Genomic DNA, 108,690 nt, shown 5'->3' with positions numbered 1-108,690 from the left:
CGTAGCGCACCGAGATCGCCAGCAGACCGTCTTCTCCCAGAACATCCGTTGCAGCCACGGTCATGCGGCGTCGTCGGACGTACTCGGAGAGCGGCAGACCGGCCAATGCCGAGAACATCCGCCGGAGATGGTACTCCGTCATGCCCAGGCTGACCGCCACAACATCAATGTCGATCTCCTCGGAGAGGTGGCCCTCGATGTAATCGACCAGTTGGTTCAGTGCTTGAATCACGGTCCCCCCTTCGGTTTCAAGTCTGCACGGCCGGCGTACCCCGCACCCTACTATTGCGGTCCGAAATCGTCACCAGCGGGCCACCGGCCATCGGCCGCCGGTCGGCGGCCCGCTGGTCAGGTCACTCAGCCCAGGCCTGCCTGCTGTCGCAGTTCCTCAACCTCCGCGGCACTCGGGTACGCGGCCTGCGTGCCCTTCTTCGTGGCAGCAAGCGCGGCTGCCACTGAAGCGAACGCCGCGGCATGAGCCAGGGAATCTCCAGCTGCCAGGCGCGCAGCGACAGCACCTGTAAAGGCGTCGCCGGCACCGGTAGTATCCACGGCCGTGACGCGGGTGGGCTCAACCCGGGTGATCCGATCCTCGCCGCGAGCCAACGAGTCCAGCACCACAGACCCTTGGGCGCCGAGCGTCACCAGAACGCGCTGCATCCCGCGGTCCGCAAACCGGGTCCGGACGGGTTCCCAGGCGCCCGCGTCCGCGTTGGCGGAAGGGATGCCTGCCTCGTTGCCCAAGAACAGCGCGGCCTCGTGGGCGTTCACCAGCAGGACGTCGCTCAACCGCACCAATTCCTCCGGCACCTCAGCGTAAGGCGAGAGGTTCAGAAGAACCGTTGCGCCGGCGTCGTGCCCTGCTTGGGCCGCCGCGACAACGGTGTCCGTGCCGACCTCCAGGCAGAGGCAGACGACGGCGGCGTTGCTGAAAGCAGCGGGTTCGACGTCGGCAGGGGCCAGGGTGCCGTTGGCGCCAGCCGAGATGATGATGCTGTTTTCGCCGCTGCTGTCCACCGAAATCACGGCCACGCCGGTGGCTGTCCCGGACCGACGGACGCGGGACACGTCCACCCCGGCGCTGGCCGTTGAATCCAGGAGCATGGTGCCGTTGGAGTCCTCACCTACCGCGCCGATCAGGCTGACGTCGCCGCCGAGCTTGCTCGCAGCCACCGCTTGGTTGGCGCTTTTGCCGCCGGGATTGACTGCGAATCCGTTACCGTGAACGGTCTCGCCGGGATTGGGGAGCCGGTCCGTGTAGATGGTCAGGTCCGCATTGAGGGAGCCGACGACGACGATTCCCGCCTTGGGTGCGTTGGCTGAGGTGCTCATGCGGTGACCTCATCCTCTGCCGAGACCTCGGCTTCAACCGGCTTGGGGATCAGCAGGGACGCTGCGAAGGCCGCAAGGGTAATGGCGAGTCCCACCACAACGACAGTCAGGTAGGACGCCTTGGCATCGCCCAACGAGGCTGTAGCCACCAGGACGGCGGGGAGTACAAGGAAGCTCAACCCGGCGCCGAGGTTGAAGGCGCCCGCGTTCATGCCGGGAAGGAATCCGGGGTTTCCCTTGGGAGAGAGCACAACGCCAAGGCCATTGAGCATGATGTTGACCGTACCGGCGTACATGATGCCCAGCAAGGCGGTTCCGACGATCATCATGGGCAGGCTGCTGAGGCCGAAGAACGCGATGATGGCCAGGGCTACGATGCTGCCGATCATGCCGATGCGCAGGACCTTGGTGTATCCCAGCACAGGGGCCAGGCGGCCACTGACGGGACCGAAGACCCACCCCAGGAGGGCGTACGGCGTAAGGATCATCAAGGACATCTCGGTGGGGCCAACGCCGAAACCGGGCTCTGCTGCCTGAACGTAGGCGGGAACGATGCCGTTGATGACCGCGAAGATGCCGGTCATGGTCAGCGTGGTGGTCAGCAGCGGAGCCCAGGTGGAACGCTGGCGCAGGTGCACGGTTTCCACCATGGGCTGCTTGGCGCGTTTCTCAACGGTCCAGAACGCGTAGAACGCGACGGCGGCAATCACCGTGAGGACGATCGCGAGGGTCAGGGTGCCGGAGTCGAAATCCGTGGCCAGTTTGGAGCCTTCGTTCAGGGCCGTCAGCAGTGCGCCCACGGCGATCACGATGAAGAAGACGCCCAGCCAGTCCATGGTGGTGCCCGCAGCAGGCTTGCTTTCAGCGGCCAGGACTGCGACCAGGGCGGTCGCCACGACGGCCAGCGCCACCATGAGCCAGAAGATGCTCCGGAAGCCGAAGTTCTCAGCGAAGTAGCCACCAACAAAGGAGTCAACACCGGCCACGCCGCCGTTGACCGCCGTGATGAGGCCCATGAGGGTGCCGTATTTGCGCGGGTTGCTGACCGCAGAGCGGAGCATGATCAGGCACAGCGGAACCGTGGGACCGCTGACACCTTGGATGATGCGGCCCACGAACAGCCACGTGACATCGGGGGCCAGGGCGGCGATGACGGAGCCCACAGCCATGAGGAGCATCATGCCCACCAGGATCTTCTTGCGTCCCACGATGTCGCTGAGCCGGGGGAGGAAGAGCGAGAACAGTGCTGCGGCGGTGAAGAACCAGGTCTGGGAAAGCCCGATGGTTGCTTGGTCGGTCTGGAGCTCGTTGCCCATGGTGACCAGGGCGGGGCTGAGCATGGAGGCGTTGAGTTGGAAGGCAACGCAGGCGGCCAGCAGGGCCACCATGAGCGCGGTGACGTTGCCGCGGGTGGACTTGGTCTCGGCGAGGGTGGACATTACTTTGCCTCTCCTGCCAGAACGGCCTGGGCCGTAGCGTCAACAGTGGTGGCGTCAGCGCCGCCGTCGAGCGTTGGCTCGCCAATCCTGACGATCGCGTCGGTGACAAGATCCCAGAACTTCTTGTGGTCCAGGTCCACGGCCACCGAGGTGTGGCAGTCCTCCGGCGCCGGGGCGCGGAAATCGGCTACAGTCATGCCGAGCGTGAGCTTGCCTTGGAGTTCGATGTCCACGGGGACCTTGCGGGTGGTCATGACGGAGGGATCGATCACGTAGGCCACGGCGCAGGGGTCGTGGACGGGCGGGAAGTCGAAGCCCTGGGCATCCTTGTAGGTCTTCTGGAAGAAGTCCATCAGCTCCATGACGAACTTGGCGGGCTTGGTGCCGATCTTTGCGATGCGCTCCACCACCTCGTCCGTTGCCAGAGCCTGGTGCGTGAGGTCCAGGCCCACCATCACTACGGGCCACTTTTCGTTGAACACGATGTGTGCGGCCTCGGGGTCGATGATGATGTTGAACTCCGCCACGGCGCTCCAGTTGCCCACGTGGTAGCCGCCGCCCATGAGGACGACTTCCTTGACGCGTTCAACGATGCGCGGTTCCTTGCGGGCTGCCATGGCGATGTTTGTCAGGCCCGCTGTGGGAACCAGGGTGACCGTGCCCGGCTCATGTGCCATGACCGTTTCAATGATGAGGTCGACGGCGTGGCGCGGGTCCAGCTCGATGGTGGACTCGGGCTGCTCCGGACCATCCATGCCGGAATCGCCGTGGATGCTGGGGGCGGTTTCGATGGTGCGGACCAAGGGACGGTCGCAGCCGGCAGCGAAGGGAACGCCGGTGATGCCCGCGATGGTGGCCACTGAAAGGGCGTTGCGGGTGACCTTCTCGAGGGTCTGGTTGCCCACCACCGTTGTTACTGCGAGCAGTTCGATGTCCGGGTTGCCATGAGCCAGCAGCATTGCCACAGCGTCGTCATGGCCAGGGTCGCAGTCAAGAATGATCTTCTTGCGGGTGTTGGGATCCACGTTTCTCTCCACGTCATTGGGGCCTGCCAGGTACTTGCCCGGGGCAGGGCGATAAGCATTCAGGGGTGATTCTGGCACTGCGAAGGGTGTCGCGTCAAACGCTTAACGTGATTGCCGTGGTCACTGCGTTAAGCGCTTGATGCCTTCTCGCAGGTCAGGGCGGCATAACAGCGCTACGATCGATGCATGGAATCCCTGGAACGGCGCCATGCCCGCGCGCCACGAGTGACCGCCGCGATGGTGGCCGCCCGGGCGGGTGTTTCCACGGCGACCGTATCGCTGGTGGCCAACGGCAAGACGCAGGGACGCGTCTCCGACGACAACATCTCCCGCGTTCGTACCGCCATTTCCGAGCTTGGTTACGTGGTGGACAGCATCGGCAGTTCGCTGGCCCGCGGCGTGAGCTCCATTGTCATTCTGGTGACCCCGGACGTGTCCAACCCGTTCTTCGCCAACGTGATCGCAGGCGTGCGGGAATCGCTGGGCGCCGAATACCAGTTGCTGCTGTCAGTGGCAGACTCCGGGGAATCGCCACAAGCCTCCGACGTGCGCAAATTGCTGGCCCTCCGCCCCGCTGGCCTGCTGGTGGGCGCTCCCAGTGCCGAATTCCTGGAAGATCTCTCCGCGGCCGGACCCCTGGTGCTCCTGGATGCGCCCGGACTTGAAAGTTTCGCACCATCCGTCAACCTCGACGTTGCCCAGGGTGCCCGCGAACTTGCCCGGCACTTGGCCGCCTCCGGGCACACGAGGGCGGCGTATGTGGACGGCATTACTGGAACGGAAACGTTCAAGTTGCGCCGGGACGCTTTCCTGGAGGAAGCCGCTTCGTTGGGCCTGTCCGTCTCACAGGAGCACATCATCAGAACAGCGATCGACGTCGGTGCTGCCGCTGCCGCTTTCGCCGACGCCTGGCCGGGCTGGCAGCGCGAGGGGGTGACCGCCGTCGTCTGCGGTACCGATACGCATGCTTATGGACTGCTGCAGGAGGCGCGCGTGGAGGGGGTCCGCATCCCCGATGAGCTGGCGGTGGCCGGCTTCGATGACCTGCCCTATTCGGCCACCAGCAACCCCAGCCTTACCAGCGTCCACCTGCCAGCGACCCCCCTGGGACGCAAAGCGGGGGAGCAACTGCGCGGGCTCATGGAGGGCCTCGAGTTGTCGGAACCGCATGTAACCTTGGAGAGTTCGTTGGTAGTGCGGGGTTCTACTTCGTAGGAAGCCCGGAAATCATCGCAACAGTGGGCGAAGCTGTTCCTCCGTCACAGGAAGCGAGACCGTGAAATAGATTTGGGGAGCGGTCATGTCGCCCCAGTCGTCCTTCTTCACCCGGACCGAGGAGGGCGTGACTTCCGCAATCCGCACGCGCAGCCAGTTGCCGTCGTCGAGCCTCAATTCGTGGGGATCGGCCAGGTAGCGCAAGCCAAGGTCATCGAGGACTTCCTCCGCGCTCAACCAGTCCACAACCTCGGTCCGCGGACGGCCAAGCAAATCAATGGCGACGAACCCATCGGCCACGGGTTTCATCCATCCAACATGCTCGCCGTCATCCGCGCGTCGGTGCTCGATCCAGTTCCACTCCATGCCTCCGACCGTAGCATTCGCCCTGGCTGCGGGGGCTAGTGGATGACTGCCAGCAGAATGCCCACCAGCACGAACAAGCAACCGAAAATGCGGTTGAGGATCATCTGGCCACGTTGGTCGTGGGTGAAACGCTGGAATGAGCGGGCTGCCAATGCGAAGAAGAACCACATCACCATGATGTCGATCGCCAGGACGGTAGCGGTCAGCACCACGTATTGCTGGACCAGCGGCTGGTCGGGGCGGATGAACTGCGGCATGAAAGCCAGGAAAAAGACGATTGCTTTTGGGTTCAGCAGATTGACCCAGACGCCCCGCTGGAACATGGAGAGGGCGGGTTCGTTCTTCATGTCTTCGACCTGCTCTTCGTCCAGATCGGGTTTCCGAAGGAACTGCCGGATGCCGAGGTACACCAGATAGGCCGCGCCCGCGTAGCGGATCACGTTGAAGATGACAGGCGAGTTGGAAACCAGGACACCAACACCGAGGGCAACGATCAGGATGTGGATGACCAATGCCACCTGCTGGCCCAGGATGCCCCAGATGGAGCGTCGGAAGCCGGAGTTGAGCGAGTTGCTCATGGTGAAGATTGCCCCGGCGCCGGGAGTGAAGCTGATCAGCGTGCCGGCACCAACCAAGGCCAGCCAAAGAGAAAATTGCACCACCTCAGCTTATGCCGGAAGGGGCGGGATCAGGACGCGTGGTTCCGCCCGAGCGCAGCAGCACGCTGCCGGGACGGTGGCCGCCAGACATTGCTGGCGGCCACCGCTCCCGGTTAGGGGATGTTGTGCCAGAACCACCGGGCAACATCAACGACTAGTCGGATGATGTTAACCGCGAGGTTCCAGGCGCCCCATGGTTCCACACGTTTGCGTTTGGAAATCATGGTGGGCACCTCCTCCCGAAGGAACAGGGCACGGCCGCACGCTCCGAGGGCACAACTGTCGTTGCGCCCAAGTGCGTGGGGCCATAAACTCAAAGGGTGATGCTTGAGGTTCTATGGCCCTCTTGCCGCACCAAATGAGCGCACCGCGCTGAACATGGACTCGATTGCCGTCGGGTCCATTGTTCGTTACGGCCCACAGGACTTTCTCCTGATCCCCCAACTCTAGAGGCATGTGCTCCTATTTACGGACCTCTGGGATTCATTCACGGTGCACTGTGGATTGAGGCGACAATCTATGCGCAGGGGCGGGATCAGGACGCGTCCCGTTACCACCCACATTCGCCCGCCAGAGCGGGAAACGCGCCCGAAAAAGGTTGACTTCACCGGCAACCGATCCCAAAGCAGGTGGTGGAGGTACAGCCAAGGCCCGGGGCCATGGGGCAGACTGATCCCGTGAGCGGAATTCCGTGGGTGTTGCACGTAGATCTCGACCAGTTCATTGCAGCGGTCGAGATACTCCGGCGGCCCGAACTTGCGGGCAAACCGGTCATTGTGGGCGGCAGGGGAGATCCCACGGAACGGGCTGTGGTGTCCACGGCATCCTACGAAGCAAGGGCCTTCGGTGTTGGCTCAGGGATGCCCCTGCGGATTGCGGCCCGGAAAGTCCCCGACGCCATCATCCTGCCAGTGGACCAGGAGGCCTATCTGGCGGCTTCAGAGGTGGTGATGGAGACCCTCCGGGAACAGCCGGGCGCAACTGTTCAGGTGCTCGGCTGGGACGAGGCTTTCGTCGGCGTCACAACGGAGGATCCCGAAGCCTACGCGCGGCAGATCCAAAAAGCCGTCCTGGAACAGACCCGGCTTCACTGCAGTATCGGCATCGGGGACACCCTGGTCCGCGCAAAGAATGCCACAGACTTCGGCAAGCCGGCAGGGATGTTCAGGCTGACCAAGGAAAACTGGCTGGAGGTCATGGGGGACAAGCCCACCAAGGATTTGTGGGGCGTCGGAAGCAAAATCTCACAGCGCCTCGCGAAGCACGGCATCACCACGGTGAACCAACTCGCCGCAACCGACCCGCAGGGGCTGGTCCCGGAATTTGGCCCCAAGATGGGGCCTTGGTACGCGCAGTTAGGTCGCGGCGAAGGTGCCACCGAAGTGGACGACACCCCGTGGGTTGCCCGCGCCCACGGCCGCGAGACCACCTTCCAGCAGGACCTCACCGAGCCGGAGCAAGTGGAAGCCGCCGTCAAGGAGCTGACCGCCCGAGTCCTTGAGGATGTTGCGGCCGAGGACCGGCCAGTGGTGGGCCTTACGCTGAAAGTCCGTTACAAGCCGTTCTTCACCAAGACCTACGCGAGGAAAATTCCCGAGACCTTCAGCCGCGACGAAGTCCTGGCCCAGGCCTTGGACCTCACCGGAAAAATCGAACCGGACCGCCCCATCAGGCTCCTTGGATTGCGCGCCGAAATGGCCATGCCGGACGACGCCCGGAAGGGACACACCCCCACCAGGAGTGGCTGGTAAAAACCACGCCCGACGGCGGCCCGGCGGCTACCAGCGCGGGTGAATCGCTTCGCGGAAGTAGCGGTCGTAGATGTCCCGGACCCCGTCGGCCAATCCCGCACCGACCACCGGCATTTCTCCGGCCTCGGCGTTGACGCGCGCCTGCTCGGCGGACCGTGCTCCGGGGATCACGGATGTGACGCCGTCCTGTGCCACGACCCAGGCGAGGGCCGCTTGGGAGGTGGTGACGCCGTCGGGAACCAATGCACTGAACTCCTGGGCGGCTTTGACGCCGGTTTCGAAGTCGACACCGGAGAAGGTTTCGCCGACATCGAAAGATGATCCGTCGCGGTTGTAGTTGCGGTGATCGTTAGCCGGGAACTCAGTTGCGGCCGTGTATTGTCCGGACAGCAGGCCTGAGGCCAGGGGAACGCGGGCAATGATCCCCACGTTGGCCGCTTTCGCGGCGGGCAGCACCTCATCGAGGGGCTTCAGGCGGAAGGCGTTGAGGATGATCTGCACGGAGGCGGTGTTCCCGCGCTTGATGGCTTCGAGGGCCTCGTCTGTCCGTTCGACGCTGACCCCGTAGTTGCGGATGGCCCCTTCGCTGACCAGCGTGTCCAGTGCGTCGTAGACTTCGTCGCGGCTGTAGACGGCGGTGGGCGGGCAGTGGAGTTGGACGAGCTCCAGTGTGTCCTGTTGGAGGTTGCGCCTCGACCGGTCTGTCCATGCGCGGAAGTTCTCAAGTGTGTAGTTTTCGGGCACCTGGTCCACGCGGCGGCCCATCTTGGTGGCCACGGTGATATCCAGACCGGGGTTGGCGCGGAGGAATTTTCCGATGATTTCCTCGCTGCGGCCATCGCCGTAAACGTCGGCAGTGTCGAAGAATGTGACGCCGTGGTCTACGGAAGCCTCAAGCACAGCAACCGCATCCGCTTCGCTGACGTCTCCCCAGTCGGCCCCGAGTTGCCAGGTGCCGAGCCCTACTGTTGAGACGGATCGGCCGGTCTTGCCAAGTATGCGCTGTTCCATGGGTTCGACTATAAGGGTTCTTCCTTTGTTAGCGCTGCCATTTTGCCTGAAGACAACGCCGCTCCGGGATCCTTAGCTCGGGGAACGCCGATTGCGCGCTTGGCGGCCCAGCTGAATGAACCCATAAACGAAAGCTGCTTGCACAAGCACCATCAATCCCAGGAGCAGCCACTGACTCCGGGCGATGAAGACTACGGCGCCTGTAACTACCAGCGTGGTTCCCAGAACAAGGGCATACACGGCGAATCCGAGGGCGACTTTCGCGCTGCGCACACCCGTTCTGAAACCGAAACCCGCAGGTTGGTTGTTTGGATGGCCGCCCATGGGATCGGGGCGGGCAGGTTTGAGGTTGTCGAATTCTGCCCAGAGGTCCGGGTCCGGATTGCTCATGACTTCATCATCCCGCAGCCTTCCGCGGTTTGGTGAACAAACCCAGGCATGGGACGGTCGATGTCTGCGGCAGCCGTGAGCCGATGCCTAGTATCTGGCCGCGAAGGGGTAGAGCTCCATACCCACCATTGAACTGATGTTCGAGACCGTGATGCCTTCCTGGGGGTTCAAAGCCTGCACTACCTGCCCGTTCCCCAGGTAGATTGCCACATGGTAAAAGTTGGACGGCGAACCCCATACCAGGAGGTCTCCACGGCGCGCCTGTGACAGCGGGACGTGGACCGGGGCTGCGGCATACTGCTGTGAGGCGGTGCGCGGTAGTCGCATCCCGGCGGTGCCAAAGGCGGCCTGCACCAGTCCTGAGCAGTCAAAGCCGTAGGGTCCGGTACCGCCCCACTGGTAGTAGAACGGCGAACCGACCTTACCCAAGGCGCTGGAAATTGCTGTTTCGTAAGACCCGCTCGATGGCGGCGCAGGCGCCGGGGCAGGTGCGGGCGCGGGCGCAGGTGCAGGTGCCGGGGCGGGCGCTGGCGCTGGCGCAGGTGCCGGGGCAGGTGCTGGTGCAGGTGCAGGTGCAGGTGCAGGTGCCGGAGCGGGCGCTGGAGCGGGTGCTGGCGCAGGAGCGGGAGGCGCGGCGGGACCCTGGACTGGGGCTGCGGGAGCCGGTGCGGCGGGCCCAGGCGCATCCGGCGGCGTTGCCTGATCCCGGGCGGCCTGATCCTGCTCTGCCTTGCCGGCACTGGCGGTCAATGCCGCGAGCCGTGCCTCTTCGCGCTGCCGGTCCAGAGCATCCACTCTGGCCGCCTCAAGCTCAACAGTGGTGTTGCGGAGCTGGGCCAACTGGTCCACCAAAGTGGTCCGCTGCGCTTTTGCGTCGGCCACTACCTTGACCTGCGCCGCGTTGGCCTGTTCGGCCTGCGTTTTACGCTGTTCGGCTGTCTTGGCCGCGTCGTCCGCGGCTTTGGTGGCGTCATCCGCAGCTGCGGAGAGGGACTTGGATGCGGCGGCGGCGCCGATGGCAACTTCAAGATCGCGGTTTCGCCTGGCTGAGAGGGCCTCCAGCGTGGCGGCCTGCTGGAAGCTTTCACTACCGCCGGCCAGCGTAACGAGTGCGGGATTCACTCCACCGTTGCGGTACAGGTCACCGGCGATCTGTCCCACTTGTTTGCGCGTCCTGTCCTGCTGTTCCCGGGCGGCAGAGGCTTGGGCGCGGGCTGTGGAGGCGGTTTTGGTCCTTTGCTGCAGCTCCACCAGGGCCTCGCTGTAGGCGTTGTTGGCCTGCATGGCAGCCGTAGAGGCTGCCTGCTGGTTAGCGGCCGCGTCTGCGAGGATCCGCTCAATGGAGGCGACCTGGTCCGCCGTCGCCGCTTCACTGGCTTTGGCCGCCGCGATTTCTTCGGGCGAGGGCACGTCCGGAGATGCCCGGACAGTGAGGGGCACAGTTGTTGCGGGTACAGCCGCTGAGGGAGTTACCACTGCCCCGGCGAGTACGACGACGGCGCACAGTACCGCGGCCCCGCGGGCGGATCGGGATAAAGCCATGTAAAGAAACCTCGAAACGGGACGGGGGAGCGAGGTTCTGGAGGAGGCACGACTGCGGCCCCTCAGATGCTCCCGGCAGTCCTGAGGTTACGTGAGCACTTGCACATTGGCAACAGCAGTCACACCAGTAACATAAACCACAACGTTGTGATTTCGGCGGACACTGCGGGCGTGTCGTAGATCACGCCCCGCCGGTATCCAGCCCTGCCACCTTTCCCATCAGATACCGCCGCTCCGGGAGGCTTCCGGCTTTGGCGGCTGCCGCGAGGTAGGCGTTCCGGGCTCCGGCGCTGTCTCCGGCGAGCTCATGAAGATGTCCCCGAACAACATCAAGCCGGTGGGATTTCCCCAGCGCCGAATCGAGACCATCCAGCAGGGCGAGTCCAGCTGCAGGGCCCTTCACCATCGCCACAGCAACGGCACGGTTGAGGGTCACCACGGGACTGGGAGCCATCTTCTCCAGAACCGTATACAGGGCCAGGATCTGTGGCCAGTCGGTCGCGGCGTCTGTGGCGGCTTCGGCATGCACCGCGGCGATCGCAGCCTGCAGCTGGTAAGGGCCCGGACGGGTCCGGCCCAGGACCGAACTCAGGAGGGCAATGCCGTCCTGGATCTGTTGATGGTTCCACAGGCTCCGGTCCTGCTCCGCCAGCGGCACCGGAGTCCCGTCAGTCAGCGTCCGTGCCTTCCGACGCGAATCCGTGAGGAGCATCAGCGCCAGTAAACCGGCGACTTCCCCGTCATCAGGCACGGCCGCCATCAGCAACCGCGTTAGCCGGATCGCCTCTGTGGTGAGGTCTTCGCGCTGGAGTGAGGCCCCGGAACTGGCCGCGTAGCCTTCGTTGAAGATCAGGTACAGGACGTGGAGTACGACGCCGAGCCTCGCCTTTTGTTCGGCAGGCGGCGGCATGGTGAAGGTTGCTCCCGCCTTCTGGATTCCTTGTTTTGCGCGGCTGATGCGTTGTCCCATGGTGGCTTCGGGGACAAGGAAAGCTGAGGCGATTTCCGCCGTCGTGAGTCCTCCAACTGCCCGCAGCGTCAAGGCGAGTTGCGACGGGGCAGAGAGCGCCGGGTGGCAGCAGAGGAACATCAAGGTCAGGGTGTCGTCCGCCCCTGATACTGAGGTGGACTGGGTATCCATGGCGTGGAAATGTTCCTCACGGGAACGCCGTGCGCTTTCGCTTCGGTAAAAATCCACCAGGCGCCGGTTGGCTACAGCCATCAGCCAGGCTTTTGGTTCTCGTGGCAGCTCTGCAGGCCACTTCAGCGAAGCCTCCAGCAGGGCTTCCTGGACCGCGTCCTCACAGGCGTCGAACTGCCCGTGCTTGCGTGCCAGCACGCCGAGGACCTGCGGCGCCAGCGTGCGCAGCAGGTCCTCGATTCGTTCGTGCGGTGGGAGTCCCAGTCAGACCTCCGGCGGCCCATCGGCGAGGGCACGGAGCTCCACGACCTGGGAGTACTTCACAATGCTGGAACAGATCTCCACGGCGCGTTCCTCGCTGGCGACATCAATCACCCAATAGCCCACCAGTGACTCTTTGGATTCGGCGTAGGGGCCGTCCGTGGTGATCACGCCGTCGGGTGTCTGCTTGACCAGTTTGGCTGTGCTTCCGTCAGTCAGGCCAGCGTTGAAGACCAGTTCGCCGGACTCTGTCAGATCCTTGTCGATCTGGATCATGAACCCGATCATTTCCCGGATCCACTCAGGGTCGGCGGTTTCCATCATGCCCTCAGCCGACCCGAACATCATGATCATGTATTTCATCTCAAACTCCTTATGAACGGCACCCCGTGCGGGTGCTTTCATCCATGGGTCGGAACCGCCGTGGACATTTCTACATGGTGCGGCAAACTTTTCCGGAATCTTTCGGATTTTTATGCGCGGGCGATCACCTCACCGTTGGGAATGAGGAAATAGCCATCCTCCGTGGCACCCCACCGGTGCCAGCCCGCGGCGATCCGGGCAAGATCGGCTTCGTTTGCCAAGCCGTATTCAAGAGCCTGTTCAGCGAAAGCGGAGTGGAGCACACGTTCGCTCCAAACCCGGGATTGCCAGGCGCGCTGCTGGGCGGTGGCGTAGAGCCAGTTGCTGCTGGTGGGTGCCACCTGGGTGAATCCGGCTTGCTGGGCCCATGAGACCAAGCGTCGGCCGGCATCGGGTTCTGCTCCGTTGCGTCGGGCGATCTTCTGGTACAGCTCCATCCAATCGTCGAGCTCCGGGACTTCCGGGTACCAGCTCATGCCATGGAAATCGGCGTCGCGAACCGCGACGATGGCTCCGGGTTTGGCTACTCTCCGCATCTCCCGGAGCGCCGCAACCGGGTCCGTCAGGTGCTGAAGGACCTGGTGGGCGTGGACGAGGTCGAAGCTCTCATCCTCGAAATCGAGGTCATAGATGTTGCCGGTCTGGAAGCTCACGTTGTCCACGCCACGCTCCGCGGCAAGTTCGGTGGCCTGGGCAACGATGTCAGGTGAGCGGTCCAGGCCGATCACGTGGGCGGGCGCAACCAGCCCGGCGAAATCGCACGTGATGCTCCCCGGTCCGCATCCGACGTCGAGCACTGACGTGCCAGGGGTGAGGTGCGGTATGACGAACGCCGCCGAATTCTCGACCGTCCGTGAGGCGTGGGCCCGGACAACCGACTCGTGGTGCCCGTGGGTGTAGACATCTTCAGGCTGCTGCGCGTTCATAGGCAAACGCTACCCAACCGGGTGGCATTATTTCGCGTTTTGAGCGCTGAAAACGCGGACTAATGCGAGCTAGTTGGATTGGGGGTGCGTGGCTTCCTCGCGGGCAGCCATCGTTGCTTCCACCATGTCCGTCATGAAGCGGCTGACAAGGTCCAGTTCCTCGGCACTGTAAGCGGCCATGGCCTTGCCCATTCGGAGGGCCAGCGGCATGAACATGGCGCTGCCGTCGCGGTAGGCCTTGGGCGTCATATGGAGCTGGACCTGCCGACGGTCAGTGCCCAGCCGCTCCCTGACAACGTGCCCGGACGCATGGAGCCTGTCGATCAATGCCGTCGTGGCAGGGGAACTAAGCCGGAGCTCGGTCCGCAGGACGCCAGGAGTGACCACCCGGCCCGCGGCGGAGTGGCGCATGATCACGGCGAGCGCATTCAAGTCCGTGCGGTGCATGTCGTTGCGTCCGCCGGCTGCGTCGACGTAATGGTTGGCTTCGAGTGTGAAGTCCTGGAGGAGCCGTACGAGTTCCTGCGGGGCTGCGTTCTCGGGCCTGCCGGCGTCATGGCGCGGAGCTGATGGGTCAGACATTGCGCCCTCCTGCCAGCGTTCGTCTCTTGTTTACTGCCTTCCGGATATTACTCCCAGCTGCCACAGATTCCGGCATCAGTTGATGAGCACTCTTGGAATAGTTCCATCATAGAGATAATCTATGATGGAATAAAGCCCTTGATCATCCCTGGAGAAGAAGGACATATGAACGCGCAGAAAGTACCGTTCTGGCTGAGATGGCTGGTACCTGTGGTGCTGGTCATCACTTGGCTGGGTATCGCCGGAATTGGCGGCCCGACGTTCGGCCGGCTCAGTGAAGTGTCCTCCAACGACCAAGCCTCCTTCTTGCCTGCCGGCGCCGAAGCCACCGAGGCCGGTGAGTGGCAGGCCAAGTTCAGGGATTCGGAAGAGATCCCGGCAGTGGTCATCGTCGAAAACGACGCTCCTTTCACCCCCGCCCAGCTGGCTCAAGCAGCCAAGCTCAAAGGCGACATTGAGGCACTCAAGCTGGGGAGCGCCGTCGTCGGCCCCATCCCGTCGCAGGACAGCAAGGCTGTTCAGTTCATTGTCCCCATGGCGTCCTCGGACGAGCTGAGGGAAAAGGTCAAGGAGCTGCGCGACGTGGTTCAGCCGGGGGCTCCGGATGGCATGAAGGCGTTCGTTACGGGGCCCGCCGGGCTGACCGCGGACCTTGTGAATGCGTTCGGCGGGATTGACGGCATCCTGTTGCTGGTGGCCCTGGGGGCAGTGTTCGTGATCCTGCTGCTCGTCTACCGGTCCGTGGTGCTGCCTCTGGCGGTACTCTTCACGTCGGTGTTCGCGCTGTGCGCAGCGATCCTGCTGGTCTTCGGTATGGCCAAGCTCGGCTGGATCCAACTCAACGGACAAAGCCAGGGCATCCTGTCCATCCTGGTGATCGGCGCAGCCACCGACTACGCGCTGCTGTTTGTGGCACGGTTCCGTGAAGCGCTGACGCACACCACCAACCGCACCCGGGCCGTCATCACTGCGTGGAAGGCTTCGTTTGAGCCGATTCTCGCCTCCGGCGCCACGGTCATCATCGCCCTGCTCTGCCTCCTTTTCTCCGACCTCAACTCGAACAAGGCGCTGGGGCCCGTGGCTGCGGCCGGCATTCTCTGCTCCCTGTTTGCCGCGCTCACGCTCCTGCCGGCCCTTATGGCACTGCTCGGACGTGCAGCCTTCTGGCCCTTCCGGCCCAAGCTACTGCCCGACGACGAACGCGAACCCGAGCTTGTTACTGGCCTGGAGGGGCAAAAGGGTCTCTGGAAGGGCGTTGGAACCCTCGTCTCCAAGCGCCCCCGGGTGGTCTGGATCGCTTCGGTTCTCCTGCTGCTTGTAGCGTCCGCGGGCGTGCTGCAGCTCAAAGCCAACGGCGTCCCACAAACCGACGTCATCCTGGCCAAGTCCGATGCTGTGGACGGCCAGGACGCGCTGGCGCGCCATTTCGACGCCGGCAGCGGCAGCCCCGCCGTCGTGGTCGCCTCCCAGGGCGCCGCGCAGCAGGTCCTGGACAAGGTCAAAGCGGCCGACGGCGTGGGTGACGCTTACTTCCTGGCTGACGGGAACGTGCCGATCACCGGAGCTCCGGGCGCCCCCTCCGAACCGGCAGTCCGCGATGGCAGGGTGTTGATCAACGCCACGTTGAACTCTGCAGCCGACTCGATCGAAGCCGAGAACGCCGTGAAGGCCCTGCGAACCGAAGTCCGGGACGTTGACTCCCAAGCCCTGGTGGGCGGTGTGACCGCCACTGCGTTGGATACCAACACCACCGCGCAGCGTGACCTGGTAGTCATCATCCCGGTAGTCCTGGTGGTCATCCTGTTCATCCTGATGCTCCTGTTGCGATCCGTGGTGGCGCCCGTACTGCTGGTGCTCTCCGTGGTGCTTTCTTACGCGGCAGCCCTTGGCGTCTCTGCATGGGTGTTCAACGGGATCTTCAAGTTCTCGGGAGCTGATGCCACTGTGCCGTTGTTCGGGTTCGTGTTCCTGGTTGCGTTGGGGGTGGACTACAACATCTTCCTGATGAGCCGGGTCCGCGAGGAATCCCTGAAGCACGGAACCCGCCCCGGTATCCTCCGTGGGCTGGCCGTCACCGGTGGCGTCATCACCTCCGCAGGCGTGGTGCTGGCCGCGACATTCGCGGCTCTGGGCGTCATCCCCATCATGTTCCTGGTGCAGCTGGCGTTCATCGTGGCATTCGGGGTGCTGCTGGATACGGTGCTGGTCCGATCGCTCCTGGTGCCCGCACTTGCGTACGACATCGGGGCCAAAATTTGGTGGCCCAGCAAGCTGGGACGGTCCTCTGGCGAACCCGTAGTCCGGGCGCCGGAGGAGGAACAAGCATCCGTCGGGCGGTAGGCGCCGGTGATCGCCGGTCTTCAGGCGACTTGCTTCTGCTTTGCCTTAGCCGGTGACTTTCGCTTCCGTTTCCGCCGCCGCTTGGCTTGAATGTTGAACGGTGGGCGGGGTTCGCCGAGCCGCGGACCCCGCCAATAGCGCCCACCCAACAGGATGCCGCCCAGAACGCCGTACGCCCACACAAAGGGAAGGGCTAACTGGCCGGTATTGCTGCCCAGGAAAACCAGGAGAAAGAATTCAACGGGTATGACCAGAAGGAGCACGTTCCTGGTAGGTAGCGACGGCGGGAAGCGGAACATTGCCCAGCCGGCAACCAAGGAGCCAATCAGAACGGCGCCGACGCCCGGTGTCGGCGATTGCAGGCCGAAATGGGCGACGCCAATCGCGAGCAGGACAACGGCGCAGGCCGCGTTGATCAGTGCAAGGCGCCGGCCGCCGGTAAAGCCTTCACCGTTGCGTTCCCGCTTCTGCGTCACCTCGGACCCTGCGCGCTTCCCGGACCACGTGTGGCCGCCCGCGATTCCGCCGGCGAGGATTCCCAAGAACCATGAGCCGGCCGCCAATGCTCCCAAATCATCCTTGACGGAAATCAAGGAAAAGAAGATCAGGCCGATGGCGAAATGCATCACCGTTGATGCGCGGCTCGATCGCCAGACGACACGAAACAGGAAAGCCGCATACGCCGCGCCCAATGCAAAGAAAACAGACGCGGGGACGAGGTCGTCGTGGGCCACCCAAACAAACAATGCCACGATAGCCGCGATCATTACGGCATAGACCAGCCGCACATTTGCCGCGGTCGATTTTTTCGTCACAACAACACCCCCGCGTACAAGGATAGGTGACGTAACCGGGCGCACGGGGAGGACCGAGCTTGACCGATGGCCTGGCGCGCACCCACGATTTAGTTGTTACCGTCAGGAGAATCAATGACCGGCAAGAAGCCGTCCGTACTGTTCGTCTGTGTGCACAATGCAGGGCGCTCTCAGATGGCTGCCGCCTTCCTTACCGCACTCTCCCAAGGCGCCATTGAGGTCCGGTCCGCCGGCTCACAGCCAGCCGACACCGTGAACCCGGCTGCGGTCGAGGCCATGTCGGAGCTGGGGATAGACATGTCCGCCGAAGTCCCCAAAGTCCTCACTACTGAGGCCGTCAAAGAGTCCGACGTCGTCATCACCATGGGTTGCGGGGACGAATGCCCGTACTTCCCCGGGAAACGTTATGAGGACTGGGTTTTGGAGGATCCCGCAGGGCAGGGCGTGGACGCCGTCCGGCCCATCCGTGACGAGATCCGGACACGTATTGAAAATCTGATCGACTCGTTGATCCCCGCTGCCAGTTAAACACGACCACCAGGAGCGTCTCCCATGAGTAACGAACAACTGATCATCATCGGGTCCGGTCCTGCCGGTTACACGGCAGCCATCTATGCTGCACGCGCTGGTTTGGAGCCCTTGGTCCTGGCCGGGTCTGTGACTGCCGGCGGTGCGCTCATGAATACCACCGAGGTGGAGAACTTTCCCGGCTTCCCGGCCGGCATCCAGGGCCCCGAGCTCATGGACAACTTGCAGGAACAGGCCGAAAAATTCGGGGCCCGCATAGTGTTCGACGACGTCACGTCGGTATCGCTGCAGGGTCACCTGAAGAGCGTGGTCACCGGCGGCGGCGAAACCCACGAAGCGCCGGCCGTCATCCTTGCCACGGGCTCTGCGTACAAAGAGCTTGGGTTGCCCGAGGAAAAGAAGCTCAGCGGACACGGCGTCTCCTGGTGTGCCACCTGCGATGGATTCTTCTTCCGCGAACAGCACATCATCGTGGTGGGCGGCGGTGATTCCGCCATGGAGGAAGCGACCTTCCTGGCTCGATTTGGGAAGTCAGTGACCGTCGTCGTGCGTAAAGGTGAACTTCGCGCTTCCCGGATCATGGCGCAGCGGGCCAAGGACAACCCGAAGATCAGCTTCGCCTGGAACTCGGCCATCACCGCAATCCACGGAGATACCAAGGTCACAGGCGTGACGCTCAAGGACACCCGAACCGGAGAAACCCGCGAGCAGGAGGCGGCGGGCATCTTTGTCGCGATCGGCCACTTGCCGCGGACGGAACTGGTGGCCGGCCAGGTGGAGCTCGACGCCGAGGGCTACATCAAGGTTGACTCACCCACCACGTGCACCAACCTTTCGGGCGTCTTCGCCTGCGGTGATGCCGTTGACCATCGCTATCGCCAAGCCATCACCGCTGCGGGAACGGGATGTGCTGCGGCGTTGGACGCTGAGCGCTATCTCGCCGCCTTGGAAGACGCAGCCAGCATAGCGACGGCGCTGGTGGAGGAACCGACGCATTTCTAGGTGGGCTTGGGCAGTTACTTGGTTTCGTTCGGGTGGTGAGTGTGCACTTGTTCCAGATAGACCACTTGTTCCACGACGAAGAACCAGATTCTGGCGTTGCCCTTGAGCGTTGGCTTGTGCTGCCAGCGCTCATACGTCGAGCCGTTGTGGGTGACAAGCCCCAACTCGCCACGCAGTGGGTAATTGGTTGGAGTGCTGAGTTGAGGTGTCCGCGTGAGAAAGTCCCAAGAGTCAGCCAGCGCATTACGAGTGGTTGCTCGCAGATCTATCCACCCGCGTCTCGCTTGAACAGAGGCGAACCGAAGTTCGTATTCAGTCTTTTTTTATAGGGCGCTCAACCTTTGAATCCTTCGCCATGCCCTAGGGACGCTCTACGGGTTCGGGCTCTTCAAGCCACTCAATGGGTTCCCGGCCCAGACCGGCTGCCATTGCCGTTGCCGACTCACGCCAAGCAGTCAGCTCGGCAATGGCCAGGTGGGGTTGGTTCGTAGCGAACGACGCCCGGGCAGCTGCCAAAATTCCGCTCGCACAGGTTTCCTGGTCGGCTTTGCTTAGAGCCAGCATCCATGGGAAGCGGTCGCTCATGCGGCCGGCCAGCGTCCCCTCGGTGCTGGTTGAGACAGCCACGAGTTGGGCTGCAAGCTCCAGGAGGGAAACTCTAGCTTGATCTGCGCTTTCTGACATCAATACGAGTGCCTCCCCATCTCGGCGGGTGACCCGGACAGGGTGATCCGCCGCGGCCGCGAAGACCTCTGCGGAAGACCTGCTGAGCTCAGAAGACTGGAAAGTTGTCCTTGAGGTGGTGGCGGTGCTCATGCCCTCAATTGTATTCAGAATGTGTTCTGAATGAAAGATGGCTTGCCTTTCAGGCCTTGACCGTGTTCCGTTCGCGGTATCCGTCGGCTGCGTAGACGCCCAGGACCCGGACTTCGGTGGTGAAGAATTCGAGTTCCTCAAGCGCGCGCCGGAGGCGTGCGTCCTCGGGGTGGCCTTCAACGTCGGAAAGGAACATTGTGGCGGCAAACTCATCGCCCACCATGTAACTTTCCAGACGGGTCATGTTCAGGCCGTTGGTCGCGAAGCCGCCGAGTGCCTTATACAGGGCCGACGGGACGTTGCGGACGCGGAAGACGAAGCTGGTGATCGCCGGACCCGGCAGTTCTTCCTTGGTGGGAAGCTCGCGTTCCCGTGCCAGGACAACGAAACGGGTGGTGTTGGTGGGGTCGTCCTCGACGCCGGACGCCAGGACCTCCAGGCCGTACAGTTGGGCGGCAAGCGGCGGCGCCAACGACAGTTTGCGGGGATCGTTCCAGTCCCTGACTTCACGCGCCGAACCTGCCGTGTCGCCGGCGATCACAGGCTTGAGGCCTGCTTCGCGGATGATCCGGCGACATTGTCCCAGTGCGTGGATGTGACTGTGGACCTCCGTGGCGCCTTCAATGGTGCTGCCCGGAATTCCCATGAGGTCAAAGCGGATGGGCAGGAAGTATTCGCCTACGATCTGCAGCTTCGACTGGGGAAGGAGAACGTGGATGTCGGCTACGCGGCCGGCGATGGAGTTCTCGATCGGGATCATGGCAAGGTCAACCGCGCCGGTGGCGACGAGCTCAAACGCGTCCTCAAAGCTGGCACACGGAACGCTTTCGAGTTCGGGGAACATTTCCTTGCACGCGAGGTCCGAGTTGGCTCCGGGCTCGCCTTGGTACGCAATCTTCTGGGACATGGTGCTCATGGTTACACGCGGAACTCCCGGCGGCCCAAACGCGTCCGCCCTGTGACCCGACTATGGGCCGGTGTTGCCGTGATCGGGTGCGGTGCGGTCATCCTTGCAGTCGCCGTTCTCCCCGCGCTGGTTCGAGCCCGAAGTGCCTTTTCATTTCCATCACGCCGAGGTCAGTGATCTTCAGGGCCCGGCTTTGAGGCGTGGGAAGCACCCATCCGCTGGCAAGGGCATGCCTGCAGATCGCCCCGCCCACCAGCCCAGCCGCATGGTACTGGCGCCCGGTCCAGTCCAAGCAAGTTCGTATCAGCGGTCTTGTTCCTTGTCTCTCGATTGAGATTCCGGCCCGCGCCAGATCCTGCTCACCTTTGGGGGTCAGCTGTACCCCGGAGTCGAGATTGATGATGTTCTTGGCGACGAGGGCGTTCATCAAACTGACCCCCAGGTCACCTGCAAGGTGGTCATAGCAGGTGCGGGCCCGCCTTAGGGCTTGGTCACGAGTGATGGAGGTGTACGAGCGGCGATTGCTGGGAACCGGCTCGACGTGGCTGGCCATGGTCTCGATCAGCTCCGCGATCCGGGCATCTTCAAGCCGCACGTAACGGTGCCTGCCTTGGCGTATCTCCGTGAGTATCCCTGCTCCGATGAGCTTGTTGAGGTGCTCGGTGGCTGAAGACTTCGGCACCTGGGCGTAGTTTGCCAGTTCAGAGGCGGTCCATGCGCGCCGGTCCAACAGCGCCAGGCAGAACGTCGCACGAGTCCTGTCAGCAAAGAGTGCAGCGAGGGAAGCAAACCCCTCTCCAGCCGGAAGAACGTCGGTAGCCATGCGTCCATTATTGGCCCTGCATAGTTCGGTCCGTGCCGAACCGTTGGCGCCCTACGCTTCTAAACCATGTCACCGCATATTGAATTGGACCCCAAGATCCTTTACTTCGGCACACCCGTGGTCTTGGTTTGCACTGAGAATTCCGATAGATCCTTTAACCTCGCACCTATCTCCTCCGCGTGGGCGCTTGGTCGCACCATTGTCCTGGGGTTAGGGGAGGACGGGCACACCATCAGCAACCTCCGCTCGCGCCCGGAGCTGACCTTGAACTACCCCGAGCCCCACCTTTGGCCGGCTGTCGAGCGGCTTGCTTCGCTGACAGGAGCGAATCCGGTGCCACCGACTAAACCTGTCCGCACTACCTTCGAAGCCAACAAGTTCGCGGCCGCCCGACTCAACAGCCAAGGCTCGGTTGGTGTTCGTCCGCCGCGGGTACAGGAGTGCGGCATTCAACTTGAAGCCCGTGCGACAGTGATCTCTCCATCAGGCGCAGGAGAATTTGCGGTCGTCGAATGCCAGGTGGAGAAGATCCACGTGCGCGAATCCTTGGTCCTGCCGAATACCCAGCACATCGATCCGACGCAATGGGAACCGTTGATCTACAACTTCAGGCACTATTTCGGGCTCGGCCCGGAACAAGGCTTCTCCTACCGTTCCGAAACCCCGGGAGGGCGCCCGAAAACCCAACTGGGCAGCAGCTAACGCCCTTATGGGAAAGTCTAAAGGGCGTTAGCTGCTACCTGGTTTGGGAAGGAGATGTCAGCCGTTGATGACCTGCGGTACGCCCAGGGCCTTCAGGCCTTCGGCGCCGAACTCCAGGCCATAACCGGACTGCTTGGCGCCGCCAAACGGGACGCGCGGGTCCACGGCGCCGTGCTTGTTGATCCACACGGTTCCGGCTTGGATACGGGCGGCGACTTCGCGGGCCGCACCCAGGTCGGACGACCAGACCGAGGCGCCGAGTCCGACGTCGAGCGCGTTCGCCTTGGCGACTGCCTCGTCAACGGTGCTGTACTTGATGATCGGCAGGGCGGGCCCGAACTGTTCCTCCGCGACCAGCGGGTTGTCGTTGTCGATGTCCGCCACCAACGTCGTCGGGTAGAAATTGCCGGGCTGGTCAGCGTCAGGGTTGCCGCCCACCAGGATGCGGGCGCCCGAGTCGCGGGCGGCTTCAACCAGCCGGGCCACGATGTCGTACTGCTGCCGGTTCTGCAGCGGACCCAGGACGTTGTTCTCATCCAAGCCGTTACCCATGGGCATGGCGGCAGCGACGGCGGCGAGCTCGGAGCAGACGGCCTCGTACTGGGATTCGTGGACGTAGAGTCGCTTCAGCGCGGCGCAGGTCTGGCCGGTGTTGATGAACGCGCCCCAGAAAAGGCCCTCGGCGATTGCCTTCGGGTCGGAGTCAGGGAGGACGATGCCGGCGTCGTTGCCGCCGAGTTCCAAGGTGAGGCGCTTGACGGTGTCGGCCGAGGAACGGATGATCGCCTTGCCCGTGGCGGTGGAACCGGTGAACATGACCTTGCCGATCGCGTCATGCGAGGCCAACGCTTCGCCGACATCACGGCCGCCGGACACAACGCTGAGCAGGCCCTCAGGGAGTTCTTCGTTGATGATGGCAGCCAGCGCCAGCACGGACAACGGTGTGTACTCGGAGGGTTTGACCACTACCGAATTGCCCATGCGCAGTGCCGGGGCGATCTGCCAGACGGTGATCATCATGGGCCAGTTCCACGGTCCAATGGCACCCACGACGCCGATGGGCCGGTAGTGCAGTTCAGCTCGCGTTTCGCCGTCATCCACCACGGTTTCCGGCTCCAGCGGAGTGCCGGCGGTGGCGCGGAGCCATGCGGCGCAGGCGCCGACTTCGAAGCGGGCGTTCGGTCCGTTCAACGGCTTGCCTTGCTCGCGGGAGAGCAGTTGGGCGAGCTCTTCGGCGGACCGTTCGACGGCGTCGGCTGCTTTCAGGAGCGCAGCGGACCTGGCGTCGTGACCCAGGGCAGCCCATGCGGGTTGCGCTGCTGCTGCAGCGTCGATCGCGGTTTGAAGGTCTTCGACGGTGTGAACAGGCGCTTCGCCAACGGCCTGGCCCGTGGCCGGGTCGAAGATGGTGCGGCTGTTCTGGCCGGGGGCTGGTGTGATCGATGCCAGCAGGGCGTCGTAAGTCTCCATTGGTACTCCGCTCGGGTAGTAAGTCTTGGCGGCCAGTGAGGCACGCGGCGATGTTTCCAGTGTGGTGGGCGTCACGGGTATGGGCCTTGTCTATGCACGAACAGCCCTTGACGGGAAGTGAACGCTTTCCCTTACGGCGCCCGTCCCTGATAATCGAGCTTGTGACCCTTGCTTCCCTCGCGGCCTTCGCTGGCCTCTGCCTCGTCTTGTCCGTGACGCCCGGTCCTGACACGTTCCTCGTGTTGCGGATTGCGTTGAACCGCCCCAGCGCGGGGATCGCTGCCGCCGCGGGTTCGGCGGCCGGTGCGATTGTCTGGGCAGCCCTGGTGGGCGTCGGGCTGGCGGCACTCCTGGAGCAATCGGCCGAACTGTTCCGTTGGCTCAAGATCGCAGGCGGCCTTTACTTGCTGTACCTGGGCGTCTCCTCATTCATCAAGTCCCGGAAAGCCGCGAAGGCCGCGACCATGGGCGGGGCAACGAAGAATGCGCCCCTCCCTTACAGCCGGCTTTCCGCTCTGGGTGCCGGAGCGCTGTCAACGCTGCTCAACCCCAAGGTTGGGCTCTTCTACTTAGCCGTGGTCCCGCAGTTCATTCCCCACGGGGGCGACACCATGGGCACTTCCCTGATTTTGGGTGTGGTGGTGGCCGTCATCGCCTTCGCGTACCTCTCGATGATCGCGATGGTCGCTTTCAAGGCCATGCGGTGGCTGAAGCGGCCCAAGGTGAGCACCGCCGTCGAGCGTGTCAGCAGCGGCGTGATCGCGGGCCTGGGCGTTGGCGTGGTGGCGTCGGGGGCAACTAGCTAACTATCCAGCCAGCAGCGCCAGGTAGTTGTCCAACTGCCCGGCAAGGTCCTGCGAAAAGTGTTCGTCGGGGGACAATGCCGCCACGATCTGCGCGCCGAGCATCATGTTGAGCAGGTGGTCGGCGACGGCGGCGTCACCGATGGGGGTGCTGATCTCACCGGCCGCGCGGGCTGCTGCGGCATGCGCCGTGATGGTGGTGTGCCACTGGTTCATGGATGCGCTGTGGAGGGCGGCCATGTCGGCGTCGTTCAGCGCTTTCTGCCAGAACGGGATCACGATGCGGGCTTCGTTGACGCGTTCTTCATCCAGCGGCAATACCTCCGCGCAGAACGCCCGCAGCGCCGCTACTCCGGCCAGCCCTTCAGTCATCGAGGCGATGCGCTGGTTGGTGCGGTTGAAAACGTGCCCGAACGCCGAGGTCAGCAGCATGTCCTTGGTAGGGAAGTAGGGCTTGAGGGCGCCGTTGGCGAAGCCGGCTTCCTCAGCGATCTCGCGCATGGTGGCGCCCTCCATGCCCAGCCTCGCGATGATGCGCCAGGTTGCGTCCACCAGTTCAAGGCGTCGTTGATCGTGGTCCACAATCTTTGGCACTGTTGGGGCTCCCGGAAAAAATATGGTGGACAGGTCTTGTGACCCATCTTACGTTTTGGTTATTCTCTACAACTATAGAAAATAAATCCTGACCGCACGCGGTCCCGGACAAGAGGCAGCCATGACGCCCACAGCAACTGAGACAGCCGCCATTGAGGAAACGCAGTACCGCCTGGCCACAGACGCCGAAATCTCCCAGGTCCAAGGAATCCTGCAGGCCGCCGGACAGCTCGGCCCCGAGAAGCGGATTGCCTACCTGGGGCTCGTGAACCCCTCCCGCGGACAGGCAGACGAAGACCGTCGCTTCCGCATCTTCATCCACGACATCTCCGGTGGCGCACCCACCGACATCCTGGTCTCCGTGACCCGCGGCGAGGTCCTCTCCGCCGTCGAGCTTGACACTAAAGTCTCCGGTGAACTGCCGGTCCTGGAAGAAGAGTTCGAGGTAGTCGAGACGCTCCTGGCTACGGACGAGCGTTGGCTCGCAGCCCTTGCGGCCCGCGACCTGGACGTCGCCAAAGTCCGGGTGGCCCCGCTATCCGCCGGCGTCTTCGAGTACGACGAAGAAAAGGGCCGCCGCATCCTCCGCGGGCTGGCTTTCGTGCAGGACTTTCCCGAGGACAGTGCTTGGGCGCATCCGGTGGATGGACTGGTGGCTTATGTGGACGTGGTCAACAAGGAGGTGACCCAGGTCATCGATCTTGGGGTCATGCCCATTCCGGCCGAGCACGGAAACTACACGGACCCGGAACTGACCGGCCCGCTCCGGGAAACCCAGAAGCCCATCAGCATCACCCAGCCGGAGGGCCCCAGCTTCACGGTCACCGGAGGCAACCATGTGGAGTGGGAAAAATGGAGCGTGGACGTCGGCTTCGACGTGCGCGAAGGAGTTGTCCTCCACAATCTGGCGTTCCAGGACGGAGGCAGGAAGCGGCCCATCATCAACCGCGCCTCGATCGCCGAAATGGTGGTGCCCTACGGCGATCCCTCCCCAATCCGGTCATGGCAGAACTACTTCGACACCGGCGAATACTTGGTGGGCCAGTACGCCAACTCCCTGGAACTCGGCTGCGATTGCCTGGGCGATATCACCTACCTGAGCCCGGTCATCAGCGACGCCTTCGGTAATCCCCGCGAAATCCGCAACGGCATCTGCATGCACGAGGAAGACTGGGGAATCCTCTCCAAGCACTCCGACCTCTGGACCGGCATCAACTACACCCGCCGCAACCGCCGCCTGGTGATCTCCTTCTTCACCACCATCGGCAACTACGATTACGGCTTCTACTGGTACCTCTACCTGGACGGCACCATCGAATTCGAGGCGAAAGCCACCGGCGTCGTGTTCACCAGTGCGTTCCCGGAAGGCGGTTCGGAGAACATTTCCCAGCTCGCGCCAGGACTGGGCGCCCCCTTCCACCAGCACCTCTTCAGCGCGCGTCTGGACATGGCCATCGATGGCTTCACCAACCGGGTGGAGGAAGAAGATGTGGTCCGCCAGGCCATGGGCGAAGGCAATGAACGTGGCAACGCGTTTTCCCGCAAGCGTACGGTCTTGGCCAAAGAGTCCGAGGCCGTCCGGGAAGCCGACGCGCGAGCCGGAAGAACCTGGATCATCTCCAACCCCGAATCCAGGAACCGCCTGGGCGAGCCTGTTGGCTACAAACTCCACGCCGAGAACCAGCCCACCCTCCTGGCAGACCCGGGTTCTTCCATTGCCAAACGCGCTGCATTCGCCACCAAGGACGTGTGGGTCACCCGTTACGCGGACGAGGAACGCTACCCCACGGGAGACTTCGTGAACCAGCACTCCGGCGGCGCCGGGCTGCCCGCGTATGTGGCCCAGGACCGCGACATCGACGGCCAGGACATCGTTCTGTGGCACACCTTCGGCCTCACGCACTTCCCCCGCGTCGAAGACTGGCCGATCATGCCGGTGGACACGGTTGGCTTCAAGCTGCGCCCGGAAGGGTTCTTCGACCGCAGCCCAGTGTTGGACGTTCCAGCCAACGCCTCGGGTTCAAGCTGCCACAGCACCGCAGCTTCAGATGCGGCAGGCGAAGAGCACGGCGAGCCCGCCGGGCACTGCCACTAACGTGGCCTCGGCCATCAGTGGAGGGCGGGTCCGGCCCGTCCTCCACGCACGTGCCTGCGCCGTCCTTACGGCACTCTCCTGCGCGGTGCATCTTGGACTCGCAGCCTCAGGGCACCACGACGCCTGGCTGGGTATCCTCATGGTCGCCCTGGCAGCCGTGTGCATCCCCTGCACAGTCCACATCTGGCGCCACAGTCGCGTTGGTGCACTCCACCAAGTCATCGGCACAGCCCTTGCCATGGTCGCCCTGCACGCCGTGCTGCTGCTCGGAGCGGGCGGTTCCGGACACGCCCATGGCGGCAGGCCGGCGTCGAACGTTGTTGACACGTCCGGCGCAGCGCAACTACTGCTGGTGATCGGACTGGAAATCACGACGGCGTTACTCGCCGCAACGCTGGTGGCCCGCCTCAGGCGGGTCCGGGCGCAGTCCATCTGACCGGAGTACCCGAAAATTCGGCAGGATATTGCTGTTCGCAGGCAGTATCCCTGCTTGTTGGGAGCCTTCCGAATACTGTTCAGTGGAATGGTGAATAAAGCGGTCAACGGTTCGGGTTTGGGTCTCTTCCGTGCAACGGGAATCTATGTTGGGGCCATTCTCGGTTCAGGCGTGCTGGTTCTGCCCGCCATCGCCGCCCAGGCGGCTGGACCGGCGTCGATATTGGCGTGGGGTTTGCTCCTGGTGTTCTGCACGCCCGTGGCATTCAGCTTCGCCGAAATGTCCAGGCAACAGCCCGACGCCGGCGGCATAGCAACGTTCGTCACAAGGGCATTCGGGTCCCGGGCGTCAGTGGTGGCCGGCTACCTGTTCTACTTCGCGATTCCCTTCGGCGCGCCAGCGACCGCGGTGATTGGCGGGGAGTACATCGCCCACGCCATGGGAGGCGGACGGGAGACGGCACTGATTGCCGCGGGGTTGATCCTGGCGGCTGGTTTTCTGAGCAACGCGGTGGGCATCAGGGTCTCCAGCAAACTGCAGCTGCTGCTCATGGTCTTGTTGGTGGCTTTGCTTGCCTTCGCTGTTGCCGTGGCCGCGCCGTATGCCCGGGCCGAGAATTTCGAACCCTTCGCCCCGCACGGCTACTGGGCTGTGGGAGGTGCGGCCAGCTTGTTGTTCTTCTGTTTCGCGGGGTGGGAAGCCGTCACCCACCTGGCCGGCGAGTTCCGCAACCCCGAGCGAGACCTGAAGCGGGCAACCTGGCTGACGCTCGTCGTCGTCGGCGTGGTGTACATCGGGCTCGTGGCTGCGTGCGTAGCTGTCCTGGGGCCCGCGCTCGCGGGCAGCAGCGTCCCGGTCGCCGAGTTGCTGGCGAAAGGGCTCGGCCCCGCGGCAGCACCGGTGACCGCCGTCGCGGCGGCGGTGCTCACGTTCGGTCCGTTGAATACTTTCGTGGCCGGTGCCAGCAAGCTCGGTGCCAGGTTGGCGTCCGACGGCGTGCTGCCGCGGGCTTTGGCGCGCGGTGCCGGGCCGGGGGAGGCCCCGTCGGTGAGTCTCGGCGTCCTGGGCGTGTTGGCGTCGATCTCCTTTGTCCTCGCCGCGACCCGTCTGCTGAGCATGGAGTTCCAAATTGGCGCGGCCTCGGCGTGCTTCACCGCGGTGACCGCCTTTGGCTTGGCTGCCGGAGTGGTTCTCCTCCGCCGTGGAACTCCGGCTTGGTACGGGGTGATCGTGGCGGCGGTGGTGATGCTCGTTGTGCTCGTGTTCAGCGGATGGGCGCTGCTGGTCCCGGCCGGCCTGGGTGCGGTGGCGTTGGCTGCCTGGCGAGTTCGCGGGAAGCCTGCCAATTCGCACGGAAGTTTCCAGACGAACCCGCAGCCTTCCCGCGAACTCGCGGCTAGGAACGGGAGACCCTCGTAAGTTTGTCCGGATTGGACACTTGCCGCAGGCCGCGGATGCTTCCATCCGGGGCGGCGTCCACCTCCATGACGTCGGAGCGGCCGTTATGCCTGAGCACCAAAGCCGTTCCACCGTTGATCTCCACAAGCCAGGCCCGGATCGGCTCCACAGGATCGAAGGCCACAGCCTTGCCGAGGATGCCCGCAAAGAAGCGTGCGATCCTTGAGGCCCCGAACAGCGGGTTCATGGCGCTCTTGACCTTGCCACCGCCGTCGGCCCACAGCACTGCGTCGCGGTGGAGCATCGAGACCACCGTGTTGATCTCACCTTGCTCAATGGCTTGGACGAGTTTTTCCAGGGCGGCCCGGTCCTTGGCCCGGGGTGCGGGTGCGTCAGGGTCAATATCCAGACGGCGTTCGGCCCTTGAAATCAGCTGGCGAACGGCGGCCGGCGTCTTGCCCAGGACGTCCGCGATCTCCGGAGCGGGCATTCCGAAGGCACGGTGCAGGACCAACGCCGCCCGCGCCTCCGGTGCCAGTTGCTCGGCCAGATGCAGCAAGGTCAAGGACAGCAGTTCGCGGTTGGCCACTGCCTCCTCCGGCAATTGGGCGGTGTCCACGGGCTCAGGCAGCCACGGTCCGGTGTAGTCCTCCCGCACCGCCGCGAGCTGACGCACCCGGTCGATGGAACGGCGCACGCACACGGTGGTCAGCCACGCCGGCCAGGAGTCCACGCGGCCGCCGTCGGTTTTCCGTTCCTGCCGCACGGCGTCGATCCCAACCTCGGAGACCACATCCTCGGCATGGCCGAAGTCGCCCAGCATCCGGTAGGCAATCCCCAGCAGGCGGTTCCGTTCGCTTTGCCACGCCACCGTGGCCGAGACTGCAAGAGTCATGCTGCTCACGTTACCGTTCAGACCAGCGGATTCTTCTCGTCCACCGGCGGCTCCATCTGTGTGCTGATGGCAATCCTGTTCCACACATTGATGGTGGAGATCGCCAGGACCAAACCTCCCAGCTGGCTGTCGTCGAAATGGGTTGCCGCAGCGTTCCAGATCTCGTCGGTCACAGTGTCGGGTCCCAACTGGGTCAAGGCGTCGGTGAGGGCAAGGACGGCCTGCTCGCGGGCGTCGAAAAAGACTTTCGAGTGCTGCCAGGCGGCCACAGCATGCAACTTCCGTGACGGGATGCCACGCTTGTGGCCATCGGTCGCGTGCATATCCACGCAGAAACCGCAGCCGTTGAGGATCGAGGCGCGGAGCTTGATCAGCTCATAAAGATCGGGATCCACCGAGGTGCGGGCGTAGCCTTCCAGGCCAATGACGGCAGCGTAGCCGAGCTTGTTGCTGCGGCCGATGTTGATGCGGGTCATGCTGACTTCCCTTCAGAGTTGGTGCGTTACAGCAGTGATGTCGGAAGCAGCAGCGAAAGTGTGACAGTGCTGCCCGATTGTTAGAGTCAGTCCGTGCGAGCAGTGATTTTTGATGAAGTCCGGACCCAGCCCTACGTTCGGGAGGTCGACAAACCGGAGGCACCAGCAGGGGGCGTTGTGGTGAAAGTGCTCGCTACGGGCATGTGCCGCAGCGACTGGCACGCGTGGGCCGGCCACGACGACATCGCCGTGCCCCATGTCCCCGGGCACGAGCTTGCCGGTGTCATCGACGCAGTAGGCGAGGGCGTCCGGAACTGGAAGGCGGGCGACCGCGTCACCGTCCCCTTCGTCTGCGGGTGCGGCACGTGCGAATGGTGCCTGGCAGGCGACGCGCAGGTCTGCCCCGAGCAGCAGCAACCCGGTTTCACCCACTGGGGATCGTTCGCCGAGTACGTGGCACTGCACGCAGCCGACAGCAACCTGGTTGCCATCCCGGGCAATATTGAATTCACGACGGCGGCCAGCCTCGGCTGCCGCTTCGCCACGGCCTACCGTGCGTTGGCAGCCCGGGCGCAGGTCAAGGCCGGTGAATGGGTGACCGTGGTGGGAGCCGGAGGCGTCGGGCTCAGCGCCGTGATGATCGCAAAGGCCATGGGAGCGAAGGTCATTGTGGTGGACCGGAACCCGGCAGCCCTGGCTGTGGCCGACCGGCTGGGCGCTGACCACACGATCCTCGCTGACGGCACCGACATCCCTGCCACCGTAAACGTCCTCTCCGGCGGAGGCAGCCACGTAGCGGTTGACGCTGTCGGAAGTGAACAGACCTGCGCCGACGCGATCCTTAGCCTTCGCAGGCGCGGGCGGCATGTCCAGATTGGTTTGCTGCCGTCCATCGATGGCAACCCGCAAGTGCCCATGGCAAGGGTGATCGGTTGGGAACTGGACCTGTTGGGCAGCCACGGCATGGCCGCTGTGGACTATCCGGGGATGATGACGCTCATCGAGCAAGGCTCGCTTGAGCCGCAACTGCTGATCGAACGCACCATCGGCCTGGAAGAAGCTGCCGTGTTGTTGCCCGGCTTCGATCAGGCCAACCCGGCCGGCATGACCATGGTGGACCCGGCACTCTAGTTACCCTCTGGCTACTGGGCTTCCCGTGCCGGCCGGTTCCGGTATGCCGCGAGGAAGTGCGATATACGGCGCACCGCTTCTTCGATGTCCTCCACTGCCGGCAGGATTACGAAACGGAAGTGGTCCGGCGTTGGCCAGTTGAAGGCAGTGCCGTGCGAAACCAGGATCTTCTGTTCCTGCAGTAGTTGGAGGACGAACTTCTCGTCGCTTTCGATGGGGTAGATCTCAGGGTCCAACCGGGGGAACAGATACATGGCACCAGCGGCGGGCACACAGGAAACACCCGGGATGGCCGTCAACAGTTTCCACGCCAGATCCCGTTGTTCGCGCAAGCGTCCGCCAGGACGAATCAAAGCCTCGATGCTTTGGTACCCGCCAAGGCAGGTCTGGATGGCGTGCTGTGCCGGAACATTGGCGCACAGGCGCAGGGAAGCCAGCAGTTCCAGGGATTCGCGGTACGCAGCAGTGGCAGCAAGCGGCCCGGTCACAGCCACCCAGCCGGCGCGGTAGCCGGGCATGCGGTAGGCCTTGGACAGTCCGCTGAACGTCAGCACGCACACGTCCTCGGCCACTGCCGCGGTGTGGATGTGGGGTGCGTCGACGTAGCGGATCTTCTCGTAGATCTCGTCCGAAAACAGCACCAGGTCATGCTTCCGCGCCAAGGCGGCGAACTGTTCAAGGATGTGCCGCGGGTAGACGGCCCCGGTGGGATTGTTCGGGTTGATGATCACAATGCCCTTGGTGCGCGGGGTGATCTTCGCTTCGACGTCGGCCATGTCCGGCCACCAGTTCTCGTCCTCATCACAGAGGTAGTGGACGGCTTGGCCACCGGTGAACGTCACAGCTGCGGTCCACAGGGGGTAGTCAGGGGCGGGGATGAGGATCTCGTCGCCGTTCTCCATGAACGCCTGGAGGGTCATGGAGATCAGTTCGCTGACGCCATTGCCGATGAAGAGATCCTCGACGCCGATGTTCATGAGCCCGCGGGTCTGGTAGTACTGCGAGATGGCGGTGCGGGCGGAGAAGATCCCTTTGGAGTCGCTGTAACCCTGCGCTCCACGGAGGTGGTGGATCATGTCCACCACAACGGACTCCGGCGCTTCCAGGCCGAACGGTGCGGTGTCCCCGAGGTTCATCTTGAGGATCCTGTGGCCTTCCGCTTCCATGGCCTTGGCGGCTTGGAGGAGGGGACCGCGGAGTTCGTAGCGGACGTTCTGGAGTTTGCTGGAGTGCTGCATCGGACGCATGGTTGATCTTTTCATGGGAGCGGCCCCGGGGAGCAAATGATTCCAGAATCAGGTCCAGCGGATGATCAGGGGAAGGCTCCTGGTGCTCGCCGAAACTTCCCGTTCAGTGCCGTCCACGGCAACAGCGAAGTGCTGGAGTTCATCGGTGGATGTCACCACTTCAAAGTGCCCGGTCGCATCGCTTACAGCAGCTGAGGCGGAGGAGTGGGCATGGATGTAGGCGTCGGGGATCCCTTTGTTATGCACGTCCACCAGCCGCCCCCGGATCCGACGGCCTGCACCTGGCGTTCCCGCGGCAGGCTGGGTGGAAGGACCGGACGGTTCCTCGAAGCGGAGGGATACCGGGATGCGCACCAGGAAACCCAGTCCCTGCTGGATGGCGCCGGAGTACTCGTCGTGCGGGAGTTCACCGTTGGAGACCACGGAGTACTGGCTGTGGAGTTCAACAGCCAGCAGCAATTGCTCCATGTTGTCCAGCTGTTCTGGACCGTGGCATTCCACGGCAACCCGCAGTTCCAGGTCCAGGACCGGGCCCTCGCGGCGTGACCTTCCCACCCTGCTGAGGGTTACGGCCCGTACGGTGACTGGAGCGTCCGGTGGCGGAACGACGGCGGTGGGGGACCCGTCGTCGAACCTTACGTGCTGAGGGGCGACGGCGTCGGAAAGTACCCCCAGGAGGTCGGACAGCGACGAACGCACTTGGCCCACGGCAGAACCCCAGCCGGACAGAGATCCACTACATCAACTGGAACAAGGCTACTCCCGCAAATGCCCCTGATGGAGCCTAATCAAGGCACTTTCTGTACAAAAGCCGGGGAGGTTCCTCGTAGCCCTTGGCGGCCCGTCGGACTAGGATGGCCCGCATCCAAGGGCAGGCTCGGACTTCCACCGAAGGAACACACTATGGGCACACTTTCTGTTGACCTTTTCCTCACCCTCGACGGCGTCTACCAGGCACCGGGCGGACCGGACGAGGACACCTCGGACGGCTTCGAATACGGCGGTTGGCAGGCTGCGTATTCAGACGAAGAGGCCGGCGCCGCGATTACAGCGGGCATCGACCGCATGGACGCGCTCCTCCTGGGTCGCAAAACCTACGACATCTTCGCCCAGTATTGGCCACAGCAAAGCGGTCACATAGCCGACAAGCTCAATGGCCTGCCCAAGTTCGTGGTCTCGAGCACCCTGGCAGATGCCAACTGGGAAGGGACCACGGTTTTGGCCGAGGCAAAGGACGTAGCGGCGGTGAAGGAACGGTTCAACGACATCCACATCATAGGCAGCGGCGTCCTGGCACGCTCGCTCCTTGAAGCGGGCCTCCTGGACAGGCTCAACCTGTACCTCTACCCACTGACGTTCGGATCGGGCAAGCGTTTGTTCCCGGACGGCGCAGGCGTGCCCGCCGCCTTCCGGTTGGCCCAGCCGCCACAGGCATTTCCCAATGGCGCCATCCTGCTCGCCTACGACCGCGCCGGCGATCCCGTTACGGGCATTGACATCGGCCAGATGTAGCCGGCCCACGTCCAACAGAAGCGTTCGACGGCGGGTGCGCACCCGCCGTCGAACGCTTCTGTTTTCTTCTTCTTTGGGTGGGCGCCCGGCATCGTCAGCCGGTTGCCAAGGGCAGCGTAATCCGCATGCAGGTGCCTTCCGGGCCTGTGTATGCGACGTCTGCGGTGCCGCCTGCTGCGAGGGCAATATCGCGGACAAGTGACAGCCCGATCCCGAAGCTACGCTGCTGTTGGCCCGCGCGTGGGGCGGTTGTCCGGGCGAAACGGTCGAAGATCCGGTCGCGATCAATCCCAGTAATTCCGTGGCCCGTATCGGTGACGGTGATGACCGCCTGGTGAGCGGTCACGTCACTGGCAACCGTGATGTGGCCGCCTGCCGGCGTATGGCCAAGGGCGTTCTCGGCCAGACCGAGGATGGCACGGTGAAGTCGCTGTGGCGTGATCATCGCCCGGGGCTGCCCGTTGCTTGAACAGTGCAGGGTGATGCCCCGGTCCGCAGCCAACTGCTGGAGGCTGTCCACCACTTCCTGGGTGACGTCGGAGATGTTCGTTGGCGCTGCGGCCGGTTCCTGGTGGGAGCCCGTGGCGGATTCGAGGAGTTCGTTGACGATTCCGGTCAGGGCAGCTGTGTCGTCCCGGATCCGCGAGAGTTGCCGGCCGGCAGGTGATTCCGGAGCAGTGCTGCGTTGTGCCACCTGGATTCTGGCATCAAGGATGGCCAAAGGCGTCCGCATTTCGTGGCTGGCGTCCTGGATGAAGCGTCGTTGCAGCGTCAGTGCTTCGCCGAGAGGCCGGATGGCGCTGCGTGCACTGAGCCAGCCAACGCCGCCGGCGAGCAGGATGCCTGCTGCCCCGGCGATGATCATGGCTTTGATCAGGTCTTTGGTGTCGAGATAGGCGTAAACGGCCCCGGGTTCGGCGGGTTCCGTGTTGCCGGCCCGGTTCAGCAGGTAGGCGGTTGCCGCAGCCAGGAGGCACAGGACCAGCAGGGCGCAGACTGCGCTGATTCGGACAGCGATCTTCAGGGAAGCCTTGCGAAGGATGGCCTGATCCTGGGCCGCGGCCATGGACTGATCAGTCATGTGCTTCGCCTATCTGGTAACCCACCCCGTGGACGGTACGGATGACCGACCTGGCGACTTTTCGCCTGAGGTGATGGACGTGGGTGTCAATGACACCTGGCAGGTCACCCTGACTGTCAGTGGCGACAATCAGCTCCTCCCTGGTGAACACCCGGTCCGGCTCGGCAGCAAGAACCGACAGCAACTCCGATTCGGTCGCGGTCAAGGGGGCAAGGAATCCGTGAACGGAGCGCATGGACCTGGTGGTGGGGTCCAGTTCCCAGTCGCCGATAACTGTGGTCCGGGGCGCCTGGTGGTAGCTGCGGGTCAAGGCCCTCAGCCGCGCTCCCAATTCCATGGCGTCGAAGGGCTTGGTCATGTAGTCATTCGCGCCGGCGTCGAGCCCCCGGACCTTCTCGTCCACAGCGCCCAGGGCAGTGAGGATGAGGATTGGGGTGGCGATCCCCTTGGAACGGAGCGCGGAGATCAATGCGATGCCGTCCATTCCCGGAAGCCCCCGGTCGATCACCATCGCATCCCAGCCTCCCATCAGTGCCTGCCGCAAACCTTCACGGCCGTCGACGGCGATGTGCACCTGGTAGTCGGGCTCAAGGAGCTCGGCGATCAGGGGTCCCAAGGCAGGATCGTCTTCCACCAGCAGGACGGACAGCTTGGAGTCAGTGATCACGGATCTATTCTTGCGCGGAGGAGGACTCCGATGCGCGGGCACGCCTGTGTTTGAGGTATTCGATGCCCCAGGGCAGCACAGAGACCAACACCATGACCACGGCTATGACGTCGATGTTCTTTGCGATGACCTCGAAATGGCCCAACCAGGAGCCAAGGAGGGTAACGGAGCTTGCCCAAAGGATCGCACCCGTGATGTTCCAGAGGGCAAAGGACTTGTAGTGATACCGGGCGATCCCTGCGCTGAGGGGCGCGAAGGTGCGCACCACCGGTACGAAGCGGGCAAGGATCAGCGCGGGGCCGCCACGACGCCTGAAGAAGTCTTCGGCCTTTGCCAGATGGGACGTTTTCAGGACCCGGGCATCATCGGAGAACCACCGGCGTCCGAAGCGGCGTCCCAACAGGTAACCCACCTGGTCGCCCGCTATGGCGGCCACTGTCACCACCGTAATCAACACAGGAAGTGTCAGGTTCAATTGCTGGTGAAGGAGTCCGGCAGTGAAGAGCAACGAGTCACCTGGCAGGAACGGGAACAGGACCCCCGATTCAATGAAGACCATCAGGGCCACCACTGCGAGGGTTGCCGGACCCAAGCCCTGCAGGAGGCTGGCGGGATCCAGGATGGGGAGGAGCTCGGTATGGTTCAGCGCAGGCGCCAAGGCAAAGGGATCCATAAGGGACTCTTTCATTTGGGGGTGCGTCGGGACATTGCACGGGAATGGATGGCGGTGGTGAGGGCAGGTGCGTAGCGGTTCCAGATTCCGGCCATGATCATCACCGCCGCAATTGATGCAGGGAGTGAGGCAACAACGTCCAGTGGGTAATGGGCTCCGATGTACACGCGGGACCAGGCAACCACAACCGTCACGATCGCTCCCGCGCAGAGGACAGGTTTCGCCCATCGTGTTTCACGGACCAGAAAGAACATCGCCAGCGTGAGTGCGACGGCCAGGCACGTGTGGCCGCTGGGGAAGCTGTTGGATACAGGCTCCGGTACCAAGGGATCGAACAGCAGGGCAGGGTCCGGCCTGATCCTGCCGATAACCGCCTTGAACACTTGGCACGTCAACCACCCGGAGGCCACTGTGAGCGAAAAAAGTGCTGCATCCTGCGGGGAACGTCGGATCAGTGCGAGATAAAGACTGACAGCGATCACGATTATCGCGCCCGCGACCGGGCCGAAAAGCACGTTCAAAACCAAGGCAAGCCCCGTCAGCACGGAAGAGTGGTGACGGCTGAAATCATCATCAACAGCCAGTTCAGCCAGGGTCAGCCCAGGAACTGCCTGTATTGCCCACCCCGCCAACACGACGGCGGCCGCGAGTACCAGCCCCGTGGCCAGCCAGTGTTTCGGTGCGGGCAGAGGCTTGAAGCGCACGGGATGCGGTGTGGACTGCTGAAACATGGAACCCCTCGACAGGACGAATCGTTTCTTCGATTCTGCGCCGTGGGTTTTAAGAACCCGTTAAGAATTGCCCCGGTCAGCCCCACGCCACCACGCCATGGTTGTGGCGGCGGCTTCCGGCAGGGGAGTCGGGTCCAAGCCCAGCATCCGCTGGCTTTCGGAGGAATCCATCACGAATGGGCGCTCAAACTGATACAGCAATTCAGCCAGTTCGCGCATATCGGTTGAGACCAGTCCGGCGGCCCGCAGTACCCAACCTGGGACGGCGCTCACCTTCGGCGTCGTCAGGCCCGCCGCGCGTGCATGCGCAACCGCGATTTCCCGCTGGGTCACGGCCGCGCCGGTGGGGGCATGCAGCACGCTGTTCCAGACTTCGGGCTTCCCCGCGGCAGCGATCATGGCCGCAGCGAGGTCCGGTACGTAGGTGAATGAATGTGGCTGGTTCGCGCTGCCAATGAACTGCAGCCGTTTGCCCGCCAGGATCGGCGTGACCATGCGCTCGCCGGCATGTGCCATCTTCACGCGCGGCCCAAAGAAGTCCCCCGCCACTACGCTCACGGTGTTTGCCGCGTGCTCGCGTCGAGCCTTCAGCAGCGCCGTCCGGATACCGCGCTTCCCGCCGGCGGCTTCGCGGGGACTCGATTCGGTCATGATGCGTTCGGGCTCACTGTATGAGTACAGGCTTTCAGGAAATACGACGACGGCGCCCGCGGCTGCGGCTGCGTCCATCACCACTTGCTCGGCTTGGGGGAGTTCCGCTGCCCAAGCCGCCGCCCTGTAGGCGGAACCGTGGATGCAGTGGAAGACGGCCGTTACACCGGTGATGGCTTCCTTGAGCTGGTCGGGATCGGATGCATCGACGCGCATCTTTTCCACCAGGGGATGGTCCGGGCCGCTGCCCGAGCGGGTCAAAACGCGTACGGGGTGCCCCAGACCTGCGAGTTGCTCCGCGATGGTGTAGCCAACGGGCCCTGCTCCTGTGACGACGTACATGGTGGCCTTCTTTCTTCCAGTGGGTTTCAAAACAAGAGCAGTGCTCTCTGAATTCAGAATGACGACACTTTGATCCAAAGTCAAGAGCACTGCTCTTGTTTGTTGACGCCGCTCTCCTTTGTGGCAAGCTGGGGGCATGACGTCAGCTGCCACCAAGGCCAAGCCCCCAACTCCCAGAGAGCGCGCCCGCGCCCAAACCATTGCGGACATCATCCGGCTCGGCCGTGAGCACTTGGCCCTCCACGGGGCTGCGGCACTGTCCCTGCGCGCGGTGGCCAGAGATCTAGGAGTCGTGTCCTCAGCCGTCTATCGCTACGTCGAGAACCGCGACGAGCTCCTCACGCTGCTGCTCATCGACGCGTACAACGAGCTCGGCGACCATGTAGACGCCGCCGTGGAGGCTGTTCCTGCTACCGATTTCGCCGGGCAGTTCCGGGCGCTTGGCAACGCTGTCCGATCGTGGGCACTTCGTGAACCGGCAAGCTACGCGTTGCTTTTCGGTAGCCCCGTCCCCGGCTACCAGGCGCCGGGCGAGCGCACCACCGTCCCTGGAACCCGGGTCATCGTCCGCCTCGTGGGCATCTTTGATGCCGCCTACCGCGCCGGCGCCATGAACGCCGAGGTGAGTTCCGCCGTCGTCGTTCCTCCGGCCCTGGCCAAAGACCTGGCGGCCATCCGCGAGGACCTGAACCTCGCAGCTCCCGATCCTTCCCTGGCGCGGGGCGTGCTGGTCTGGACGTCTGTGTTCGGGGCCGTTAGTTTCGAGGTCTTTGGGCAGTATGGTGCCGATACCTTTGCTGCCCGGGATGAGCTTTTTGAACACCAACTGAGCGTCCTCCAGGGTGTCGTGGGGCTCTAGGCCGCGAACGGTAAAGTATTCAGATGGTTCGTGGACTGGCTGACATCGGGGCGGAGGGCGTGCTCCTCGCCGGAGCGGGCCGCGCAATTCTCCTGCAGATCGCCGACCCCAGGGTTGGCCATGGCGTGGCTGAGCACAGCAACTTCGCCGAGCGCCCCATGGACCGCCTCCGTGCCACCATGACCTACGTGTACGCGGTGGTGTACGGCTCGGAAGACCAACTGAAGGCCGTCCGACGTTCCGTTAATCGTGCCCATGCCCCTGTTCGGCGCGGACCCGACTCCACCTCCAGCGGGTACAGCGCCTTCGACGCGGAGTCCCAACTCTGGGTGGTCGCCACTCTTTACGACACCGCAGTCACCGTTTACGAGCAGGTCCACGGACCGCTCGACGACGGCGATGCCGACCGGATCTACCGCGAGTATGCGCGGATCGGGACAGCCCTGCAGCTCCCGGCGGACAGTTGGCCGGCCGACCGGGCCGCCTTTGCCGCCTACTGGGACTCCCGTGTGCGGGGACTTCAACCGGACGACAAAGCGGTCAGGGTCGCGCGGGACCTCCTCTACCCGGCGGGCGGCCCACAACTCCTGCGCCTGGCGATGCCCCTGGCCCGCTTCCTCACGGCCGGCCTGCTGCCTGATCATGTGCGTGCCGGTTTCGGATTCGAGTGGGGGCCGGCCCGGGCCCGGCGTTTCGAACGGACCATGCGGATGGTTGGCCGTCTCTACCCTCGGCTGCCCCAGCGGATCCGGCATTGGCCGCGCGACTACTACCTGGGCCAACTCGGAGCCGCTCCGAAGGGCGGCAATGCGTAACTCCACACCTGTTGAACAGGCTATCGACAACCTCGCCCACCGGTATCTGGACGGCAGGAAGGGCAGCCGCCTGCAGTCCGGGCTTACAGAGTTCGTGGTGTTCGGGCTGAAGCAGGCCTGGGCTTGCGTGTTCGGCGCCGCGCTGCTCGCGGTGATCATCGCTGTCCGTCTTTGGTACCCCGACAACGCCGCTCTCGCCCGGAATGACTTCCTCACCCTTGCCGCCGTCGTCATCCAGGTCCTGATGATCACGTTCAGGCTCGAAACGCTCCGGGAGCTGCGGGTCATTCTGCTTTTCCATGTGGTGGGGACGGTCATGGAGCTGTTCAAGACCGATGTGGGCTCGTGGGCCTATGAGGCCGAGGGCGTCCTTCGGATCGGTGCGGTCCCGTTGTTCAGCGGCTTCATGTATGCGGCCGTCGGTTCCTACATGGTGCGCGTTTTCCGCTTGTTCGACCTTCGCTTCGACAGGTATCCCCGCCGGTGGATCACGGCTCTGGTTGCTGGGGCGATCTACGTGAACTTCTTCTCGCACCACTACATCGTTGACCTGCGCTGGGTGCTGCTGGCCGCCGTCGTTCTTATCTACGGACGGTGCGTGATGCACTTCCGGGTGTTCCGGCGTCGCTTCCGCATGCCCATCCTGGTGTCCTTCCTGCTGGTGGCGCTGTTCATCTGGTTCGCCGAGAACATCGGCACGTGGTCCCGTGCATGGCTGTATCCGAACCAGCTGAACGGCTGGCAGGCCGTCTCGATCGACAAGCTCCTGGCGTGGTTCCTGCTGATGATCATCTCGGTGGTGCTGGTGGCGTGGGTGTACAAACCCGAGCCGCTTGCCGCTGCCGCTACCCAAGCGGCTGACGCCACCCAAACGGTTTGACGCCACCCACATTCAGTCGTGACACCCAAATATGGGCGTCGCCACTCCGGCTGAGTGGCACAGTGGATTTTGCGCGTCGTGAGGCTTTGCTGGCAGTTCACCGAGGGCGAAACAGCCCTTCTGGCGCGGGATTCCGGGGATTTTTTTCAGCCTGAAAGTAAAGTTGAGCGCACGTGACTCAACTTTGGATTGACATCTTTCTGAGCCTGAGTACAGTTGAGTGCAGAACGCTCAACTAGCCGATTGTTGAGCAAGCTCCCGGCTCAACAACCCGCCCAGCGGACCAATGCCGGACGCAATCTCCAACATCGGCCATTGAAAGGAAACAAGATATGTCACGTGCAGTAGGTATCGACCTCGGAACAACCAACTCCGTGGTCTCTGTTCTCGAAGGTGGCGAGCCCACCGTCATCGCCAACGCTGAAGGCGGCCGCACCACGCCGTCCGTCGTTGCGTTCTCCAAGTCCGGTGAAGTCCTGGTTGGCGAAATCGCCAAGCGCCAGGCCGTCAACAACATCGACCGCACCATCGCTTCCGTCAAGCGCCACATGGGCACCGACTGGACCGTCGCAATCGATGACAAGAAGTACACGCCGCAGGAAATCTCCGCGCGTATCCTCATGAAGCTCAAGAACGACGCCGAGAGCTACTTGGGCGAAAAGGTCACCGACGCTGTGATCACCGTTCCGGCCTACTTCAACGACGCCGAGCGCCAGTCCACCAAGGAAGCCGGCGAAATTGCAGGCCTCAACGTCCTCCGCATCGTCAACGAGCCCACCGCGGCTGCACTGGCATACGGCCTGGACAAGGGCAAGGAAGACGAACTCATCCTGGTCTTCGACCTCGGTGGCGGAACCTTCGACGTTTCCCTCCTGGAAGTTGGCAAGGACGAAGACAACTTCTCCACCATCCAGGTCCGCGCAACCGCCGGTGACAACCGGCTCGGTGGCGACGACTGGGACAACCGCGTAGTCGAGTGGCTCCTGGGCCAGCTCAAGGTCAAGGGCATCGACCTCTCCAAGGACAAGATCGCCCTGCAGCGTCTGCGTGAAGCTGCGGAGCAGGCCAAGAAGGAACTGTCCTCCTCCACCAGCACCAACATCTCCCTCCAGTACCTCTCCGTCACCCCCGACGGCCCGGTCCACCTGGACGAGCAGCTGACCCGTGCCAAGTTCCAGGACCTCACCAAGGACCTGCTGGACCGCACCAAGAAGCCGTTCAACGACGTCATCGCAGAAGCCGGCATCAAGGTTTCCGACATCGACCACATTGTGCTCGTCGGTGGCTCCACCCGTATGCCTGCTGTCTCCGAGCTCGTGAAGGAACTCGCCGGCGGCAAGGAGCCCAACAAGGGCGTCAACCCGGATGAAGTTGTAGCCGTCGGTGCTGCACTCCAGGCCGGTGTCCTGAAGGGTGAGCGCAAGGACGTCCTCCTCATCGACGTCACCCCGCTGTCCCTGGGCATCGAAACCAAGGGTGGCGTCATGACGCACCTGATCGAGCGCAACACCGCTATCCCCACCAAGCGTTCGGAAACCTTCACCACCGCTGACGACAACCAGCCGTCCGTGGCCATCCAGGTCTTCCAGGGCGAGCGTGAATTTACCCGCGACAACAAGCCGCTGGGCACGTTCGAACTGACCGGCATCGCTCCGGCGCCGCGTGGTGTTCCGCAGGTCGAGGTCACCTTCGACATCGACGCCAACGGTATTGTCCACGTGTCCGCCAAGGACAAGGGCACCGGCAAGGAACAGTCCATGACCATCACCGGTGGCACTGCACTGTCCAAGGACGACATTGACCGCATGGTCCGTGAAGCCGAGGAGCACGCAGCAGAGGACAAGGCTCGCCGCGAAGCTACGGACACCCGTAACTCCGCTGAGCAGCTCGCCTACTCCGTGGACAAGCTGATCGCCGACAACGACGACAAGCTGCCTGAAGAGGTCAAGACCGAGGTCAAGGCCGACGTCGACGCCCTCAAGTCCGCGCTGGAAGGCACCGACGACGCCGCCGTCAAGACTGCGTTTGAGAAGCTGCAGGCTTCCCAGACCAAGCTGGGCGAAGCCATCTACTCGCAGGCCTCCGCTGCTGATGCTCCGGGTGCCGGTGCAGAAGGTGCACCTGCCGGCGAGCAGGGTTCGGCTGACGAGGACATCGTCGACGCCGAGATCATCGACGAAGACGAAGCGAAGAAGTAGCCATGCCTCATCACGGCAACGAAGCAGAGCACTCTGAAGGCAACGAGCCGCGCAAGCCGGTGATCCGGGACAACCGCAAGGTTGACCCGGAGACCGGGGCGGCCCGCCACCCTGAGGGCGAGGCCGCGGCTCCTGCCGAAGGCAACGCTGCTCCCACGGACGGTGACGCCCTCTCCCAGGCTGAGGAAATCCTCAACGGGGTAGAGGTGCCGGCTGCAGAGTCGGTAGCCTCCGGTGCCGCAGCTGAAGCCCAGGCAGCCGAACTCCGCAACGACCTCCTCCGCCTTCAGGCTGAGTACGTCAACTACCGCAAGCGCGTTGAACGAGACCGGGCCGTAGCGGGAGAGATGGCCGTCATCGGCGTCCTGAACTCCCTCCTGCCGGTACTGGACGACATCGACGCTGCACGCCAGCACGGTGACCTCGAAGACGGCCCCTTCGCCGCCATCGCCGCCAAGCTGGAGACCGCGCTGAAGACGTACGGACTGGAGCGAATCGCGGAAACGGGTGTCGAATTCGACCCCACCGTCCACGAAGCACTCATTCAGCAGCCCGGCGAGGACATCCAGGTGGATACGGTCAGCCAGGTCCTGCGCTCCGGATACCGCTCGGGTGAGCGGGTCCTGCGTGCAGCACAGGTGATCGTCGCGGTTCCCGCATAAGGTGAGTTGACCGCAGCGCGAAGTGGAATATGGGCCCCGGGAGTGGCATCGGGCCTGCCGGAGCGTGGCGGCTCAAGTCCGTTAGGACTGAGCCGCCACGCGTAGGGGCGGGGGCCCATATTCCGCGTAGCGCAACGTAACGACAGATTTGAAAGGAAACGCTCTTGGCCAGCCAGGACTGGGTTGAAAAGGATTTTTACGCGATCCTTGGTGTTGCCAAGGACGCGTCCGACGCGGATATCAAGAAGGCGTACCGCAAGCTTGCCCGCCAGTACCACCCGGACACCAACGCCGGGGATGCTGCCGCGGAGAAGAAGTTCAAAGACATTTCCGAGGCCTACTCGGTGTTGTCGAGTCCTGAGGACCGGCAGCAGTACGACGCCATCCGTGCCATGGGCGGCGGTGCCAGGTTCGCCCCGGGCGCCGGCGGCCGGGGCGGTGCGGGAGGCAATGGCGGGTTCGAGGACCTGTTTGGTGGCCTGTTCGGCGGCGGACCGGGTGCCCGCCAGCCCCAAGGCGGCGGTATTCCTCCGGAGTTCGCCGACCTGTTCGGTGGCGGATTCGGCGGGGCCGGGCAGACCGGCTTCCAGCGGGCGCCTCAAAAAGGTTCGGACCGCACCGCCACCACGACCATCTCGTTCGCCGGCTCCATCAAGGGCACCACGGTGAGCCTGCGTGAGAGTAACGGCAACGTCATCGACGTGAAGATTCCCGCCGGCATCAAAGATGGCCAGAAGGTCCGCCAGCGGGGCAAGGGCAATGTTGGTCCGGCCGGCAACGGCGACCTCATTATCACTGTCAACGTGAAGCCGCACGACTTCTTCCAACGCGACGGCAACAACATCCGCATCCACGTGCCCGTCACGTTCGCGGAAGCCGCGCTTGGCGCCACCATTGAGGTTCCCACGCTCGACGGCGACACCGTCAAGGTGCGCGTCCCGGCGGGCACGCCCTCGGGCCGCACCCTGAGGGTCAAGGGCCGTGGCGTGAAGACGTCCAAGGCCACCGGCGACCTGCTGGTGACCATCGACGTCGCGGTTCCGCAGAACCTCAACAAAGAAGCGGAGGAAGCCGTGAAGGCTTTCGCTGCGGCCACCACCGACGCTGATCCTCGGCACGACCTGGCCGCAAAGGCCCGGTTGTAAGGAGGCGGTGATGGGCATCGACGTCAACCAGCCGATCTTCGTCATCTCCGTTGCTGCGGAGCTTGCCGACATGCATCCGCAGACGTTGCGCCAGTACGACCGGCTGGGCATCGTGTCGCCCAGCCGTGCGCCGGGCAAGTCCCGCCGCTATTCGCAGAACGACGTCAACAAACTGCGGGAGGTCCAGCGCCTCTCGCAGTCCGGCGTCTCACTTGAAGGCATCAAGCGCATACTCGACCTCGAAAACCAGGTTGCTGCCCTGCAATACCGGGTAGCTGAACTGACAGAGGAACTGACCCGCCGTCGCGCGACAGGGGACGCCCGCATCTTCGCGGCGGGAGCTGCAGGCGACGTCGTCTCGCTGGCACGTGGCCAGCGTCCCCGGGCGCGCTCCCAAGCCGTTGTGGTCTGGAGGCCGCGGCAGGGTGAAAGCCGCTAGGCGGTCACCGTGTCGGCATGCCGGTGGGCCACTTTCCATTCCCCACCCTCACGGCGGTAGACCTGGGTGGCTCGGAGGACATACTGACGTGGCTCGCCGTTGATTGAAGCCGAGGTGTGCTCTAATCCGGCGGTGTAGGCCATGTCTCCTATGACGTCGTAGGCCTGAAGGTCGAAGCTGTACGAGAGGCAGTCAGAGAAACTCTCCGCCAGCGCAGCAAAGAGCTCGTCCAACTCTTGCTGGCCGTGGGCGTCACGGAACGCGCCGAGCACGCTGACGGGCTCGTTCCGTGACCAGATCGCCCGGCGTGCAGAGGCATCGCCGTTATGGAGGGCAAGTTCCGCTTGATAAAGGGTGGACCTGACCCATTCAAGGAATTCTTCGGTCCCGCTCATGCCTCCAGTATGCGCCTGTCTAGCGCTGCCGGTCCCAGCTGACCACAACGAGTACAGCCCCGTTATCGGTGCGTTCCACCTTGGTGACGATCTGCTGTTCAGCTGCACCCATGGCCCTGATCTGCTGCCGATAGTCCTCGATATGCGCCTGCAAGGACTCTTCTGTCCATTCGCCCGGCCGCATCCGGGTCGAAATCTCGACTGGTTCCTCGCGGACCAGGATCTCCTCGGGCTCGCTGGGCGGGGCAGGTTCCGGCGTCCGCGCTGGGGGCACCAGCATGCGGAAGGCGAAAACTCCGCCCGCCACGCCTGCAACAAGGCCGGCCGCGATGAGCCAGAGCGTTCGCCGGGGTCCGCGGCCCGCGGGGGTGGTTTTCTGAAGCGCCGTGTTCTTTGCAGTTTTGTGTGCCATGGGAATTCAACTTTCCTGTCGGCGATCTTTGTCCGTGCTCGTGGCGCAATGGGCCCGCAGCTCCAGCGTATGCATATTCAGGGGCTGGAGGAACCCGCGGCAGGTGGAACCACAGCAAGAACCTGTCCCAGGGAACCTGTGGCACACGCACCGAAACGGGCAGATAATGATGGCATGGCACGGCAAGCAGCGCACGTGCTGATGGCCTGAGCATCGACGCATTTTCGCGGACCTGCTCGTGTGGTGAGGAACTCCGGTGTCGTTGTCGGAAGAAGAACGCAGGAGCTTGGAGGAGCTGGAACGGGATCTTGCTGCAACGGATCCCGAACTCGCCTCGCAGCTGACGTCGGGCCGCCCGCGAGGAGAAATGGCCCGCATCATTCTGGGGAGCCTGGCTGTCCTTGCCGGGTTCGTGATGGTGATCGCGGGGATCATGACCCAGCTGGTGTTCCTGGGCGTAATGGGTTTCCTGCTTGCCAGCGCAGGAGCCTACTGGCTTTTCGCCAGGGCATCCCTTCGGCGGCGGATCCAACGGCACGACGGCGAAGCCGCACCCTAGCCGGCGCTCCTGAACCGCTTGTTGGGCTGCTTAGGGAGCCGGGGGCACGGGCGGCTTGATGGGCTCAGCCGGTCGCTTGGCCGGCTCGGGTTCGCCCGGAGGCACCATGGCGCGCCACGCCAGTACGGCTGCCGCACCGACAGCAGCTGCGGCCAGCGCCACCAACAAACCACCACGACGGGAGCGCCGCTGCGGGGCTTTCCGGCTCAGTGCCTGGGTGGCCCGCTTAACGGCACGCGCGGCAGTGCGTTGGGCTTCCTTGGCCGTCTTCCTGTTGCCGGTCAGGGTGAGCATCACGCCGTGGACAACGGACGGGACATCGGCGTGGTTGATCCGGGACAACGCCCATCCAACCACTGCCTCGGTCTGCGCGGATGTGCCTTCGGCAGCGTGGCCTACCCATTCGCGGGCCAGGTCCTGTGCAGCGGGAATGATGTTCTGTGCTTTGTTCATGGTGCGCCCCTAACGGAGTAGATGGCTTCGTGTGCCAGCCTACGCTGGAGTCCCTTGGGCTAAAAGATGCCAGACCCGGTTCCCGGGCTAGTCGCGGACCACGGCCGCCAGCTCCACCGGGTTCTCCAAGCCGGCCCACGTGCCGCTGAGGGTCAGCTCTCCGTGCAACTCGGGCGCAGCAGCAGAGTTCGCGGAGACATCGGCGGCCACATCCAGGACTCTGGCTACTTTCAGCCTCAACCCACCCGCATCAATAATCGTCACGCCACTGCCCGATACCGGCGCCGAGGCACTCAGGGCGGGTACGCCGTCGTCGAGCTGTCCGCTGCCCTTGACCGTAACGGTGCTGGGGCGCGGTTCGGGCTCGCCGTCGACGAACTGCTCAGCTTCCCGTTGGCCTGTCAGGATCGCGGTTGCGAGGGCCTTGACGTAGATGGGGTCGGCGCAGGCGTCGTACACCCAGCGCTTGCCCAGGACCGAGTGCTCCATGGTTCCGATCAGCCAGTCCTCGGCACCTGCGAGCTCGTAACCGCGGTAGCTGAGGGGGACCTGGTAGATGCGCTCACCAGCAGTGACCACATGGGTTTCGAGGCCCACTTCGCCTGCGGGATCGTCAAAGCGGTAGGCGCCAATGAGCTCCGGCGCGCCGTCCTGGATGAACCAAGGTTGGTTCGGCAGGTAATCAGCGATGAGTTCGAGCTTGGACGGGGACAGGGTTGCCTTGTGAATGATCGCCATGGTCTCCAGCCTAGGGCAGGGGACTGCGGTCCCTGGCACCCTGCACCGATGGCTGGCGCACGAGCGACCCGGTAGCGGCGCCCACCATTCCCTCCACCGCGCGGGCCAGGTGACTGCCGCGGTCGTTGACGCCGTCCCAGCGGACCAAGGCCTGCGCGTTCAGGCCGTCCACCATGCCCAGGATCTGCCAGGCGACGGCGGCCGCATCGGAAACGTTGAATGCTCCGGATGCGTTCCCGTCCTCAACCACTCCTTGGAAAACCTTCTGCCAGGCGTCCATTTGCTCACGGACGGATGCGGCGAGGGCTTCGTTGCGGCGCCCGAGCGTCCATGCTTCAACCCAGATGGCCGTGACATCGAGCCTGCTGTTGTCCAGGAGTGTGTCCACCAGCAGGCTGAGCCGCTCGGAGGGCCCGGGGAGTCGGCTCAACAGGGCTGCGATTTCCTGTGTTTCCGCGGCCACGATGGTGGCAAACGTGTTGGAAACGAGCGCGTCCATGTTGGGCTGATAGTGAGCCACCAGGCCCGAGGCGACTCCTACCCGGGCAGCCACATTGCGCAGCGTCAGGGCGGTAAGGCCCGTCTCCAGTGCGATCTGGCGGGCGGCTTCCGTGATTTCTGTGGCGCGTTCAGCCGGGGACTTCCGGACCGCGCGCTTCTGTGGAGTGCTTGACATCAAGGACCAGTCTAGATTACCTTTTCAACATTATTGATCGTGCGATCAACAAGACAATGAAACGCAGACGAAGGAGTCACCCATGGCTTGGAAAATGCCAGCCGAAACCGCGCCGCATGAACGCACCTGGATGGCTTTTCCGCGCCCCGGACTGACCCTAGGCGACGACGCCGCCTCCGCTGAAGAGGCCTACGCGGCCTGGACCGCCGTCGCGCATGCCGTGGCAGAATTCGAACCCGTCACCATGGTGGTTGACCCGAGCGAGCGCCAGCGCGCTGCGCGCATGCTGGGCAGCGGCATCGAGCAGCTCGAGGCCCCGTTGGATGAGTTCTGGATGCGCGACGTCGGACCCACCTTTGTGCTGGATGACGAACGTCCCGGCGTGCTTGGCGCCGTGGACTGGATCTTCAACGGTTGGGGTGCGCCCGCATGGTCCGAATGGCAGAAGAGCGCAGGCATGGGACGCTTCGTCGCGGAACAGTCGGGCGCTGAACTGGTCAGCTCGCTGTTGGTCAACGAGGGCGGTGCCATCCACGTGGACGGCGAAGGAACCGTGCTGGTCACCGAGACGGTGCAGCTGGATCCGGGCCGGAACCCCTTCGCGGACAAGGCCGCAGTTGAGGCAGAACTCGCCCGGACCATCGGCGCCACCAAGGTCATTTGGGTTCCCCGCGGGCTGACCCGCGACTACGAGGACCTGGGCACGCGCGGCCACATCGACATGGTGGCCACGCTCCCCACCCCAGGCCGCATCCTGCTGCACTCCCAGACCAACCCGGAGCACCCGGACCACGACGTCAGCCGCACGCTCCAGGCATTCCTTGAGACTCAGACGGACGCGGCGGGCAAGCCCTTCGAGATAGTCCCTCTGCCGGCTCCGGCAACGCTCCGCGACGACGACGGCTTTGTGGACTGGAGCTACGTCAACCACCTGGTGGTCAACGGCGGCGTGATCGCCTGCGGTTACGGCGAAGAGCGTGCCGACTCCCTTGCCGCAGAAATCCTGGCGGAGGCCTACCCGGGCCGCCGCGTCGTCACCGTGGACGCCCGGCCCATTCTGGCCCGCGGCGGCGGCATCCATTGCATCACCCAGCAGCAGCCGCGTCTCAACGGAACACCGATTGCCGGAGGCGCAGCGTAATGGCTCCATTCGACGTCGTTGAAGCCTCCATTGCTCAACTGCGCGGGGCACTTGAATCGGGTGAGGTGACCAGCGAGGAACTGACCCAGGCATACCTTGACCGCATCGAGGCCTACGACCACAACGGCATCACACTCAACGCATTGGTGGTCATGAATCCCGATGCGTTGGCGGATGCCCGGGCATCGGACGAACGTCGGGCGCAGAGGGTGGCGCTCGGACCGCTGGACGGCATCCCGTACACGGCCAAGGACAGTTACCTGGCCAAGGGGCTCACTGCCGCCGCCGGGTCGCCTGCCTTTGAGAATCTGGTGGCGCAGCGCGATGCGTTCACCATCGAACGGCTTAGGGATGCCGGTGCGGTGCTGATCGGCCTGACCAACATGCCGCCCATGGCCAACGGCGGCTTGCAGCGTGGCGTGTACGGACGCGCCGAAAGTCCCTACAACGCGGACTTCCTGACGGCAGCGTTCGGTTCCGGTTCATCCAACGGCTCCGGCACCGCGACAACGGCCAGCTTCGCGGCCTTTGGCCTGGGCGAGGAGACGTGGTCAAGTGGCCGCGCACCGGCGTCGAACAATGCTTTGTGCGCCTACACGCCCTCCCGCGGCGTTATCTCGGTGCGCGGCAACTGGCCGCTGGTCCCCACAATGGACGTCGTGGTGCCGCACACCCGCACCATGGCCGACATGCTTGAGCTTCTGGACGTGATCGTGGCCGACGACGCTGAGACGCGGGGTGATTTCTGGCGCGCACAACCGTGGGTTGAGATCCCGAAATCGTCCGAGGTCCGGCCGGAGTCCTACGTGGCGCTCGGTTCGGAAACGCTCGACGGCGGGCGGTCGGCTTTGCGGGGCAAGCGCTTCGGCGTGCCACGCATGTATATCAATGCAGACCCTGACGCCGGAACCAGCGAGCAGCCGGGGATCGGCGGGCCTACCGGGCAGCGCATTGAGACACGCGCTTCCGTGATTGACCTGTGGGAAGCTGCGAAGCGGGACCTGGAAGCTGCCGGCGCTGACGTTGTACTGGTGGACTTCCCCGTGGTCTCCAACTACGAAGGCGACCGGCCCGGCGCGCCCACCATCGCCACCCGCGGCCTGGTCAGCTCCGAGTACCTCAAACGTGAAATCGAGGACCTTTCGGCCTGGGCGTGGGACGACTTCCTGCAGGCCAACGGCGATCCCGCCCTCAACAGGCTTGCCAATGTGGATGGCGAGGCCATCTTCCCCCACCCAAAGGGCGCCCTCGCGGACCGCTACACCGGATTCGACGACCACATCGCCGGCTATCCCCGGCAGGTCCGCGAGTACGGTGTCTCCCACTTCACCGAGATCCCCGAGCTGCAAGCCGGAGTCCGCGGCTTGGAGGAGACCCGGCGCATTGATCTGGAGGACTGGATGGACGAGCTCGGACTGGACGCGGTCCTGTTCCCGGCAGCGGCCGACGTCGGACCTGCCGACATGGACATCAACCCGGCATCGGCGGACCTCGGCTGGCGCAACGGAGTGTGGGTATCCAATGGCAACCTTGTCCCGAGACACCTGGGCATCCCGACGGTCACTGTGCCGATGGGAACCATGGCGGATATCGGCATGCCTGTGGGCCTCACCTTCGCAGGGCGCGCCTACGACGACACGGCACTGTTGGCATTGGCCGTCGCCTTCGAAGCAACGGGTTGGCGCCGCACGGTTCCACCCCGGACGCCGGCGCTCTAGCGGCTTCGCGGCCGGCCCTGCGCTCCTGCCCAGTTACTTCCGTGCTGTCATCGTAATTTTGCGGCGACTCCCGCGCGTCGGCCATCGTTTTGCGCCTGCTGGGGGAGGTAACTGGGAAGGAACGCGGGCAAGCGGCCTTTCCCCGATGCGTGAGGGGGCCGCTGCTCTGATTACAATCAAAGGGACGTCGACCACTGAGGGAATCATGAAGAAACTCACCACTGTCCTGATCGCTGCCGGGCTCATCGCCTCGGCATCCGCCTGCGCCGCCCAGCCGCAGCTGACTACAGCAGAAACCTGTGACCGGGTTGGCGTCGCCGCAGCCGGCATCCCGAGCAACCAGAGCAAGACCGCCACGACCCGCGTTGCCAACGCCATCCGGCCCCTCGAAGCGGTGTCTTCCACCGAGATGAAGCCCGTGGTGACCGCAATCCTGGAGTTCATGGATGAGCAGTCCAAGGAAAGCCCGGACGAGGCCAAACTGGCCGAACTTGGTCAGGCCTACCAGGAAGCCGGCACCAAATACGGCGAGCTCTGCCGCGGCTAATGACGCCCGCACGCTGAACACGCTGAGCTGAACACTTTGAGCTGAACTCACTGAAGGGGACCGGTTGAAGAACCGGTCCCCTTTGTGTTCCCCCAACGCTCTCTCACATCCCGCCTGCTTCGGACTGGCGCTCTCTCACGTCCCGTCCCCCTAATCCAGAACCCTCTCTCACGTTCCGCCCGTTTGGACCTGACGCTCTCTCACGTCCCGCCCGTTTCGCCCTGACGCTCTCTCACGTCCCGCCCGTTTCGCCCTGACGCTCTCTCACGTCCCGCCCCGACCCTCTCTCACGTCCCGCCTGTTTTGGCCTGACGCTCTCTCGTTCTCTTAACCAAAGTGGGGACTGTCGGAGGGACTGTCGGAATAACGGTGGATCCGGGATGTGAGGGAGGGTTTGGGGGGGGTGGAGTAGGCTCGCGGGATGACGGATTCCGATACCAAAGCCCGGCTTCTCGCTGCCTACGATGAACAACTCCGCACCGATGCCGAGACTCCAAGCGCTGTGGCGGTCAAGGAACTTGGCCCGCTCCGGTTGGTGACCTTCAGAGGTGGTCGTGGCTTCATCACGTACCAGGATCTGGCTGGCTCGGACGAGGAAGGGGTCCGCAGCTTGGTGGAAGCGGCCGTTTCCTACTTCGAGGGCCAGCCGGAGATTACGCGGATCGAGTGGAAAACCCGCGGACATGACCATGCTCCCGGGCTCCACGAAGCCCTGACAGCCCGGGGCTTCACCGCGGATGAACCGGAATCGATTATGATCGGTGATGCCAGGGCCCTCAATGTCGATGTTCCTTTGCCCGACGGCGTGACCTTGCGCCGGGTGGTGGAGGAAGCGGATGTGCGGGCCATGAGTGCCATGCAGGACGAGGTATTCGGCGATCCTGTTTCGGATGAGATGGCGGATGCCCTGCTTCATCGGCTTTCGCTGAACGACGGCATGGAACTCTGGGTTGCAGAAGCTGACGGCATCATTGTGAGCGCCGGGCGGTTGGAACCCGTGGAAGGGACCGACTTTGCCGGGATCTGGGGTGGAGCCACCCGACCGGAGTGGCGGGGCCGCGGGATCTACCGGGCCCTGACAGCCCGCCGCGCCCAGGCGGCTTTGGCCAACGGAAAAGCACTCATTAACAGCGATTCAACCGAGTACTCCCGCCCCATTCTGGAACGCTCTGGCCTGCTCAAGGTGTCGACGACGACGCCGTACCGCTGGGTGCGTGGCTGACTAATTGCGCCCCTAAGACAGAGTGTGTATAGATGTATACAAGTACACCTTCTCTTTTGGCGGCCCTGAATGTCTGATCCACAACCCCGCAACACGGGGGCACACTTTGTTTACCTCGAGCTCAAGCGGCAAATCCTTGACCTCGAACTCAAACCCGGAACACGCGTTTATGAACCCGCGATGGCAACCGCGCTGGGGGTGAGCCGAACCCCACTGCGTGAAGCCATCCGCCGCCTGATCTCCGAGAGCCTCTTGGAACAGCAAGCCACAGGAGGTGTCCTGGTCCCGGCCCTCGATGCGAAAGTCATCGCCGAGCTGTACGACGTACGCGCCGCGCTGGAGTCCTTAATGGCTCGCGAAGCCTGTGCCCGGGCCACGGACCAGGACATCGAGAACCTTGAGGGAATCCTTGAGCGCAATGCAGCGATGGTGGGATTCGCGGACGAAGCCATGAAGTACGGCGTGACCCTCCACGCCACCATCGCCTCGATCGCGGGAAACTCGTGGGCCCAGCGTTTCCACCAGCAGATCGGAAGCCAGGTTGAGCGCTACCGGTACTTCACCAACAACTCGGCGGAGCGGCGTGAGGAAGCCCTGGCAAACCACCGCTTGCTCGTCGCCGCGCTCGCTGACAAAGACCCGGACCGTGCAGCGAAGATCGCCTTCGATCACGTTATTGGAGCCCGCGACGAGACACTTCGGATGATCTCCTGCAAAGGAATCGACGCCGAATGATCGGTGAACTGGGACGACGCTCGTCCACGGCCCTCCTGGTCCACTCGGCCCTCATCCAGGCGGTAACATTCCTGGTCCGGCCGGCTGCCACATACAGGGCCCTTGAGCTCGACGTTCCTGCGTTTGCCCTGGGTGTCCTCGCGGCCAGTTACGCCGTCTTTCCCTTGCTGCTCGCCTTGCCCATCGGCGGACTGGTGGACCGCCTGGGTGAGCGAAAGCTCATGGCGATCGGGGCCGCCGTCGTCCTTTCATGTTCTGCGTTTTTGCTCTTTTGGGGAACCTCGGTGGCCGCTCTCGTGGCAGGAACGGCGCTTCTTGGTGCGGGGCAGTTGGCATGCGTGGTGGGGCAGCAGGCGGTGGTGGCGAACAATGCTGCTGCGTCCCGACTCGACTCGGCCTTTGGTTACCTGACTTTTGCAGCGTCTTTGGGCCAGGCATTGGGTCCGTTGGCGATTTCACTGGTGGGCGGTGCCTCGGTGCGCCCTAACACGCAGGCGATTTTCACCCTGTCGGTGGCGATGAGCCTGGTGATGTTCCTGACCACGTTCGTCATTTCGGGAAAGGTGAGTAGGCGCGGGGGCAAAGCCAAGTCGCCGGACGCACCCAAGGGCGGTGCGGTCGCGCTGCTGAAAACGCCGGGAGTCATCCGGGCGCTGGCCACCAGCGCTACCGTTCTCGCCGTCGTCGACCTGACCGTTGTCTACCTTCCCGCGCTCGGCGCCGAACGCGGACTGACCGCGGCTACGGTGGGCCTGATGCTGACGGTCCGCGCAGTGTTCTCGATGGTCTCGCGCATTGGGCTGGGCAACATGTCCCGCAAACTTGGTCGGATGAAGCTGCTGGTGCTCAGCTTGGCGGTATCAACGGTGGCGCTTGCCGTGGCCGCGATTCCCATGCCCGTGTGGCTGCTCTTCGTGGTCATGGCCTTCCTGGGCCTGGGGCTCGGAATTGGCCAGCCCCTGACCATGTCCTGGCTTTCGGCCCAAGCTCCGGAAGGGCAGCGCGGACGGGCACTGGCTTTGAGGCTCGCGGGAAACAGGGTGGGCCAGGTGGTCCTCCCCAGCGCCATCGGCGTGGTGGCTGTGGGCCTTGGTGCGGCGGGGGTGTTCCTGGCATCCGCCGTGGCCGTGGGCGGAACCATGCTGCTGCTCCGCGGGGTGCGGCTGGACGACTGACCGGCTGAGCCTACTCCGCGAACAGCGCCGCCAGGTCCTCCGCCGTCAACGAACCACCGGCCAGGGCGTCACCTTCCATCACATCCGCGAACAGCTGCGATTTCTTGGCTTTCAAGGCCATGACCTTTTCCTCGATGGTGTCTTTCGCAACCAGCCTGTAGACCATGACGTTGCGGGCCTGGCCGATGCGGTGGGTCCGGTCCACGGCCTGCGCCTCGGACGCCGGGTTCCACCACGGATCCAACAGGAAAACGTAGTCCGCCTCGGTGAGGTTGAGCCCGAATCCGCCTGCCTTCAACGAGATCAGGAACACCGGGGCCGAGCCGTTCTTGAACTCGCTGACCACGTCTCCGCGGTTCCTGGTAGAGCCGTCGAGGTAGCAGTACTCAATGCCCTCGGCGTCCATGCGGTCGCGGACCTTGCCGAGGAAGCCGGTGAACTGGCTGAAGATCAACGTCCGGTGGCCTTCGGAGATGATGTCTTCCAGCTGTTCGAACAACACATCCAGTTTGGACGACCGCACGGCAGACAATGAAGAGTCCACCAAGGACGCGTCCAGGCTCAGCTGCCGCAGCAACGTCAGCGACTGGAAAATCGTGAAGCGGTTCTTGTTCACGTCATCGATCAGGCCGAGAATTTTCTGCCGCTCCCGCTGTAGGTGCGTCTGGTAGACCTTCTGGTGGCGCGGATTCAGCACCACTTCGAGGATTTGCTCCTGCTTGGGCGGCAGGTCCTTGATGACCTGCTCTTTGGTGCGGCGCATCATGAGTGGACGCACACGACGGCGGAGCTTACCCAGCTGCGCGGAGTCACCGTTCTTCTCAACCGGCTTTTGGTAGTTCTCCGCGAACCGTTTGGGGCTGGGGAACAGCCCCGGCGCCACGATCGAGGTCAGCGCCCAGAACTCCATGAGGTTGTTCTCCAAGGGCGTGCCGGTGATGGCCAGTTTGAACCGGGCCGGCAGCTTGCGTGCGCACTGGTACGCCTTGGATTGGTGGTTCTTCACGAACTGCGCCTCGTCCAGCATCAGCCCGGCCCACTGGAACGACGCGTAGGCATCGTAGTCAATGCGGAATAGCGCATAGGAGGTAATCACGACGTCGGCACCCGCCAACGCGTCCACGGGTGACAGTCCGCTCTTGGCAAAGGTCTCACCGACGGTCCGCACCACAAGGTCCGGAGCAAACCGCTGCGCCTCCAGGGCCCAGTTGCTCACCACACTGGTGGGCGCGACCACCAGGAACGGTGCACGGGGAGTCACGTCCGCTGACGGCCCTTGGACGGCAGTCGCGGTCTCCGCCGCCAGCTCCTTGGCCGCGCACATCAACGCGATGGCCTGCACGGTTTTACCCAGGCCCATGTCGTCAGCGAGCACGCCGCCGAGGCTGTGCTTGTAGAGGAAGCTCAGCCAGTTGAATCCCTCGAGCTGATACGGACGCAGCTCAGCGTTAAGGCTGGCCGGCAGCGGCAGTCCGGTCACGCCGTCGTCGAGCAGTCCACCGACGGCTTCGCGCCACGCGGCGGCTTGCTCGTCAACGATCCCGAGCTGTGCCAGCTCGTCCCAGAGCCCGGCTTGGAAGCGGCTGATCTGCAGGGTGCCGTCCTTGTTGTCCGGGTTGTCCTGCAGGGAGCGTGCCTCGTCGATCAGGGCACGCAGCTGATGGAGCTCGGGCAGGTCGAGCGAGAAGTAGGCGCCGCTGGGCAGCAACATGCGGCTCATGCCCGCGGCCAGGGCCGAGAACACCGCGGCAAAGGACACCGGTTCGCCTTCGAGCGTGATCACGATGCCGAGGTCGAACCAGTCGCCGCTGGCAGTCTCCTTCGTGGAAATCGAAACGACGGGAGCTTCGGCTGCTTCACGGTAGTCGGCAATGTCACCGGAGGTTTCCACCACGACGTCGGGCAGTTCCTTCAGCGCGGGCAGCACCTCCTCGGTGAATGCCAGGGTGTCCAAACCGCTGAGCTCGGCAGAGGCCGCGAGCCGCGGAGCGCCCCAGCCGCCAGTGGAGGACTCGGCCAGCGCAGATACAACGTCCCAGGGCCGCCCCAGCGACTCCAGGATCCGGGCTTCCTCCGCGTCATCCCTGTAGCCGCGGTCCTCCGGGTGCCGCCACAAAGGCTGTGCAGTGACCAGCGTGCCGGATTTGTAGTGCCATTCCCAGTGCAGCCGGACCTTGTGGTCGTTGCCGTAGTTGGCCAGCAGGGACAGCGTGGGGACCGCCAGTGTAGGCAGCTCAACGGACTCATCCGCGGCCTGCACGGGTGTGGATTGCCGCAACTTCGGGTAGAACGAGGTCAGGAAGCGGCTCTCATCCTCAGCAGGAATCTGAAGGGTTTGGCCATCGGTAACGAACTCCAGGAGCTCCTCGGTGACACCGCCCTCAATGGGAGCCAAGGTGATCAGGTTATTCTGCTGCGGGACACCGGGCAGGGAGTCGCCCGAATGCGTGAAGAAAATGCCGTTGGCCGGCTTGCCCAGGAAGCCCACGGACGCGGCGTCAACAGGCTCCCCGCCCACGGTCACTGACGGCGCGAGCTGCAGGCCGCCGTCGTGCGTTTCCTGTTCTGTGCCGCCGCGGCCCTCGCCAAGGCGCGCCAAACTCAGGCCGACGACGGCGGGTTGGGTCTCGACGCGGACGGGCTCGCTCCCAGCCGAGTGGATGAGTGGGATGCCGGCTTTGGCGGCGTCGGAAAGGAGGGTCCACAGGTTCTTGGCAGCGAAGTCGTTCAGGCTCAGCCACAAGGCGCCCGACGGCTGCTGGCGGCCGTTGCTGGAACCGTGGGCGGCGAGGAAAGTCTGCAGCCATTCGACGTGGATCTCGTTGAATTCGCGCCGGAAACTGATGTAGCTGAGGTTGTTCCAGGAGACGTCGCCGCGGATCCATTTGCCTTTCGCGCCCATCATGACGGGGCGGGCCTTGAGCTGGCGGACGCTGCGCATGGGGTCGCGTCGGCCTGTGTAGGAGAAGTGCGCGGCGGGCTCTTCCACCTCGAACTGGAGTGCGAGCTGAATGCCTGCCGCGCTCGGAGCAGTGCCTGGTTTTGTGATCAGCCTGTTGAGGGCTTGTTCCCAAGCCGGACGGGCGGTGCCGCCCTGCTGGCCCGAGCCCAGGCGCGATGTCTGGATGCCGGGTGCCTGGGAAAGGAGCTGCGCGCGGATGGTGGGGTGATCCTCAGCCGTGAACAACAACGCGGCCACATGCTTGCAGTCCTTCCGGACCGGGCAGCTGCAGATACCCACAGTGCAGCTCCAGCCGCTGGGCTTACGGACCAGTTTTGCCGACGTCGAATAAGGCTGGGGGCCGTTGCCGCGGACCTTGCCGAGGAGGAGCCCTGTCGCCGGATCGAACGAAATCCCCGTAACGCGGCTGCCCATTGCGTACGCCAAACCGGCCGCCAAGGAGCGGTCGTTGATGGCAGGAGTCTGTATGGCCAGTTCCCAGGTTTCATCTGTGTGGGACGGCATGCGTCGGGCTACTTTCGGCAGGAGGTTATCTGCTCAATCTTAGTCAGCAGAAAACGGCTCCCAAACTTCGCCCTCCGTTAACCTCAACCTCGATTGCGGCGCAGCTCCCACGCGTACGTTGAAAGAGTCCGGAGCACCATCAGCTTTCAGCAGTGAGGATTCCCCATGACTACCAACGAGTACCCCGTCGTCCTGAACAAGGCCAGCTTCGAAGCAGGCAATGCGGATGTTGTGGATTCCAACGTCAACGTCGTGAACGAGATGTACCAGGAACTCCTGAACAGCGACGAAATCGCCACCGCTGCACTCAACAGCTATTTCGTGGACTTCTACCTGACCCAGGCACTGGCCGGCGGTTTCGCCCAGTACGTCTTCACCGCACCGGAACGTGAAGAAGTGGACGGGTACGTCCGGGCAGGACTTTCGGAAATGGGCGCGGTCCGCCACCTGGACTTGTTCAACCGGACGGCAGCCGCCTTCGATGCACTGACCGACGACGAAGCCGAGGCCTACCTCGACGGGGAGCTTGACGAGTCCGAAGCACCGATCCCCGCTGTCGCGCTTCTGGATGAACTGGACGGCGAGTTCGAAGCCCTCCTCGAAGAGGAAGACATCATCGACCTCAACGCCACCTACCTCCGTGACCAGTCCGAACTGCTGGTCCTCTCTGAAGAGGACATCGAGGCACACATCGCCGAGCGCGTCGCGCAGGTCCCGGACCTTGCCGAGCGCCAGGCCGAAGCCGAGGAAGAAGCCCTCGCCAACGCCCCCGAGTTCGAGATCATCATCCGCGAGCTGTGCGACGTGGCTGGTTACGCCCTGGAAAAGATCACCATGGGCGACCCCAACTACCAGCACGACGGCGTCACCACCCTCGCCTGGCACTTCTCCACCGACCACGGCGACTACATCATGGTGGAGGACGACGACGAGGCCTTCATGATCCACCCCGAGACGAAGGAAATCATCGCGGCCGTGGAGTTCGAGGAGTCCGACGAGTTCGCTGACGCATAGCCCGCTGGCCGGCTGGGTTTTGGGTTAGCTGGAGGGCCTTCGTTTCAGTTGGATGAAGCCCCAGATGATCGTCGCTTGCCAGAAGGCGAGTAAGCCGACCCAGATCCAGTCGAGGCCACCGTTCGTGGCGTTCATTACCATCGCAGTGAAACCCAGGGCCCAGGCCACTTCCTGCACGACGAGGAACGCCGGGCTGGGCGGATTCTTGGTGCCGTTTTGTGCCATCTTCCCTCCCCAATGAGTAGCCTGCAGTCTAACGGACCCCGAATTCGCTGGAACGGTGCGAGATCGCGGGTAGGCTCCGGCGATCTCGCACGATTCCCCGGGTTTCGGCGCGCCTCTGTCCACATAGCGCGTCTGGCTCCTTCTGCCCGGAGGACACCGTCACCAAGCTGGGCAGATGAACAGCACACTCGTTGAAACTCCTACGCCGTCATTCCGTCCGCTGCCTTCGCGAGGCAAACTGTGGCGCACTGATGAGTTACTCCGCCTTGGGCAGAACAGCCGAAGCATCAGGAAGTTGGTGGATTCGGGCGAACTGGTGAGGCTGAGATACGGGTGCTACGTCAGGGGAAGCACGTGGGGTGGCCTGGGGAGCAAAGGCCAGGCAATGGCCCGGATCATGGCACACGCGCACGGCACCCTGACAACATCCACGGGCGGCTTCGTCTACAGCCACTTCTCCGCAGCACGGCTTCATGAGCTGTACATCTGGGGCGTGGACACGAGGGTGCATGTCCTTCACAAGGTCCGGCCGTCGGCGGACCGATGGGGAAAGGACGTGTGGGGCCACACGGAACCCTTCGGTGAAGAAGACGTGGCCACGGTCAAAGGCCTGAGGGTAACAACCCTTGAGCGTACGATCGCTGACTGTGCCCGGTCGCTGAGCTACCCGAAGGCGCTGGTGATCGTGGACCACGGCCTGCGCCTGGGCGCCAACGTTAATAGGCTCGAGGCAATGGCCCGTGTCGCCGCTGGAAAACGGGGCATCCGCACGTTCCGAAAAGCCCTGGAAAACGCGGACCCACGGGCTGAATCTGCCGGCGAGACCCTGACCCGTGAGCTCATTCAGAGGCTCCGCATTAAGCCTCCACGGCCACAAGTTGAGGTCCAGTCCCGCGTCGGCCTCCATCGGATGGACTTTGCGTGGGAAGAAGAAAAATTGGCGCTCGAGTTCGATGGGCGCGCCAAATACTTCGACTACAAGCCCACGGACGAGGTCATCTTCCAAGAGCGGCGACGCGAAAAGGCCCTCATGGAGGAGGGGTGGCGTTTCATTCGGGTGGAGTGGAAGGACCTGTTCCAGGAACGCAGTTTCAAGGAACGGATACTTCGCGCGCTCGGTTAACAGCCTGGGATTGGTGGCCTTGGAGCGCGAGTTCGTGGGAAAGCTGCCCAATAGCCGGAGCCTTCCAGCGTTGGGGCAGGTTTCCCGCGAACTCGGCGCCCCACGCCTGCCGTTCCCGCGAAGTCGGCGCACCAAACTCAGTAACCGGAGGCCGCGGCACCCTTGACCATGTCACCCGTGGGGCTCACCAGGTACCAGACACTACCAACGCCTTGGCCGGTCACATCGCCTGGGGCCTTGTCCTTGGCATAGTAGTAGAGCGGCATGCCGTTGAGGGTTACCTGCTTCTTGCCGTCCGGCGAGTTGATGGTTCCCACCTTGCCCGTGACGCCTTCAACGGCGGGTGCGTCCGACGTCGTGGTGAAGATCGGCCACGCAGTCAAGCAAGCGTCGACGCAGGCGCTCTTACCTGAGTCCTTAACGTCCTTGGTGAAGAAGTAGAGGCTCATCCCTTTGCTGTCCACCACGATCTGGCCGGCACTGGACGAGGCGGTTTTCATCTCCGCAGCCGCGGAGGTGGCCATGGAGGAGGCGGACGCTGATCCCGAGGAGGCGGACGAAGGCGCCGCGGACGAAGCCGGCGGGGGAGCGGACGACGTGCTGGTTCCTGGACTTCCGCCACACCCCGCCAGTGCAGCGCTCAACAGCAACGCTCCGATTCCAAGGCTGAGTCGTGTTGTCATCTCTAGCTCCTTTGCTCGGCCGGCCGGGATGAGTCGGCGCTAACCCCTACGACGCGGATGGGGGAAGAATGGTTCACGGGACTGAACCGTTTCTGCGCGGCAGGCGTCGTATGAGCGAAGGGGCAACCGGGAAGGGGTGGATATGCCGCTGGATGAGGACGTGGTGGCTGCGATCTACCGCGACCACGGCACGGCCCTGAAGCGCTTTGTGCTCAGCTGCACACCGGACGCCCACCAAGCCGACGATGTTGTGCAGGAGACCATCCTGAAAGTGTGGCAGCATGCCCCACAAATCACGGGCAGCCTCCGCAGCTACCTCTTCCGCACGGCACGCAACGTGATCATCGACAATTATCGGAAGGCGCAGCGCCGTCCTGCCGAAACCGGAGAACACGACCTTCCCGACCATGCCGCCACCGAACGCGTCGATGAGCTGCTGAACCGGGTCCTCATGGAGGAGGCCCTGCTCCGGCTCAGCCACGAACACCGCGAGGTCCTGGTGGCCTTGCACTACCAGCGGTTCACCGTCAGTGAGGCAGCACTGCAGCTGAACATCCCGGCGGGAACCGTAAAATCCCGGGCTTTCTATGCTGTGAAAGCCCTCCGAACAATCCTTGACGAAATGGGGGTGGAACGATGAACGGCAACTCCGTCCACCAATTGCTGGGCGCCTATCTTTTGGGCGGGCTCGACCCCGTGGAGGAGGCCGCCTTCCGGGACCACCTCGCCCATTGTGCCGACTGCCGTCACGAGCTGGAGGAACTGGAAAGCCTCCCCGCCTTGCTCGACGCCGTCCCCGCGGCTGACGCTGTCGCCCTCACCGCGGCGGGGGGTGCCGGCGCCCTCGCGCCGCTGGAACCTCTGCCCGAGGCGCTTCCGGAGAAGGTGCTGGTCGATTTGTCGGTCCGCAGGCGGAAATCACGACGCCGGTGGGCGGCTCTGGTGGGTGCAGTCGCCGCTGCTTGCCTGGCAGTTGGGTTCCTTGCCGGGCCGCTGCTGAACCAGGCACCGAAGCCTGATGCGAGCTACTCGCTCCAGTCGGACAGCGGATTACAGCTGACGGTGGGCATGGTGAAGAAAACTTGGGGCACCGAGCTAGAGGTGGAAGGCCGGAGCATGCCCCTCCAAGGGACGTTGTATTTGTGGGTGAAGGGCAGGGACGGGGCCGAGGAACGAACCTGTGGCTGGACAGCGACACCAAGCGGCCGGATCAAGATCACCGGCGCAACCCCGGTGCAGTTGGCGGGCATTGCCGGTGTTGAGTTGCGTGACGACACCGAGAAGACCGTGGCGTCGATTTCGGTGCCTTAGGCCTCAGCGCTCCGTGGCCTCCTGCGACCGGAGCTCTGCCACGAGGGCAGGATCCTCGCAGGCCTTGGCGAACGCCTCGATGCGTCGCTCGATTTCCCGGCCAAGCAGCCAGCTGCCGATCCGCTCTGCCACCGGCTTCAGCAGCGCCGGGCGGCACGAAAAGGTGTACTTCCAGACTGCCCGGGTGCCGCCGTCGTCCGCTGTGAACCGCCAACCGCCACCAAAGTTCTCAAAGAACCAAGGCCCGGTGACCATGGTCATGCCCACGTTGCGCGGTGGCGCGTACGAGACGTATTCGCTGACCATTTTCAGGCCCATGCGTGACACAGTCCTGGTGCGCACGCCCTTGCCGGCCGTCGTGGCGCCGTCCAGGAAGCTTTGCGAAGAGATGAACGGATCCCACTTGAGACGGAAGGCGCCAGTGGTCTGGGAGAGCGCGAAAGCTGTTTCGGGATCGAGGCGGATGAGGCGCTCGGCGCGGACCTGCGGCATCTTAGTTCCCCTGCCCCGCGCCGACCACAAGGAAGACCATGAAGACCACACCAAAAATGTTGACCGCCATGATCGCAAGCCCGATGATGCCGGTAATGCGGCCCGCGTTCATTCGCCCGGCTCGGAACACAGCGATCAGCCCACAGACCACGGCCACGATGGCGAGCAGGACAGCGACACCCGCCAGCACCAAAGCGCCGAACCACCAGGCATCGTTGCCCTGGTTGTAGCGGCTCACCGCCGAAGCGACGGCTGCTACGCCCAAGGGGATGCTGACAACCGCCGCGATGGGTGAAAGGACCGCGGAGATGATGCTGGTGATGCCGGCGCCCAGGCCACGATTGCCGGACCGTTGGGGTTGCTGGTAGTAATCGACCGGCGGCTGGTAGCTCATGGTTCCCCCAATAAGTCCTGGCTAGATCTTGCGGTATGTGAGGTCGAAAATCATGCGGCCGGCCTCATGGGCTTTGTTCTCGAAGCTCGTCCGGATGCGGCCCTCGAAGCGCGGAGCCCAGCCGCCCTCCTGGTCCACGCCTTCGTTCGGGCCCGTGTGCTCCGTGCTGACCGGGGCGCGGCCCTCCCGGACCGGAGCGCCACCCACAACGGACTCGACGCCGGATTGCCAGACTTGCGTCAGCGGGCTCTCCTCGCCACTGCGCTCGCCGTCATGCATGTTCTCAAACTCCGTGGAGCCGGCCAGGACTTCCCGGACGTGCACGGCATAGTTGGACCAGTCCGTGGCGATGCGCCAGTAGCCACCCTTTTCCAGTGCCTTGGCCGCCACGGCCGCGAACGCCGGCTGGATCAGGCGGCGTTTGTGGTGCCGTGCCTTATGCCAGGGATCCGGGAAGAACACCCAGAGTTCGCTGACCGACCCGGGCGGAAGCATGGACTCGAGAACCTCGGGAGCGTTGGCTTCCACGACGCGGACGTTGGTCAGCCCGCGGCTGTTGATCTTGATGATGGTGTTGGCCAGTCCCGGCGTGTAGACCTCGACGGCAAGGAAGTCCTTGTCGGGGTTCTGCTCGGCTGCGTGGACCACGGCATCGCCCAACCCGGAACCGATCTCGACGATCAGCGGAGCCTTGCGACCAAACACGGCCTCGGCGTCGAACGTGTAATCCGGGTGGACCGAGGTGTTGGCGACGTGGCGGGGCACCTGGATGGCCCAGCGCTCGGCGTGCTCTTCCCAAGCGGCCTGCCTGCGGCCCTGCAAGCGGGTGCCCCGGCGCACAAAGCTGACCGGGCGGCCGCCGTAGGTGCCGAACGAAGCCTGGGTGCCGGGCGTGACTGGTCGCGGGGAATCTGGGGTTTCACTCATCCCTTCCAGAATACTTTGGTTCGGATGCGGGGATTCTCTGCGTTCCGGATCAGACGACCAGTGCCAGTCCGCGGCCGCGCCCGGGGGAGTTGTGCCCTGTGGATAGAGTTGCCTGATGCTGGAGATCCGCCCGAACTGTGAATGCCGCGTTGTGTCTCCCGGTTGGCCAGGGCAATGAACACAAGCGGCGAGACGCTGGAGCAGGTGCTGGGATCCTTGGTGGCGGCCACGGAGGGGCGCACCCCTTTTACGCTCGGTTTCCTGGGCACCACGGGAGCGGATGGAGGACCACGGGTCCGTGCGGTCATCGTCCGGGAGGTGGACCGCGCCGCTGGCCGGCTCATGGTGGCCACCAATACCCTGTCCCGTAAGGTCGCCGAGATTGACCACCAGCCACGGGTGGCACTGACCTTCTACGACGACGACCGCGGGGTTCAGTTGCGCATCAGAGGTGATGCCGCGGTGGTCGACGATGAGAAGGAACGACGCCGGGCATGGGAGCGGTTCAGCCCGAGCAGCCGGCACCTTTATGCGTCCCGCCTGGTTCCGGGAACTCCCCTCCCGGATCGGCCTGCTGATGGCCCCGATGATGACGAGACGGCCGTGGAGCGTTTCGCCTGGATCAGGATCGACATGACGGATCTGGACTGGTTGGACCTCTCGGGCGACCCCCACATCCGCTGGCAGTTCACCCGCGACGGCGGTGGCTGGCACGGACAGGAAATCGTCCCCTGAGATCGGGTCACATCGGGGGCAATGGCTGCCAGCTGAGGCCCAGTAAGCGCCGGCTGACAGAATAGGACGTGTGACCTCCTCCCAGAAGCCCGGCTACCCCACGGATCAAGTCCCGCCGTCAATCGCGGTAGACGCCGAAACCAACGAAGAACCACCTGCTGACCCCACGCAGTTGCGCGGCAAGAGGGGCCTGGTTTACCTGGCCATCTGCCTGGTGCTCATTGGCTTGAACCTCCGGACGGTCTTCTCGAGTTTCTCAGCGGTGCTTCCGGAAATCACGTCCGACGTCGGCCTGCCGGGCTGGGCGCTGGTTGTCCTCACCACTGTGCCGGTCACCTTGTTGGGCGTCTTCGCGCCTCTGGCTCCCATCCTTGCCCGCAGGTTCGGGGCCGAGCGGGTGCTGCTCGGCGCCATGGTTGTCCTCACCGCGGGGTTGCTCCTGCGTCCGGCCGACATAGGCGGTGCCGGACATCTCCCTACGCTCTTGATCGGAACGGCGGCGTGCGGTGCCGCCATCGCGTTGTGCAACGTGCTTCTTCCCGGCGTAGTAAAGCGGGACTTCCCGCACCGGCTGGGCCTGATGGGTGGGCTCTACACAACGGCCATCTGCGCGTCCGCCGCACTTGGTGCCGGCTTCACGTATCCGGTGTTTGCGGCTACCGGGCAGTGGACGTCGGCGCTGTGGTTCTGGGCGGTTCCAGCAGCCGTCGTGCTTTTGCTTTTCCTGCCGTTGGCAATCCGCCAGCCCACGGTAAAACACCAGGCCGTTCGCAGTGGCGCGAACGTTTGGCGTTCAGCGGTGGCATGGCAGGTCACCCTGTTCATGGTGCTGCAGGCCATGATGTCCTTCAGCGTGTTCGCCTGGATGGCGCCGATTCTGCGTGAGCGGGGAGTCGACGGCGGAACGGCCGGGTTGATCGTGTCGGTGTCGATCGTGCTCCAGATGCTTGGCTCGCTGTTTGCCCCGGCCCTGGCTACACGCTTCAAGGACCAACGGATCATCAACACGCTGGTGGCGCTCATGACGGGTGGCGGTTTTGCGCTGACGATCTTTGGCCCGACGGAACTCATCTGGGTCTGGACCGGGCTCAATGGCCTGGGTCAGGGTTCCCTGACTGCCGTGGCCCTGACCATGATCATGGTCCGAACCCGGGACTCCCACACGGCAGCGAATCTGTCCGGGATGATGCAGGGCGTGGGCTACGGAGTAGGTTCTGTTGGCACCTTGATGGTGGGCCAGCTTCACCAGGCCACGGGCGGCTTTGCTGCAGCGGGGATCCTTTTCCTGGTGATCGGGGTACTCGCCGCCTTCTTCGGCTACCGCGCTGGCCGTGACCGCTTCGTTTAATGTTGTGAGGCCCGCTCTGCACCCCAAAACCTCGGGTAAGCATGCAGAGCGGGCCTCGCAACGAAAGAGAGCCTAGACGGTGAGGTCCTTGCCCTTCGTTTCCGGAATCGAGAAGGCGAACACGATGCCCACAAGCAAGAGGATCACCGCGTAGACATTGAACAGGTAGCCCTGCCCGATGCTTCCGAGCCAGGTCTGCAGGTACGGAGCTGTGCCACCGAAGGCGGCCACGCAGATGGAGTACGGGACGCCGACGCCGATGGTGCGGATGTGCGTCGGGAACAGCTCCGCGTAGACAGCGGGAACAATGGCTGCGCTGCCTGCGATGAAGAACAGCATCACGGACATGGACACTGCCAACTGCCAGGGTGAATCCTTCAGCAGCCACGTCATGGGGAAGTGCAGCAGTGCGGCGCCCGCGGACGAAGCGATGATGACGGGCTTGCGGCCGATCCGGTCGGACAGTTTGCCCCAGAACGGCAGGGCTGCGATGAAGACAACATTTGCGATCACACCCGCCCACAGGGCCGCACCGCGGTCCATCTTCAGGGAAGTCGCCGCATAGCTCGGAGCCACAACGCCCCAGATGTAGTACACAACGGTCAGGCCAACGGTGAGGCCGATAACCTGCAACGCCTGCTTGCGGTACTTGACGATCTGCGGCCAGACCGGCAGTCGCTTCTCTTTGGGGGCCTCAGCTTCGAACGCTTCGGTTTCCTTCATCTTGGCCCGCATAACCAGGGCGTAGACACCCAGCGCGCCACCCACGAGGAACGGGATCCGCCAGCCCCACGCGCTCATCTCTTCCTTGCTCAGTACAGCGGTGAGGATAGCGCCCAGCAACGTTCCCGCGAGGATTCCGGCCGTGCCGGAGGTGTAGATGAGGGTGGCCCAGAAGCCGCGCTTTTCCTTTGGAGCCATTTCAGACAAATACGTTTGCGACGACGGCAACTCACCACCGTGCGCCAGGCCTTGGATGAGGCGGGCGACCAGGAGCATCACCGAAGCGAACGCGCCCACAGCTGCGAACGTCGGTGCGATACCGATCATGAGGCTGCCCACGGCTCCCAATGCCACCGCGAAAGTCATGGAGGTTTTACGGCCGATGCGGTCGCCGATCCAGCCGAAGACGAAACCGCCGAAGGGCCGGGCAACGAACCCGACGGCGAAGATCGCCAGGGTGGACAGGACGGCCGACGTGGGGTCCGCCTGGCTGAACAGGGCGCTCGCGATGAAGGGCGAGAATGTGGCGTAGATGGCCCAGTCGTACCATTCGACGGCGTTGCCAATGCCCGTTCCGACGAGCGTTCGCACATGGGACTTGTGGACTTTGACCTCGGGGGTCGTTCCTACGGTAGCGGTCATGTCATTCTCCAAGTGGGGGAGGGGCTGGGAGTCAGTTGCCGGCGAGGGCAGCGATGCGGGACACGGCGAGTTCGGCGTACAGCGCGGCACCGTCGGTGAGGACGCCGTCGTCGAACATTGCGTAAGGCGAGTGGTTGAACGGCGACGTTGTGTGGTCGGCGCCGGGGGCAACGGCGCTCAGCCCCACGAATGTCCCGGGAACTTCGGCGAGGACCCGGGAGAAATCCTCGGAGCCGCTGAGCGGTGTGGCCATCCGGGTGTGGCGGGAGTCGCCGAACATTCCGGCGATGACTTTCTCCGCAGTGGTGGTCTCGTGCTCGTTGTTGATGGTGAGGGGGTATTCCTCCTGGTAGTGCACGTCCACCTCCAAGCCGTGGGCTACGGCGATGCCCTGGAGCAGCCGGGGTACCACTTCCATCATCTTCTGCCGGGACGCTTCGGAGAAGGTCCTGATGGTTGCTTCGATGCGGGCAGTCTCGGGGATGACGTTGCGCTTGGTACCGGCGTGCAGGACGCCGACTGTCAGGACCACGGGATCGAACATGTTGAACTGGCGCGTGACCATGACCTGCAGGGCGGTGACCATCTCGGCCGCGGCGGTCACGGGGTCCTTCGCAGCGTGCGGGGCCGAACCGTGGCCACCCGCGCCCAGCACCGTGACCACCAGGCCGTCGGAGGAGCTCAGCATGACGCCGGGCTTGGTGACGAATTGGCCGTGGGGTTCAAGGGAGGAGAAGACGTGCATTCCGTAGGCGGTGTCCGCACGACGGCCGGCGGCGTCCAGGACGCCCTCCTTCAGCATGTAGCTTGCACCGTCGTAGCCCTCCTCGCCGGGCTGAAACATGAGGATGACATCTCCGGCCAGCTGGTCGCGACGCTCCGCGAGGATTGTTGCCGCGCCGGCAAGCATGGAGGTGTGGAGATCGTGGCCGCAGGCGTGCATGGCGCCGTCCACCCGGGACGTGTAATCCACGCCGGTGCGTTCCTGCACCGGAAGTCCGTCCATGTCCGCACGCAGCAGCACGACGGGCTTCTCGGCTGAGGCGTGGGCGGCGCCGCCGCGCAGAACCGCGGTGACCGACGTCGTTTCCTTGCCGAGCGTAATCTCGTAGGGGAGTCCGTCCAGCGCCTTGAGCACCTTTTCCTGGGTGCGGGGAAGATGCAGGCCGATCTCCGGTTCACGGTGGAGGTCATGGCGGAGTCGGACGATGTCGTCCTGCATTTCCTTGGCGTCGGCCACGATGGTCATTTGTGCTCCTGGTGCTTGGGGGCGGGTTCCTTAAGCCATTGTGGGGTGACGTGATTCACATGCTCCTAAACATCTGAAAATATGCACTAAATTTCGCGATATTGCAGGAATCATGCACTGGTTCTGGATAATGGACTCATGGAACTCAGCGAGGAAGACCTGCGCCTGGTCAACGCACTCCAGATTTCGCCCCGGATCAGCTGGTCCGACGCCGGTCAGGTACTAGGCGTCCACGGCACCACGCTGGCTGCCCGATGGGAGCGCCTCCGGGCGGCAGGTGCAGCCTGGACCACGGCCCACCTGATGGGTGATCCGAAGGACATGTGCCTGGCCATGGTGGACATCGACTGCGAGATGCACCTCAGGCCCAACGTCACGGCCGCTGTTGCCCAGCTCCCCGAAGTGATCACCGTGGAAGAGGCGGCCAGCAACCGCGACCTCACTCTCACCGTCATCACCCAGGACCTGGAACAGTTCAGCACCCTGTTGCTTCCCAAGCTGAAGGAAATCCAAGGGCTCACCAAATACCAAACGGCCCTCTGCACCCGGATCCACACCAGCGGCTACGCCTGGCGGCTCAACGTTCTCACCAAGGCGGAGCAGCAGGCGCTGCGGAGTCTCGCGGGGCCCGAGTCGGCCAACCCCTCAGCGCAGGACGCGATCGTGGTCCCGCTCCCGGAAAGCCACCTGGCCCTCGTCCCATTCCTCGCCCGTGACGGACGCGCTACCGCTGCGGAAATTGCCCGCGCCTTGGGTCGGAATCCAGCCACCGTCCAGCGACAACTCGGGCGTGTGCTGGCCAGCCGCATGCTGTCCTTCCGCTGCGAAATTGCCCAGCAGTTCTCCGGTTTCCCTGTCACGGTTCAATGGTTCGCGAACGTTCCAGCCGGAGAACACGAAGCCGCCGCCACGGAACTCCGGGCCATCAGGAACACCCGCTTTTCGGCATCCACCACGGGACGCACCAACTTCACCATGATCATGTGGCTGCGTTCATTGGCCGACGTCATGGAGTTGGAGCTCATGATCCAACAGCGCATTCCGGGCATTGAACTGGTGGAAAGCGTGGTCATGTTGAACACGGCAAAGCGCGTCGGCTGGATGCTCAACCCAGACTCCACTGCCACCGGGCAAGTGGTTCCGGCTTATGGGGAGCTGCTTCCGGACGGCATTTAGCTGTGACTTTCGGCGATAAAAGGCGGTATTTAGTAGCGCTATTTGGCGTGCACGCACATGCTCGGTTCCGCCGGCATCGAAAAGGACATCCGGAACATCTCGGACCTCCACGTCCCCGCCGGACAGGTCTACGCCACCGAAGCCGCAGGTGACGGGCTGGCTGACCTGGGCCGCTTCCAACGCCAGGACCCGCGGATGGAATCCTTCGACGCCAAAGTGTTCTCATCAGAAACGGCCATCATCGACGGAACCGAATACCACGGCACCACCGAACACAACACCGTGGTACACGGAACAGACAACAGCGGCTACGGCTACCTCGACAAAGACACCACCGCCCTCTATGAAGCGGCCCTCACCACAACCGGCAACGGCGACCGTATCCTGCCAGGCGCACGACCCGTAACGCCTCCGGCCGGATTTTCCGGCCGATAAACAACCCAGGAAGAGTGAACCCCATGCCCCACGAACCAAAAAACCGGCACAAGACCGGCCGTATCCTCGCCGCAGTGGTCTTCACGGCCATCGCGCTAAGCGCCTGCACCCCCACCACCACGGAGAACCCCATGACCGGCTCAAACAACCCCAGCGACCCCGCAACCGTCAAAGCCCAAGTCGAAGAACTCAAACAAGCCCTCACCGACCTCCACGCCTTCAAAACCGAAACCCAACAAACCATCGGAACCCAGAAATGGGAAGACAAAAACCTCCGGAACAGTTCGTGCACCACCGATGACGGCAGAGACGGGGTGAATTACCGCATCCTGAGTCAAACCCTCGATCCCGTGGATCTGGAAGCGTCCGTAGAAGTTGTCAAGAAGTTTTGGGAATCCAGGGGCTTCACCACCCGAGTCGAAACCAACCCCAAGGACCCGGGTCTCATCGACCTCTACGCCAATCAGAACGGCGGACACTTGGTGTCCTTCACCGCGAACGTACGGGGCTCCAGTTTGGGGATGGACACCGTCTGCGTCGCAGGAGACCAACACGCCATCTACAAAGAGCTCGATAGGCAGGAAGCAAGCGCCGCGCCCACTGAGACTGGAAAGTAGAACCTCCGACAGCGCGCGTTCCCTCTGTGCTGAATCGGTGCAGGCTGACGGCGATTGCTCTCTCGGCCAGCGCCCTCCTGCTGCTGACAGCCGGATGGGCCTCCATATCCACCTTCTCGTGAGTCCACAGATCCGAGAGTGATGCGACGTCCACCCCTTCTCTCGGGCGTATAAGCGTTTAGCCCGCTGGCTTCGTTGTCAGCCGCGTCCCTGGCCCAGTTTCGTGGCCTTGAGGACGGCGTCCGAGGTGGTTCCGGCTTCGCCGTTGGGCCCGGACACTGCGCGCTTCCTTTCGTCCACCACCTCTAGCTGCCAGTTGTCGCTGTTGTTCATGCCGAGCTCAGCGGCCAGTTGCTCCGGGGTGAAGAACATGCCGGAATCGTGGTGATGGCTCCACTCCGGCAGCCCCTGCGGATGGTGCCCCACGATCAACAGCGTTCCGCCGGGCGCCACAGCAGCTGCGGCCTTTGCCGCGGAGTCCTGCCACGGCAACAGGGGGGAGTGCAGGAAATGGGCTGACACCAGATCGAATTCAGGCTGCGGCGCCCATTCCGTGAGGTCCTGCTGCTGCCAGCTGATGCGGTCCGCGTACTCGGTTTCCGCAGCGTGGGCTGCTGCCCGTTCAAGCGCGACGGCGGACACGTCCAGTGCCGTAACGGTCCAGCCTTGCGCTGCCAACCAGATCGCGTCCCCGCCCTCTCCGGAGCCCAGATCCAAGGCCTTGCCCGGCTGCAAACCCGTGACCTCGGCAACCAACTGCGGGTTGGGGTTCCCGCTCCAGATTTTCGCCCGCTCCCGGTACATGCCGTCCCACATGTCCACGGCATTGTCAGCGTCCTCGTGGAGGTTGAGCCCGGTCTGCTGGGCACCATCATGGGTGTGGTCGCCGTGCTGGTGGGTGCCGGCGTCGTGCAGGTTTTCAGTCATGGGACAAGCGTGCCGTGAGCCGCGTCCCGGAGGCAAAGCCTGTTGCCGTTTCGGCAAAAGCGCCTAAAGCCCGCCCGCCGGGTGGCCGGGCCCGCGGTCACCGCCGGCCGGTGCCTTGAGCCACGCCAGAGCGGCAACGACGACGGCGGCCGTGCCCGTCTGGAGGGTCGGGTCGATGACGGGGGCGAACCGGGGCGAATGGTTCGCTGGGATGTCCTGTGAGACGGTGCCGGCGGCCGCAGCCTTCGCGTACTGTTGCGGGTCGGTTCCACCGATACCCCAGTACGTGTACGGAACTCCCAAGGCGTTGGGAATGTCGCTGAAGTCCTCACTTGCCGATTGCCGGTCCAGGGTGATGGCCCGGTCTCCGAAATGGTCGGTGAAAGCGGCTGCAACCCTCGCTGTCACCTGGGGATCGTTTTTCGTCAGCGGGTAGTGGTCGTAGCGTTCGAATTCCGGCTCCTGGGGCGATCCGGCGGCGATGCATTCGCCGGTCACGATCCGTTTCACCGCCTCAAGGATCAGGTGGCGTATGCCGTCGTCGAAAGTGCGGATGTTCAGCTCCAGTACGGCCCGGTCCGAAATGATGTTGCTTTTCGAACCGACAGTCATTCGCCCAATGGTGAGAACGGCGAACTCCCCGGGCGGCACCTCACGGGAAACCACGGTTTGTAGCCGCAGCGCGATCGACGACGCCAGGATCACCGGATCCACCGCAAGCTGGGGCATGGATCCGTGGCTTCCCCGTCCAAACACGGTAATCCTCATGCTGTCGGCGCTGGACAGGACAGCGCCCGGGCGCGTGCCCAGGGTTCCGGAGGGGAATGCCAGAACGTGTTGAGCCAATGCGACGTCGGGCTGGGGGATTAGCCTGGCCAGGCCGTCGTCGATCATGGTGCGGGCGCCGTCGGCCAGTTCCTCCGCAGGCTGGAACAGTGCCAGGAAGGTCCCCTGCCAGGCGGGTCTTTTCGCGGCCAGCAACTTCGCCGCTCCCAGCAGGCAAGCGACATGGACATCATGGCCGCAGGCATGGGACACGGGGACTTCCGTTCCGGTGTCATCCGGAGCGGTGTCCTTGCTTGCGTAGTCCACCCCGGTTTCCTCGGCGACAGGCAGTGCATCCATGTCCGCGCGGACAAGCACTGTGGGCCCTTCACCGTTCCTCAGAATCCCGACAACGCCGGTTGTGCCGATGTTCTCCAGGACCTCGAAGCCAAAGCTCCGCAGCTCCTTGGCCACGATCGAAGCTGTCCTGACTTCCTGGTTGCCAAGTTCCGGGTGCCGGTGGATATCCATGTACAGGTCTTCCTGCCAGGCCCGGATGTCCCGCTGACCAGCCGAAACGACCGCGTTCGAACCGGCACTGCTGCTGTTGGCACCCTGCAACGGTTCGAATGCTGGTGCGCTCATGGCTGTTCCTCCCTGATGACACTGCCGGAGCCTACTTCGGCAAGTGTCCGCCCGAACATTGGTGCCTGCAAGGCCCGCGTCATCCGTCGGCGGGGGTCATCGCCTACTGCGCAAACCGGTCAGGTCGGTGCGTTCCAGCGCTGCGCCCCCGCGCCGGATGCGCCAAGTTCATCGGACGGGTTCTGCAGCGTGCACGACTTCAGGCTGAGGCAGCCACAGCCGATGCATCCGTCCAGATCGTTGCGCAGGTGTTGAAGAGCCGCGATCCGTTCGTCCAGTTCCTTCCGCCAGCGCAGCGACAGTTTGGCCCAGTCGTGCCTGGTGGGGGTGCGGCCCTCCGGCAGCGAATTCAACGCCTCAAGGATGTCCTTCAGGGGCAGACCGACCCGTTGGGACGTCTTGATGAACGCGACCCGTCGGAGCGTATCGCGCCGGTACCGCCGCTGGTTTCCGGCGGTCCGCTCGGCGTGGATGAGCCCGTTGCGTTCATAAAAGTGCAGGGCCGACGCCGACACTCCGCTTCGTTCTGAAAGCTCGCCGATGCTGAGGGGCCGGTGCGTCTCAACAGGTGTCATGTGTTGCTCCGGAGAAAGGGTGTGGTGGATTGACCTCAACATTAGTTGAGGTTCTAGGGTAGCGTGCATGACCACTGACACCCCAACGGCCGGGATACTCGGCCGTCCATACCTGCTTGCCACCGTAGGGGCCTGCGCGCTCGTTTTCCTCAGCGCGTTCGAGTCCCTGGCGGTGACCACCATCATGCCGCTCGTGAGCCGCGACCTGGACGGAGCCGCCCTCTACGCGCTGGCCTTCGCCGGCCCGCTGGCTACCGGCGTGATGGGCATGGTGGGTGCCGGAAACTGGTCTGACAGGCGTGGTCCCGCAGCGCCGCTGTACTCCTCGGTGGCGCTCTTTGTTCTTGGCCTCCTTATTGCCGGGACCGCGGGGTCCATGGAGATCCTGGTGGTCGGCAGGTTGGTCCAGGGACTCGGTGGCGGCGCAATGACAGTGGCGCTGTACGTGTTGGTGGCGCGCGTTTACCCGCCTGCCCTGCACCCCAAAATCTTCGCGGCCTTCGCGGCGTCCTGGGTGGTGCCTTCCCTGGTGGGTCCCTTCGCTGCTGGTGTGGTCGCCCAGCTGAGCAGTTGGCACTGGGTGTTCCTCGGTGTCGTAGGCCTGGTGGTGCCGGCGTTGCTGATGGTGGTTCCCGCAGTGCGGGGAATGGACTCCGAACCCCCTGCGGATCCCGTTCCGTGGGCCTTCGGACGCATGGGATGGGCAGCCCTGGCGGCCGTCGCCGTCCTGGGACTGAACCTGTCCGGAGAGGTGCCGGGCGTCGGCGGGGTGATTGCCGCCGTCGCGCTTGTCCTTGCGCTGGTGGCCTTGCGACCTTTGGTGCCACAGGGGACCCTCACGGCCCGCCGGGGATTGCCCAGTGTGATCCTGGTTCGTGGGCTGGCGTCGGCCGCGTTCTTCGGTGCCGAGGTGTACCTGCCGTACCTGTTGACAGAGCGGTATGCGTTCACGCCCACGTTCGCGGGCCTCACGCTGACCGGGGCTGCGCTCGCGTGGGCGGGGGCGTCGGCGATCCAGGGCCGGCTTGGTTCGCGTCTCGCCGACGATCTTGCCATCAAGATCGGCGCCTCGCTGGTCCTGATCGCCATTCTTTCGACCCTGGCGACGGCAGCGTTCGCCCTGCCCGCAGCTGTAGCCATCGGCGGGTGGATCCTTGCCGGTGGTGGCATGGGGCTCATGTACCCGCGGCTCAGTGTGATGACTTTGGCTCTGTCCACGCCGGAGAACCAGGGCTTCAACAGCGCGGCCATGTCCATTTCCGACTCCCTGGGCGGGGCGCTCTCCCTTGCCGCCACCGGGCTGGTCTTCGCGGCCTTTACGACGACGAACTCGTTTGCGGGGGTCTTCGCGCTGACGGCGGTGATCGCCGTCGTCGGGGTCGTCATGGCTCCGAGGGTCGCCGCCCGCCCGGGCTCCTCCGATGCCCGCGGCGCCGCGGATCCCCAACCCGCCGACCCCCAAGCCGAACTCACGCGCCCCTGACGCGTTGTGAGGCCTGCTCTGCAGGGTATTCCGCCCCGGAACCCTGTTGAGCGGGCCCCCGCAACGCAAGGTGGGTGACTTGCGGGGCCTGCTCTGCGCGCTTCGCGAGCCCGGATGCGTGTTTAGCAGGCCCCGCAACGCACCCCTGACCTGCCCCGATGCGGGTCCCGCGCCCGGATACTGCTAAGATGGGGTTACTTGATGTGCGGTGACGCCCTGAAGCAGGTGGCCTGACAGGCTGCGCGGCGGGGCATTTTTCATGTGAGAGGCACATCCTGCGTCGATGAACGCGTTCCATTTGGTCCCGGCCACCGCTGATGAAGCGAACCGGTAGACCACCTGACTTTTCCTCGGCGAACCCCTGGCCCAACCGGCGTCGGGGGCCGATGTCCGCAACTGGACGCCGCCCGAAAGACATGAATTTACATGACTACTTTTGCTGCCCTTGGCACGCCCAAGGCCATTGCTGAATCCCTCGCTGCAACCGGCATCGAAGAGGCATTCCCCATCCAGGTCAAGACCCTCCCGGACACGCTCGCAGGCCGCGACGTACTGGGCCGTGGCCGTACCGGTTCCGGTAAGACCATCGCTTTCGCCATCCCGCTCGTGGCCCGCTTGGCCGAGCGCGAAGCAAAGCACTTCCGCAAGCCGGGACGCCCCATGGGCCTGGTCCTTGCCCCGACGCGTGAACTGGCAACCCAGATCAACGCCACCATCGAGCCGATGGCCAAGGCCATGGGCCTGAACACCACGGTCATCTACGGCGGCATCTCCCAGGCACGCCAGGAAAAGGCGCTGCGCGCCGGCGTTGACATCGTCATCGCCTGCCCGGGCCGCCTCGAGGACCTGATCCGCCAGCGCATCCTGACCCTCGAAGCCGTTGAGGTCACCGTGCTGGACGAGGCAGACCACATGGCTGACCTCGGCTTCCTCCCGGTCGTCAAGAAGCTCATGGACATGACCCCCACCCAGGGTCAGCGCCTGCTCTTCTCCGCGACGTTGGACAACGGTGTTGACAAGCTGGTCAACCGTTACCTTTCCAACCCGCTGACGCACTCCGTTGACGATCCCCAGGCCGCCGTCACCACCATGGAACACCACGTCCTGGTGGTCAACGACCAGACCGTCAAGAAGCAGCTCATCGTCGAACTGGCCTCCGGCGCCGGCCGCCGCGTCCTCTTCATGCGGACCAAGCACCACGCCCGCAAGCTTGCCAAGACCCTCACGGACGCCGGCATCCCCGCCGTCGACCTGCACGGCAACCTGTCGCAGAACGCCCGCGACCGCAACCTTGCCGAGTTCTCCAACGGTGACGTCCGCGTCCTGGTGGCCACCGACGTCGCAGCCCGCGGCGTGCACGTTGACGACGTCGAACTCGTCATCCACGTGGACCCGCCCACAGAGCACAAGGCATACCTGCACCGCTCAGGCCGTACGGCCCGCGCCGGTTCCGATGGCACCGTGGTCACGCTGACGCTTCCCGAGCAGCAGAGCGACGTCAAGAAGCTCATGAAGGCCGCCGGCGTTGATGTTTCGTTTGAACGCGTTACCGCCAACTCGCCGCTGGTAGCCGAGCTTGTGGGCGACATTGCCGACAAGGTCGATCCCCGCACCCGTGCGGCCCTCCTCGCGGCAAAGGCCCCGCAGGGTGGCGGCACCTCCACCGGCGCCAACGCCCAGCGCAAGCGCGCCCGCCGTTCCACCCAGGGCGCACCCACCGCGGGTGGCCGTGGTGGTCGCAACGGACGCGGCAAGGTTGCTGCTGAGCCGGTTCGTACGGACACCAACCGTGCGGATCGCCGCGCAGCAATGAACGACGACGTCGCCCGCAGCCCCCGTGGCCGCGGCAAGGCAGGCGCCACTCACCGCAATGACGTTCCCGGCTCGCAGGGGCAGGGTGGCCGCAGTGGACGTCCGGCTACCGGCCAGCGGTCTGCCTCGGCTCCGCGCACGGCGTCCACTACCTCTACGCGTACCGGCGGAAACAAGGCCGTATGGTCCTCTGCTACGGGCGCTACGTCCGGGGGATCCTTCGGTTCAGGTTCGGGTAACTCCGGCCGCGGTGGTTCCGGTGCCGGTCGTCCGGCTCGCAGCGGCCCGCGCCGTGCGTCTGCTCCGGCTTCGAACGAGCGTCGCGGCCGCTAGCACTGGCGTTGTGAGGCCCACTCTGCGCGCTATTCCTGAGGTTTAGGACGCAGAGCAGGCCCCGCAAAGTTACCAGCCGCGTGCGCGCCACTCCTCAAGGTGTGGCCGCTCGGCACCGAGGGTTGTGGGCAATCCATGGCCGGGGTGCACCAGGGTTTCGTCCGGATAGGCGTCGAACAGTCGTTCCGACACGTCGTTCAACAGAGAAGTGAAGCGTGCAGGATCTTTCTGTGTGTTGCCGACGCCTCCCGGAAACAGCGAGTCTCCACTGAAAATGTGGGCCGGCCCGTCCGGATCCTGGTAAACGAACGCGATCGAGCCCGGGGTGTGTCCGCGCAAGTGGACCGCTGTGAGCTCCAGGTCGTCGAACCGCTCAACGTCGCCGTGACCGAGCCGGACATCCACCGGAACGGGCAACGCATCGGCGTCGTCCGCTCCAGCGGAAGTGCTTGCGCCGGTGGCGGCCACCAACTCCTCCAACGCACGGACGTGGTCCCAGTGCTGGTGGGTGGTGGCGATCCTCGCCAGTTTGGTGGGGGCCGACGAATCAACCGCGCTGTCCTGCAGGAGTTGCTGGATGGCGGGAAGGTCATCGGCGGCATCGATCAGCACCTGCGTGCCCGTGGACTTTGAGGTCAACAGATAGACGTTATTGTTCATCTCGCTGACCGAAATGCTGCGGATGGTGACGTCACGGAGTGAATGAATAAGCGAGTCCATGCCTTCAGCCTACGTTGCCGGCTTCGCGGCCTTCCGATACCCAGTTGGGGTCGGCGGATCGTGAACCGACGACGGCGGACGCGGCCTGGTCAAGCAGCTCAAGGTGCGCTGCTCCCAGTTGCAGGGACAGTGCGCCCAGGTTCTCGTCGATCCGGTGCGCCTTGCGCGTGCCGGGGATGGGAACCACGGAAATCCCAAGGCGCTGACCTTGGGTGAACAGCCAAGCCAGGGCTACCTGGGCCGGAGTTGCATCCAGCCCACTGGCTACCTCGCGGACCGCGGCCACGACGGCCTGGTTCGCATCAAGCGCCTCGCCACCAAAACGGGGGACCCTGTGGCGGAAATCGTTCTCGCCAAGGTCGCTCGCGCTGATGGTTCCCGTCAGGAACCCACGGCCCAGCGGCGAGTACGGCACAAATCCCACGCCAAGATCCTTGGCTGCAGGAACAACGTTGAGCTCAACATCCCTGCTCCAGATGGACCACTCGCTCTGGACCGCGGCAATGGGATGGACTGCATGTGCTTGCCGGAGCTCGTCGGCTGTCACCTCGGACAGCCCGAGGTGCCGGACCTTGCCTTCACGGACCAGCTCCGCCATGGCCTCCACGGTTTCCACAATCGGAACGCGGAGGTCACGGCGGTGCAGGTAGTAGAGGTCAATGACGTCGGTGTCCAGACGGCGGAGGCTGGCTTCCACCGCCTGCCTGACGTAGGGTGCATCCCCGCGGACTCCCGTGTATCCGTCCGCGGGGTTGCCCTCAATTCCAAACTTGGTGGCCAGCTGGATCTCGTCCCGGCGATCCTTGAGCAGCCTGCCCACGAGTTCTTCGTTGCTGCCCGCGCCATAAACATCTGCGGTGTCGATGAACGTGATCCCCGCATCCACCGCGTGTCTGAGGGTTTTGAGGCCCTCCTCAGGATCGATGCCCCCGTACACCGGGGTCAGGGCCATCCCGCCGTAACCGAGGGGGCTGACAGTGAGGCCGTCGCCGAGCTGAACTGCAGTCATGAAATTCTCCAATGCGCGTTTGGGTGCTCTTTATCAGTGCTCTCCTTGGCATGAACCTGACGCGACGCATGGGTATTCCTGCGCTCCCTCCCAGTTGGTCCGGTGATGCCCGGTCACCTTGGACGCGGGCTCCCGTCATTCCGGGGTTTCCGCGTGCAGTCGGCGGGGTGCGGGGGGAGGCAACTGGGAAGGAGCGGTGCGGCAGGGGCACCTACTCGGGCTTGGCCACAGGCTTCTCGGTAGGCAGGGCCTTCAACCCGGCAGCACAGCCCACGATCCCCGCGATGAAGAGCAGCTTCAGCGGGCTCGCGGACTCGACGCCCGTGATCATTGCCCAGCCAACAGTCAGCGCCGCGCCGATCCCCACCCACACTGCGTAGGCGGTACCCAGGGGAATGCGTTTCACCGCGAAGCCAAGTCCGAGCATGCTCAGGACGGCAGTAACAGCGAAGACGATGGTGGGAGCGAGCCGCGTGAAGCCGTCGGAGAGGCCCAAAGCGGTGGCCCAGACGGCTTCGAGGATGGCCGATGCCAGAAGGATGATCCAGAAGATGCCGGTGTTCTTGGTGTTGGTCATGGCTATGCCACCACCTTCAGGCCCACCACGCACGCGCCGATGCCAGCGAGCAGGAGCAGCCGGGCCGTCGTCGCGCGTTCTACCTTGGTGACCATGGCGTACGTCGCTGTCAGTACCACGCCAACACCAACCCACACCGCGTAGGCGGTGCCCGTGGGAATGGACTGCATGGCGATCGCGAGTCCGGCCATGCTGGCAATCACAGACACGAGGAACACCACGGTGGGGACGGGTCTACGGAAGCCCTTGGAACGGTGGAGTGCTGCGGCCCAGACGGCCTCAAGCGCACCGGAGAGAATGAGAATTAACCACGACATGACATTTCCTTTGGCCAGTCTTGTCGCGTGCCGGGTACTGAGCCGTCGTCCGGAGGTCCCAGAGCGGAACCTTCATTTCAGGCTAGCAACTCCCGCACTGGGTGGCCACTTCCGGTGGTTAAGGTCACCAGTTACGGTTCTACGTGGTCGATCGAGATCACTGCCACGAAACCCCGGCCGGAGATCTCCGGGCTGCGTGAGTCCGAGCCCACGACGGTGTCGTAGCGGGACAACTCGACAGGTTCGCCGGCGCTGGTTGCCGAGGAATCGCCGTCGGACTCTTCCTCAGCCGCCGCACCGGGAGCAACGGTCGCCTTTCCCTCCAACAGGACAGCCAACTGGCCCTCGAAGACAGGATGTGCGCGCTTCTTGGAAATCTCGACAATGGACGTGTAGCCCTTGAAAGCCTCGGTCCGTGCAATGACGTTGAGGTCCCGGATGTCGCCAGTGGGAAGCGTCGCCGCGGAGGCAGCCTCGCCGGAGAAGCGGAATGGCCGGTACTTCTCCAACGGGTGCTCGGAGCCATCGACCGTGAGGAGCAGCAGTTCGCCGTCGATGATGGTGATGACGCGCTCCATGCCCGGAAAAGTGGAGAACTCGCCGGCTTTTGCGACATCGGCGATGCTGACGCGCCAATCCCATGCGCCGTCCTGTGCCGAAGCGGCCTTCGGATGGCTGGCGAGTTCGCGCGTCACCCCGCCTCCGTTGCGCCACGGTTCAGGACGGATGTCGGCAAAGCGGATGATCTCCATTCGACCAGCCTAGTGGTGGACAGCGCTTCTTCGTTGACGATCCGGCTTGCTAACGTCATATGTGGAAAACGTTGCGAAAATGGCTGGAGGCGCGGGAATGTTCGTCAAAGTGTGCGGCCTGAGCACGCCCGAGTCTGTGCGCGAAGCCGTGGATGCCGGAGCGGACGCGGTTGGTTTCGTCCTGACCTCGAGTCCCCGCGAAGTCAGCCCGGACCAGGTCCGCGTCCTGCTGCCGTTGGTTCCTTCCTCGGTCAAGGCCGTCGGAGTGTTCCGCCACGAGTCCGCCGCCGATGCCGTGGAAACCGCACGCGCTGCCGGGCTTCACTGGGTTCAGTTGCACGGTCGCCGGACTGCCGACGACGTCAAAACAGTGCACGACGCCGGAATGCGGCTGATCAGGGCCGTCACCATGGGTGCCGGCCCGGACGAGTTCGCTGATCTGGGCGAGGACCTGTTCCTGGTCGATGCCGCAGTTCCGGGGTCCGGGGAGGCCTGGGATTACGCGTCCGTGCAGGAGAAGGGGCTTGACGGCAGGGACTGGCTGCTCGCAGGAGGCCTCGAACCCGGAAACGTGGCCTTCGCTGCCACGGCGGCCGGAGCATGGGGTGTGGACGTGTCCTCGGGTGTCGAGGCATCGCGTGGCGTGAAGGATCTCGCGAAGATCCGCGCGTTCGTCGAAGCCGCCAAAGCCTGACGCTCACTCACATCCCGGCCGCTTCAGGCCAACCCTCCCTCACATCCCGACCCGGTATCGGGCTGCACCACAAGTCAGGGAAGATTCAGGGCAGACCCCTAGGCGTTTTGTCTGACCCAGAGGGGAGAATGAAGACTATGAAAACGATCCTTAACGTCATCTGGCTTGTCTTCGGTGGGTTCTGGCTTGCACTGGGATACTTCGCCGCCGGCATCATCTGTTGCGTGCTCATCGTGACCATACCGTGGGGCATCGCCTCGTTCCGGATCGGCGCCTACTGCCTTTGGCCTTTCGGTCAGATGGTGGTCGAGAAGCCCGGCGGAGCAGGGGTTTTCGCGCTCCTCGGAAACGTCATCTGGCTGCTGGTTGCCGGTATCTGGATTGCCATCGGCCACGTGCTGACAGCTTTCGCCATGGCGATCACCATCATCGGAATACCCCTGGCGATTGCCAACCTGAAGCTGATTCCGGTTTCGCTGATGCCGCTGGGCAAGCAGATCGTGCCCACCAACCAGCCGTTCGTCAGCACCTACCGCTAGGACGCCTTCACGGCACCGGTGCGCAGATCGAAACTGAACGTCCGGTCCAAACGCACCGGGCCTGCCGAAGGTCCGGACCCGCCGTCGGCCTCTACGGCGAAGACGAGGTCCAGCGACTCCCGCAGCAGGTCTGAATCGGTGATGGTGTACGTCGGCGTGAAGTACAGGATATGGCCGCCTGGCGGCAGGTTCGTGGGTGGGAAATCCTCGGCGTTGCCGTGCGGTCCAAGAAGTACGACGCCGGTCGCCGCCTGAGTGCCGACGTTGCGGACACGTCCGGTGAAGGCCAGGATGTCCCCGGCCTTGTATCCGGGGATGATGTCGCCGTAGTTGAGGTCCTGGGCTTCGCGTGTGCCCAAAACCTGGTCCTGGTCCATGTAGCCCTGGCCGATTTCCTTCCACGTTTGGACGTCCCACTGGCCGTCATTATTGGAAGGAACCACGTGGAAATCCCCGGCATTCTGCCAGACTGCGGGACGGCCGGGAGTGATGGAGCGCAGTTCCATGTGAAAGGCCAAGCCGCCGGATTCGGCCGCGGACTCCCCAGCGGTGGACACCTCCGACGCAGACGCCTCCGACGCGGACGCCTCCGCAGTCCCCAAAACCGGCCCCAACTGGCCATTCAACTGCTGCGTCAGTTGCCCGGCCGGAATCGAAGCAAAAACAATCTCCCGGTACCCTTGCCGCTCGTAGAGAACCCCGATATTTCCGTCGGGTAACCGGGTGACGGTCGAGTACGCCGAGCTTCCGGGGCACACGATGAGCTTGGCGGGCCATGTGGCGCCGTTATCCGGCGAGAGGCCCAGGACAGTGTTCCGGCGAAGATGCGGATCCTGGTTGTTGCTGGCCAGCAGCCAACGCGTGGTGTCCGGCTGCGAGGTGCCTGGCACGGAAACCACAGACGGAAGTCCGTCAAAGCGGGCAACAGATCCGTTGTCGCTCGGGTCCGGCATATCCGGGATGGGCTGGAGCGGGGTCCAGGAAACCCCGCCGTCCTTCGAAAACGAAGACAAGCGGTGGGGGGTTGCCCGCGAGTGCAGGAGCAGTCGGCCGTCGTCGAGGCAGACAACCTTGTTTTCGTTGGGTCCTATGCCTGAATCGCCAGGGCCGATCAGCTCTCCCAGGGCCCAGTTTTCACCGTGATCGTCACTGAACGCCGAGGCGGCCATGATGGCGCCGTCCACCAGCACGACGAACTGCTGGACCAGTCGTCCCTTGTAGGGGCCGGTATGGATCTGGATGCCCTGTCCTGCGGCAGCGAACAGCCCGGTGATCCGGCCTGTTTTGAGCTGGGCGGTGAGCCGACGGTGCTGCCAGGTGTCGCCGTCGTCGTCTGAGTAGCTGAGATCGGCATGCTGGACGTCGTCGTCCGGCTCCATGCCAAGGACGGCTTCAAAGAATCCCGCGTGCGTTCCGGCCGCGTGGAACATGAAAATGCGGCCTGTCTCTGCGTCGACCAGCAAACTGGGGTCACCGAAACCCTGGAGCCCAGATCCTGTGCGGACCACTTGCTGAGGGCCCCAGGTGTTCCCGTTGTCGTCACTGCGGCGCAGGAGGAGGTCTATGGGGTTGGGCAGGTCGTCCAGATTTGGGCGGCCGTCGTAAGCGGCCAACACGGTTCCCCGCGTGCTCACTGCAAGTGCCGGGATGCGGTACTGGCGGTATCCGCCCACCCCGCGGACAGCCAGGACGTGCTCCACCGACGGTTCCGCGAGCGGAGGACGGCCCTGTGACGATTGGAGGTAGGAGGTCATACCTCCTAGTCTAAGGGCCTAGTCTAGGGGGCCAGTCCAGGCGGCTCGACTAAACGGCTTGGAAAGCCCCGTCCCGCAGGAGGGCCACAGTAGAGCTGGCGTCCAGCGCGGCGGCAATTTCGACGTCGTCCGCGTAGCCGGCATCCATGAGCTCCCTCCCGCTGGAACACCCGCGCAATACAGCCGCAAGCTGCGGTTCAGCGGCGTCGAAAGCCGCCGCTGCCGCTGCCGCCTCCGGGGAAAAGTTGTGCCGCCCGGCCGCTGCGAGTCCAGCAATGAACGCGCCGGCCCCGAGCTGGTCTTCCAACGCTGGCCGCAGCGCCCCGTGGGGCCACTTCTCACCGGCTGCGATAACGGCGATGACTGCACCCTCGGGCAGGGTGGAGTGAACCCAGTCGGCTGTAGCGGCGGCGTTGCGAAGCGACACCGCCACCACCTGCCGGGCCGAGGCCGCGAGCTCATGGCTGATCGCCGAACCATTGGGTGAGGGCAGCACCACGCGGTCCAGCAGGTGGGCAGAGAGAAGGCTTGCGGGGGACAAACTGAGGCCTTCCGAGCCCCGCGCGCCCGCCAACGCGGCCCCGTTGCGGGTGGCGAACTCGCTGGCCCCCACGTCCCGATGAGGGTACGGGAAGACCAGGGCTCCGCGGTCCACGGCGACACTGACGCACGTGGTGAAAGACAGAACGTCAACCACCACCGCGAGGTCAGCTCCGGGAACAACTGATCGGGCGCCGTCGAGGCCCCATTCGAACCGCACCGCGTAGGGCAGTTGGCGTTGCGGCGCTCCGGGTTCGCTCAACACGCTGTTCACGCCAGTTCGCCGGCGAGGTTCCGACGGGCGGCTTCAAGCCACAGCGCCTTGGCGCGTTCGCCGTGGAACAGCGGATCCAGGCCCAGGAGGTGGCGTACGACGGCGGCGCGCCCCTTCGCGAAGTCCTCGTCGCTGACGTGCGCGTAGTCTTCACGGACGGCGGCCAGGTAGCGCGCGTAAGATGATTCGTCGCCGCCGAGCACGGAGAGATCGGCATCGCAGAGCAGGGCGCCGGCGTGGTCACAGGGTTGGGGGTCGTGCGTGGAGGTGAGCCGGACAAGCCGCGCAACTTCAGCTACGTCGTCGGGAGCCAAGCCTTCCGCGGACAGTCGGGCCTCGGCAAGGAGAGCGGATTCTTCCTCGTCCTGGCCAGCCACGCCCTCATAGACGGCATCATGGAACCAGGCCGCTAAGGATACCGTTCGGGCCGGGAGGGCCGGCTCTGTGAGGGTGTCCAAGGCTTCGAGCACCGCTAGCAGGTGGGTGCGGCTGTGGTACTTCCGGCCGTCCTCTCCCCAACGCTCCAGCAGTTCCAGTCCCAGGCTTTCATGGCCGGGGTAAATGCTGTTCCAACGCTCCATCAGTGGCACGGTCAGCGCCTTGCTGCGCTCGCGGGCCGGGATGCGGAGCCCGCTGGCGATGAGTTTGCGGACCAGGATCCGTGCTTCCACGGGGATGGCGCCGGCTGCGACGAGGTCCTCGTAACGGCGTTCGGGAACGTCGTAGTGGTCGCCGTCGAAGGCCCGCTCCGGAACCCCAGCAGCGGCCGCGAACGCGTGGAGCTCAGTCAGCGATTTGTCTGAAACGAGGTGCGAGAAAACGGTCCCATGAGCCGGCCAAAGAGGCGGATCGACGTAGATGGCCATGGCCAAAGTGTACCGAAACGATCCTTCCCAGTTGCCGGCCATCAGGACGTCTACCGCCGTGCTTGCCGTCCCGGAAAACGGGCGTCAGTGCCCGTGCTATTCACGGCAACTGGGAAGGAGCGCGGTGGACCGTTGGCGGGCTCAGGCTCCCCAAGAACAGGGTACGGCTGAGGAGCGCCGATGGGCCAGAGTTCGACGGCGGCCTGCCGCCTTCGAGGTGTGGGGGCGGCCATGCGTCATATTTGGTTTGCGGAACAATCTGGGGATCTGAACCGTATCTGCGGAAGTACACTGTCACCATGCCGCAAATACGAATTTCCGAGGCCGCCCGCTTCCTCGGAGTCAGTGACGACACCGTGAGGCGTTGGACCGAGAATGGAACGTTGACACCGCAGAAGGACGGAGCGGGCCGCCTTGCTGTGGACGGGCTTGAGCTCGCCACGCTTGCCAGGGACCAGTCCCATCTCCCGGACGACCCCTCCCGCTCGGGAAGTTCGGCACGGAACCGCTTCGTCGGCCTGGTTACGGGGATCACCATGGACAAGGTCATGGCCCAGGTTGAGCTGCAATGCGGGCCTTTCCGGGTGGTGTCGCTCATGAGCAGCGAGGCCGTCCGGGAACTCGGCCTGGAACTGGGATCCGTGGCCACCGCCGTGGTTAAGGCCACCACCGTCATTATCGAAACTCCGCAGGGAAAGAGCATCATATGAGGACACGCATCGTGGCCGCGGCCATCGCTGTGGCATCAGCCGCCGCCCTTGGGGCCTGCGGCACAACGGCCCCCGCAACCACTCCATCGGGCAGCAGCAGCGCGTCCCAGCTGAGCGGAACAGTGACCGTCTTCGCTGCGGCTTCCCTCAAGTCCACCTTCACCCAGCTGGCCAAGGACTTCGAAGCCAGGAACCCCGGGACCAAGGTGACGCTGAGCTTCGCCGGCTCATCGGACCTGGTCACCCAGATCACCCAGGGTGCACCAGCGGACGTGTTCGCTTCGGCCGATACCAAGAACATGGCCAAGCTTGCCGATGCCAAGCTGCTGGACGGTACCGCAACCAACTTCGCAACAAACGTCCTGGAGATCGCCGTCCCACCCAGCAACCCGGCGTCGATCTCTTCATTTGCCGACCTTGCCAAGCCCGGCGTAAAGGTTGTGAGGTGTGCCAGCCAGGTTCCCTGCGGCGCGGCAACGGACACCGTGGAGAAGGCTGCGGGAGTCACACTGAATCCGGTCAGCGAGGAATCCTCGGTCACCGATGTGCTCGGCAAGGTCACCTCCGGCGAGGCCGACGCGGGCCTGGTCTACGTCACGGACGTCAAGGGCGCCGGAGACAAGGTCAAGGGCATCGCCTTCCCGGAGTCGGACAAGGCGGTCAATACCTATCCCATAGCCACGGTAAGCTCCAGCCAGAACAAGGAACTGGCCGCAGCATTTATCGGCTCGGTGACCAGCGAGGCGGGTAAGAAGGTACTGGGCAACGCCGGATTCGGTGCGCCCTAAGCACCGAGCCTTTAAGCACCGCGCCCTTAAGCACCGAGCCGCACCACTTTGAGGAGACCATGAAGACCGCCACCGGCTACCAAGGCATCCCGCGCTGGATCTTTGCCGTCGCAGCTGTGGGCGGTCTGCTGGTGGTCCTTCCGCTGCTCGCGATGGTGGCCAAAGTGAACTGGCCGCAGTTCATTCCGCTCATCACGTCCGATTCGTCGTTGGCCGCACTGGGGCTGAGCTTGCGGACCTCGGCGGCGAGCACCGTCCTCTGCGTCGTGCTCGGTGTCCCGTTGGCCTTGGTGCTGGCCCGTGGCGACTTCCCCGGACAAAGGCTCCTCCGCTCCTTTGTGCTGTTGCCGCTGGTCCTGCCACCCGTCGTCGGAGGCATAGCGCTCCTGTACACGTTCGGGCGCCAAGGCTTGCTGGGGAAGTCGCTGGAAGTGGCCGGTATCCAGATTGCGTTTTCCACTACCGCGGTGGTGCTGGCCCAAACGTTCGTAGCTTTGCCGTTCCTGGTGGTCAGTCTGGAAGGTGCCCTGCGATCGGCCGGAAACAGGTATGAAGCCGTTGCTGCGACACTCGGTGCCCGGCCCACCACGGTTCTCCGGAGGGTCACCCTTCCCCTGGTCCTGCCGGGGCTGGCCTCCGGGGCTGTCTTGTCGTTCGCGCGGAGCCTGGGTGAATTTGGGGCCACGCTGACCTTCGCTGGGAGCCTTGAAGGGGTCACCCGGACGCTACCGCTGGAAATCTACCTGCAACGGGAAACCGACGCCGATGCCGCCGTCGCGCTGTCCTTGGTCCTGGTGGCTGTGGCGGGCGCCGTGGTGGGGCTCAGCTATGGTGCCCGCCGGAGCAGTGCACCTGTGGCGGTCCAGCCATGAGCTTCGAGCTGCAGGCCAGTCTCCGCGCCAGGAATTTCGACATGTCCCTGAGCCTCCGCGATGGCGAAACCGTGGCCATCCTTGGTCCCAACGGGGCGGGCAAGTCCACTCTGTTGGGAGTGGTCGCGGGGCTGCTGCGGCCCGATTCCGGCGCCGCACGGATCGGCGATAAAGAACTGTTCAACCTCGACGGCGGCTCCCACCATTGGAGCCCACCGCACCAGCGCGGGACTGCCTTGCTTGCCCAGGAGGCGCTGCTTTTCCCGCACCTGAACGCGCTGGACAACGTGGCTTTCGGTCCCCGCAGTGCCGGAGCATCCACAGCGGCCGCGCGGGAAGCGGCCCGCCACTGGTTGACGGAGGTGGACGCGCTGCCACTTGCCCATCGAAAACCCGCCCAACTGTCCGGCGGGCAAGCGCAGCGCATCGCCGTGGCCCGTGCGTTGGCTGCCGAGCCCGCACTCCTCTTGCTCGACGAACCCATGGCGGCGTTGGACATCCATGCGGCACCGTTGCTCCGCCGCGTGCTCAAACGGGTGTTGAAGGATAGGAAGGCCATTATCGTCACGCACGACGTCCTGGACGCTTACATGCTCGCCGACAGGGTGATCGTGGTGGAGCAGGGCTGCATCGCCGAAGAAGGGCCCACGCGCCAAGTCCTGGAACGCCCACGAAGCCAATTCGCGGCTGGCCTCGCGGGGCTCAACCTCGTTTCCGGGATCATCACCAAGGATGGAATCACGACGCCGGATGGCCGGGTTTTCGCCGGCCAGCACGATCCCGACTGGTCACCTGTACCCGGCCAGGCTGGCGTGGCGGCCTTCCCGCCGTCGAGCGTTTCCGTCTTTTTGGGCGACGTCCACGGGAGTCCGCGCAACGCGTTCCCCGTCACCGTCACGGACCTTGAGCCTCACGGAGACCAGATCCGCGTCCGGGCCTGTGCGGGCGCGTTGGCCCAAGCCTTGTCCGCCGATATCACGCCCGCGGCGTCGGCGGACCTGGGCCTGGTGCCCGGAATGGACGTGCGGTTCGTCGTTAAGTCCGCGTTGGTGTCGGTCTACCCGGCATGATGGGTCAGTCCCGGTACATTCCCTCGGCATAGGACGGCCCGTAGTAGGACTCCAGTTCCTCCAGTGGGGCCTCGGGTTGGGTGTAGGTCTTCGCGAGCACCGCAATGCTCGGCAAATCCCCGCTCTCCCAGGTTTCAGGCTGCCAGAGTCCGCTGCGCATGAACGCCTTGCCGCAGTGCGTAAAGACTTCCTCCACTGTCACCACGACGGCGGCACGTGGGCGGTGTCCCTTGACCACCATGTGTTCAAAGAAGTCTGCGTCGCTGACGATGCGCGCGGTCCCGTTGATCCGCAAGGTGTCGGTGCGCCCCGGGACGACAGACAGAATGCCGACGTTCGGGTTCTCCAGGATGTTGTGGAAGCCGAAGGCGAGCTTGTTGCCGGGCCGTTCGGGGATGGCGATGGTGTTGTCGTCCAGCACGTGGATGAAGCCGGCAGGGTCACCCTTGGGTGAGGCATCCACACGGCCCTGGGCGTCGGTAGTGGAGATCACGCAGAAGGGGCTGGCGGCGAGCCATTGCCGGTCGAAAGCGCTGAGCTGCCGTCGCACCTTCTTCCGTACGCGATCCAAGGGGCGTCCAATGAGTTCTTCGAGTTCCTCCGCGCTGGAGATAGTGTCCATGCCCCCAGCCTAAGTGCCTCCCCAACCCGAAGGCTCTGGACACTGGTTTCGCCGTGGGCAAACATGGAACACAGGGCCCCATATTTCAAAGTTGAGCGTAGTAGACTCAACTTGAAAGAATCGGTCTCACCAGAAAGGGTGCACTCTTTGGACGTCAAATTCACTACCAAAAGCCAGGAGGCCCTTTCTGCGGCCGCCATGAACGCCTCAACCGCGGGCAATCCGCAGCTCGAGCCCGCACACTTGCTCAAAGCACTCATGGACCAGCGCGAAGGCGTCGCAGTGGCGCTCCTGCGTGCCACGGGTGCGGACCCGGATGCCGTCAGCGTCCAGGCAAGCTCTGCCATCAAGGCGCTGCCGTCGTCCTCGGGCAGTTCGGTCCAGCAGGCGCAACTCTCCCGCCAGTCCATGCAGGCCATCCAGGCCGCCCAAGGCGAGGCCGACAAACTCGGCGACTCCTTTGTGTCCACCGAGCACTTGCTGCTGGGGCTCTCGGCCGGAAGTGACGCCGTCGGGAAATTACTGCGCGACGCCGGTGCCTCCCATGAGGCGCTGCTTGCCGCCTTGCCGGGTGTCCGTGGCGATAGGAACGTCAACTCGCCGGACCCGGAAAACACGTTCCAGGCCCTGGAGAAGTTCGGTACCGACCTCACGGCAGTGGCCCGGTCCGGCAAGCTTGATCCGGTCATTGGGCGCGACAGCGAGATTCGCCGCGTCATCCAGGTCCTGAGCCGCCGCACCAAGAACAACCCGGTGCTGATCGGCGAGCCCGGTGTCGGTAAGACGGCGGTCGTGGAGGGCCTGGCCCAACGCATGGTGGCCGGTGACGTCCCGGAAAGCCTGCGCGGTAAGACCCTGATCGCACTGGACCTCGCTTCCATGGTGGCCGGGGCCAAGTACCGTGGCGAGTTCGAGGAGCGGCTGAAGGCTGTCCTTGAGGAAATCAAGAACTCCAACGGCCAGATCGTCACGTTCATCGACGAAATCCACACAGTCGTAGGTGCCGGGGCCACCGGCGAGAGTGCCATGGACGCCGGCAACATGCTCAAGCCCATGCTTGCCCGTGGGGAACTGCGCCTGATTGGTGCCACCACCCTGGACGAATACCGCGAGAACATCGAAAAGGACCCGGCCTTGGAACGCCGCTTCCAGCAGGTCTACGTCGGTGAGCCCAGTGTCGAGGACACCATCGGCATTCTTCGTGGCTTGAAGGAACGCTACGAGGCGCACCACAAGGTAGCCATTGCCGACTCCGCACTCGTGGCTGCGGCCACCCTGTCCAACCGTTACATCTCAGGCAGGCAACTGCCGGACAAGGCAATCGACCTTGTGGACGAGGCCGCGTCCCGGCTCCGCATGGAGATCGATTCCGCGCCGGAAGAGATCGACCAGCTCCGCCGCGCCGTCGACCGTTTGACCATGGAGGAACTGGCGCTCCAGAAGGAGACCGACCCGGCCTCGGTGGAGCGGTTGGCTGCGCTGCGTGCCGACATGGCCGATAAGAAAGAGGAGCTCAGCGCCCTCAATGCTCGCTGGGAGGCCGAGAAAGCGGGCCTGAACCGCGTTGGTGACCTCAAAGCCAAGATCGACGAGTTGCGTTCCGCCGCGGACAAGTCGCAGCGCGAAGGCGACCTGGAATCGGCGTCGCGCATCCTCTACGGCGAGCTGCCCGCACTGGAACGGGAGCTGAGTGCCGCGGCCGAAGAAGAAGCCCGCACCAGTGCCGACAACAAGCCGGAACTCATGGTGGCCGAGGAGGTGACCGCGGACGACATCGCCGAGGTCATCTCCGCGTGGACGGGCATCCCGGCGGGGCGCATGCTTCAGGGCGAATCGCAGAAGCTCCTCCACATGGAAGAGGAACTCGGGAAGCGCCTGATCGGCCAAAGCAAGGCGGTGCAGGCCGTGTCTGACGCCGTCCGCCGGGCCCGCGCAGGCATTAGCGATCCCAACCGGCCTACGGGTTCATTCCTGTTCCTGGGCCCGACGGGCGTCGGTAAGACGGAGTTGGCCAAAGCGCTGGCAGACTTCCTCTTTGATGATGAGCGCGCCATGATCCGGATCGACATGTCCGAGTACAGCGAGAAGCACGCCGTCGCCCGCCTGGTCGGTGCCCCTCCGGGATACGTGGGCTACGAGGAAGGCGGCCAGCTGACCGAGGCTGTTCGCCGCCGCCCCTACTCGGTGGTGCTGCTGGACGAAGTGGAGAAGGCCCATCCGGAAGTCTTCGACATCCTTTTGCAGGTGCTCGACGACGGCCGCCTCACCGACGGCCAGGGCCGCACCGTGGACTTCCGCAACACCATCCTGGTGCTGACGTCCAACTCCGGAAGCCAGTTCCTGGTGGACCGGTCCTTGGACGTACGGGCCAAGCGGGAAGCCGTCATGGCCGTGGTGCAGGCATCCTTCAAGCCAGAGTTCCTGAACCGGCTGGATGAAATCGTCCTGTTCGAGCCCCTCTCCGTTGAGGAACTGGCCCGGATCGTTGAGCTGCATGTGGCAGAGTTGGGCAAGCGGCTCCGTGATCGCCGCCTGAGCCTGGAGGTCACCGACGGAGCACGTGCGTGGCTGGCCATGTCCGGCTACGATCCCGCGTATGGCGCGCGGCCCCTCCGCAGGCTGGTCCAGCGCGAGATCGGAGACCGGCTCGCCAAGGAGATCCTTGCAGGGGAGATCAGCGATGGTGACACCGTGCTGGTAGACACTGCCGCGGACCTGGACGAGCTCACCATTGAGGGGCTCGAAGCCATGGCAGGGGACGACGGCGGAATGCCGGTGGGTTCCGGGCTTACGGTCCGCAGGAAGTAAGGAAGCCGGCAGCTACTTCCCGAGGAGGTTTTCCTTGATGGTATTGCCGGAATCCACCACGATGAAGCAATCAACGCGGCGGTCGCCACGGTCCCAGCTGGTGGTGCTGGGGTAGACGTTCTGCTGAAGGAGGACGTAGTTGTCGGCCGCGGCGTTGAGCTTCACTGTCCGGCACACTTCGCGGCCCTTGTCACGCAACGCATTGGTCCCGGGGAACGACTCGTCTCCGGTGTAAGTGAAAACAGCGCCAAGTTGGGCTGAGTGCTCAGTATCACACGCCACGGCTCGCGCCTTGGACGCATTGGGATCGAAGTCGGCAAAGCAGTCACCCACTTGGAAATCCTTGGCCTCGGTATCACGGGGGAGGGGGCCAGGTGTTGCTGTAGCGCTGGGGGTGGTTGTTGCCGCTTCCGGGCGGGTGCCAAGCAGGTTGAGCAGTACCCAGATCACCACGCCGATAAGCACAAGGACACCCAGGACGATCCCGCCGATGACCAGCCGCTGCCGCTTGACCGGGTCCCCATGCTGCTCGGGCTGCCACTCTTCGGACCCATTCGGTTGCTGCCCCGGATATGCGCTGGGGTAGCTGGGCTGCTGGCCGTCCGTCGGCGGGGCCCACGGTGCAGGAGGGAGCCCTGAGGGTGCGGTGGGCGCAGGGTCCACGGCGTCCTCGCCCTGTTCGCGTGGTGAACCGTCACGTGGTGGGGTGTTGTCCTGGCTCATATTCCGGTGAGTGCCTTCCTGCTCTGGGGTCGCATTGAGGCAGACTCTACCGAATTTTCACCCTTGTTGGAGGTGTCCAGCCTTGGTTTTGCTTGTGGTTGGCTGTGCCGCCGCGTTGTGTTGGCACGCAGGCACCTCCGAAAGCATGTAATCTAGACATACGACAAATTGACCAAACATTCCGGGGCCTCACCGATAGCCAAGGTGACCACCTCCGGTCCAAGTACAAAAGGGGGTCACGCCATGGGGCGCGGCCGTCAAAAGGCAAAAGCTACCAAGCAGGCTCGGGACATCAAGTACTACTCCCCGAACACTGACTATTCGGCACTTGAGCGGGAGCTCACGGGTCCGTCCAGTCGTGTAAAGAGCCACTTCCCCGAAGATCCCCCGGAGCCGGACTATTCGGCCTACGAGGACAAGTACGCGGAAGACGATGACGACGAGGTAGACACCCGCCGTATCGGATAGCTGTCGTGACCAACAGGTGCCTTTGGCACTGAGTTGCGGACCGCCGTCGTACATCAAGGTCAACGCGCATCTTCGGATGCCGTAAATCTTTTGAAAAGGGCCCCCAGGGCACGCCGTTCTTTGGCGTACCCCGGGGGCCCTTTTCTGCGTAGTCTTGAGCTCGGGTGCATCGAAAGGGAGAACCATGCCGGAGGTCGATAGCTATAAGCAGGGGACACCGTGTTGGGTGGACCTGTCCTCCAATGACATCGACGTGTCCACAAAGTTCTACAGCGACCTCTTTGGCTGGGAGCTGGAGGCGCGCGACGCCGGGGACGGTATGACGTACTACATGGCGAAGCTTCGCGGGCGATACGTTGCCGGCCTGATGCAGCAGTCGCCGGACGCGCCGCAAGGGATGCCGTCGTACTGGGCGAATTACCTTGCCGTGGATTCAGCGGACGCTGCTGCCCGGGGCGTGGAGGCCGCCGGAGGATCGTTGCTTTCGCCACCCGAATCGGTTCCCAACGGCAGCGGCCGCATGTTCTTCGCCACAGACCCCACCGGAGCCCAGATCGGTTTTTGGGAGGCCCTGAACCATCCCGGTTCAGGTCTTGTGAACGAGCCTGGCACCATGATTTGGAACGAGCTTCAAACCAACGACGTCCCCAAGGCAGTGGCCTTCTATAAGGCCGTGACCGGATGCGACAGCCGGACAGAGCCGGCAGGGGACCTGCAGGAATACACATCACTGTTGGTGGACGGAAAGCGGATCGCCGGCGCGCTCACACTCCCCATCGAGGGCCTCTCGCCGTTTTGGATGACGTACTTTGCCGTGGCTAACGTGGATGCCGGTGTGGATATGGCCGTGGAATTCGGCAGCCACGTCATCGCCCCTGCTTTCGACGTGCCGGGCATAGGTCGCATGGCGGTGCTCATGGACCCGGCAGGGGCAGCGTTCAGCATCATGACAGGAGTTACAGCATGACCGTCCGGAAGCATTACACCAACGGTGAGCCGTGCTGGGCCGACCTGCAGGCCAGGGACGTGGCCGCAGCAAAGGAGTTCTACCAGCACCTTTTCGGCTGGAGCTATCAGGACCTGCCCACCCCGGACGGCCGCAGCTACTCCCAGGCCTTCATCGGGGAGCATCTCGTGGCCGTCATCGCCCCGCAGAACCCCCTCCAGGAAGCCGCAGGGAACCACAGCCAGTGGAACATCTACATTGCGGCCACGGACACCGAAGAAATCGGGGAAGACGCCGTTCATGCCGGCGGGAAGCTGCAGTTCGGGCCCGAGGCCGTGGCGGACACCGGGGTGTTGGCGTTCATCGAACCCCCTGGCGGCGGAACCACCGGGGCCTGGCAGGCTGGCACGCACATCGGCAGCCACCTCTTCAACGAGCCTGGTGCGTTGGCTTGGGCCGAGCTGCTGACGCCTGAGCCGCAGGCCGCCGTCGGGTTCTTCCAGCAGCTTTTCGGGCATGAGGTCACCGAATACCCGCAGGACGACGGCGGCAGCTACAGCACGCTGATGGTCAACGGTGACGAGGTGGCCGGCGTCGTTCCCGCCGACGAAGGCGAGGACGCCGCCTGGCAGATCTATTTCGGTGTCGCGGACGTGCGCCGGGCCGTTGACTCTGCGGTAGCTGCCGGGGGAGTGGTGCTGGTGGAGCCCGAGGAGACCCCCGAGACCGGATCCCTGGCCACCATTCAGGACCCCCAGGGTGGCGTCCTGAGCCTGATCCAGGTCTCTTCACGCTAGTTGGGAAGCTGGCGAACAACAAAAGAGCGGCCCTGCAGTTCGAAACTGCAGGGCCGCTCTTTTCAGATGCGCTCTAGGCGTACGCGTTCACCAAACGGACAGCGCCGCCGTCGACACCCTTGGCACCCTGGACGTAGTCAGGGCCGGTCTTGTCGAATGAGGTCAACTCAGAGTCAGCCGAAACCGTACCCATGACCCACGACGGCAGTCCGCGGTCATTGAGGCGGCCGACGGCAGCGTCGGCAACTTCGGGGGACACGATGGCGATCATGCCCACGCCGAGGTTCAGGGTGCGCTCCAGGTCGGCCAGGGGAACGTTGCCGAGCTCGGAAACCAGCTTGAAGATGGCAGGCAGTTCCCAGGTGTTGCGGTCAACCGTGGCAACCAGGCCCTGCGGGAGGACGCGGGCCAGGTTGGCGGCCAGGCCGCCACCGGTCACGTGGCTGAAGCCGTGAACGGCGGCGCCACCCGTGAGCGGGAAGGTGCGTGCGAGGTCCAGGCAGTCGGCTGCGTAGACGCGGGTCGGCTCAAGGAGCTCCTCGCCCAGCGTACGGCCGAGCTCGGAAACCTGGCGGTCCAATGCCCAACCAGCGTGGTTGATGACGCGGCGGACCAAGGAGTAGCCGTTGGAGTGCAGGCCGGAGGATGCCATGCCGATCACGACGTCGCCGGCGCGGACACGGTCTGGGCCAAGCAGGGCATCGGCTTCCACAACACCGGTAGCGGCACCGGCGACGTCGTACTCGTGCTCACCAAGGAGGCCAGGGTGCTCAGCGGTTTCGCCGCCCACAAGGGCGGTGCCGGCAACAGAACACGCAGCAGCGATACCGCGCACGATGTCGGCGATGCGCTCCGGGACAACCTTGCCGCAGGCGATGTAATCGGTCATGTACAGCGGCTCAGCGCCAACCACCACGATGTCGTCCACCACCATGCCCACCAGGTCGAAACCGATGGTGTCGTGGATGTCCATGGCCTGGGCGATTGCCACCTTGGTGCCCACGCCGTCAGTGGACGTGGCGAGCAGCGGCTTCTTGTAGGTCAGCAGCTTCGAGACGTCGTACAGGCCAGCGAAACCGCCGACGCCGCCAATCACCGAGTTGTTGTGGGTCGCCTTGACGGCGTCCTTCATGAGTTCGACGGCGCGGTCTCCCGCTTCGACGTCGACACCTGCAGAAGCGTAAGTGATGGCGTTTGCATTCTGGGCGCTGTCAGCGGCGGGGGTTGCGGAGGTCATACAGACTCTTTCTTGTCGGCGTCGGTCAAACGATCAGCGTCGGTAAGGAGGTTTTCGAATTCGGCGTCGGGTCCCGGATCGCAGCCTGTGGCACCGGGCTTCTCGGCCGGATCCTCGGAGTCGTCCACGGACTCGGACTCAGCGGCCGGTTCCAGCCCGCCCAGGTCCGTGCGCTCCAGCAGGTTCTTGCCCAGCTTGTCCGCATGTGGCAGCTCAATCGGGTACTTGCCCGTAAAGCAGGCCGTGCACAGGCGTTCGCGCGGCTGCTGGGTGGCGCCGATCATGCCATCCTCGGAGATGTAGGCCAGCGAGTCAGCGCCGATGGCCTGGGAAATCTCCTCGATGGTTGCGCCGTTGGCGATCAGCTCCGCGCGGGACGCGAAGTCGATGCCGTAGAAGCAGGGCCACTGAACCGGCGGGGAGGAGATCTTCACGTGCACCGCTGCAGCGCCGGCTTCGCGGAGCATCCGGACGATTGCGCGCTGCGTGTTGCCGCGGACGATCGAGTCGTCCACCACCACAATGCGCTTGCCACGGATCACCGATTCCAAGGCGTTGAGCTTCAGGCGGATACCCAGCTGGCGCAGGGTCTGCGAGGGCTGGATAAAGGTACGGCCAACGTAGGCGTTCTTGACGAAGCCGTGAGCGAACGGGATGCCCGACTGTTCGGCGTAACCAACAGCCGCAGGGGTACCCGATTCCGGAACGGGGATGACCAGATCGGCCTCGTGCGTGTTTTCGCGGGCCAACTGGCGGCCCATCTCAACACGGGCCTCGTACACGGAGCGGCCGGCAATGGCAGCGTCCGGGCGGGCAAGGTAGACGTATTCGAAGACGCAGCCGGCGGGGGTAGCCTCAGCGAAGCGCTGCGAACGGACGCCGTCCTCGTCGATGGCAATGAATTCGCCGGGTTCGATCTCGCGGATGAAGCTCGCACCAACGGTGGCAAGGCCGGCCTGCTCGGAAGCGACCACCCAGCCACGGTCCAGGCGGCCCAGGCACAGCGGGCGGATGCCGTACGTGTCGCGGGCTGCGTAGAGCGTTCCCTCGTCCATGAAGACGAAGCAGAAGCCACCCTTGATCTTGGGCAGCAGCTCCAGTGCGGTCTGCTCCAGGGTCTTGCCTTCTTCGCCCTCAAGGAGTGCGGTCACCAGTGCGGTGTCAGAGGTGTTTCCCTGCTTCATTTCACCGGTCAGCTGGCCATCGTTGCGCTCAAGGATCATTTCCCGGAGTTCAGCCGTGTTGGTCAGGTTGCCGTTGTGGGCCAGTGCAACCGTGCCGGTTGCGGTCGCACCCAGGGTTGGCTGCGCGTTGGCCCAGTGGCTTGCACCGGTGGTGGAGTATCGGCAGTGGCCAACGGCCAGGTGCCCGGTCAGGGTGTTCAGGGTTGTCTCGTCGAAGACCTGGGACACAAGGCCCATGTCTTTATAGACATTGATGCGCTTGCCGTCACTGGTAGCAATACCAGCCGATTCTTGTCCGCGGTGCTGCAGCGCATACAGCCCGTAATAGGTGAGTTTTGCTACTTCTTCACCGGGAGCCCAAACCCCGAAGACGCCACAAGCGTCCTGGGGGCCCTTTTCGCCAGGGAGAAGATCATGAGAAAGTTTTCCGTCGCCACGTGCCACTGGTCGATTGTCTCATGTTGTGGCCGTGGTAGGTTCCCCCGCAGCCTATGTGACCCCGGGAACAGGGCCGTTACGGGAAAAATGCGATGCGTCTCACAAGGCTTCCCCGGCGAAAGGCGGGCTTAATCGCCCGACTTAGCGGACGTCGTCGTGCTCCGGGCCTTCATCCGGAACCGAATCCGGAACGGCTTCCACCACGGCGCGCTGCGAGCGCTTGACGCTCACGCGGTCCAGGACCAGGGCGAGGATCGAGAACACGATCACGCCGCCGCCGGCGCAGACGATCAGGAAGAAACCAAAGACGGTGCTGGCGTCGAAGGCGGGGTCCGCCGGGCGGCCGTAGGCGATGATCGCGGCCACGATTGCGCCCACCACCGCGCCCAGAATCATGAAGGGTACGAACTTGGGTGCCCGCCGAACCGTGATTTCGCGGCGGGCGGAGTTGGGGGTGGTGTCCTTTGAAGCCATGTGTTAAAGCCTACCGTTCCCCGCCGATACGACAGTTAATGCCAATGTTCCGGGGGAACATTGGCATTAACTGGCAACTCGGCGGGGGTGGGTTAGCTGCCGCGGTACGTAGAGAACGCGAACGGGCTCAGCAGCAGGGGCACGTGGTAGTGCTCGCCGGCGTCGGAAACTGTGAAGTTCAGGTCCACTTCGGGGAAGAACGTCTCCGTGCCGAGGCCTTCGTAGTAGGCGCCCGTGGCGAAGTTCAGCCGGTAGGCACCGCCGGGAATCCGCTCGGGGCCGAGGGTCTTGATGCGGCCGTCGGCGTCCGTTTCGCCCTTCGCCACCAAGGTCCAGTCGTCGCCTTCGCGGACGTAAAGTACGACGGCGACACCCGCCGCCGGGCGACCCGAACCGGTGTCGAGGATGTGGGTTGTTACCTGCGAAACGCTCATGCGTTGACTCCTTCGCTGACCAGTCCGGAGAGGCGCAACAGTGCGATCTCCCGCAGCTGGCCGGCCACGATTGTGTCTTCTTCTTCGGGTGTGTGGGTAATGCGTTCCTGCAGCGTGGCGAGGATTTCCTCAGCGCTGCGGCCTGCGGCGCGGATCAGGAAAACCCTGCCGAACTTTTCCTCGTAGGCACGGTTCCCCTCGGCCAGGGCCGCTGTTGTCTGGTTGTCGCCGGGGTCAACTCCGGCTTGCTCCGAACGCGACATTGCGGCCTCGGTGGTTTGTGCCTTGGGGCGTTCGCCGATCCGGGGGTGGTGGGCCATGGCGGACTCCACCTCGGCCGGAGTGAAGGGGTGGGCAGCTTTGTTGGCGTGGGCCAATAAATCGTCCACATTGGCGAAGGGGCGGGCGTCGACGATTGTTTCGACCCAGCGGCTGATATCCAGGCAGGGCGTCAGGGTCTTGATGGCCTCGTCCCGCTCAAGGCTGTTGAATACTGCAAGCTCCATGCTTGTCATCCTCAGGCAAATGCTGGCATCCATGGTGTGGGCTATGCGGAACCCCTGCTGTTCAGCAGGAGGAAGCACAGTACTTCTGCTTCCGCATCATGGAACTGTTATTTCAGCATACGTAATTTAGTTAAGCCGAGAGATCACTCTGGTGTCAAGAGACTACCGCGGTGTGGCGTCTCGTGCGCACGGTCAGATAGAGGCGATGGGCCGTGATGACCAGCGCCAGCCACGAGATGCCAATGGCCCAGGCCGCCAGGACATCGGTCAGCCAGTGATGGCCAAGGTAGACGCGGCTCAGGCCCATGGTGATGGCAAACGCCGCCGCCACCGCCACGGTGATGACCCGCGCGCGCAGGGTCTTGACCCTCAGGATGACCAGGTACGCGACGATTCCCGCGATCACCAGGGAGTTCAGGGAGTGTCCGCTGGGAAATGAGGGCGAGTGCTCGTATGGCGGGATGGCGTCGGCGAGGTCCGGTCGGGTGCGGCCAAAGAGCGGCTTGCCGAGGACGGTGATGAGCAGTGAGCCGAGCCCGGCGGCAAGCATAAGGATGACCGGTGTCCAGGACTTCCTGCGCACGGCCAGGAAAATCATGATCACCACGGCAATGATGGGCATTCCCACAGTGCCACCGATGTTTGTGTAAGCAGTGATCGCAACATCCAAGGCGGGGGAACGGACCGTCTTGGCTGCATCAAGTGCTGGATGGTCCAGGCCTGCAACGCCATTGGCTTCTGTGACCGATTCATAGACCTCGCCGAAAACCAGGGCCAACGACAATGCCACCGCAAGGCCCACGACCAGCGTGATGATGAGCGCTGCATAGGGGCCGAGGAGCCTGGTGATCCACTCGGCGCCCCTGGCCAAGGTGCGCCCGATCGGGGATTTCCAGCGCGTCAGGTCCTGTCCGGCAACGAAGCGGTCCTGGCTTACTTCGCCCTGGACGCCGGCTTCCGGTTGCTTCTGCCCTTCAGTCGTCACTCTTGTCCCCTTTCCGTGGCGGCCTCCGCATTGGTGAGCAACCTTAGCATTTTCACCTTGGGCGATCCTGGGGATGCGTTCAGGGAAGCTGCGGTTCGCGCCTCCCACCACGCTGGGGCAGAATGACCACTACCAGCTGAAGGAGTTCCACATGCCAGACATTCTGACGTCCAGGTTCCTGTTCGGTCCCGGCCCGAGCAATTGCTACCCCGAAGCCATGGCCGCCTTGGCGTACCCCGTGCTAGGCCACCTGGACCCAGTGTTCATCGAGCGTCTGGACCACACCTGCGAGGGCCTCCGTACAGTGTGGGGGACCACCAATGCGCGAACGCTGCCATTGAGCGCTACTGGTTCTGGCGGGATGGAAGCGGCTTTCGTGAACACCGTGTCCGACGGCGACGTGGCAGTGATCGCTGTCAACGGCCTTTTCGGGGCGCGGATGTGTGAGGTCGCCCGACGATGCGGGGCAACAGTGGTCCGCGTCGATCACGAATGGGGGCAGCCCATCGATGCTGACAGGGTCCTCTCGGCACACCCTCATCCGAAAGTGATCGCGGCGGTCCACGCAGAGACGTCCGTAGGCGTGATCTCCGACATCGCCGCCCTCGGTGCCGGAAAGGGCGACGCTCTCCTGATTACGGACGCCGTCACATCGATCGGTGGGTTGGAGCTCCTGGCAGACGACTGGGGGATCGACGTCGGATACGCGGGCACGCAGAAGTGCTTAGGCGTCCCGCCGGGATTGTCGCCGTTCACGGTGTCCGACCGCGCGTTCGAACGCCGCGTCAAGGATCCGCGTTCCTGGTACCTCGATATTGGGCTGCTCGGTGGCTACGTCGGCGCGGCCAGCGGTGCCCGGACCTACCACCACACAGCGCCGGTCACCATGATCGCCGGCCTGGAAGCTGCATTGGACCGCATCCTCGCCGAAGGGCTGGACGTTGTTCAGGCCCGGCATCGCGCCGCTGGTGACGCGTTGCAGAACGGGCTGCAGGAGATGGGGCTGGAACTGTTCGCCGCCGAAGGTTCCCGGTTGCCGAGCCTCACCACCGTCAAAGTGCCCGACGGCGTGAACTCGGCTGCCGTGCGCGCCTACCTTTTGAAGCACTTCAGCATGGAAATTGGCTCTGGGGTGGGGGAATACGCGGACACGGTGTGGCGGATCGGCATGATGGGCCCCAACGCCAACAGTGCGTCGGTGACACTGGTGCTGGGCGCCCTGAAAGAGGCCCTCGCCAAAGCCTGACGCTCTCTCACGTCCCGCCTGCTTGGGGGTAACGCTCTCTCACATCCCGCCTGTTTGGGGGTAACGCTCTCTCACGTCCCGACTGTTTGGGCGTGACGCTCGCTCACGTCCCGCCTGTTTGGGGGTGACGCTCTCTTACGTCCCGGCGTCGTACTTCAACGTCACCGAGGCGAGGGCCGAGTCGTCGTCGGGCTGGATCCCGGTGACGGTGAGGATCCCCGCGCCGGGCAGGGTGACGGACTGGCCCTCCCGGAAGGCCTGCTTCCGTTCCTCCTCTGCCGTCCGGATCCAGAACTGCACGGCAGGAGCTCCTTCCGCGATGCCGATCTTCACCACGCCTACATGCACGCCGTCGAAGGTGGGCTGCATTCCTTGCTTCACGGTTACCAGCTGTTCCATGGTCATCCCTATTTCACATCCACGGAGTACACGGAATCGAAGTTTTCCTTGTACTCATCTTCGGTCAGTTCCAGCGTCCCGGACTTGTGGTCGCTATCGCCCTCCATGTAACCGCCTGAAGGCCCCCATGGGTTGGCCAGCACGATGACCTTCTGGCCGTCGTCGTTGGTTTTCACATCCACCACCATGTACGCGTGGTTGGGGACCACATCTGTGCGGTTGACCTCTTCAGATTCCCAGAACCAGTCGAAGTCGTCGTCTTTCACATCTTCGGTGCCTACGGAGACCGCTTTGCCGTCCGAAAGTTTGTCCTCGATGTCGTCCAGGTTCAGCTCCCCGTCCTTATCCGCGGACTTTCCGGTCATCAGCTCCATGGCTTCGTTGCTGTAGCCGCCGTCGATGTCATCGTAGGATCCGCCCCGATGCTCAGCGGCAGCGCGTTCGTAGATGGACAACCAGTTCGGCTCACCGTCCGCGCCGCGCACGCCGCCCTCCGTGGACTTGGCCTCCACAGTCACCTCCACGGGTTCGCCGTCCTCATAAAGGGTGACCACCCAGTGCGTTGGCGGGTCGCCGACGGGACGCATATGCGATTCCAGGAACTCATCCAATTTGCTTTGGCGTTCCAATTCCTGGGCCACCGAACCCATCCCGGCCAGCAGCCAGCAATCACCGATCTGGCCCTGGCGGATATCACTGGGGTTGCCGGCGTCGGGGTCTTTGCGAACATCGCCGGGAACATCGACGTCGGCCGTGTCCGGGTTCAGGGGCCCGGGGTCGCCGGGTGGGTTGGAGTCGCCCCGCCCGGAACGATCGGAGCCCGAAGATCCCGAGCTGGACTTGTCCTGCTCGTCCGCGTTCCGGGCCAATTCCGTGGCCTGGTCCCGTAGCTCGGCGGAGATCCTCACCAGCATGGGCCGGTGCTCGGAGTTCCACGACGCCCGGAATATCGCAGCATCCTTGCCGTCCCAGCGGGCGTTGGCGATGAGGCTTCCCAGTTCCTGGGACAGCGAGGTCATTCGCTCGGAGTGCCGGGACATGGTTTTGGCCAATGTCCGCAACTGTTCAACATCAGCACCGTAGAATCCCGGCATTGTCCCGTCCCCCTTGAATGTTGTGGCCATGAAGCCAAGGTCACCGTAACCGTGTGGCCCGCCGGACGCGATGGATAGAACTTCCCTGTCAGCCCGTGGGGGTGGCCGTGCCGGCACAACTTTCGGCCGTGACCGGGACCGTCATGCTCAGGAAGGCGGGGCTCTTCGATTCGATGGTGATGGTCGCGCCAGTGCCGTCGGTGCTGCGGGCCACCACCCAGCCACCCGGAACGGGGTCAGTTCCGCCGAATGCCGGGAAGCCGTACTTTTCCAGGACGGGGTCCGCCGCGTCGAAAACAGCCTCGAAGTTTTTGGACGGCTCCACGATGTCCGCGCTGCTTTTCAAACTTTGCGGATGGAAGATGCACGTGCCGTCTTTGCTGTTCGTCACGCTGGAGGGATCGTCCGGGGCCCACGTGAGGCCGGGCATTTTGGCTTCCAAGGCCTCGACGAGCTCTTTGGTCAGGGCGTCGTACTTGATGGTGCTCTCCGCGAGCGATGCCGGCGCGGCCGTGACCGGCGGCGCAGAGCTCGGTTTCCGGGTGGGGCCGTCCGGGGTTGCGGCGCAGCTGGACAATGCCGCCGCGCACCCCAAAAGCGCAGCTGCCAGCTGCAAGTTTCGCTGCGCGGTCCTGCGCATGGTTCCCCCAACTTCATAAAACGCTCGACGGCGGTACTCACCGAATGGTGTCACACATGCCTTCCGGCGGCGATGGGCAGAACACCCCTCCGACGGCTTCGGGGGTGGGGTGTGAGTGAGGGTTGGGTTGAAGGGGGTGGGGTGTGAGTGAGGGTTGGGTTGAAGGGGGTGGGATGTGAGGGAGGGTCAGGTGTTGCGGGTCAGGATCCAGGTGTTGGTGCCGTCCTGGCGCTCGAACGTCACCGTGGTCACCAGTGCCTCGATCAATGCCAGCCCCCGCCCGGACTCCGCCTCAGAATCCGGCATGGACGCCTGCATGTCGTCGGCGAACGGCTCGCGGGCGTTGAAGGCGCTCACCCTGGCCACCAGTCGGCTGGGACGGACGCTGATGTCGACGTCGATCTCCACAGGCTTCTCTGCCGCCGGCAACGCGTGCTGCACAATGTTGGCGGCGGCTTCGATCACGGCGGTCGCGAAAGTCATCCGGTCCATATCGGGCACGAAGGAAGCATCGTCCCACAAGGCATCCAGTTCGTTGTGGATGGACTCGATTGCTTCCCCGGTGGAAGGCCCGTGGAACCCCCGGCGGGCGATCACGTCAGTCATCGCCGAATGCTTCCTCAGCCGAAGGGTAGGCCGTGAGCACGCGGTCCATGTTGGTCAACTCGAGGACCATCTTCACCTGCGGCTGAACTGCGGCGATGCGCAGGTCGCCGCCGGCCTGGCGTGCTGCTTTGAGGCAACCGATCAGTGCGCCCAGCCCGGACGAGTCCATGAAGTTGGTCTCGGCCAGGTTCACCACCACGCGGTTGGAGCCACCGGCCACAACCTCGTTCACTACCTCGCGGAGTTTGGGCGCGGCCACCATGTTCAAGCGCCCAACGCTCTTCACTTCCGCGTAGGTGTCCTTGACCTCATAGCTAAACTGCATCTGCATTCCTTTCCTCCGGGCGCTTGGGCCCAACATCCTCAGGCACGAAACCCTTGTACAAAACTGCCTTGACCAGCACGCTCAGGACAACCAGGTCGAACGCTACCCACGCCACGTTCACCAGGGTTCCCAACGGTTCGGAAAGCCCGGTCAGCAGGCGGGCGATACCGACCACCATCGCCACAGCCAACAGGACAGCCACCGTGATCTGCGGGCGGATGAGGCTCCAACTCGGTCCGCCGCTCTGGCGTGCTTTGGGGGTGACCGCGAACCCGAGGGGACGTCCGAACCAAACGTTGCGGGCCGCCGTCGTGCATGCCTTGATCCACGTGGGGAACAGCGCAAGGCTGTACTGCTGCCCGCGCCAGGTGGGGATCCCGTGCCCGGCCACCACAAACAGGAGCTGGTTGACCACCATGAACGGGATGAAGCGAATAAAGAAGTCCCAGCTGAGGCTGCTCACGGGGAGGATGCCGAGCGTCAGGTAGATGATGGGCGCGGCGAAGTAGACCACGGCCGCGAACCCGCTGAGATAGGTCCACATGGTGGAGAAGTACATGAGTCGCTGGCCCCAGGACAAGCGCCGTTGCACCAGCGGGTTTTCGCGAAGCAGGACTTGCATGGTGCCCTGTGCCCAGCGGAGTCGCTGGGTGAGCATGGTTTTGAGGTCCTCGGGCGCGAGGCCGTTGGCCAGGATTTCGTGGTGGTACACGCTCTTCCAGCCGAGCCCGTGGATGCGCATTGCCGTAGCCATGTCCTCGGTGACCGAGATGGTTGCCAGCGGCATGATCGGCTGGGCTTCATCGGTGCGTTCCACGGAGATGGCTTCCAGGACGGCGTGGACCGATTCGAGCGCGCCCAAGGGCGACCAGTCGCGCCCGGACATGCGGTCGACGGCGTCAGTCGCCACAGTGGTGACGCCACCTTCGCCGACGTGGGCAAGTTCCATCGCCGCGATTTCTTCGAGGTCGGACTGCAGTGCGGAGAAGTCCGCGGCGACCAGGGTGCGAACGGCGTCGTCCACTTTGCGTCGCACACGGTAGGTGATCTCGCTGAGGGACACCCGCGCGTCAAGTTCCTGTTGGGCTGCCGTGGTGGCGGCCTCCACCTCGTTGAGCATCTGCTCCACCAGCGGGTTACGGGCCTCCTCCGAGCGCCGGGCCTTCTTGATGGCCTGCTTGGAGGCGCTCAATGCCCGCCGGACACTCTTCTCCGTGGCTTTGACGTAACCCACCAATCCCAGCTGCATCAGGGCTTCGCGGCGCAGGATCGCGTTGGAGCCGCAGAAGAAGGCCGCGTTCCAGCCGTCCTTGCCCTGTTGGATGGGGCCGTAGAACAGGGGTGCCTGACTGCCCAGGGGATCGTCGGCGGGGACGTTTATGAAGTACTGCGGCGTCTGGACCAGCGCCACCCGGTCATCGTTGAAGTAGCCCAGCGTCTTGTCCAGGATGTCCGGTTCCGGGATCTGGTCGGCGTCGAGGATCAGCAGGTACTCGCCCGAGGTGACCATGAGCGCATTGTTCAGGTTTCCTGCTTTGGCGTGCCGCGGCATGTCAGGGGTCCAATCCGCACCGCGCGTCACGTAGCCGATCCCGTGGGTGTCGGCGAGTTCGCGCATCTCTGGGCGGTTGCCGTCGTCGAGGATCCAGGTGCTGTGCGGCCAGCTGATGTCCTTAGCTGCCAGGGCTGTGGTCAGGACCAGGTCCAGCGGTTCGTTGTAGGTGGTGATGAAGACGTCCACTGTGGCGTCGGCGGGTGCCGTGGGTGGCGGTTTGCGGATCTTGAGGTTCCACACCGTGAGGCCGAAGAGCATCACATCGATCAGGCTGTACGTTTCAGCGATGACCAGCGGAACGGCGATCCACCACGCATCCCAGTTCAGTGATGCGTACCAACGCCACGCCACGTAGTTGACGCCCAAAATGACCGTGAGGACAACCAGCAGCCGGGTCCAGAAACGTGTCAAAATCCCCCCTTTTCTGTGGCTCAGCGTTTACGGCGAACGACGACGGCGGTCACGTCATCTTCGGCGGTTGCAGCGGGTGCCAGCTCCAGAAGGGCGGCGCACACCTCGTCCGAGGTAGCTCCGTTGCGTGTGACCTTTTCGACGTTAATCACGAACTCTTCCAGCGAATCGTGGGCATCGAGCACCCCGTCGCTCACGATCACCAGGGAATCTCCGGGCTCCAGCTCAAGTTCCGCGGCCGGCCAGAGCTGGTCGTCGAGTATGCCTACCGGCGGGCCGGCCGAGACCAGCCGCTGAGCCGCCCCGTCAGCCGGAACGTACAGCGCAAGGCCGTGACCGGCGTCGATATAGCTGAGCTTTCCGGAGGCGCTGTCCAGGCGGGCGTGGAACATGGTGACGAATGAGCCCGACTGGTCAAGGTCAGAGGTGATGGTGGCGCTGGCCGAGCCGAACGCATCGGCGATCGCCGGGGTGTCCGCCACCGACCGCATTACGGCCCGGACAGTCGCTGCGATCAGGGCCGCGCCCATTCCCTTGCCCATGGCGTCGGCGAACGTCAGGTGCATGCCGTCGCTGGTCTGGTACCAGTCATAGAAGTCCCCGCCCACGCTGCGGGTCGGGCGGAAGGCACCAGCGACGTCGTACCCTTCCACTCGGACGGTCTCCCGGGGGAGGAGGCTCTGCTGGACGACGGCGGCCCGTTCGAGTTCGTCGACTTGGCGCTGGTCCTCGGCGGGCGCAGCGGGCGTGCGCGCGCGGCGGAAGAGGGCGCGGATGCGGGCCTGGACTTCCTTGGGGCTGAAGGGCTTGCTGATGTAGTCGTCCGCGCCGGTGTCCAGGCCGTTGAGCCGGTCGATCTCGTCCGCGCGGGCTGTGAGCATCAGGACATAAGCGTCGGAGAACTCCCGCAGCCGACGGCACACTTCCATGCCGTCGATGTCGGGGAGGTTGATGTCCAGCGTGACCAGTTCGGCGTTGGTGTTCCGGACGGCTTCGACGCCGGACAGGCCGTCGGACGCCTCGGTCACGACGAAGTCGAGCTGCTCAAGGATGAGGACGAGGAGCCCACGGATGTCGGCGTCATCTTCGACGACGACGGCTTGGCGCGGGGACGAGGTTGAGACCATGGCTCCATTAACTAATGCTGCTGGCTATTTGTCACGTTTAGTCATGACATATGTAACGCCCGCGCACAGAGGTGAGCGGGCGTTACAGATTTTGTGCAGTTATGTGAGTGAGCGATCGGCTCAAGCGGGCGGGACGTGAGAGAACGTCGCGCTTAAGCGGGCGGGACGTGAGAGAG

At 64.0% G+C, this 108,690-nt stretch carries 116 protein-coding genes and 1 riboswitch (1 of these 117 only partly in view); of the genes, 48 read left to right on the top strand and 68 right to left on the bottom strand.

Annotation, left to right across the window (positions count from 1 at the left end; genetic code table 11):
- The 4 genes from LRQ04_RS03960 to LRQ04_RS03945 all read right to left on the bottom strand — a co-directional run.
- Nucleotides 1-232 carry the beginning of an AraC family transcriptional regulator gene (locus LRQ04_RS03960; RefSeq protein ID WP_235517826.1) on the bottom strand. It extends 635 nt beyond the left edge of the window, so the window shows 232 of its 867 coding nt (coding positions 1-232); the start codon lies at nt 230-232; its stop codon lies off the left edge, out of view.
- 125 nt (nt 233-357) lie between these two features.
- Entirely contained in the window at nt 358-1,332 is a 975-nt protein-coding gene (locus LRQ04_RS03955) for a ribokinase (RefSeq protein ID WP_235517825.1), read from the bottom strand.
- On the bottom strand, nt 1,329-2,771 hold the full coding sequence (locus tag LRQ04_RS03950; protein ID WP_235517824.1) for an MFS transporter: 1,443 nt from the start codon (nt 2,769-2,771) through the stop codon (nt 1,329-1,331). The genes LRQ04_RS03955 and LRQ04_RS03950 overlap by 4 nt, the downstream gene beginning before the upstream one ends.
- Nucleotides 2,771-3,796 (bottom strand): nucleoside hydrolase, encoded by a 1,026-nt coding sequence (locus LRQ04_RS03945; protein ID WP_235517823.1) that lies wholly within the window; start codon nt 3,794-3,796, stop codon nt 2,771-2,773. The genes LRQ04_RS03950 and LRQ04_RS03945 overlap by 1 nt, the downstream gene beginning before the upstream one ends.
- A gap of 186 nt (nt 3,797-3,982) precedes the next feature.
- Here LRQ04_RS03945 and LRQ04_RS03940 point away from each other — a divergent pair, with 186 nt between their 5' ends.
- Nucleotides 3,983-5,011 carry a LacI family DNA-binding transcriptional regulator gene (locus LRQ04_RS03940; RefSeq protein ID WP_235517822.1) on the top strand — a complete coding sequence of 343 codons (1,029 nt, stop codon included), beginning with the start codon at nt 3,983-3,985 and terminating at the stop codon, nt 5,009-5,011.
- A gap of 12 nt (nt 5,012-5,023) precedes the next feature.
- Here LRQ04_RS03940 and LRQ04_RS03935 read toward each other — a convergent pair whose 3' ends face one another.
- Both LRQ04_RS03935 and LRQ04_RS03930 read right to left on the bottom strand, forming a co-directional pair.
- On the bottom strand, nt 5,024-5,377 hold the full coding sequence (locus LRQ04_RS03935) for a hypothetical protein (protein ID WP_235517821.1): 354 nt from the start codon (nt 5,375-5,377) through the stop codon (nt 5,024-5,026).
- A 35-nt stretch (nt 5,378-5,412) separates the two neighbouring features.
- A complete protein-coding gene (locus LRQ04_RS03930; RefSeq protein WP_235517820.1) occupies nt 5,413-6,036 on the bottom strand; it encodes a LysE family transporter in 624 nt (207 codons plus the stop codon).
- A 659-nt stretch (nt 6,037-6,695) separates the two neighbouring features.
- Here LRQ04_RS03930 and LRQ04_RS03925 point away from each other — a divergent pair.
- Nucleotides 6,696-7,787 (top strand): DNA polymerase IV, encoded by a 1,092-nt coding sequence (locus tag LRQ04_RS03925; RefSeq protein WP_235517819.1) that lies wholly within the window; start codon nt 6,696-6,698, stop codon nt 7,785-7,787.
- 27 nt (nt 7,788-7,814) lie between these two features.
- On the opposite strand, the gene LRQ04_RS03920 is transcribed toward LRQ04_RS03925, so the two are convergent.
- The 7 genes from LRQ04_RS03920 to LRQ04_RS03890 all read right to left on the bottom strand — a co-directional run bounded on the left by LRQ04_RS03920 (nt 7,815) and on the right by LRQ04_RS03890 (nt 14,003).
- Complete coding sequence (locus LRQ04_RS03920; protein ID WP_235517818.1) at nt 7,815-8,798, bottom strand: aldo/keto reductase; 984 nt, start codon at nt 8,796-8,798, stop codon at nt 7,815-7,817.
- Between the two features lie 72 nt (nt 8,799-8,870).
- The gene (locus tag LRQ04_RS03915) at nt 8,871-9,188 is read right to left on the bottom strand and encodes a hypothetical protein (RefSeq protein ID WP_235517817.1); all 318 of its coding nucleotides are present in this window, start codon (nt 9,186-9,188) and stop codon (nt 8,871-8,873) included.
- An 87-nt stretch (nt 9,189-9,275) separates the two neighbouring features.
- A complete protein-coding gene (locus LRQ04_RS03910) occupies nt 9,276-10,730 on the bottom strand; it encodes a C40 family peptidase (RefSeq protein ID WP_235517816.1) in 1,455 nt (484 codons plus the stop codon).
- Between the two features lie 181 nt (nt 10,731-10,911).
- Nucleotides 10,912-12,111 carry a DUF6596 domain-containing protein gene (locus LRQ04_RS03905; protein ID WP_308194883.1) on the bottom strand — a complete coding sequence of 400 codons (1,200 nt, stop codon included), beginning with the start codon at nt 12,109-12,111 and terminating at the stop codon, nt 10,912-10,914.
- A gap of 24 nt (nt 12,112-12,135) precedes the next feature.
- Nucleotides 12,136-12,495: a YciI family protein gene (locus LRQ04_RS03900; RefSeq protein WP_235517814.1), complete on the bottom strand. Its 360-nt coding sequence runs from the start codon at nt 12,493-12,495 to the stop codon at nt 12,136-12,138.
- A gap of 110 nt (nt 12,496-12,605) precedes the next feature.
- Nucleotides 12,606-13,421, bottom strand: a complete 816-nt coding sequence (locus LRQ04_RS03895; protein ID WP_235517813.1) for a methyltransferase domain-containing protein — start codon at nt 13,419-13,421, stop codon at nt 12,606-12,608.
- Nucleotides 13,422-13,490: 69 nt separating this feature from the next.
- Complete coding sequence (locus tag LRQ04_RS03890) at nt 13,491-14,003, bottom strand: MarR family winged helix-turn-helix transcriptional regulator (protein ID WP_235517812.1); 513 nt, start codon at nt 14,001-14,003, stop codon at nt 13,491-13,493.
- A gap of 165 nt (nt 14,004-14,168) precedes the next feature.
- Between LRQ04_RS03890 and LRQ04_RS03885 the strand changes: the two genes are divergently transcribed.
- Nucleotides 14,169-16,343, top strand: a complete 2,175-nt coding sequence (locus LRQ04_RS03885) for an MMPL family transporter (RefSeq protein WP_235517811.1) — start codon at nt 14,169-14,171, stop codon at nt 16,341-16,343.
- A gap of 20 nt (nt 16,344-16,363) precedes the next feature.
- Here the strand turns inward: LRQ04_RS03885 and LRQ04_RS03880 are convergent, their stop codons facing one another.
- Nucleotides 16,364-17,158 (bottom strand): hypothetical protein, encoded by a 795-nt coding sequence (locus tag LRQ04_RS03880; protein ID WP_235517810.1) that lies wholly within the window; start codon nt 17,156-17,158, stop codon nt 16,364-16,366.
- Nucleotides 17,159-17,272: 114 nt separating this feature from the next.
- Between LRQ04_RS03880 and LRQ04_RS03875 the strand changes: the two genes are divergently transcribed.
- Nucleotides 17,273-17,686, top strand: a complete 414-nt coding sequence (locus tag LRQ04_RS03875) for an arsenate reductase ArsC (RefSeq protein ID WP_235517809.1) — start codon at nt 17,273-17,275, stop codon at nt 17,684-17,686.
- 24 nt (nt 17,687-17,710) lie between these two features.
- Nucleotides 17,711-18,688, top strand: a complete 978-nt coding sequence (gene trxB, locus LRQ04_RS03870) for a thioredoxin-disulfide reductase (protein ID WP_235517808.1) — start codon at nt 17,711-17,713, stop codon at nt 18,686-18,688.
- Nucleotides 18,689-18,702: 14 nt separating this feature from the next.
- On the opposite strand, the gene LRQ04_RS03865 is transcribed toward trxB, so the two are convergent.
- From LRQ04_RS03865 to LRQ04_RS03850, 4 genes are all read right to left on the bottom strand, one after another.
- Complete coding sequence (locus tag LRQ04_RS03865; protein WP_235517807.1) at nt 18,703-18,852, bottom strand: hypothetical protein; 150 nt, start codon at nt 18,850-18,852, stop codon at nt 18,703-18,705.
- Between the two features lie 196 nt (nt 18,853-19,048).
- On the bottom strand, nt 19,049-19,504 hold the full coding sequence (locus LRQ04_RS03860; protein WP_235517806.1) for a prevent-host-death protein: 456 nt from the start codon (nt 19,502-19,504) through the stop codon (nt 19,049-19,051).
- A 49-nt stretch (nt 19,505-19,553) separates the two neighbouring features.
- A complete protein-coding gene (locus tag LRQ04_RS03855; RefSeq protein ID WP_235517805.1) occupies nt 19,554-20,411 on the bottom strand; it encodes a prephenate dehydratase in 858 nt (285 codons plus the stop codon).
- Between the two features lie 97 nt (nt 20,412-20,508).
- Nucleotides 20,509-21,234 (bottom strand): helix-turn-helix transcriptional regulator, encoded by a 726-nt coding sequence (locus tag LRQ04_RS03850; protein WP_235517804.1) that lies wholly within the window; start codon nt 21,232-21,234, stop codon nt 20,509-20,511.
- Between the two features lie 66 nt (nt 21,235-21,300).
- On the opposite strand from LRQ04_RS03850, the gene LRQ04_RS03845 reads away from it, so the two are divergent.
- Nucleotides 21,301-21,936, top strand: coding sequence for a flavin reductase family protein (locus LRQ04_RS03845; protein ID WP_235517803.1), 636 nt, complete (start codon nt 21,301-21,303; stop codon nt 21,934-21,936).
- 57 nt (nt 21,937-21,993) lie between these two features.
- Here LRQ04_RS03845 and LRQ04_RS03840 read toward each other — a convergent pair whose 3' ends face one another.
- Complete coding sequence (locus tag LRQ04_RS03840) at nt 21,994-23,406, bottom strand: aldehyde dehydrogenase family protein (RefSeq protein WP_235518656.1); 1,413 nt, start codon at nt 23,404-23,406, stop codon at nt 21,994-21,996.
- Nucleotides 23,407-23,567: 161 nt separating this feature from the next.
- Between LRQ04_RS03840 and LRQ04_RS03835 the strand changes: the two genes are divergently transcribed.
- A complete protein-coding gene (locus tag LRQ04_RS03835) occupies nt 23,568-24,212 on the top strand; it encodes a LysE family translocator (RefSeq protein WP_235517802.1) in 645 nt (214 codons plus the stop codon).
- Here the strand turns inward: LRQ04_RS03835 and LRQ04_RS03830 are convergent, their stop codons facing one another.
- Nucleotides 24,213-24,803, bottom strand: a complete 591-nt coding sequence (locus LRQ04_RS03830) for a TetR/AcrR family transcriptional regulator (protein ID WP_235517801.1) — start codon at nt 24,801-24,803, stop codon at nt 24,213-24,215.
- A 121-nt stretch (nt 24,804-24,924) separates the two neighbouring features.
- Between LRQ04_RS03830 and LRQ04_RS03825 the strand changes: the two genes are divergently transcribed.
- From LRQ04_RS03825 to LRQ04_RS03815, 3 genes are all read left to right on the top strand, one after another.
- Nucleotides 24,925-26,898, top strand: coding sequence for a primary-amine oxidase (locus LRQ04_RS03825; RefSeq protein WP_235517800.1), 1,974 nt, complete (start codon nt 24,925-24,927; stop codon nt 26,896-26,898).
- 1 nt (nt 26,899) lies between these two features.
- Complete coding sequence (locus tag LRQ04_RS03820) at nt 26,900-27,334, top strand: hypothetical protein (RefSeq protein ID WP_235517799.1); 435 nt, start codon at nt 26,900-26,902, stop codon at nt 27,332-27,334.
- A gap of 87 nt (nt 27,335-27,421) precedes the next feature.
- Nucleotides 27,422-28,753, top strand: coding sequence for an APC family permease (locus LRQ04_RS03815; RefSeq protein WP_235517798.1), 1,332 nt, complete (start codon nt 27,422-27,424; stop codon nt 28,751-28,753).
- Here the strand turns inward: LRQ04_RS03815 and LRQ04_RS03810 are convergent.
- Both LRQ04_RS03810 and LRQ04_RS03805 read right to left on the bottom strand, forming a co-directional pair.
- Nucleotides 28,731-29,627 carry a sigma-70 family RNA polymerase sigma factor gene (locus LRQ04_RS03810; RefSeq protein WP_235517797.1) on the bottom strand — a complete coding sequence of 299 codons (897 nt, stop codon included), beginning with the start codon at nt 29,625-29,627 and terminating at the stop codon, nt 28,731-28,733. The genes LRQ04_RS03815 and LRQ04_RS03810 overlap by 23 nt on opposite strands.
- 17 nt (nt 29,628-29,644) lie before the next feature.
- Nucleotides 29,645-30,103, bottom strand: a complete 459-nt coding sequence (locus tag LRQ04_RS03805) for a carboxymuconolactone decarboxylase family protein (RefSeq protein WP_235517796.1) — start codon at nt 30,101-30,103, stop codon at nt 29,645-29,647.
- A gap of 93 nt (nt 30,104-30,196) precedes the next feature.
- Here LRQ04_RS03805 and LRQ04_RS03800 point away from each other — a divergent pair, with 93 nt between their 5' ends.
- On the top strand, nt 30,197-31,234 hold the full coding sequence (locus LRQ04_RS03800) for a zinc-dependent alcohol dehydrogenase family protein (RefSeq protein ID WP_235517795.1): 1,038 nt from the start codon (nt 30,197-30,199) through the stop codon (nt 31,232-31,234).
- Nucleotides 31,235-31,245: 11 nt separating this feature from the next.
- Here the strand turns inward: LRQ04_RS03800 and LRQ04_RS03795 are convergent, their stop codons facing one another.
- Together LRQ04_RS03795 and LRQ04_RS03790 are read right to left on the bottom strand one after the other, a co-directional pair.
- Nucleotides 31,246-32,481, bottom strand: a complete 1,236-nt coding sequence (locus tag LRQ04_RS03795) for a pyridoxal phosphate-dependent aminotransferase (RefSeq protein WP_235518654.1) — start codon at nt 32,479-32,481, stop codon at nt 31,246-31,248.
- Nucleotides 32,482-32,529: 48 nt separating this feature from the next.
- Nucleotides 32,530-33,189 carry a hypothetical protein gene (locus tag LRQ04_RS03790; protein WP_235517794.1) on the bottom strand — a complete coding sequence of 220 codons (660 nt, stop codon included), beginning with the start codon at nt 33,187-33,189 and terminating at the stop codon, nt 32,530-32,532.
- Nucleotides 33,190-33,384: 195 nt separating this feature from the next.
- Between LRQ04_RS03790 and LRQ04_RS03785 the strand changes: the two genes are divergently transcribed.
- Nucleotides 33,385-33,993 (top strand): dihydrofolate reductase family protein, encoded by a 609-nt coding sequence (locus tag LRQ04_RS03785; protein WP_235517793.1) that lies wholly within the window; start codon nt 33,385-33,387, stop codon nt 33,991-33,993.
- Nucleotides 33,994-34,087: 94 nt separating this feature from the next.
- Here the strand turns inward: LRQ04_RS03785 and LRQ04_RS03780 are convergent, their stop codons facing one another.
- From LRQ04_RS03780 to LRQ04_RS03760, 5 genes are read right to left on the bottom strand one after another with little or no spacing between them, the layout of a single operon-like run.
- Entirely contained in the window at nt 34,088-35,074 is a 987-nt protein-coding gene (locus LRQ04_RS03780; protein ID WP_235517792.1) for a HAMP domain-containing sensor histidine kinase, read from the bottom strand.
- Complete coding sequence (locus tag LRQ04_RS03775; protein ID WP_235517791.1) at nt 35,067-35,741, bottom strand: response regulator transcription factor; 675 nt, start codon at nt 35,739-35,741, stop codon at nt 35,067-35,069. The genes LRQ04_RS03780 and LRQ04_RS03775 overlap by 8 nt, the downstream gene beginning before the upstream one ends.
- Nucleotides 35,742-35,745: 4 nt before the next feature.
- Nucleotides 35,746-36,429, bottom strand: coding sequence for a DedA family protein (locus LRQ04_RS03770; RefSeq protein ID WP_235517790.1), 684 nt, complete (start codon nt 36,427-36,429; stop codon nt 35,746-35,748).
- Nucleotides 36,426-37,145: a phosphatase PAP2 family protein gene (locus tag LRQ04_RS03765; protein ID WP_235517789.1), complete on the bottom strand. Its 720-nt coding sequence runs from the start codon at nt 37,143-37,145 to the stop codon at nt 36,426-36,428. The genes LRQ04_RS03770 and LRQ04_RS03765 overlap by 4 nt, the downstream gene beginning before the upstream one ends.
- A gap of 60 nt (nt 37,146-37,205) precedes the next feature.
- Nucleotides 37,206-38,138 (bottom strand): NAD-dependent epimerase/dehydratase family protein, encoded by a 933-nt coding sequence (locus tag LRQ04_RS03760; RefSeq protein ID WP_235517788.1) that lies wholly within the window; start codon nt 38,136-38,138, stop codon nt 37,206-37,208.
- A gap of 136 nt (nt 38,139-38,274) precedes the next feature.
- Between LRQ04_RS03760 and LRQ04_RS03755 the strand changes: the two genes are divergently transcribed.
- The 7 genes from LRQ04_RS03755 (at nt 38,275) to LRQ04_RS03725 (ending at nt 45,136) form a co-directional block, all read left to right on the top strand.
- A complete protein-coding gene (locus LRQ04_RS03755) occupies nt 38,275-38,997 on the top strand; it encodes a TetR/AcrR family transcriptional regulator (protein WP_235517787.1) in 723 nt (240 codons plus the stop codon).
- A gap of 23 nt (nt 38,998-39,020) precedes the next feature.
- Entirely contained in the window at nt 39,021-39,812 is a 792-nt protein-coding gene (locus LRQ04_RS03750; protein WP_235517786.1) for an oxygenase MpaB family protein, read from the top strand.
- Nucleotides 39,805-40,692, top strand: coding sequence for a DUF817 domain-containing protein (locus LRQ04_RS03745; RefSeq protein ID WP_235517785.1), 888 nt, complete (start codon nt 39,805-39,807; stop codon nt 40,690-40,692). Before LRQ04_RS03750 ends, LRQ04_RS03745 begins: the two co-directional genes overlap by 8 nt.
- A gap of 332 nt (nt 40,693-41,024) precedes the next feature.
- Entirely contained in the window at nt 41,025-42,890 is a 1,866-nt protein-coding gene (gene dnaK / locus LRQ04_RS03740; RefSeq protein WP_235517784.1) for a molecular chaperone DnaK, read from the top strand.
- Between the two features lie 2 nt (nt 42,891-42,892).
- Entirely contained in the window at nt 42,893-43,552 is a 660-nt protein-coding gene (locus tag LRQ04_RS03735) for a nucleotide exchange factor GrpE (RefSeq protein WP_235517783.1), read from the top strand.
- Between the two features lie 164 nt (nt 43,553-43,716).
- Entirely contained in the window at nt 43,717-44,697 is a 981-nt protein-coding gene (locus LRQ04_RS03730; protein WP_235517782.1) for a DnaJ C-terminal domain-containing protein, read from the top strand.
- A gap of 10 nt (nt 44,698-44,707) precedes the next feature.
- Nucleotides 44,708-45,136, top strand: a complete 429-nt coding sequence (locus LRQ04_RS03725) for a heat shock protein transcriptional repressor HspR (RefSeq protein ID WP_235517781.1) — start codon at nt 44,708-44,710, stop codon at nt 45,134-45,136.
- Here LRQ04_RS03725 and LRQ04_RS03720 read toward each other — a convergent pair.
- Both LRQ04_RS03720 and LRQ04_RS03715 read right to left on the bottom strand, forming a co-directional pair.
- Complete coding sequence (locus LRQ04_RS03720) at nt 45,133-45,531, bottom strand: nuclear transport factor 2 family protein (protein ID WP_235517780.1); 399 nt, start codon at nt 45,529-45,531, stop codon at nt 45,133-45,135. The genes LRQ04_RS03725 and LRQ04_RS03720 overlap by 4 nt on opposite strands.
- A 19-nt stretch (nt 45,532-45,550) precedes the next feature.
- Nucleotides 45,551-45,943, bottom strand: a complete 393-nt coding sequence (locus LRQ04_RS03715; RefSeq protein ID WP_235517779.1) for a hypothetical protein — start codon at nt 45,941-45,943, stop codon at nt 45,551-45,553.
- 256 nt (nt 45,944-46,199) lie between these two features.
- Here LRQ04_RS03715 and LRQ04_RS03710 point away from each other — a divergent pair, with 256 nt between their 5' ends.
- Entirely contained in the window at nt 46,200-46,502 is a 303-nt protein-coding gene (locus tag LRQ04_RS03710) for a DUF3040 domain-containing protein (RefSeq protein ID WP_235517778.1), read from the top strand.
- 30 nt (nt 46,503-46,532) lie between these two features.
- On the opposite strand, the gene LRQ04_RS03705 is transcribed toward LRQ04_RS03710, so the two are convergent.
- The 3 genes from LRQ04_RS03705 to LRQ04_RS03695 form a co-directional block, all read right to left on the bottom strand.
- Nucleotides 46,533-46,955 (bottom strand): hypothetical protein, encoded by a 423-nt coding sequence (locus tag LRQ04_RS03705; protein WP_235517777.1) that lies wholly within the window; start codon nt 46,953-46,955, stop codon nt 46,533-46,535.
- A gap of 87 nt (nt 46,956-47,042) precedes the next feature.
- Entirely contained in the window at nt 47,043-47,693 is a 651-nt protein-coding gene (locus LRQ04_RS03700) for a hypothetical protein (RefSeq protein WP_235517776.1), read from the bottom strand.
- Nucleotides 47,694-47,703: 10 nt separating this feature from the next.
- Nucleotides 47,704-48,369 carry a TetR/AcrR family transcriptional regulator gene (locus tag LRQ04_RS03695; protein WP_235517775.1) on the bottom strand — a complete coding sequence of 222 codons (666 nt, stop codon included), beginning with the start codon at nt 48,367-48,369 and terminating at the stop codon, nt 47,704-47,706.
- A gap of 82 nt (nt 48,370-48,451) precedes the next feature.
- Here LRQ04_RS03695 and LRQ04_RS03690 point away from each other — a divergent pair, with 82 nt between their 5' ends.
- From LRQ04_RS03690 to LRQ04_RS03665, 6 genes are all read left to right on the top strand, one after another.
- Nucleotides 48,452-49,510, top strand: coding sequence for an agmatine/peptidylarginine deiminase (locus tag LRQ04_RS03690; RefSeq protein ID WP_235517774.1), 1,059 nt, complete (start codon nt 48,452-48,454; stop codon nt 49,508-49,510).
- Complete coding sequence (locus LRQ04_RS03685; RefSeq protein ID WP_235517773.1) at nt 49,510-51,228, top strand: amidase; 1,719 nt, start codon at nt 49,510-49,512, stop codon at nt 51,226-51,228. The genes LRQ04_RS03690 and LRQ04_RS03685 overlap by 1 nt, the downstream gene beginning before the upstream one ends.
- Nucleotides 51,229-51,433: 205 nt before the next feature.
- Complete coding sequence (locus LRQ04_RS03680; RefSeq protein ID WP_235517772.1) at nt 51,434-51,775, top strand: hypothetical protein; 342 nt, start codon at nt 51,434-51,436, stop codon at nt 51,773-51,775.
- A 421-nt stretch (nt 51,776-52,196) separates the two neighbouring features.
- Nucleotides 52,197-52,997, top strand: coding sequence for a GNAT family N-acetyltransferase (locus LRQ04_RS03675; RefSeq protein WP_235517771.1), 801 nt, complete (start codon nt 52,197-52,199; stop codon nt 52,995-52,997).
- A 69-nt stretch (nt 52,998-53,066) separates the two neighbouring features.
- On the top strand, nt 53,067-53,732 hold the full coding sequence (locus tag LRQ04_RS03670) for a GntR family transcriptional regulator (protein ID WP_235517770.1): 666 nt from the start codon (nt 53,067-53,069) through the stop codon (nt 53,730-53,732).
- Nucleotides 53,729-54,907, top strand: a complete 1,179-nt coding sequence (locus LRQ04_RS03665; RefSeq protein WP_235517769.1) for an MFS transporter — start codon at nt 53,729-53,731, stop codon at nt 54,905-54,907. Before LRQ04_RS03670 ends, LRQ04_RS03665 begins: the two co-directional genes overlap by 4 nt.
- 10 nt (nt 54,908-54,917) lie before the next feature.
- Here the strand turns inward: LRQ04_RS03665 and LRQ04_RS03660 are convergent, their stop codons facing one another.
- Nucleotides 54,918-58,373 (bottom strand): DEAD/DEAH box helicase, encoded by a 3,456-nt coding sequence (locus LRQ04_RS03660; RefSeq protein WP_235517768.1) that lies wholly within the window; start codon nt 58,371-58,373, stop codon nt 54,918-54,920.
- Nucleotides 58,374-58,538: 165 nt separating this feature from the next.
- Here LRQ04_RS03660 and LRQ04_RS03655 point away from each other — a divergent pair, with 165 nt between their 5' ends.
- On the top strand, nt 58,539-59,387 hold the full coding sequence (locus LRQ04_RS03655; RefSeq protein WP_235517767.1) for a hypothetical protein: 849 nt from the start codon (nt 58,539-58,541) through the stop codon (nt 59,385-59,387).
- A 24-nt stretch (nt 59,388-59,411) separates the two neighbouring features.
- Here the strand turns inward: LRQ04_RS03655 and LRQ04_RS03650 are convergent, their stop codons facing one another.
- Nucleotides 59,412-59,612 (bottom strand): hypothetical protein, encoded by a 201-nt coding sequence (locus tag LRQ04_RS03650; RefSeq protein ID WP_235517766.1) that lies wholly within the window; start codon nt 59,610-59,612, stop codon nt 59,412-59,414.
- Nucleotides 59,613-59,787: 175 nt separating this feature from the next.
- Here LRQ04_RS03650 and LRQ04_RS03645 point away from each other — a divergent pair, with 175 nt between their 5' ends.
- A complete protein-coding gene (locus LRQ04_RS03645) occupies nt 59,788-60,735 on the top strand; it encodes a type IV toxin-antitoxin system AbiEi family antitoxin domain-containing protein (protein ID WP_235517765.1) in 948 nt (315 codons plus the stop codon).
- Between the two features lie 137 nt (nt 60,736-60,872).
- Here the strand turns inward: LRQ04_RS03645 and LRQ04_RS03640 are convergent, their stop codons facing one another.
- The gene (locus LRQ04_RS03640) at nt 60,873-61,418 is read right to left on the bottom strand and encodes a hypothetical protein (RefSeq protein ID WP_235517764.1); all 546 of its coding nucleotides are present in this window, start codon (nt 61,416-61,418) and stop codon (nt 60,873-60,875) included.
- A 142-nt stretch (nt 61,419-61,560) separates the two neighbouring features.
- Here LRQ04_RS03640 and LRQ04_RS03635 point away from each other — a divergent pair, with 142 nt between their 5' ends.
- Complete coding sequence (locus LRQ04_RS03635) at nt 61,561-62,058, top strand: sigma-70 family RNA polymerase sigma factor (RefSeq protein ID WP_211713707.1); 498 nt, start codon at nt 61,561-61,563, stop codon at nt 62,056-62,058.
- Nucleotides 62,055-62,729, top strand: a complete 675-nt coding sequence (locus tag LRQ04_RS03630) for an anti-sigma factor (protein ID WP_235517763.1) — start codon at nt 62,055-62,057, stop codon at nt 62,727-62,729. The genes LRQ04_RS03635 and LRQ04_RS03630 overlap by 4 nt, the downstream gene beginning before the upstream one ends.
- Nucleotides 62,730-62,732: 3 nt before the next feature.
- Here the strand turns inward: LRQ04_RS03630 and LRQ04_RS03625 are convergent, their stop codons facing one another.
- The 3 genes from LRQ04_RS03625 to trmB are packed head-to-tail and all read right to left on the bottom strand — an operon-like array spanning nt 62,733 to nt 64,542.
- The gene (locus tag LRQ04_RS03625) at nt 62,733-63,221 is read right to left on the bottom strand and encodes a type II toxin-antitoxin system RatA family toxin (protein ID WP_235517762.1); all 489 of its coding nucleotides are present in this window, start codon (nt 63,219-63,221) and stop codon (nt 62,733-62,735) included.
- A gap of 1 nt (nt 63,222) precedes the next feature.
- A complete protein-coding gene (locus LRQ04_RS03620; protein ID WP_235517761.1) occupies nt 63,223-63,615 on the bottom strand; it encodes a hypothetical protein in 393 nt (130 codons plus the stop codon).
- 21 nt (nt 63,616-63,636) lie between these two features.
- The gene (gene trmB, locus LRQ04_RS03615; RefSeq protein ID WP_235517760.1) at nt 63,637-64,542 is read right to left on the bottom strand and encodes a tRNA (guanosine(46)-N7)-methyltransferase TrmB; all 906 of its coding nucleotides are present in this window, start codon (nt 64,540-64,542) and stop codon (nt 63,637-63,639) included.
- Between the two features lie 174 nt (nt 64,543-64,716).
- Between trmB and LRQ04_RS03610 the strand changes: the two genes are divergently transcribed.
- Nucleotides 64,717-65,277 carry a pyridoxamine 5'-phosphate oxidase family protein gene (locus LRQ04_RS03610; protein ID WP_235517759.1) on the top strand — a complete coding sequence of 187 codons (561 nt, stop codon included), beginning with the start codon at nt 64,717-64,719 and terminating at the stop codon, nt 65,275-65,277.
- Nucleotides 65,278-65,347: 70 nt separating this feature from the next.
- Nucleotides 65,348-66,625 (top strand): MFS transporter, encoded by a 1,278-nt coding sequence (locus tag LRQ04_RS03605; protein ID WP_235517758.1) that lies wholly within the window; start codon nt 65,348-65,350, stop codon nt 66,623-66,625.
- Between the two features lie 72 nt (nt 66,626-66,697).
- Here LRQ04_RS03605 and LRQ04_RS03600 read toward each other — a convergent pair whose 3' ends face one another.
- Both LRQ04_RS03600 and LRQ04_RS03595 read right to left on the bottom strand, forming a co-directional pair.
- On the bottom strand, nt 66,698-67,990 hold the full coding sequence (locus LRQ04_RS03600; RefSeq protein ID WP_235517757.1) for an MFS transporter: 1,293 nt from the start codon (nt 67,988-67,990) through the stop codon (nt 66,698-66,700).
- A gap of 31 nt (nt 67,991-68,021) precedes the next feature.
- Nucleotides 68,022-69,239, bottom strand: a complete 1,218-nt coding sequence (locus tag LRQ04_RS03595) for a M20 family metallopeptidase (protein WP_235517756.1) — start codon at nt 69,237-69,239, stop codon at nt 68,022-68,024.
- 138 nt (nt 69,240-69,377) lie between these two features.
- On the opposite strand from LRQ04_RS03595, the gene LRQ04_RS03590 reads away from it, so the two are divergent.
- The 3 genes from LRQ04_RS03590 to LRQ04_RS03580 are packed head-to-tail and all read left to right on the top strand — an operon-like array spanning nt 69,378 to nt 71,467.
- Complete coding sequence (locus LRQ04_RS03590; RefSeq protein ID WP_235517755.1) at nt 69,378-70,415, top strand: Lrp/AsnC family transcriptional regulator; 1,038 nt, start codon at nt 69,378-69,380, stop codon at nt 70,413-70,415.
- 57 nt (nt 70,416-70,472) lie between these two features.
- Nucleotides 70,473-70,850 (top strand): hypothetical protein, encoded by a 378-nt coding sequence (locus tag LRQ04_RS03585; protein WP_235517754.1) that lies wholly within the window; start codon nt 70,473-70,475, stop codon nt 70,848-70,850.
- A 23-nt stretch (nt 70,851-70,873) separates the two neighbouring features.
- Nucleotides 70,874-71,467, top strand: coding sequence for a hypothetical protein (locus LRQ04_RS03580; protein WP_235517753.1), 594 nt, complete (start codon nt 70,874-70,876; stop codon nt 71,465-71,467).
- A gap of 198 nt (nt 71,468-71,665) precedes the next feature.
- Here the strand turns inward: LRQ04_RS03580 and LRQ04_RS03575 are convergent, their stop codons facing one another.
- The 3 genes from LRQ04_RS03575 to soxR form a co-directional block, all read right to left on the bottom strand.
- Nucleotides 71,666-72,394, bottom strand: coding sequence for a cyclopropane-fatty-acyl-phospholipid synthase family protein (locus tag LRQ04_RS03575; protein WP_235517752.1), 729 nt, complete (start codon nt 72,392-72,394; stop codon nt 71,666-71,668).
- Nucleotides 72,395-72,457: 63 nt separating this feature from the next.
- On the bottom strand, nt 72,458-73,690 hold the full coding sequence (locus LRQ04_RS03570; RefSeq protein WP_235518652.1) for an amidohydrolase: 1,233 nt from the start codon (nt 73,688-73,690) through the stop codon (nt 72,458-72,460).
- Nucleotides 73,691-73,923: 233 nt separating this feature from the next.
- Nucleotides 73,924-74,448, bottom strand: coding sequence for a redox-sensitive transcriptional activator SoxR (gene soxR, locus LRQ04_RS03565; RefSeq protein ID WP_305082599.1), 525 nt, complete (start codon nt 74,446-74,448; stop codon nt 73,924-73,926).
- Between soxR and LRQ04_RS03560 the strand changes: the two genes are divergently transcribed.
- Nucleotides 74,447-75,862, top strand: coding sequence for an MFS transporter (locus LRQ04_RS03560; RefSeq protein WP_235517750.1), 1,416 nt, complete (start codon nt 74,447-74,449; stop codon nt 75,860-75,862). The two genes, soxR and LRQ04_RS03560, sit on opposite strands and share 2 nt — an antisense overlap.
- A gap of 426 nt (nt 75,863-76,288) precedes the next feature.
- Entirely contained in the window at nt 76,289-78,007 is a 1,719-nt protein-coding gene (locus LRQ04_RS03555) for a DEAD/DEAH box helicase (protein ID WP_235517749.1), read from the top strand.
- Nucleotides 78,008-78,076: 69 nt separating this feature from the next.
- Here LRQ04_RS03555 and LRQ04_RS03550 read toward each other — a convergent pair whose 3' ends face one another.
- The 5 genes from LRQ04_RS03550 to LRQ04_RS03530 all read right to left on the bottom strand — a co-directional run bounded on the left by LRQ04_RS03550 (nt 78,077) and on the right by LRQ04_RS03530 (nt 81,382).
- Nucleotides 78,077-78,727, bottom strand: a complete 651-nt coding sequence (locus LRQ04_RS03550; RefSeq protein WP_235517748.1) for an MBL fold metallo-hydrolase — start codon at nt 78,725-78,727, stop codon at nt 78,077-78,079.
- A gap of 4 nt (nt 78,728-78,731) precedes the next feature.
- Complete coding sequence (locus LRQ04_RS03545) at nt 78,732-79,736, bottom strand: aldo/keto reductase (RefSeq protein WP_235517747.1); 1,005 nt, start codon at nt 79,734-79,736, stop codon at nt 78,732-78,734.
- Between the two features lie 211 nt (nt 79,737-79,947).
- A complete protein-coding gene (locus LRQ04_RS03540; RefSeq protein WP_255773722.1) occupies nt 79,948-80,313 on the bottom strand; it encodes a multidrug efflux SMR transporter in 366 nt (121 codons plus the stop codon).
- 2 nt (nt 80,314-80,315) lie between these two features.
- The gene (locus LRQ04_RS03535) at nt 80,316-80,630 is read right to left on the bottom strand and encodes a multidrug efflux SMR transporter (protein WP_235517746.1); all 315 of its coding nucleotides are present in this window, start codon (nt 80,628-80,630) and stop codon (nt 80,316-80,318) included.
- A gap of 10 nt (nt 80,631-80,640) precedes the next feature.
- A riboswitch (guanidine-III (ykkC-III) riboswitch) is annotated at nt 80,641-80,705 on the bottom strand.
- Nucleotides 80,706-80,761: 56 nt separating this feature from the next.
- Nucleotides 80,762-81,382, bottom strand: a complete 621-nt coding sequence (locus LRQ04_RS03530; protein ID WP_235517745.1) for a HutD family protein — start codon at nt 81,380-81,382, stop codon at nt 80,762-80,764.
- A gap of 97 nt (nt 81,383-81,479) precedes the next feature.
- Here LRQ04_RS03530 and LRQ04_RS03525 point away from each other — a divergent pair, with 97 nt between their 5' ends.
- Complete coding sequence (locus tag LRQ04_RS03525; protein WP_235517743.1) at nt 81,480-82,076, top strand: phosphoribosylanthranilate isomerase; 597 nt, start codon at nt 81,480-81,482, stop codon at nt 82,074-82,076.
- Between the two features lie 137 nt (nt 82,077-82,213).
- Complete coding sequence (locus LRQ04_RS03520; RefSeq protein WP_211713733.1) at nt 82,214-82,615, top strand: YccF domain-containing protein; 402 nt, start codon at nt 82,214-82,216, stop codon at nt 82,613-82,615.
- Here the strand turns inward: LRQ04_RS03520 and LRQ04_RS03515 are convergent.
- The 3 genes from LRQ04_RS03515 to LRQ04_RS03505 are packed head-to-tail and all read right to left on the bottom strand — an operon-like array spanning nt 82,612 to nt 86,049.
- Nucleotides 82,612-84,369, bottom strand: a complete 1,758-nt coding sequence (locus tag LRQ04_RS03515) for an exo-alpha-sialidase (RefSeq protein ID WP_235517742.1) — start codon at nt 84,367-84,369, stop codon at nt 82,612-82,614. The genes LRQ04_RS03520 and LRQ04_RS03515 overlap by 4 nt on opposite strands.
- Before the next feature lie 49 nt (nt 84,370-84,418).
- Nucleotides 84,419-85,183 (bottom strand): 2-phosphosulfolactate phosphatase, encoded by a 765-nt coding sequence (locus LRQ04_RS03510; protein ID WP_235517741.1) that lies wholly within the window; start codon nt 85,181-85,183, stop codon nt 84,419-84,421.
- A complete protein-coding gene (locus tag LRQ04_RS03505; RefSeq protein WP_235517740.1) occupies nt 85,180-86,049 on the bottom strand; it encodes a DUF4031 domain-containing protein in 870 nt (289 codons plus the stop codon). The genes LRQ04_RS03510 and LRQ04_RS03505 overlap by 4 nt, the downstream gene beginning before the upstream one ends.
- A 299-nt stretch (nt 86,050-86,348) precedes the next feature.
- Here LRQ04_RS03505 and LRQ04_RS03500 point away from each other — a divergent pair, with 299 nt between their 5' ends.
- The 4 genes from LRQ04_RS03500 to LRQ04_RS03485 are packed head-to-tail and all read left to right on the top strand — an operon-like array spanning nt 86,349 to nt 89,489.
- Nucleotides 86,349-86,759 (top strand): molybdopterin-binding protein, encoded by a 411-nt coding sequence (locus LRQ04_RS03500; protein ID WP_235517734.1) that lies wholly within the window; start codon nt 86,349-86,351, stop codon nt 86,757-86,759.
- On the top strand, nt 86,756-87,547 hold the full coding sequence (gene modA / locus LRQ04_RS03495; protein WP_235517731.1) for a molybdate ABC transporter substrate-binding protein: 792 nt from the start codon (nt 86,756-86,758) through the stop codon (nt 87,545-87,547). The genes LRQ04_RS03500 and modA overlap by 4 nt, the downstream gene beginning before the upstream one ends.
- Before the next feature lie 59 nt (nt 87,548-87,606).
- A complete protein-coding gene (locus LRQ04_RS03490) occupies nt 87,607-88,419 on the top strand; it encodes an ABC transporter permease (protein WP_235517727.1) in 813 nt (270 codons plus the stop codon).
- Nucleotides 88,416-89,489 (top strand): sulfate/molybdate ABC transporter ATP-binding protein, encoded by a 1,074-nt coding sequence (locus tag LRQ04_RS03485; RefSeq protein ID WP_235517726.1) that lies wholly within the window; start codon nt 88,416-88,418, stop codon nt 89,487-89,489. The genes LRQ04_RS03490 and LRQ04_RS03485 overlap by 4 nt, the downstream gene beginning before the upstream one ends.
- 4 nt (nt 89,490-89,493) lie before the next feature.
- Here LRQ04_RS03485 and LRQ04_RS03480 read toward each other — a convergent pair whose 3' ends face one another.
- Nucleotides 89,494-90,111 (bottom strand): MSMEG_1061 family FMN-dependent PPOX-type flavoprotein, encoded by a 618-nt coding sequence (locus LRQ04_RS03480; RefSeq protein ID WP_235517724.1) that lies wholly within the window; start codon nt 90,109-90,111, stop codon nt 89,494-89,496.
- 147 nt (nt 90,112-90,258) lie between these two features.
- Between LRQ04_RS03480 and clpB the strand changes: the two genes are divergently transcribed.
- Nucleotides 90,259-92,919 carry an ATP-dependent chaperone ClpB gene (gene clpB / locus LRQ04_RS03475; RefSeq protein ID WP_235517722.1) on the top strand — a complete coding sequence of 887 codons (2,661 nt, stop codon included), beginning with the start codon at nt 90,259-90,261 and terminating at the stop codon, nt 92,917-92,919.
- 12 nt (nt 92,920-92,931) lie between these two features.
- On the opposite strand, the gene LRQ04_RS03470 is transcribed toward clpB, so the two are convergent.
- Nucleotides 92,932-93,642: a septum formation family protein gene (locus LRQ04_RS03470; RefSeq protein WP_235517721.1), complete on the bottom strand. Its 711-nt coding sequence runs from the start codon at nt 93,640-93,642 to the stop codon at nt 92,932-92,934.
- Between the two features lie 243 nt (nt 93,643-93,885).
- Here LRQ04_RS03470 and LRQ04_RS03465 point away from each other — a divergent pair, with 243 nt between their 5' ends.
- The 3 genes from LRQ04_RS03465 (at nt 93,886) to LRQ04_RS03455 (ending at nt 95,853) form a co-directional block, all read left to right on the top strand.
- Entirely contained in the window at nt 93,886-94,110 is a 225-nt protein-coding gene (locus LRQ04_RS03465) for a DUF3073 domain-containing protein (RefSeq protein ID WP_024818182.1), read from the top strand.
- Nucleotides 94,111-94,294: 184 nt separating this feature from the next.
- A complete protein-coding gene (locus LRQ04_RS03460) occupies nt 94,295-95,077 on the top strand; it encodes a VOC family protein (protein WP_235517720.1) in 783 nt (260 codons plus the stop codon).
- Nucleotides 95,074-95,853 carry a VOC family protein gene (locus LRQ04_RS03455; RefSeq protein WP_235517719.1) on the top strand — a complete coding sequence of 260 codons (780 nt, stop codon included), beginning with the start codon at nt 95,074-95,076 and terminating at the stop codon, nt 95,851-95,853. The genes LRQ04_RS03460 and LRQ04_RS03455 overlap by 4 nt, the downstream gene beginning before the upstream one ends.
- 73 nt (nt 95,854-95,926) lie before the next feature.
- Here LRQ04_RS03455 and purM read toward each other — a convergent pair whose 3' ends face one another.
- The 6 genes from purM to LRQ04_RS03425 form a co-directional block, all read right to left on the bottom strand.
- Nucleotides 95,927-97,090, bottom strand: a complete 1,164-nt coding sequence (gene purM / locus LRQ04_RS03450) for a phosphoribosylformylglycinamidine cyclo-ligase (RefSeq protein ID WP_235517717.1) — start codon at nt 97,088-97,090, stop codon at nt 95,927-95,929.
- Nucleotides 97,087-98,718 (bottom strand): amidophosphoribosyltransferase, encoded by a 1,632-nt coding sequence (purF, locus tag LRQ04_RS03445; RefSeq protein ID WP_235517716.1) that lies wholly within the window; start codon nt 98,716-98,718, stop codon nt 97,087-97,089. The genes purM and purF overlap by 4 nt, the downstream gene beginning before the upstream one ends.
- 135 nt (nt 98,719-98,853) lie before the next feature.
- The gene (locus LRQ04_RS03440) at nt 98,854-99,186 is read right to left on the bottom strand and encodes a hypothetical protein (protein ID WP_235517714.1); all 333 of its coding nucleotides are present in this window, start codon (nt 99,184-99,186) and stop codon (nt 98,854-98,856) included.
- A gap of 92 nt (nt 99,187-99,278) precedes the next feature.
- A complete protein-coding gene (gene uraH / locus LRQ04_RS03435; protein ID WP_017199951.1) occupies nt 99,279-99,620 on the bottom strand; it encodes a hydroxyisourate hydrolase in 342 nt (113 codons plus the stop codon).
- Entirely contained in the window at nt 99,617-100,126 is a 510-nt protein-coding gene (gene uraD / locus LRQ04_RS03430; protein ID WP_235517713.1) for a 2-oxo-4-hydroxy-4-carboxy-5-ureidoimidazoline decarboxylase, read from the bottom strand. Before uraD ends, uraH begins: the two co-directional genes overlap by 4 nt.
- 154 nt (nt 100,127-100,280) lie before the next feature.
- On the bottom strand, nt 100,281-101,111 hold the full coding sequence (locus LRQ04_RS03425; RefSeq protein ID WP_235517711.1) for a phosphatase PAP2 family protein: 831 nt from the start codon (nt 101,109-101,111) through the stop codon (nt 100,281-100,283).
- Between the two features lie 151 nt (nt 101,112-101,262).
- Here LRQ04_RS03425 and LRQ04_RS03420 point away from each other — a divergent pair, with 151 nt between their 5' ends.
- A complete protein-coding gene (locus LRQ04_RS03420; RefSeq protein WP_235517709.1) occupies nt 101,263-102,357 on the top strand; it encodes an alanine--glyoxylate aminotransferase family protein in 1,095 nt (364 codons plus the stop codon).
- A gap of 135 nt (nt 102,358-102,492) precedes the next feature.
- Here the strand turns inward: LRQ04_RS03420 and LRQ04_RS03415 are convergent, their stop codons facing one another.
- The 7 genes from LRQ04_RS03415 to LRQ04_RS03385 form a co-directional block, all read right to left on the bottom strand.
- Nucleotides 102,493-102,756 (bottom strand): hypothetical protein, encoded by a 264-nt coding sequence (locus tag LRQ04_RS03415; protein WP_235517708.1) that lies wholly within the window; start codon nt 102,754-102,756, stop codon nt 102,493-102,495.
- A gap of 8 nt (nt 102,757-102,764) precedes the next feature.
- Nucleotides 102,765-103,850: a C2 family cysteine protease gene (locus LRQ04_RS03410; protein WP_235517707.1), complete on the bottom strand. Its 1,086-nt coding sequence runs from the start codon at nt 103,848-103,850 to the stop codon at nt 102,765-102,767.
- Nucleotides 103,851-103,938: 88 nt separating this feature from the next.
- Nucleotides 103,939-104,490, bottom strand: a complete 552-nt coding sequence (locus tag LRQ04_RS03405) for a hypothetical protein (protein ID WP_235517705.1) — start codon at nt 104,488-104,490, stop codon at nt 103,939-103,941.
- Between the two features lie 186 nt (nt 104,491-104,676).
- Entirely contained in the window at nt 104,677-105,096 is a 420-nt protein-coding gene (locus tag LRQ04_RS03400) for an ATP-binding protein (RefSeq protein ID WP_235517703.1), read from the bottom strand.
- Nucleotides 105,089-105,421: an STAS domain-containing protein gene (locus LRQ04_RS03395; RefSeq protein WP_235517702.1), complete on the bottom strand. Its 333-nt coding sequence runs from the start codon at nt 105,419-105,421 to the stop codon at nt 105,089-105,091. Before LRQ04_RS03395 ends, LRQ04_RS03400 begins: the two co-directional genes overlap by 8 nt.
- Nucleotides 105,411-107,387: a glycosyltransferase family 2 protein gene (locus tag LRQ04_RS03390; RefSeq protein WP_235517701.1), complete on the bottom strand. Its 1,977-nt coding sequence runs from the start codon at nt 107,385-107,387 to the stop codon at nt 105,411-105,413. Before LRQ04_RS03390 ends, LRQ04_RS03395 begins: the two co-directional genes overlap by 11 nt.
- 20 nt (nt 107,388-107,407) lie before the next feature.
- The gene (locus LRQ04_RS03385) at nt 107,408-108,514 is read right to left on the bottom strand and encodes a PP2C family protein-serine/threonine phosphatase (protein WP_235517699.1); all 1,107 of its coding nucleotides are present in this window, start codon (nt 108,512-108,514) and stop codon (nt 107,408-107,410) included.
- Nucleotides 108,515-108,690: the final 176 nt, after the last annotated feature.

Origin of the sequence: Paenarthrobacter sp. AR 02 (genome assembly GCF_021538675.1) — a bacterium.
Taxonomy (GTDB): domain Bacteria; phylum Actinomycetota; class Actinomycetes; order Actinomycetales; family Micrococcaceae; genus Arthrobacter.
The sequence above is the reverse complement of the archived record's forward strand: the minus strand, read 5'-3'. Positions and strand labels throughout refer to the sequence as shown.

Excerpts from the sequence above, each read along its gene's own strand:
- LRQ04_RS03955 (WP_235517825.1), bottom strand. The coding sequence starts at position 1,332 with ATGAGCACCTCAGCCAACGCACCCAAGGCGGGAATCGTCGTCGTCGGC.
- LRQ04_RS03950 (WP_235517824.1), bottom strand. The coding sequence starts at position 2,771 with ATGTCCACCCTCGCCGAGACCAAGTCCACCCGCGGCAACGTCACCGCG.
- LRQ04_RS03940 (WP_235517822.1), top strand. The coding sequence starts at position 3,983 with ATGGAATCCCTGGAACGGCGCCATGCCCGCGCGCCACGAGTGACCGCC.
- LRQ04_RS03935 (WP_235517821.1), bottom strand. The coding sequence starts at position 5,377 with ATGGAGTGGAACTGGATCGAGCACCGACGCGCGGATGACGGCGAGCAT.
- LRQ04_RS03925 (WP_235517819.1), top strand. The coding sequence starts at position 6,696 with ATGGGGCAGACTGATCCCGTGAGCGGAATTCCGTGGGTGTTGCACGTA.
- LRQ04_RS03920 (WP_235517818.1), bottom strand. The coding sequence starts at position 8,798 with ATGGAACAGCGCATACTTGGCAAGACCGGCCGATCCGTCTCAACAGTA.
- LRQ04_RS03915 (WP_235517817.1), bottom strand. The coding sequence starts at position 9,188 with ATGAGCAATCCGGACCCGGACCTCTGGGCAGAATTCGACAACCTCAAA.
- LRQ04_RS03910 (WP_235517816.1), bottom strand. The coding sequence starts at position 10,730 with ATGGCTTTATCCCGATCCGCCCGCGGGGCCGCGGTACTGTGCGCCGTC.
- LRQ04_RS03900 (WP_235517814.1), bottom strand. The coding sequence starts at position 12,495 with ATGAAATACATGATCATGATGTTCGGGTCGGCTGAGGGCATGATGGAA.
- LRQ04_RS03895 (WP_235517813.1), bottom strand. The coding sequence starts at position 13,421 with ATGAACGCGCAGCAGCCTGAAGATGTCTACACCCACGGGCACCACGAG.
- LRQ04_RS03890 (WP_235517812.1), bottom strand. The coding sequence starts at position 14,003 with ATGTCTGACCCATCAGCTCCGCGCCATGACGCCGGCAGGCCCGAGAAC.
- LRQ04_RS03885 (WP_235517811.1), top strand. The coding sequence starts at position 14,169 with ATGAACGCGCAGAAAGTACCGTTCTGGCTGAGATGGCTGGTACCTGTG.
- LRQ04_RS03875 (WP_235517809.1), top strand. The coding sequence starts at position 17,273 with ATGACCGGCAAGAAGCCGTCCGTACTGTTCGTCTGTGTGCACAATGCA.
- trxB (WP_235517808.1), top strand. The coding sequence starts at position 17,711 with ATGAGTAACGAACAACTGATCATCATCGGGTCCGGTCCTGCCGGTTAC.
- LRQ04_RS03860 (WP_235517806.1), bottom strand. The coding sequence starts at position 19,504 with ATGAGCACCGCCACCACCTCAAGGACAACTTTCCAGTCTTCTGAGCTC.
- LRQ04_RS03855 (WP_235517805.1), bottom strand. The coding sequence starts at position 20,411 with ATGTCCCAGAAGATTGCGTACCAAGGCGAGCCCGGAGCCAACTCGGAC.
- LRQ04_RS03850 (WP_235517804.1), bottom strand. The coding sequence starts at position 21,234 with ATGGCTACCGACGTTCTTCCGGCTGGAGAGGGGTTTGCTTCCCTCGCT.
- LRQ04_RS03845 (WP_235517803.1), top strand. The coding sequence starts at position 21,301 with ATGTCACCGCATATTGAATTGGACCCCAAGATCCTTTACTTCGGCACA.
- LRQ04_RS03840 (WP_235518656.1), bottom strand. The coding sequence starts at position 23,406 with ATGGAGACTTACGACGCCCTGCTGGCATCGATCACACCAGCCCCCGGC.
- LRQ04_RS03825 (WP_235517800.1), top strand. The coding sequence starts at position 24,925 with ATGACGCCCACAGCAACTGAGACAGCCGCCATTGAGGAAACGCAGTAC.
- LRQ04_RS03815 (WP_235517798.1), top strand. The coding sequence starts at position 27,422 with ATGGTGAATAAAGCGGTCAACGGTTCGGGTTTGGGTCTCTTCCGTGCA.
- LRQ04_RS03810 (WP_235517797.1), bottom strand. The coding sequence starts at position 29,627 with ATGACTCTTGCAGTCTCGGCCACGGTGGCGTGGCAAAGCGAACGGAAC.
- LRQ04_RS03805 (WP_235517796.1), bottom strand. The coding sequence starts at position 30,103 with ATGACCCGCATCAACATCGGCCGCAGCAACAAGCTCGGCTACGCTGCC.
- LRQ04_RS03795 (WP_235518654.1), bottom strand. The coding sequence starts at position 32,481 with ATGCGTCCGATGCAGCACTCCAGCAAACTCCAGAACGTCCGCTACGAA.
- LRQ04_RS03785 (WP_235517793.1), top strand. The coding sequence starts at position 33,385 with ATGGGCACACTTTCTGTTGACCTTTTCCTCACCCTCGACGGCGTCTAC.
- LRQ04_RS03780 (WP_235517792.1), bottom strand. The coding sequence starts at position 35,074 with ATGACTGATCAGTCCATGGCCGCGGCCCAGGATCAGGCCATCCTTCGC.
- LRQ04_RS03770 (WP_235517790.1), bottom strand. The coding sequence starts at position 36,429 with ATGAAAGAGTCCCTTATGGATCCCTTTGCCTTGGCGCCTGCGCTGAAC.
- LRQ04_RS03765 (WP_235517789.1), bottom strand. The coding sequence starts at position 37,145 with ATGTTTCAGCAGTCCACACCGCATCCCGTGCGCTTCAAGCCTCTGCCC.
- LRQ04_RS03760 (WP_235517788.1), bottom strand. The coding sequence starts at position 38,138 with ATGTACGTCGTCACAGGAGCAGGGCCCGTTGGCTACACCATCGCGGAG.
- LRQ04_RS03755 (WP_235517787.1), top strand. The coding sequence starts at position 38,275 with ATGACGTCAGCTGCCACCAAGGCCAAGCCCCCAACTCCCAGAGAGCGC.
- LRQ04_RS03750 (WP_235517786.1), top strand. The coding sequence starts at position 39,021 with ATGGTTCGTGGACTGGCTGACATCGGGGCGGAGGGCGTGCTCCTCGCC.
- LRQ04_RS03745 (WP_235517785.1), top strand. The coding sequence starts at position 39,805 with ATGCGTAACTCCACACCTGTTGAACAGGCTATCGACAACCTCGCCCAC.
- dnaK (WP_235517784.1), top strand. The coding sequence starts at position 41,025 with ATGTCACGTGCAGTAGGTATCGACCTCGGAACAACCAACTCCGTGGTC.
- LRQ04_RS03735 (WP_235517783.1), top strand. The coding sequence starts at position 42,893 with ATGCCTCATCACGGCAACGAAGCAGAGCACTCTGAAGGCAACGAGCCG.
- LRQ04_RS03725 (WP_235517781.1), top strand. The coding sequence starts at position 44,708 with ATGGGCATCGACGTCAACCAGCCGATCTTCGTCATCTCCGTTGCTGCG.
- LRQ04_RS03720 (WP_235517780.1), bottom strand. The coding sequence starts at position 45,531 with ATGAGCGGGACCGAAGAATTCCTTGAATGGGTCAGGTCCACCCTTTAT.
- LRQ04_RS03715 (WP_235517779.1), bottom strand. The coding sequence starts at position 45,943 with ATGGCACACAAAACTGCAAAGAACACGGCGCTTCAGAAAACCACCCCC.
- LRQ04_RS03705 (WP_235517777.1), bottom strand. The coding sequence starts at position 46,955 with ATGAACAAAGCACAGAACATCATTCCCGCTGCACAGGACCTGGCCCGC.
- LRQ04_RS03700 (WP_235517776.1), bottom strand. The coding sequence starts at position 47,693 with ATGGCGATCATTCACAAGGCAACCCTGTCCCCGTCCAAGCTCGAACTC.
- LRQ04_RS03695 (WP_235517775.1), bottom strand. The coding sequence starts at position 48,369 with ATGTCAAGCACTCCACAGAAGCGCGCGGTCCGGAAGTCCCCGGCTGAA.
- LRQ04_RS03690 (WP_235517774.1), top strand. The coding sequence starts at position 48,452 with ATGGCTTGGAAAATGCCAGCCGAAACCGCGCCGCATGAACGCACCTGG.
- LRQ04_RS03685 (WP_235517773.1), top strand. The coding sequence starts at position 49,510 with ATGGCTCCATTCGACGTCGTTGAAGCCTCCATTGCTCAACTGCGCGGG.
- LRQ04_RS03680 (WP_235517772.1), top strand. The coding sequence starts at position 51,434 with ATGAAGAAACTCACCACTGTCCTGATCGCTGCCGGGCTCATCGCCTCG.
- LRQ04_RS03675 (WP_235517771.1), top strand. The coding sequence starts at position 52,197 with ATGACGGATTCCGATACCAAAGCCCGGCTTCTCGCTGCCTACGATGAA.
- LRQ04_RS03670 (WP_235517770.1), top strand. The coding sequence starts at position 53,067 with ATGTCTGATCCACAACCCCGCAACACGGGGGCACACTTTGTTTACCTC.
- LRQ04_RS03665 (WP_235517769.1), top strand. The coding sequence starts at position 53,729 with ATGATCGGTGAACTGGGACGACGCTCGTCCACGGCCCTCCTGGTCCAC.
- LRQ04_RS03660 (WP_235517768.1), bottom strand. The coding sequence starts at position 58,373 with ATGCCGTCCCACACAGATGAAACCTGGGAACTGGCCATACAGACTCCT.
- LRQ04_RS03655 (WP_235517767.1), top strand. The coding sequence starts at position 58,539 with ATGACTACCAACGAGTACCCCGTCGTCCTGAACAAGGCCAGCTTCGAA.
- LRQ04_RS03650 (WP_235517766.1), bottom strand. The coding sequence starts at position 59,612 with ATGGCACAAAACGGCACCAAGAATCCGCCCAGCCCGGCGTTCCTCGTC.
- LRQ04_RS03645 (WP_235517765.1), top strand. The coding sequence starts at position 59,788 with ATGAACAGCACACTCGTTGAAACTCCTACGCCGTCATTCCGTCCGCTG.
- LRQ04_RS03640 (WP_235517764.1), bottom strand. The coding sequence starts at position 61,418 with ATGACAACACGACTCAGCCTTGGAATCGGAGCGTTGCTGTTGAGCGCT.
- LRQ04_RS03635 (WP_211713707.1), top strand. The coding sequence starts at position 61,561 with ATGCCGCTGGATGAGGACGTGGTGGCTGCGATCTACCGCGACCACGGC.
- LRQ04_RS03630 (WP_235517763.1), top strand. The coding sequence starts at position 62,055 with ATGAACGGCAACTCCGTCCACCAATTGCTGGGCGCCTATCTTTTGGGC.
- LRQ04_RS03625 (WP_235517762.1), bottom strand. The coding sequence starts at position 63,221 with ATGCCGCAGGTCCGCGCCGAGCGCCTCATCCGCCTCGATCCCGAAACA.
- LRQ04_RS03620 (WP_235517761.1), bottom strand. The coding sequence starts at position 63,615 with ATGAGCTACCAGCCGCCGGTCGATTACTACCAGCAACCCCAACGGTCC.
- trmB (WP_235517760.1), bottom strand. The coding sequence starts at position 64,542 with ATGAGTGAAACCCCAGATTCCCCGCGACCAGTCACGCCCGGCACCCAG.
- LRQ04_RS03610 (WP_235517759.1), top strand. The coding sequence starts at position 64,717 with ATGAACACAAGCGGCGAGACGCTGGAGCAGGTGCTGGGATCCTTGGTG.
- LRQ04_RS03600 (WP_235517757.1), bottom strand. The coding sequence starts at position 67,990 with ATGACCGCTACCGTAGGAACGACCCCCGAGGTCAAAGTCCACAAGTCC.
- LRQ04_RS03595 (WP_235517756.1), bottom strand. The coding sequence starts at position 69,239 with ATGACCATCGTGGCCGACGCCAAGGAAATGCAGGACGACATCGTCCGA.
- LRQ04_RS03590 (WP_235517755.1), top strand. The coding sequence starts at position 69,378 with ATGGAACTCAGCGAGGAAGACCTGCGCCTGGTCAACGCACTCCAGATT.
- LRQ04_RS03585 (WP_235517754.1), top strand. The coding sequence starts at position 70,473 with ATGCTCGGTTCCGCCGGCATCGAAAAGGACATCCGGAACATCTCGGAC.
- LRQ04_RS03580 (WP_235517753.1), top strand. The coding sequence starts at position 70,874 with ATGCCCCACGAACCAAAAAACCGGCACAAGACCGGCCGTATCCTCGCC.
- LRQ04_RS03575 (WP_235517752.1), bottom strand. The coding sequence starts at position 72,394 with ATGACTGAAAACCTGCACGACGCCGGCACCCACCAGCACGGCGACCAC.
- LRQ04_RS03570 (WP_235518652.1), bottom strand. The coding sequence starts at position 73,690 with ATGGATATCCACCGGCACCCGGAACTTGGCAACCAGGAAGTCAGGACA.
- LRQ04_RS03560 (WP_235517750.1), top strand. The coding sequence starts at position 74,447 with ATGACCACTGACACCCCAACGGCCGGGATACTCGGCCGTCCATACCTG.
- soxR (WP_305082599.1), bottom strand. The coding sequence starts at position 74,448 with ATGCACGCTACCCTAGAACCTCAACTAATGTTGAGGTCAATCCACCAC.
- LRQ04_RS03555 (WP_235517749.1), top strand. The coding sequence starts at position 76,289 with ATGACTACTTTTGCTGCCCTTGGCACGCCCAAGGCCATTGCTGAATCC.
- LRQ04_RS03550 (WP_235517748.1), bottom strand. The coding sequence starts at position 78,727 with ATGGACTCGCTTATTCATTCACTCCGTGACGTCACCATCCGCAGCATT.
- LRQ04_RS03545 (WP_235517747.1), bottom strand. The coding sequence starts at position 79,736 with ATGACTGCAGTTCAGCTCGGCGACGGCCTCACTGTCAGCCCCCTCGGT.
- LRQ04_RS03540 (WP_255773722.1), bottom strand. The coding sequence starts at position 80,313 with ATGACCAACACCAAGAACACCGGCATCTTCTGGATCATCCTTCTGGCA.
- LRQ04_RS03535 (WP_235517746.1), bottom strand. The coding sequence starts at position 80,630 with ATGTCGTGGTTAATTCTCATTCTCTCCGGTGCGCTTGAGGCCGTCTGG.
- LRQ04_RS03530 (WP_235517745.1), bottom strand. The coding sequence starts at position 81,382 with ATGGAGATCATCCGCTTTGCCGACATCCGTCCTGAACCGTGGCGCAAC.
- LRQ04_RS03525 (WP_235517743.1), top strand. The coding sequence starts at position 81,480 with ATGTTCGTCAAAGTGTGCGGCCTGAGCACGCCCGAGTCTGTGCGCGAA.
- LRQ04_RS03520 (WP_211713733.1), top strand. The coding sequence starts at position 82,214 with ATGAAAACGATCCTTAACGTCATCTGGCTTGTCTTCGGTGGGTTCTGG.
- LRQ04_RS03515 (WP_235517742.1), bottom strand. The coding sequence starts at position 84,369 with ATGACCTCCTACCTCCAATCGTCACAGGGCCGTCCTCCGCTCGCGGAA.
- LRQ04_RS03505 (WP_235517740.1), bottom strand. The coding sequence starts at position 86,049 with ATGGCCATCTACGTCGATCCGCCTCTTTGGCCGGCTCATGGGACCGTT.
- LRQ04_RS03500 (WP_235517734.1), top strand. The coding sequence starts at position 86,349 with ATGCCGCAAATACGAATTTCCGAGGCCGCCCGCTTCCTCGGAGTCAGT.
- modA (WP_235517731.1), top strand. The coding sequence starts at position 86,756 with ATGAGGACACGCATCGTGGCCGCGGCCATCGCTGTGGCATCAGCCGCC.
- LRQ04_RS03490 (WP_235517727.1), top strand. The coding sequence starts at position 87,607 with ATGAAGACCGCCACCGGCTACCAAGGCATCCCGCGCTGGATCTTTGCC.
- LRQ04_RS03485 (WP_235517726.1), top strand. The coding sequence starts at position 88,416 with ATGAGCTTCGAGCTGCAGGCCAGTCTCCGCGCCAGGAATTTCGACATG.
- LRQ04_RS03480 (WP_235517724.1), bottom strand. The coding sequence starts at position 90,111 with ATGGACACTATCTCCAGCGCGGAGGAACTCGAAGAACTCATTGGACGC.
- LRQ04_RS03470 (WP_235517721.1), bottom strand. The coding sequence starts at position 93,642 with ATGAGCCAGGACAACACCCCACCACGTGACGGTTCACCACGCGAACAG.
- LRQ04_RS03465 (WP_024818182.1), top strand. The coding sequence starts at position 93,886 with ATGGGGCGCGGCCGTCAAAAGGCAAAAGCTACCAAGCAGGCTCGGGAC.
- LRQ04_RS03460 (WP_235517720.1), top strand. The coding sequence starts at position 94,295 with ATGCCGGAGGTCGATAGCTATAAGCAGGGGACACCGTGTTGGGTGGAC.
- LRQ04_RS03455 (WP_235517719.1), top strand. The coding sequence starts at position 95,074 with ATGACCGTCCGGAAGCATTACACCAACGGTGAGCCGTGCTGGGCCGAC.
- purM (WP_235517717.1), bottom strand. The coding sequence starts at position 97,090 with ATGACCTCCGCAACCCCCGCCGCTGACAGCGCCCAGAATGCAAACGCC.
- LRQ04_RS03440 (WP_235517714.1), bottom strand. The coding sequence starts at position 99,186 with ATGGCTTCAAAGGACACCACCCCCAACTCCGCCCGCCGCGAAATCACG.
- uraH (WP_017199951.1), bottom strand. The coding sequence starts at position 99,620 with ATGAGCGTTTCGCAGGTAACAACCCACATCCTCGACACCGGTTCGGGT.
- uraD (WP_235517713.1), bottom strand. The coding sequence starts at position 100,126 with ATGGAGCTTGCAGTATTCAACAGCCTTGAGCGGGACGAGGCCATCAAG.
- LRQ04_RS03420 (WP_235517709.1), top strand. The coding sequence starts at position 101,263 with ATGCCAGACATTCTGACGTCCAGGTTCCTGTTCGGTCCCGGCCCGAGC.
- LRQ04_RS03415 (WP_235517708.1), bottom strand. The coding sequence starts at position 102,756 with ATGGAACAGCTGGTAACCGTGAAGCAAGGAATGCAGCCCACCTTCGAC.
- LRQ04_RS03410 (WP_235517707.1), bottom strand. The coding sequence starts at position 103,850 with ATGCCGGGATTCTACGGTGCTGATGTTGAACAGTTGCGGACATTGGCC.
- LRQ04_RS03405 (WP_235517705.1), bottom strand. The coding sequence starts at position 104,490 with ATGCGCAGGACCGCGCAGCGAAACTTGCAGCTGGCAGCTGCGCTTTTG.
- LRQ04_RS03400 (WP_235517703.1), bottom strand. The coding sequence starts at position 105,096 with ATGACTGACGTGATCGCCCGCCGGGGGTTCCACGGGCCTTCCACCGGG.
- LRQ04_RS03395 (WP_235517702.1), bottom strand. The coding sequence starts at position 105,421 with ATGCAGTTTAGCTATGAGGTCAAGGACACCTACGCGGAAGTGAAGAGC.
- LRQ04_RS03385 (WP_235517699.1), bottom strand. The coding sequence starts at position 108,514 with ATGGTCTCAACCTCGTCCCCGCGCCAAGCCGTCGTCGTCGAAGATGAC.